The 115,343-nt window shown below is 67.9% G+C and carries 91 protein-coding genes (1 of these 91 only partly in view); 44 read left to right on the forward strand and 47 right to left on the reverse strand.

Annotated elements, in window-relative coordinates; genetic code table 11:
* A protein-coding gene (locus AC07UH_RS15735; protein WP_495181170.1) for an alpha-galactosidase crosses the window boundary here: on the forward strand, positions 1 to 60 show its final stretch. Its footprint begins 2,136 nt before the window's first position; the window shows 60 of its 2,196 coding nt (coding positions 2,137–2,196); the start codon falls outside the window, past its left edge; its stop codon occupies positions 58 to 60.
* Here the strand turns inward: AC07UH_RS15735 and AC07UH_RS15740 are convergent.
* From AC07UH_RS15740 to AC07UH_RS15790, 11 genes are all read right to left on the reverse strand, one after another.
* The gene (locus tag AC07UH_RS15740; RefSeq protein WP_495180992.1) at positions 57 to 1,076 is read right to left on the reverse strand and encodes a LacI family DNA-binding transcriptional regulator; all 1,020 of its coding nucleotides are present in this window, start codon (positions 1,074 to 1,076) and stop codon (positions 57 to 59) included. The genes AC07UH_RS15735 and AC07UH_RS15740 overlap by 4 nt on opposite strands.
* Before the next feature lie 78 nt (positions 1,077 to 1,154).
* Positions 1,155 to 3,713: a TonB-dependent receptor domain-containing protein gene (locus AC07UH_RS15745; RefSeq protein WP_495180993.1), complete on the reverse strand. Its 2,559-nt coding sequence runs from the start codon at positions 3,711 to 3,713 to the stop codon at positions 1,155 to 1,157.
* A gap of 111 nt (positions 3,714 to 3,824) precedes the next feature.
* Complete coding sequence (locus AC07UH_RS15750) at positions 3,825 to 5,342, reverse strand: tryptophan halogenase family protein (protein WP_495189959.1); 1,518 nt, start codon at positions 5,340 to 5,342, stop codon at positions 3,825 to 3,827.
* A gap of 251 nt (positions 5,343 to 5,593) precedes the next feature.
* Positions 5,594 to 7,150, reverse strand: a complete 1,557-nt coding sequence (locus AC07UH_RS15755; protein ID WP_495180995.1) for a family 43 glycosylhydrolase — start codon at positions 7,148 to 7,150, stop codon at positions 5,594 to 5,596.
* Positions 7,151 to 7,942: 792 nt separating this feature from the next.
* A complete protein-coding gene (locus AC07UH_RS15760; protein WP_495180996.1) occupies positions 7,943 to 9,136 on the reverse strand; it encodes an IS91 family transposase in 1,194 nt (397 codons plus the stop codon).
* Between the two features lie 7 nt (positions 9,137 to 9,143).
* Positions 9,144 to 10,046, reverse strand: coding sequence for a tyrosine-type recombinase/integrase (locus AC07UH_RS15765; protein WP_495180997.1), 903 nt, complete (start codon positions 10,044 to 10,046; stop codon positions 9,144 to 9,146).
* A gap of 925 nt (positions 10,047 to 10,971) precedes the next feature.
* Positions 10,972 to 11,220, reverse strand: a complete 249-nt coding sequence (locus AC07UH_RS15770; RefSeq protein ID WP_495180998.1) for a metallophosphoesterase family protein — start codon at positions 11,218 to 11,220, stop codon at positions 10,972 to 10,974.
* Positions 11,195 to 11,572, reverse strand: coding sequence for a PepSY domain-containing protein (locus AC07UH_RS15775; RefSeq protein WP_495180999.1), 378 nt, complete (start codon positions 11,570 to 11,572; stop codon positions 11,195 to 11,197). Before AC07UH_RS15775 ends, AC07UH_RS15770 begins: the two co-directional genes overlap by 26 nt.
* Before the next feature lie 44 nt (positions 11,573 to 11,616).
* On the reverse strand, positions 11,617 to 13,830 hold the full coding sequence (locus tag AC07UH_RS15780) for a TonB-dependent receptor (RefSeq protein WP_495181000.1): 2,214 nt from the start codon (positions 13,828 to 13,830) through the stop codon (positions 11,617 to 11,619).
* 83 nt (positions 13,831 to 13,913) lie between these two features.
* Entirely contained in the window at positions 13,914 to 14,315 is a 402-nt protein-coding gene (locus tag AC07UH_RS15785; protein WP_495181001.1) for a DUF2946 family protein, read from the reverse strand.
* 90 nt (positions 14,316 to 14,405) lie between these two features.
* A complete protein-coding gene (locus AC07UH_RS15790) occupies positions 14,406 to 17,051 on the reverse strand; it encodes a TonB-dependent receptor plug domain-containing protein (RefSeq protein WP_495181002.1) in 2,646 nt (881 codons plus the stop codon).
* 99 nt (positions 17,052 to 17,150) lie between these two features.
* Between AC07UH_RS15790 and AC07UH_RS15795 the strand changes: the two genes are divergently transcribed.
* The 4 genes from AC07UH_RS15795 (at position 17,151) to AC07UH_RS15810 (ending at position 21,341) form a co-directional block, all read left to right on the forward strand.
* The gene (locus AC07UH_RS15795; RefSeq protein ID WP_495181003.1) at positions 17,151 to 17,888 is read left to right on the forward strand and encodes an ABC transporter ATP-binding protein; all 738 of its coding nucleotides are present in this window, start codon (positions 17,151 to 17,153) and stop codon (positions 17,886 to 17,888) included.
* Positions 17,885 to 19,324, forward strand: coding sequence for an ABC transporter permease (locus AC07UH_RS15800; protein ID WP_495181004.1), 1,440 nt, complete (start codon positions 17,885 to 17,887; stop codon positions 19,322 to 19,324). The genes AC07UH_RS15795 and AC07UH_RS15800 overlap by 4 nt, the downstream gene beginning before the upstream one ends.
* Positions 19,321 to 20,610 (forward strand): DUF3526 domain-containing protein, encoded by a 1,290-nt coding sequence (locus AC07UH_RS15805; protein WP_495181005.1) that lies wholly within the window; start codon positions 19,321 to 19,323, stop codon positions 20,608 to 20,610. The genes AC07UH_RS15800 and AC07UH_RS15805 overlap by 4 nt, the downstream gene beginning before the upstream one ends.
* A 317-nt stretch (positions 20,611 to 20,927) precedes the next feature.
* Complete coding sequence (locus AC07UH_RS15810; protein ID WP_495181006.1) at positions 20,928 to 21,341, forward strand: VOC family protein; 414 nt, start codon at positions 20,928 to 20,930, stop codon at positions 21,339 to 21,341.
* A gap of 55 nt (positions 21,342 to 21,396) precedes the next feature.
* Here AC07UH_RS15810 and AC07UH_RS15815 read toward each other — a convergent pair whose 3' ends face one another.
* A complete protein-coding gene (locus AC07UH_RS15815) occupies positions 21,397 to 21,987 on the reverse strand; it encodes a DUF1826 domain-containing protein (protein WP_495181007.1) in 591 nt (196 codons plus the stop codon).
* Positions 21,984 to 23,219, reverse strand: coding sequence for a GTP-binding protein (locus AC07UH_RS15820; RefSeq protein WP_495181008.1), 1,236 nt, complete (start codon positions 23,217 to 23,219; stop codon positions 21,984 to 21,986). Before AC07UH_RS15820 ends, AC07UH_RS15815 begins: the two co-directional genes overlap by 4 nt.
* 722 nt (positions 23,220 to 23,941) lie before the next feature.
* Here AC07UH_RS15820 and AC07UH_RS15825 point away from each other — a divergent pair.
* Positions 23,942 to 26,836: a TonB-dependent receptor domain-containing protein gene (locus AC07UH_RS15825; RefSeq protein ID WP_495181009.1), complete on the forward strand. Its 2,895-nt coding sequence runs from the start codon at positions 23,942 to 23,944 to the stop codon at positions 26,834 to 26,836.
* 40 nt (positions 26,837 to 26,876) lie between these two features.
* Here the strand turns inward: AC07UH_RS15825 and AC07UH_RS15830 are convergent, their stop codons facing one another.
* The gene (locus AC07UH_RS15830; RefSeq protein ID WP_495181010.1) at positions 26,877 to 27,719 is read right to left on the reverse strand and encodes a PhzF family phenazine biosynthesis protein; all 843 of its coding nucleotides are present in this window, start codon (positions 27,717 to 27,719) and stop codon (positions 26,877 to 26,879) included.
* Between the two features lie 235 nt (positions 27,720 to 27,954).
* On the opposite strand from AC07UH_RS15830, the gene AC07UH_RS15835 reads away from it, so the two are divergent.
* Entirely contained in the window at positions 27,955 to 30,351 is a 2,397-nt protein-coding gene (locus tag AC07UH_RS15835; RefSeq protein WP_495181011.1) for a TonB-dependent receptor, read from the forward strand.
* 40 nt (positions 30,352 to 30,391) lie between these two features.
* Positions 30,392 to 31,222 carry an aldo/keto reductase gene (locus AC07UH_RS15840; RefSeq protein ID WP_495181012.1) on the forward strand — a complete coding sequence of 277 codons (831 nt, stop codon included), beginning with the start codon at positions 30,392 to 30,394 and terminating at the stop codon, positions 31,220 to 31,222.
* A 7-nt stretch (positions 31,223 to 31,229) separates the two neighbouring features.
* Here the strand turns inward: AC07UH_RS15840 and AC07UH_RS15845 are convergent, their stop codons facing one another.
* Complete coding sequence (locus tag AC07UH_RS15845) at positions 31,230 to 32,978, reverse strand: alpha-amylase family glycosyl hydrolase (protein ID WP_495181013.1); 1,749 nt, start codon at positions 32,976 to 32,978, stop codon at positions 31,230 to 31,232.
* 131 nt (positions 32,979 to 33,109) lie between these two features.
* On the opposite strand from AC07UH_RS15845, the gene AC07UH_RS15850 reads away from it, so the two are divergent.
* Positions 33,110 to 34,498, forward strand: coding sequence for an MFS transporter (locus AC07UH_RS15850; RefSeq protein ID WP_495181014.1), 1,389 nt, complete (start codon positions 33,110 to 33,112; stop codon positions 34,496 to 34,498).
* Between the two features lie 93 nt (positions 34,499 to 34,591).
* On the opposite strand, the gene AC07UH_RS15855 is transcribed toward AC07UH_RS15850, so the two are convergent.
* Entirely contained in the window at positions 34,592 to 35,614 is a 1,023-nt protein-coding gene (locus AC07UH_RS15855; RefSeq protein WP_495181015.1) for a LacI family DNA-binding transcriptional regulator, read from the reverse strand.
* 65 nt (positions 35,615 to 35,679) lie between these two features.
* Complete coding sequence (locus AC07UH_RS15860; protein ID WP_495181016.1) at positions 35,680 to 36,627, reverse strand: NAD-dependent epimerase/dehydratase family protein; 948 nt, start codon at positions 36,625 to 36,627, stop codon at positions 35,680 to 35,682.
* A gap of 91 nt (positions 36,628 to 36,718) precedes the next feature.
* Between AC07UH_RS15860 and AC07UH_RS15865 the strand changes: the two genes are divergently transcribed.
* Complete coding sequence (locus AC07UH_RS15865; RefSeq protein ID WP_495181017.1) at positions 36,719 to 37,612, forward strand: LysR family transcriptional regulator; 894 nt, start codon at positions 36,719 to 36,721, stop codon at positions 37,610 to 37,612.
* On the opposite strand, the gene AC07UH_RS15870 is transcribed toward AC07UH_RS15865, so the two are convergent.
* Positions 37,579 to 38,934, reverse strand: a complete 1,356-nt coding sequence (locus tag AC07UH_RS15870; RefSeq protein ID WP_495181018.1) for a sensor histidine kinase — start codon at positions 38,932 to 38,934, stop codon at positions 37,579 to 37,581. The two genes, AC07UH_RS15865 and AC07UH_RS15870, sit on opposite strands and share 34 nt — an antisense overlap.
* Entirely contained in the window at positions 38,931 to 39,605 is a 675-nt protein-coding gene (locus AC07UH_RS15875) for a response regulator (RefSeq protein WP_038658449.1), read from the reverse strand. Before AC07UH_RS15875 ends, AC07UH_RS15870 begins: the two co-directional genes overlap by 4 nt.
* 87 nt (positions 39,606 to 39,692) lie before the next feature.
* Here AC07UH_RS15875 and AC07UH_RS15880 point away from each other — a divergent pair, with 87 nt between their 5' ends.
* From AC07UH_RS15880 to AC07UH_RS15890, 3 genes are read left to right on the forward strand one after another with little or no spacing between them, the layout of a single operon-like run.
* Positions 39,693 to 40,955: an efflux RND transporter periplasmic adaptor subunit gene (locus AC07UH_RS15880; RefSeq protein ID WP_495181171.1), complete on the forward strand. Its 1,263-nt coding sequence runs from the start codon at positions 39,693 to 39,695 to the stop codon at positions 40,953 to 40,955.
* Entirely contained in the window at positions 40,952 to 44,149 is a 3,198-nt protein-coding gene (locus AC07UH_RS15885) for an efflux RND transporter permease subunit (RefSeq protein ID WP_495181019.1), read from the forward strand. The genes AC07UH_RS15880 and AC07UH_RS15885 overlap by 4 nt, the downstream gene beginning before the upstream one ends.
* Positions 44,146 to 45,570: an efflux transporter outer membrane subunit gene (locus tag AC07UH_RS15890; protein ID WP_495181020.1), complete on the forward strand. Its 1,425-nt coding sequence runs from the start codon at positions 44,146 to 44,148 to the stop codon at positions 45,568 to 45,570. Before AC07UH_RS15885 ends, AC07UH_RS15890 begins: the two co-directional genes overlap by 4 nt.
* 678 nt (positions 45,571 to 46,248) lie before the next feature.
* Here the strand turns inward: AC07UH_RS15890 and AC07UH_RS15895 are convergent.
* The 3 genes from AC07UH_RS15895 to AC07UH_RS15905 all read right to left on the reverse strand — a co-directional run bounded on the left by AC07UH_RS15895 (position 46,249) and on the right by AC07UH_RS15905 (position 49,470).
* Positions 46,249 to 46,488, reverse strand: a complete 240-nt coding sequence (locus tag AC07UH_RS15895; RefSeq protein ID WP_171009465.1) for a hypothetical protein — start codon at positions 46,486 to 46,488, stop codon at positions 46,249 to 46,251.
* A 304-nt stretch (positions 46,489 to 46,792) separates the two neighbouring features.
* A complete protein-coding gene (locus AC07UH_RS15900; protein ID WP_495181021.1) occupies positions 46,793 to 47,776 on the reverse strand; it encodes a polysaccharide deacetylase family protein in 984 nt (327 codons plus the stop codon).
* Between the two features lie 32 nt (positions 47,777 to 47,808).
* The gene (locus tag AC07UH_RS15905) at positions 47,809 to 49,470 is read right to left on the reverse strand and encodes a sensor histidine kinase (protein ID WP_495181022.1); all 1,662 of its coding nucleotides are present in this window, start codon (positions 49,468 to 49,470) and stop codon (positions 47,809 to 47,811) included.
* A 197-nt stretch (positions 49,471 to 49,667) separates the two neighbouring features.
* Here AC07UH_RS15905 and AC07UH_RS15910 point away from each other — a divergent pair, with 197 nt between their 5' ends.
* Positions 49,668 to 50,135 (forward strand): Lrp/AsnC family transcriptional regulator, encoded by a 468-nt coding sequence (locus AC07UH_RS15910; protein WP_038658436.1) that lies wholly within the window; start codon positions 49,668 to 49,670, stop codon positions 50,133 to 50,135.
* A 74-nt stretch (positions 50,136 to 50,209) separates the two neighbouring features.
* On the opposite strand, the gene AC07UH_RS15915 is transcribed toward AC07UH_RS15910, so the two are convergent.
* Positions 50,210 to 51,529 carry an outer membrane protein assembly factor BamD gene (locus tag AC07UH_RS15915; protein ID WP_038658433.1) on the reverse strand — a complete coding sequence of 440 codons (1,320 nt, stop codon included), beginning with the start codon at positions 51,527 to 51,529 and terminating at the stop codon, positions 50,210 to 50,212.
* Between the two features lie 163 nt (positions 51,530 to 51,692).
* Here AC07UH_RS15915 and yaaA point away from each other — a divergent pair, with 163 nt between their 5' ends.
* The 6 genes from yaaA (at position 51,693) to AC07UH_RS15945 (ending at position 57,708) form a co-directional block, all read left to right on the forward strand.
* Positions 51,693 to 52,433: a peroxide stress protein YaaA gene (gene yaaA / locus AC07UH_RS15920; RefSeq protein ID WP_495181023.1), complete on the forward strand. Its 741-nt coding sequence runs from the start codon at positions 51,693 to 51,695 to the stop codon at positions 52,431 to 52,433.
* Complete coding sequence (locus tag AC07UH_RS15925) at positions 52,415 to 53,119, forward strand: SDR family NAD(P)-dependent oxidoreductase (RefSeq protein WP_495181024.1); 705 nt, start codon at positions 52,415 to 52,417, stop codon at positions 53,117 to 53,119. The genes yaaA and AC07UH_RS15925 overlap by 19 nt, the downstream gene beginning before the upstream one ends.
* Positions 53,120 to 53,476: 357 nt before the next feature.
* Positions 53,477 to 53,773: a hypothetical protein gene (locus AC07UH_RS15930; protein ID WP_495181025.1), complete on the forward strand. Its 297-nt coding sequence runs from the start codon at positions 53,477 to 53,479 to the stop codon at positions 53,771 to 53,773.
* Positions 53,774 to 53,887: 114 nt separating this feature from the next.
* Positions 53,888 to 56,704 (forward strand): DNA gyrase subunit A, encoded by a 2,817-nt coding sequence (gene gyrA / locus AC07UH_RS15935; RefSeq protein WP_495181026.1) that lies wholly within the window; start codon positions 53,888 to 53,890, stop codon positions 56,702 to 56,704.
* Complete coding sequence (locus AC07UH_RS15940; protein ID WP_495181027.1) at positions 56,701 to 57,054, forward strand: DUF952 domain-containing protein; 354 nt, start codon at positions 56,701 to 56,703, stop codon at positions 57,052 to 57,054. Before gyrA ends, AC07UH_RS15940 begins: the two co-directional genes overlap by 4 nt.
* Positions 57,055 to 57,150: 96 nt before the next feature.
* The gene (locus tag AC07UH_RS15945; protein WP_495181028.1) at positions 57,151 to 57,708 is read left to right on the forward strand and encodes a hypothetical protein; all 558 of its coding nucleotides are present in this window, start codon (positions 57,151 to 57,153) and stop codon (positions 57,706 to 57,708) included.
* 162 nt (positions 57,709 to 57,870) lie between these two features.
* Here the strand turns inward: AC07UH_RS15945 and alaS are convergent, their stop codons facing one another.
* Genes alaS through AC07UH_RS15960 form a run of 3 tightly spaced genes read right to left on the reverse strand, consistent with a single transcriptional unit; the run spans position 57,871 to position 62,239 of the window.
* On the reverse strand, positions 57,871 to 60,531 hold the full coding sequence (gene alaS, locus AC07UH_RS15950) for an alanine--tRNA ligase (protein WP_495181029.1): 2,661 nt from the start codon (positions 60,529 to 60,531) through the stop codon (positions 57,871 to 57,873).
* Between the two features lie 44 nt (positions 60,532 to 60,575).
* Positions 60,576 to 60,968 carry a hypothetical protein gene (locus AC07UH_RS15955; RefSeq protein WP_495181030.1) on the reverse strand — a complete coding sequence of 131 codons (393 nt, stop codon included), beginning with the start codon at positions 60,966 to 60,968 and terminating at the stop codon, positions 60,576 to 60,578.
* A gap of 11 nt (positions 60,969 to 60,979) precedes the next feature.
* Complete coding sequence (locus tag AC07UH_RS15960; RefSeq protein WP_495181031.1) at positions 60,980 to 62,239, reverse strand: M24 family metallopeptidase; 1,260 nt, start codon at positions 62,237 to 62,239, stop codon at positions 60,980 to 60,982.
* Between the two features lie 72 nt (positions 62,240 to 62,311).
* Between AC07UH_RS15960 and AC07UH_RS15965 the strand changes: the two genes are divergently transcribed.
* Complete coding sequence (locus AC07UH_RS15965; protein WP_495181032.1) at positions 62,312 to 63,625, forward strand: dicarboxylate/amino acid:cation symporter; 1,314 nt, start codon at positions 62,312 to 62,314, stop codon at positions 63,623 to 63,625.
* Between the two features lie 6 nt (positions 63,626 to 63,631).
* On the opposite strand, the gene AC07UH_RS15970 is transcribed toward AC07UH_RS15965, so the two are convergent.
* The 6 genes from AC07UH_RS15970 to AC07UH_RS15995 all read right to left on the reverse strand — a co-directional run bounded on the left by AC07UH_RS15970 (position 63,632) and on the right by AC07UH_RS15995 (position 70,481).
* On the reverse strand, positions 63,632 to 64,267 hold the full coding sequence (locus tag AC07UH_RS15970; RefSeq protein ID WP_038658401.1) for a glutathione S-transferase family protein: 636 nt from the start codon (positions 64,265 to 64,267) through the stop codon (positions 63,632 to 63,634).
* A complete protein-coding gene (locus AC07UH_RS15975) occupies positions 64,264 to 65,091 on the reverse strand; it encodes a class I SAM-dependent methyltransferase (RefSeq protein WP_495181033.1) in 828 nt (275 codons plus the stop codon). Before AC07UH_RS15975 ends, AC07UH_RS15970 begins: the two co-directional genes overlap by 4 nt.
* 94 nt (positions 65,092 to 65,185) lie before the next feature.
* Positions 65,186 to 66,259 carry a recombinase RecA gene (gene recA, locus AC07UH_RS15980; protein WP_038658396.1) on the reverse strand — a complete coding sequence of 358 codons (1,074 nt, stop codon included), beginning with the start codon at positions 66,257 to 66,259 and terminating at the stop codon, positions 65,186 to 65,188.
* 160 nt (positions 66,260 to 66,419) lie between these two features.
* A complete protein-coding gene (locus AC07UH_RS15985; RefSeq protein WP_495181034.1) occupies positions 66,420 to 67,253 on the reverse strand; it encodes a 4-(cytidine 5'-diphospho)-2-C-methyl-D-erythritol kinase in 834 nt (277 codons plus the stop codon).
* Positions 67,250 to 68,854, reverse strand: a complete 1,605-nt coding sequence (locus AC07UH_RS15990; RefSeq protein WP_495181035.1) for a tetratricopeptide repeat protein — start codon at positions 68,852 to 68,854, stop codon at positions 67,250 to 67,252. The genes AC07UH_RS15985 and AC07UH_RS15990 overlap by 4 nt, the downstream gene beginning before the upstream one ends.
* A complete protein-coding gene (locus AC07UH_RS15995; RefSeq protein WP_495181036.1) occupies positions 68,826 to 70,481 on the reverse strand; it encodes an electron transfer flavoprotein-ubiquinone oxidoreductase in 1,656 nt (551 codons plus the stop codon). The genes AC07UH_RS15990 and AC07UH_RS15995 overlap by 29 nt, the downstream gene beginning before the upstream one ends.
* Positions 70,482 to 70,646: 165 nt before the next feature.
* On the opposite strand from AC07UH_RS15995, the gene AC07UH_RS16000 reads away from it, so the two are divergent.
* The 4 genes from AC07UH_RS16000 to AC07UH_RS16015 all read left to right on the forward strand — a co-directional run bounded on the left by AC07UH_RS16000 (position 70,647) and on the right by AC07UH_RS16015 (position 76,977).
* Positions 70,647 to 71,390: a uracil-DNA glycosylase gene (locus tag AC07UH_RS16000; RefSeq protein WP_495181037.1), complete on the forward strand. Its 744-nt coding sequence runs from the start codon at positions 70,647 to 70,649 to the stop codon at positions 71,388 to 71,390.
* Positions 71,387 to 73,210 (forward strand): lytic transglycosylase domain-containing protein, encoded by a 1,824-nt coding sequence (locus AC07UH_RS16005; RefSeq protein ID WP_495181038.1) that lies wholly within the window; start codon positions 71,387 to 71,389, stop codon positions 73,208 to 73,210. Before AC07UH_RS16000 ends, AC07UH_RS16005 begins: the two co-directional genes overlap by 4 nt.
* A 301-nt stretch (positions 73,211 to 73,511) precedes the next feature.
* Entirely contained in the window at positions 73,512 to 75,101 is a 1,590-nt protein-coding gene (locus tag AC07UH_RS16010; RefSeq protein ID WP_495181172.1) for a long-chain fatty acid--CoA ligase, read from the forward strand.
* An 85-nt stretch (positions 75,102 to 75,186) separates the two neighbouring features.
* The gene (locus tag AC07UH_RS16015; protein WP_495181039.1) at positions 75,187 to 76,977 is read left to right on the forward strand and encodes a cation:proton antiporter domain-containing protein; all 1,791 of its coding nucleotides are present in this window, start codon (positions 75,187 to 75,189) and stop codon (positions 76,975 to 76,977) included.
* A gap of 251 nt (positions 76,978 to 77,228) precedes the next feature.
* Here AC07UH_RS16015 and AC07UH_RS16020 read toward each other — a convergent pair whose 3' ends face one another.
* Positions 77,229 to 77,663: a DUF488 domain-containing protein gene (locus AC07UH_RS16020; RefSeq protein ID WP_495181040.1), complete on the reverse strand. Its 435-nt coding sequence runs from the start codon at positions 77,661 to 77,663 to the stop codon at positions 77,229 to 77,231.
* 65 nt (positions 77,664 to 77,728) lie between these two features.
* Between AC07UH_RS16020 and trmFO the strand changes: the two genes are divergently transcribed.
* Positions 77,729 to 79,096, forward strand: a complete 1,368-nt coding sequence (gene trmFO / locus AC07UH_RS16025; RefSeq protein ID WP_495181041.1) for a methylenetetrahydrofolate--tRNA-(uracil(54)-C(5))-methyltransferase (FADH(2)-oxidizing) TrmFO — start codon at positions 77,729 to 77,731, stop codon at positions 79,094 to 79,096.
* On the opposite strand, the gene AC07UH_RS16030 is transcribed toward trmFO, so the two are convergent.
* The 3 genes from AC07UH_RS16030 to AC07UH_RS16040 all read right to left on the reverse strand — a co-directional run bounded on the left by AC07UH_RS16030 (position 79,029) and on the right by AC07UH_RS16040 (position 80,676).
* Positions 79,029 to 79,499, reverse strand: coding sequence for an EF-hand domain-containing protein (locus AC07UH_RS16030; protein ID WP_495181173.1), 471 nt, complete (start codon positions 79,497 to 79,499; stop codon positions 79,029 to 79,031). The genes trmFO and AC07UH_RS16030 overlap by 68 nt on opposite strands.
* Before the next feature lie 41 nt (positions 79,500 to 79,540).
* Entirely contained in the window at positions 79,541 to 79,948 is a 408-nt protein-coding gene (locus AC07UH_RS16035; protein WP_495189912.1) for a hypothetical protein, read from the reverse strand.
* A 71-nt stretch (positions 79,949 to 80,019) separates the two neighbouring features.
* Positions 80,020 to 80,676: a squalene/phytoene synthase family protein gene (locus tag AC07UH_RS16040; protein WP_495181043.1), complete on the reverse strand. Its 657-nt coding sequence runs from the start codon at positions 80,674 to 80,676 to the stop codon at positions 80,020 to 80,022.
* 115 nt (positions 80,677 to 80,791) lie between these two features.
* On the opposite strand from AC07UH_RS16040, the gene AC07UH_RS16045 reads away from it, so the two are divergent.
* The 3 genes from AC07UH_RS16045 to AC07UH_RS16055 are packed head-to-tail and all read left to right on the forward strand — an operon-like array spanning position 80,792 to position 84,077.
* Positions 80,792 to 82,765: a Tad domain-containing protein gene (locus tag AC07UH_RS16045; RefSeq protein ID WP_495189911.1), complete on the forward strand. Its 1,974-nt coding sequence runs from the start codon at positions 80,792 to 80,794 to the stop codon at positions 82,763 to 82,765.
* Positions 82,762 to 83,385 (forward strand): TadE/TadG family type IV pilus assembly protein, encoded by a 624-nt coding sequence (locus tag AC07UH_RS16050; protein ID WP_495181045.1) that lies wholly within the window; start codon positions 82,762 to 82,764, stop codon positions 83,383 to 83,385. Before AC07UH_RS16045 ends, AC07UH_RS16050 begins: the two co-directional genes overlap by 4 nt.
* On the forward strand, positions 83,373 to 84,077 hold the full coding sequence (locus tag AC07UH_RS16055; RefSeq protein WP_495181046.1) for a TadE/TadG family type IV pilus assembly protein: 705 nt from the start codon (positions 83,373 to 83,375) through the stop codon (positions 84,075 to 84,077). The genes AC07UH_RS16050 and AC07UH_RS16055 overlap by 13 nt, the downstream gene beginning before the upstream one ends.
* Before the next feature lie 68 nt (positions 84,078 to 84,145).
* On the opposite strand, the gene AC07UH_RS16060 is transcribed toward AC07UH_RS16055, so the two are convergent.
* The 4 genes from AC07UH_RS16060 to AC07UH_RS16075 all read right to left on the reverse strand — a co-directional run bounded on the left by AC07UH_RS16060 (position 84,146) and on the right by AC07UH_RS16075 (position 88,897).
* Entirely contained in the window at positions 84,146 to 85,567 is a 1,422-nt protein-coding gene (locus AC07UH_RS16060; RefSeq protein WP_495181047.1) for a pyruvate dehydrogenase complex E1 component subunit beta, read from the reverse strand.
* Between the two features lies 1 nt (position 85,568).
* Entirely contained in the window at positions 85,569 to 86,609 is a 1,041-nt protein-coding gene (gene pdhA / locus AC07UH_RS16065) for a pyruvate dehydrogenase (acetyl-transferring) E1 component subunit alpha (RefSeq protein WP_038658356.1), read from the reverse strand.
* Between the two features lie 147 nt (positions 86,610 to 86,756).
* Positions 86,757 to 87,170 carry a MerR family transcriptional regulator gene (locus AC07UH_RS16070; RefSeq protein WP_137898623.1) on the reverse strand — a complete coding sequence of 138 codons (414 nt, stop codon included), beginning with the start codon at positions 87,168 to 87,170 and terminating at the stop codon, positions 86,757 to 86,759.
* A gap of 32 nt (positions 87,171 to 87,202) precedes the next feature.
* Positions 87,203 to 88,897, reverse strand: a complete 1,695-nt coding sequence (locus tag AC07UH_RS16075; protein WP_495181048.1) for a long-chain-fatty-acid--CoA ligase — start codon at positions 88,895 to 88,897, stop codon at positions 87,203 to 87,205.
* A gap of 123 nt (positions 88,898 to 89,020) precedes the next feature.
* Between AC07UH_RS16075 and AC07UH_RS16080 the strand changes: the two genes are divergently transcribed.
* The 7 genes from AC07UH_RS16080 (at position 89,021) to paoC (ending at position 98,735) form a co-directional block, all read left to right on the forward strand.
* Positions 89,021 to 90,157, forward strand: coding sequence for a thiolase family protein (locus tag AC07UH_RS16080; protein WP_495181049.1), 1,137 nt, complete (start codon positions 89,021 to 89,023; stop codon positions 90,155 to 90,157).
* A complete protein-coding gene (locus AC07UH_RS16085) occupies positions 90,157 to 92,475 on the forward strand; it encodes a 3-hydroxyacyl-CoA dehydrogenase/enoyl-CoA hydratase family protein (protein WP_495181050.1) in 2,319 nt (772 codons plus the stop codon). Before AC07UH_RS16080 ends, AC07UH_RS16085 begins: the two co-directional genes overlap by 1 nt.
* A 511-nt stretch (positions 92,476 to 92,986) precedes the next feature.
* Positions 92,987 to 93,397, forward strand: a complete 411-nt coding sequence (locus AC07UH_RS16090; protein ID WP_038658341.1) for a DUF2147 domain-containing protein — start codon at positions 92,987 to 92,989, stop codon at positions 93,395 to 93,397.
* A gap of 51 nt (positions 93,398 to 93,448) precedes the next feature.
* The gene (locus AC07UH_RS16095; protein WP_038658338.1) at positions 93,449 to 94,762 is read left to right on the forward strand and encodes an OmpP1/FadL family transporter; all 1,314 of its coding nucleotides are present in this window, start codon (positions 93,449 to 93,451) and stop codon (positions 94,760 to 94,762) included.
* A gap of 168 nt (positions 94,763 to 94,930) precedes the next feature.
* Entirely contained in the window at positions 94,931 to 95,566 is a 636-nt protein-coding gene (paoA, locus tag AC07UH_RS16100) for an aldehyde dehydrogenase iron-sulfur subunit PaoA (protein WP_495181051.1), read from the forward strand.
* The gene (locus AC07UH_RS16105; protein ID WP_495181052.1) at positions 95,563 to 96,519 is read left to right on the forward strand and encodes an FAD binding domain-containing protein; all 957 of its coding nucleotides are present in this window, start codon (positions 95,563 to 95,565) and stop codon (positions 96,517 to 96,519) included. The genes paoA and AC07UH_RS16105 overlap by 4 nt, the downstream gene beginning before the upstream one ends.
* Positions 96,516 to 98,735, forward strand: a complete 2,220-nt coding sequence (gene paoC, locus AC07UH_RS16110) for an aldehyde oxidoreductase molybdenum-binding subunit PaoC (RefSeq protein ID WP_495181053.1) — start codon at positions 96,516 to 96,518, stop codon at positions 98,733 to 98,735. The genes AC07UH_RS16105 and paoC overlap by 4 nt, the downstream gene beginning before the upstream one ends.
* A gap of 45 nt (positions 98,736 to 98,780) precedes the next feature.
* On the opposite strand, the gene AC07UH_RS16115 is transcribed toward paoC, so the two are convergent.
* Positions 98,781 to 99,197, reverse strand: coding sequence for a hypothetical protein (locus tag AC07UH_RS16115; protein ID WP_495181054.1), 417 nt, complete (start codon positions 99,195 to 99,197; stop codon positions 98,781 to 98,783).
* 238 nt (positions 99,198 to 99,435) lie between these two features.
* On the opposite strand from AC07UH_RS16115, the gene AC07UH_RS16120 reads away from it, so the two are divergent.
* Entirely contained in the window at positions 99,436 to 100,800 is a 1,365-nt protein-coding gene (locus AC07UH_RS16120) for a cryptochrome/photolyase family protein (protein ID WP_495181055.1), read from the forward strand.
* Between the two features lie 292 nt (positions 100,801 to 101,092).
* Positions 101,093 to 102,634: a DHA2 family efflux MFS transporter permease subunit gene (locus tag AC07UH_RS16125; protein ID WP_495181056.1), complete on the forward strand. Its 1,542-nt coding sequence runs from the start codon at positions 101,093 to 101,095 to the stop codon at positions 102,632 to 102,634.
* A 316-nt stretch (positions 102,635 to 102,950) separates the two neighbouring features.
* Here the strand turns inward: AC07UH_RS16125 and AC07UH_RS16130 are convergent, their stop codons facing one another.
* Positions 102,951 to 103,169, reverse strand: a complete 219-nt coding sequence (locus tag AC07UH_RS16130) for a hypothetical protein (RefSeq protein ID WP_495181057.1) — start codon at positions 103,167 to 103,169, stop codon at positions 102,951 to 102,953.
* A 70-nt stretch (positions 103,170 to 103,239) separates the two neighbouring features.
* Positions 103,240 to 104,145, reverse strand: coding sequence for a LysR family transcriptional regulator (locus tag AC07UH_RS16135; protein WP_495181058.1), 906 nt, complete (start codon positions 104,143 to 104,145; stop codon positions 103,240 to 103,242).
* 77 nt (positions 104,146 to 104,222) lie between these two features.
* On the opposite strand from AC07UH_RS16135, the gene AC07UH_RS16140 reads away from it, so the two are divergent.
* Complete coding sequence (locus tag AC07UH_RS16140; protein ID WP_495181059.1) at positions 104,223 to 106,319, forward strand: malate synthase G; 2,097 nt, start codon at positions 104,223 to 104,225, stop codon at positions 106,317 to 106,319.
* Here the strand turns inward: AC07UH_RS16140 and AC07UH_RS16145 are convergent.
* Both AC07UH_RS16145 and AC07UH_RS16150 read right to left on the reverse strand, forming a co-directional pair.
* On the reverse strand, positions 106,313 to 106,903 hold the full coding sequence (locus AC07UH_RS16145; protein WP_495181060.1) for an NADPH-dependent FMN reductase: 591 nt from the start codon (positions 106,901 to 106,903) through the stop codon (positions 106,313 to 106,315). The two genes, AC07UH_RS16140 and AC07UH_RS16145, sit on opposite strands and share 7 nt — an antisense overlap.
* Before the next feature lie 55 nt (positions 106,904 to 106,958).
* Complete coding sequence (locus AC07UH_RS16150; protein ID WP_137898635.1) at positions 106,959 to 107,657, reverse strand: pirin family protein; 699 nt, start codon at positions 107,655 to 107,657, stop codon at positions 106,959 to 106,961.
* A 102-nt stretch (positions 107,658 to 107,759) separates the two neighbouring features.
* Between AC07UH_RS16150 and AC07UH_RS16155 the strand changes: the two genes are divergently transcribed.
* Complete coding sequence (locus AC07UH_RS16155; protein WP_495181061.1) at positions 107,760 to 108,680, forward strand: LysR family transcriptional regulator; 921 nt, start codon at positions 107,760 to 107,762, stop codon at positions 108,678 to 108,680.
* Here the strand turns inward: AC07UH_RS16155 and AC07UH_RS16160 are convergent.
* Positions 108,677 to 109,678 (reverse strand): NAD-dependent epimerase/dehydratase family protein, encoded by a 1,002-nt coding sequence (locus AC07UH_RS16160; protein WP_495181062.1) that lies wholly within the window; start codon positions 109,676 to 109,678, stop codon positions 108,677 to 108,679. The genes AC07UH_RS16155 and AC07UH_RS16160 overlap by 4 nt on opposite strands.
* Before the next feature lie 179 nt (positions 109,679 to 109,857).
* Between AC07UH_RS16160 and AC07UH_RS16165 the strand changes: the two genes are divergently transcribed.
* From AC07UH_RS16165 to AC07UH_RS16180, 4 genes are all read left to right on the forward strand, one after another.
* The gene (locus AC07UH_RS16165; RefSeq protein WP_495181063.1) at positions 109,858 to 110,763 is read left to right on the forward strand and encodes a fatty acid desaturase; all 906 of its coding nucleotides are present in this window, start codon (positions 109,858 to 109,860) and stop codon (positions 110,761 to 110,763) included.
* Positions 110,760 to 111,569: a phosphate/phosphite/phosphonate ABC transporter substrate-binding protein gene (locus AC07UH_RS16170; RefSeq protein ID WP_495181064.1), complete on the forward strand. Its 810-nt coding sequence runs from the start codon at positions 110,760 to 110,762 to the stop codon at positions 111,567 to 111,569. Before AC07UH_RS16165 ends, AC07UH_RS16170 begins: the two co-directional genes overlap by 4 nt.
* Before the next feature lie 117 nt (positions 111,570 to 111,686).
* Positions 111,687 to 112,265, forward strand: a complete 579-nt coding sequence (locus AC07UH_RS16175; RefSeq protein ID WP_495181065.1) for an alpha/beta hydrolase — start codon at positions 111,687 to 111,689, stop codon at positions 112,263 to 112,265.
* 83 nt (positions 112,266 to 112,348) lie between these two features.
* On the forward strand, positions 112,349 to 112,690 hold the full coding sequence (locus tag AC07UH_RS16180; protein ID WP_495181066.1) for a hypothetical protein: 342 nt from the start codon (positions 112,349 to 112,351) through the stop codon (positions 112,688 to 112,690).
* Positions 112,691 to 112,729: 39 nt separating this feature from the next.
* Here AC07UH_RS16180 and AC07UH_RS16185 read toward each other — a convergent pair whose 3' ends face one another.
* Positions 112,730 to 115,315, reverse strand: coding sequence for a M1 family metallopeptidase (locus AC07UH_RS16185; RefSeq protein ID WP_495181067.1), 2,586 nt, complete (start codon positions 115,313 to 115,315; stop codon positions 112,730 to 112,732).
* Positions 115,316 to 115,343: the final 28 nt, after the last annotated feature.

Below are 115,343 nucleotides of genomic sequence, written 5' to 3' on the forward strand. Positions count from 1 at the left end.
CGTGCGCCGCTCAAGGGTGATTTCGTGGGAGCGGCCTTCGTTTTCGAGGCGGCACCCTAGGCACTGTCGCGAACGATCAGGCGAGGCGTCATTTCCAGAGACGGTGTGTCTTCACCCTTCATCCGGGCGAAAAGCGCGTCGATCATGGCGGTGCTGCCGATCGCGAGATCCTGGCGGACCGTCGTGATCGACGGGATCATCTGTTCGGTAAAGGGCAGATCGTCGAAGCCGGTGACCCTGATGTCGCCCGGTACGGAAAGGCCGCGTTCGGTCAACGTGCGGATCGTCTGACGCGCTATCACATCAGAGGCACAGGCGATCGCGTCGATCTTTCCCGAAACCCGGTCGAGGTTCGCGGCGATCTCTTCGCCCATCACGTCGGATGCCATGTGCGTGTCCAGCTGGATCGGTGGCGCAATGCCCGCCGCCTGGGCCGCGTCACATAAACCGCGGTGGCGTTCGGTAATCTCGAGTGTGCGGATTTCGCCCATAAAGGCGATGCGGGTCGAGCCCCGGGCGATCAGATGCTCGCCGACCAATCGGCCGCCACCGAAGTTGTCGACGCCGATCGCGCAGTGTCGCTGGCCCGGCACATGACTGCCCCATACGACCAACGGCTGGTAATCCTGTGCGACGGCTTCGATGACGTCGAACTGGTCGGATTGCCCGATGAGCAGGACGCCATCGACCATCCCGGATCGGACCACTCGGCTTAGCCAGTCTTCGGCATCGGGGATGATGCGCGACAGCATGATGTCATAGCCGCGCTCGGTCAGCGCATCGGCAAGATGCCCGAATAGCGTCAGGAAAAACGGGTCGGAGACATGCTGACGGCGTTCGTGACCGAGCGGCACGGCGATGCCGATCACACCCGTACGTTGCGTTCGCAGCCGGCGAGCCATCTGATTGGGTTGGAAATTGTGCTGCGCCGCGAGCGCCTCGATCCGCAATCGCGTTTCGTCGTTCACCACCGTGCTGCCGGCGAGCGCGCGCGATACCGTACCCGCGTGAACACCGGCGAGACGAGCGAGATCCGCGAGGGTTCGAATGGTGACGCCGGGCTTTGCTTTCGTCATGTGGCCAGCACTAACCCGGCGACAATCCAAACAAAAGGACGGAGCACGGCGTTGCCGCACTCCGTCCACCGGGGAGGATCAGAAGCGGTAACGGACCGAGCCCGTGACCGTACGGCCATAAAGAGCGGTATTGCTGAATACGGCGCTGGAGGAGGACAGGATCGGGCTGAGGCTGCCGCCACCACGGAAGCCGAGCTTGTCGAACAGGTTGTTGACGTTGAGGCCCAGCTCGACGCGCTCGACCGGGCGTACCGTCACGAAGCCGTTGACGAAGGTCGACCCCTTGATCGTGTAGAGGTTGAAATCGTCCGACTTGGTGCTGGTCTGACCATTCACGCTAACGCCGAAGGCCACGATCCCGGCGTCGTACGATGGCGAAACGACGAAGAGGAATTCGGGAAGCCCGCCCGGACGATTGCCGACCAGCGCGGCCGTGCCGCTGCTGGTGATCTTGGAATTCGAATAGGTCGCATCCGCGGCAAGGTGGAAGTTGCCCGCGGTGACCCGGCTGGTAAATTCGATACCGTAAGACCGATAGCCGTTCGAGATGTTCGGATCGTTGTTCGGGGCCGGCAGGCTGATGCGGGTGAAGTCGTAATTGTTCTCGGTCAGCGTGGAGTGGAAGCCGGTGATCTCAACCGAATAGGATCCACCGAACACTCCGCCACGCTGCTTCAGCCCGATTTCCTGCTGATTGAGGAAATTGACCGACGTCGATTGGCCTTGCGCGTTCAGCGATCCGTCGGCGTTGAAATTGCCGGACAGTACCCGGCGATCGGCGTTGAAGCGGCCGCCGCGGCTGGCGCGCGCGAACACGCTGGTGCTGGTATCGAAGGCGTAGAGCGCGCCCAGCGACCAGCTGACATAATGGTCCGTGTAGTCGATGTTCTCGACCGTGTTGCTCAGCACCAGCGACGGGATCAGCGCCGATCCCAGCGCATCGGCGACACGCGTCGTCGGCCCGGCGACGCCACCCTGCGCGGTGCCCTCGCCATGTACACTGTCATAGCGGACGCTGGCATCGAGGTTCAGTCCGCCGAGCTCGTAACCGACCTGCAGGAACGGCGCGGTGTCGGTATAGGTCAGGTCGACGCGCCGCGCGCAGCAGCTGCCCCAATTGTCGTTGAACCCCGCCTGGCCCGCGGCAGTCAGCTGCGTACCGGTGGTCGAGAACAGGTCGAGCGGCGCGGCGTTCTCGCCGTTCAACTCGCTGTACTGGCGGTTGACGTGCCAGTCCTGCACGATGTTCTGCTTCATCAGGAACACGCCGGTCGTCACCGTCGCCTTGCCCGGCCCAACATCGAACTTCCCGTTCAACGTCAGGTTGTTGACGAAGTTATTCATGTTCTTCATCAACGTGTTGATGTTCGGATTGGTGTTGACGTAGGTGCCTGTGTACACCTGTCCGACGTTCGGACCCGCGGCATAGCGAAGCGAGCCCACCGTGCTGCCGTTCACGGTCGAACCGATCACGCCGCCCGCGCCTGTGCGGGTCGCAACGTTGATGAACTGGGTGGTGAAATTGCCGTTGATCCACTGATAGCGGATGCTGTCGTCGATCGTGATATTGTCGGTCAGGTCGTAGTGGATTTGCGCGCCGATGCCGGTGACGCGCGGGTGGATGCCCTGTACCTCGGCATTCTTCACGCCGCCGCCATCGTAATCGAGATACTGGAAGCTGCGGTTGTAGATGGAATAGGACGAACCATCGCGACCGTCGAAGGTCGGCAGCGGTGAGAATCCGGTGATCTTCGTGCCGCTATAGGTCGCGAGCGACGGCGTCGTGGTGTTGGTCGGTGCCTGTTCGTCGAGCCGCTTGAAGTTCAGCCGGATGAAGCCGCGATTGTCGGCAAAGTCCTTGGTGAGGTTCGCCTTGATCTGGTAACCCCGAAGAATGTTGAAATTCTCGTTGGTCAGGCCGCCGCCGTTGCGGGCATAGCCACCGACATGGAAGCGCGTCGTATCGTCGATGGGAGCACCGTAATCGAAGTCGACGCGATGTTCACGATAACCGAGGCCGTTGCTGTACGCGACCTGGCCGCCGGCCTTGTCGCCGGTCTTGCTGAGGTAGTTGACGACGGCGCCCGGCGCCTGACTGGAGAAGGTCGAGGCGGAGCCGCCACGGACGGCCTCGACGCGCTGGACGTTCTGGTCGAAGCGCAGCCAGTAATCGTTGTTACCGAAGTTCATGTCACCGAACAGCACGACGGGCAGGCCGTCCTCCTGCAAGGCGACATATTCGGAACCACCGGTCGACACCGGGATGCCGCGTACGCCGATATTGGCATTGCCGCCCGGACCGGCGGTATCCGAAGGCTGCAAGCCCGGGATGTTGCGGAGCACTTCGGCTTCGGAGCGCGGCGTAAAGTTCTGGATCGCTTCCTGGCTGATCTGCGATACCGAGATCGAGCTGCGAAACCGCGAGCGTTCGCCGCTGGTCGCGGTGACGACGATGTCGTCGCTCTGCAGGCCCGCGTCAGGAATATCGCCCGCCTGGGTCACGGTGTCCGCACCGGTGGCGACGGGATTGGCGGTGGAGTTGGTCGCCTGAGGATCGGCGGTCTGCCCTGCAAAAGCAGGAGACGCCGCCAGCATCGCGATCGGCGACGTGCAGGCCAGCAGAACCTTCATCTTCATGGCAATCCCTCCTCGTACGCCCCGCTCCGGGGGCTATGGGATCGCACATACCAGCTTCACAATCGTTTGCAACACATCGTGCAATGGATTGCAGCATGCTTGCATCACATTTTATGCCATCGACCGGGTAAGACGCTGGAGGTAGCTCTCATGGGTCGGCATCGACCGTGCCATCGTCGCCATTGCTTCCGACAGGCGACCGATAAACGTGGTGCTTGCCGCCGCGGCTTTGGAACTGTCCAGCAGAGGGTCGGAACCAAGGGGATGGTTCAATTGGCCGATGTGGACGGCCAGCCAACTCGCGGGGCCGAATAGATCCATATCTCGAGCGATGAGACGGCCGCCCTGGCGGAAATGAGCAATCTTCAGCGCCAGCGTATCGGGTATCGTCATCGCCGCGCAGTCTCTCCACAGCGGCGCATCGTCACGCGACGTCAGCTTGTAATGCAGGATCAGGAAATCACGGATCCGCTCATATTCGGTGATAGCCACGCGATTGTACTCGTCGATCAGTAGCGGACTGAAATCTCGTGTTGGAAAATAGGCGAGCAGTTTGGCGATACCGGTTTGAATGAGGTGTATGCTCGTGGACTCAAGCGGCTCCATGAAGCCGCTTGCCAGTCCGATCGCTATCACGTTCCTGTTCCAGAACGTGCGACGGCGGCCGGTGGTGAAACGCAGCAGGCGGGGCTCGGACAGCGCCTCTCCGTCGAGGTTCGCCATGAGCGTCGCCGTGGCTTCGTCGTCGGAGATATGGCGGCTGCAATAGACATAACCGTTGCCGGTTCGATGTTGGAGCGGGATACGCCATTGCCATCCGGCCGCGCGTGCGGTGGATCGTGTATAGGGCGTCATACCGTCACCCCCTGTGGCGCAAGGCACGGCCACCGCACGGTCGCACGGCAGCCAATGTGTCCAGTCCTCGTAACCTGTGGCCAGCGCCCCGTCGATCAGCAGGCCTCGAAAGCCCGAGCAATCGACGAAGAAATCCGCATCGATCCGCCGCCCGTCCCGTAAACCGACGTGCGCGACATGGCCGGTTTCCCCGTGCAGCGCGACGTCGCCGACCCTGCCCTCAACGCGACTGACGCCACGTGCTTCGGCATAGCGGCGCAGGAGGGCGGCGTAGAGGCCGGCATCGAAATGATAAGCGTAATCGAACGTCGAGGCGACGCTGCGCGGATCCGTCATCGGCGCGGCGAACCGCCCCCGGCTGGCGGCGGCCCAAGCCATCGAGAGATCATCGAGCGGGATCGTGGATCCCGCCGCGCGTGCCGCCAGCCAGTGCTGATGCACCGCGACCAGATCGAACGGTTTGCCGAACGTACCGAAGGGGTGGAAATAACGATGGCCCAGCTTGGCCCAATCAACGAACTCGATGCCGAGCTTGAAACTACCTTTGGTCTCGCGAAGGAAGTCCGCCTCCGCGATGCCAAGCGTGTCATTGAACAGCCTGATCGGCGGGATCGTCGCCTCGCCTACGCCGACGGTCCCGATCTCATCGGACTCGACAAGAGTGATTTGGCACCGCTCGCCAAGGGCATGCGACAATGCCGCGGCGGTCATCCATCCGGCCGTACCACCCCCAACGATCAGAACGGAACGAATTGCAGCATTCGTATCATCCACGCCGCTTACCCCTTCGGTATCCCCTCGTGCGCATTCCGATGCCCATCGAGCCTCACCCATAGACGTCAAAAATTTCTCTGCAATCGAATGCGAAAGGGTCGAATTGCAGACTGGAGGGGTCGAGCGGCGAACCGCACTTCCGTGCGCTGCTTCAGGCCGTCACCGCAGCAACACCCGCCGGGCGTTGGAAAAGATGGCAGGGTCCGACATCGCCCGTCGGGTACCGGAGTATCAGGGACGAAAGTCGATCCTTACGCCAGCGCAGCCGAATAGCGGAAGTCGCGAAGGCGTACCTCACCTTTACCGGCCGCATATATACCGAGCCGCAGACTAAGGAAGCTGCCGAACACATTATGGTGGAACCCCGAGACCTCCATTCGCGTGTCGTGCCGCGTCCAGTTCCGCCCTTCATCGGTAGAGTAGGACTGCGTGACGACATGCTCGTCATTGCGTAGACGAAGGCGCAGCGTCCGCGTCTTATGCGGTTTGCGTGCCCAGCGAAGCTCATCCGAATATTCGAAGAGCTTGAGCGTGTCGGCAGTAAACCCCATCCCGACGTACGCTTTGTGGTTGTAGAACAACAATAGCCCCGCTTCCGCGTCTCCGATGAGATCGAGGGAAATCTCCGCTTCATAGGAACGATCGCCCACGATGCAGGTGAGCGGCGATGAATCGCCAGGCGACGCCCCCGTCGCGCGGATGAGGAGACCGTCGGGCTCGTATCGGGCGCGCCCACCCTCGCCTGCGGCCGGCTCGTGGAAGCTCCATTGTACGCCCATGCGATCACGCGAAAAATCGTCGGTCAGTGCCGGCGCGGAAGGGCCACCCTGCCCTTTCAACGGCTTGGGCATGGGTTGCGACAAGTCGCCGCCTTTTGCCCTGAACCAGCCGTCTGCGGTCCACTCGATCGGCGCGAGCAAGGTCTGACGACCCAGCGTCCTGAACCCGTTCTCGTAACCGTGATAGACCATCCACCAGTCACCACCCGGCCCTTCTACCAGCGTGGCGTGGCCGCGCGACCACCATGGTTCGTCCGTTGAGGTGGTACGCACCAGAGGGTTATGGGGGCAGTGTTCCCACGGTCCGTTCACGGAGCGGGATCGGGCCGCGATGACCATATGCCCCGTCGCCGGACCGGCGGTGCCACCAACAGCGGTAACGAGATAGAACCAGCCATTCCGTCGCAACAGCTTGGGCCCTTCGGGTGCAAAGTTCTCCGTCACCCAGTCATCCGGATAGTGCCATGGCGCATAAGCGGGTTCGAGGACGCCATCCGTCGCCAGGCCATCGGCGCGCAGCCTGATCCGCTTCACGCCATTTGTAAAAAGGTAGCGCCGGCCGTCTTCGCCGACAATGTGCCCCGGATCGATCTGCCCCATTATACCAAGGTCAATGGGCTTGCTCCACGGCCCGCGGATGTCGTCGGCCCAAATCACGAAGATCGACCAGCCCTTCCCCACGGGATCGGCGGGAATGTAGATGAAGTAGCGGCCATCGTGTTTCACCAGATCCACCGCCCAGATCACGCCGAGATTGTCGTGCAACGCCGGGCCGATCGGCGCCCAATTCACCAGGTCGGTCGAGTGCCAGATGACCAAGGCAGGATAGGAATAGAAAGACGAAAACGTCATGTAGTAATCATCGCCATCCTTCAGGATGGTGGGATCGGGATGGTCGCCTGCCACGATCGGATTGCGGAACATGCCATTGCCGAGGTCGGCCTTGCGTTGTCCGTCAGCCCCGACGCCCCAGCGCTTGCCGCTCTCGGCTGATGCCGCGGATGCAGGATCACGGGGGATCGCAGACATAGCAGGCACCAGCGGACCAGCTAGCGCTGCCTTCAACAGGCTACGTCGAGGAAAAGTCAAAGCCGGTCTCCGAGACTGTTTCTTCTTGGCGAGGTAACGTCAGGTTGCGATCACTTCGCCCAGCACGGTGCCGCTGGAGACGGCTTTTGCACAGATAGACGGATCTGACGATTGCACCTGGATGGATTTGAGAGCAAACCGCATTTGACGCATCCGAAATCTTTACGGCGTCAGGTCCGATACCGCAGCGCTTCCAGCACCAGGCTGAAGGCCGGTGAAGGCTGTCGGCGGCTGCCCACCTCGAATTGCTGGCGCGAACTGCGCGCATATTGATCGATCGCGCTTCTCAACGGACGCGCTTCCAATGGCGGGTTTCGGGATGACCCCGAATCCAACTGGATGACCGAGGAGGGGCGTCAAGCTGTCGACCAAGTGAGCCTGAACGAAGGGCTGCCTATGCCAACGGAACTCCCGAAAGCGGTCGGACCGTTCTCCTGAAGAGTTTCGGGCGCCGGTAGGCGTACGAAAGTCCTGGAAGCCCGAACCCGCGGGCCTCAACCGGTGCGCTATGGGGTTTTCGGGTTCAGCCGGGCTAAGCGCCGGGGTGCCACGGTGGGCGCGCGCGATGTCGTGGATGCAGACCGTCCGGATCCAAGCGGCGAAGTAGCTTTTCACCGGTAGATGACCGGCTTTCATGGGACCCGACGGCACCTGCGGCGGAGACCGGCACATGCCCGTCCGGTTCCGCAACCGTTGGCGCTGCGGGTCAGATGGCGAGCAAGCCATGCCGGGTCATGGTATCTGTGTCCCGGATAGAGGTCCCGAGGCGGGTGGCGCGCGAGGCTGGCGCCGACGCTCGAAGGTCTCGATGATGACCATGTGCCCACCACAGCATGGGCATGGCGGGCGCAGATCCGGCGGTTCAATCTCGGCAACGTCTGCGGGCGCCCGTGCGACCCCGAGCAGCCGGCGGACGTGGTCGAGCGTGGTCTTGCGGGTGGCGCCGGCGAGCAGGCCGTAGTGGCGGATGCGGTGGAAGCCCTTGGGCAGGACATGAAGCAGGAAGCGGCGGATGAACTCGTCGGCGGCTAGGGTCATGACCTGCTGCCGTTCGGCACCGGTACGGCGATAGTCCTTGTAGCGGAAGGTGACGCCGGTCTGGTCGAAGCGCAGCAGCCGGCTGTTCGAGATCGCGACGCGGTGGGTGTAGCGCGAGAGGTAAGCGAGCACCGTCTCGGGCCCGGCGAACGGCGGCTTGGCGTAGACGACCCAGCGCTTCTTCCGGACCGGTGACAGGTGACGCAGGAAGGCGCGCCGGTCGGCGAGATGCGCAAGGCTGCCGAAGAAGGCGAGCCGCCCGGCATCGTGGAGCGCCATCAGCCGGGTCAGGAACACGCGGCGGAACAGTTTGCCCAGCACTCGCACCGGCAGCAGGAAGGCCGGGCGTGACGACACCCAGCGGCTGCCGTCCGCCGACAACCCGCCGCCTGGGACAATCATGTGGATGTGCGGGTGGTGGGTCATCGCCGACCCCCACGTGTGAAGCACGGCCGTGATGCCGATGCGGGCACCGAGGTGCTTCGGGTCCGCAGCGATGGTCGTCATCGTCTCCGACGCCGCCTGGAAGAGCAGGCCGTAGAGAGCCGCCTTGTTCTGGAGCGCGACCTGAGCGACCTCGGCCGGCAGCGTGAACACGACGTGGAAGTAGCCGACCGGCAGCAGGTCGGCCTCGCGCTCGGCGAGCCAGGCGCGCGCGGCCGCGCCCTGATACCGCGGGCAGTGCCGATTGCGGCAGGAGTTGTAGGCGACCCGCCAGTGCCCACAGTCGGTGCAGGCCTCGACGTGCCCGCCCATGACCGCGGTGCGGCAGGTCTCTATCGCCGACATGACCTTGAGCTGGTCGAGGCTCAGGTGTCCGGCACGCGCCGCCCGGTATGCGGGACCGGCGGCGCGGAAGATGTCGGCGACCTCGAGCGAGGCGCGCAACGCCCGGTCAGCCGGGCGGACTCTCCTCGAGGGCGCTCGCCGTCAGCCGCTCGAGCGGGCTGGTCACGGCGCGCATCGTGCGAGTCGCGACCTTGGTGTAGAAGGCGGTCGTGTCGAGCCGGGCATGGCCGAGCAGCGCCTGGATGACGCGCACGTCGACGCCGTCCTCGAGCAGGTGCGTGGCAAAGCAGTGCCGCAGCGTGTGGGGTCCGATGCGCTTGTCCAAACCCGCGGCCCGGCCCGCCTCGACGACGACGCGGTGCAGCTGCCGGGCGCTCAGCGGCTTGAGGTAGTGCTGGCCGGGGAACAGCCAGCCGTCCGGGTGCATGACGCCCAGCTGCCGCCCGGCCTTCCACCACGCGCGCAGCAAGGTGAGCAGGCCTGCCGGCAGCATGGCGTTGCGGTACTGCCCGCCCGTGCCGCGCTCGACCCGGAGCAGCATCCGCTCGCTGTCGATGTCGCGCACCTTCAGCGCCGTCACCTCCGACGCGCGCAGGCCCGAGCCGTAGGCGACCGACAGCGCCGCCTGATGCTTGAGGCAGGTGGTGGCCGCCAGCAGCCGCGCCACCTCGTCCTGGCTCAGCACCACGGGCAGCTTGCGGGCGTGCCCCGTGCGGACAAGCCGACGTGCCAGGTCCGGCCGGTCGAGCGCCTGGGTGAAGAAGAACCGCAGCGCCGACACCATGCTGTTCATGGTCGGCACCGGCACCCCCAGGTCGCGCTGCTCGACCTGGAAGCGACGCACCTCCTCGGCCGTCGCCGTGTCGGGTGGACGCCCCAGAAACGTGGCGAACCGGCCGACGTCGCGAATGTAGTTGCGCTGCGTCTCGCGGCCGAACCGACGCATCTGCATGTCCTCGATGAGGCGCTGGCGCAACGGACTGACGGCGATGGGAATGAGGGTCGTCATGGTGGGGCTCCTTCTCGTGGAGCCCCGATGCTCTGCCTGTGACGAGCAGCGCTCAACCGACGCGCTACACCCGCGACGTCACCTCAACCTCGCCCCGCACGACCATCCCGCGGAGCGGGTTCGTGCATCCTCCAAGTCGCGACATCGGCGACCGGCAAGCGGATGCTGGAAAAAAGCTAGGCCTAACCGGCTCTTGCGAGCACGATCGTGCGGCGAAGAGTTTGATCTATGTAGCCGGAAACAAGCGCCGACCTGCTGGCGGAGGTAGCGCGCCACACCATGCGCAATACACCAGACATATCGGTATTCCGGTTCATTCCCTCCCTAATGCCACCCAAGGTAACTATCTTTCGTCCAATCCGGGGTAGGGCTCCGACATCCCCAAATGTGAGTTGGCAGGGGCTTACCCCCTACTTGCGAAGGAAAAGGCCATTCTAGTAGCGCCCGTGCAATAACTGAGCATCGTCGACCAGGCACACAACTTATCCGAGTTCGGGCAAGAAGCCCGGCGTCGTTTTCCCAAGAATGCAGGCTGGCCTCACCCCGAAGCCGAAACCGATCGAAGCTCCAGTCTGAACGACAATGCCCTACGAAGCTGGCGATCATTCGCTTTTGGCCCAGTTCCGGCGATGGTGTCGAGGCGGCCGCGCTCAAGAGCGAATTGCTAGGTACATAGCGGGGTGTCAGGAAGCCGAGGAGAGCCAGAACCGCAAGCAGCGGCAGTCCGAAAATCCTAGTGAAAAATGACATCTTACTCATCGCTCGATGGGTACAAGCACAAGCTTGGTGATCGCTTAACTCAAACCCTAGCGATACGGAGCAGAAGGAGAGAGTCGAGACGATGGTCGAGGATGTCGCGGCCATCGTCGAGCGCCACGGCGTGCACATGCTCTCGCACTACGCCTCGAAGTGGCAATCGGAAGCATCAGATCGCTACGGGTTGCGGATTCACGCTGGCAAAACCGTACGTCCGGTAGTGGCTCGTCAGGGCACGGCCCGAGACGGCGATTTCGGTATAGCCTTCGGGCGTGCCGAGGAACGCGCCGCGCCAGTCTGCGCCGGCGACGGCACCCGTGGTGATGAACGATATGCCATTCAGCTCGATCCGTTCGTAGACGTGGCTGTGCGCCTGGAGAACGGCGAGGACGTCATAATCGCGCAGGATGCGCAGCACCTCGCGGCCGTCGACGACAAAGGTCCAATTGTGTGGCGTATCGAGCCAGGATCCGGGCTCGTAGCATTGCATTGCGGTGACCAGCGAAGCGCGCCGGAATGGTGCCGCCCTCGCCCGTCACTTCGACCGTGCATTTGCCGGCCGGATCGTGCCAGCGGGCGCGCCCGGTCGCCAGCGCTCGATCCCAAATGGGCGAGGCCAGGTCCGGTGCAGGACCGGCCTGCCCGGTCTGGACGGCAGGATGAAGTGCGGCATCGATGCCGGTGTAGAACACCAGCGCCGACCCGGTGAGGCCCAGCACTTCGAACAGCAGCCCCAGGCTCAGCCCCAGCCAGAGGTGGACGCGGCGCACGAGGATGCGTGCGTGTGATGCTGCCGATCGGCGGCGCGCGGTCGTCAGAACCGCGTCGCCAGCGCTACCTCGAACGATCGTGGCGCGCCGATATAGACGTTGGTGGTCGGATAGCCGGAATATTCGCCATAGAAGGCGTCTGTCAGGTTCCGGCCGCGCAGCATCAGGGTCGCCTGGCGGCTGACCGGGAACAACAGGCTGGCATCCAGGACGGTATGCCCGGCGACCCGGATGGTGTTGGCGGTGTCGGTGTAGAAGGCGCTGGCGTGCCGCAGGAAGCCACCCACCGTCACCTTGTCGGCGACCGTGTGAAGCGCCGAGGCGTTGACCGTGGTCGAGGGGACGTTGATCGGGCGGTTGCCGCTACGATCGATCCGGACGCCACTCACCAGTTCAGACAGCTCGTCATATTGCGCCGCGGTGTAGGACACGCCGCCCGACAGGCGCAGCGCCTTCACAGGGGTAACGACCGCGGACAATTCGACACCTTGCGAGGATTGCCGCCCGCCTTGGACGGCCAGCGCCGGGTTGGCCGGATCGCGCGTCAGGATGTCCTTCTGTTCGATCCGGTAAGCCGCGCCGGTGACGCTCGCCCGGCCGCCCCATGCACTCGCCTTGAACCCGGCCTCGTAGGCGCGGCCCTTGGTCAGCCGGAACCGGCTGTTGGCGATCGAGGCCAGCAGGATCGAGGACACCGGCGATATCGCGGTCGTATATTGCGCGTAGAGCGTCAGGCCCGGTGTCACGTCCCAAGTCGAGCCTGCCCGCCAAGACACAGGGTTGAAGGTCGGGCTGTTACGGTCGATCGCGCCGCCCACATTTTGGATCGTCGCGCGGTCCAGCTCCAAGTGGTCCCAGCGCACCCCGCCGACCAGCAGCCATTTGGGCGTCAGGTTCAGCGCATCCTCTGCAAAGACGGAGGTCTGCTTCAGCTTGGAGTCGAAGGTGACGTTGCCGGCAGTGAAGATCGCCGTTCCGGTGGGCAGCGGCACGATGGCCGGGTTGCGGACATCCACTGCCGGGAGGGCCGAGGTGGCGGCTGTCTGGCGCAGGCTAACGAAATCGGTGTCATTGTGTTCGATGCCGAGGCTGAAGCGGTTGCGCAGGCCCGCGATCCGGCTGTCATTGCCGATCACCCCGCGCGCGTTCCAGAATTGGTGATCGTGCCGGAAATCCTGATAGGTCTGGCGGAAGCTGCCATTCGGAAATGCCCCGGTGGGCGCAACGAAGGTCTGGCTGTCGGCGAGCAGAAACGCACGCTTCGCGGTGTAACCGGTCAGGTCGAGCGCGAAAGTCCACCCGCTGCCGATCGACCAGTCGAGCCGCGCGCGCACCGTCGTCTCGTCGGCACCGGAATTGGCGCCTTGAGGATTGTAGTTGCGGCGACGAAGGGCGCGATCGGCGACCAGGCCGATCGCGCTCGTCACAGCGTCGGTCGGGCGCAGCGCATATTGACCGGGGATCAGGGGCAGGCCCTGATAGGTGGCGTCGTAGCGATCCTCGAAATGATCGACCGCGACGAGCAGCGAGAGGCGATCACTCGGTTTCCATAGCGCGCTGGCTGTCAGCCCGGCCGAGAAGGTATCGTTGTTATCGACGTCGTAGAGACTGTCCGATCGCTGGTAACTGGCGTCCGCCCGTACCGCGATCGTGGACGATATCGGCAGGTTGACCCCGCCGGCTGCGAACACCGTGTCGAAACTCCCGACCGACAGCAGCGTGTCGAGGTGGCGATCGCCCAGCACCGGCTTGCGCGTAACCTTGTTGATGACCCCGGCCAGCGCGCCCTCGCCATAGAGAACCGAGGCCGGTCCTTTCAGCACCTCGACCCGATCATAGTGCCAGTTGTTGCTGTCGCGTTGGACAACGGTCGATGCCGACACCCGCACGCCGTCCTGAAGGATCGATACGGTGTTGCCGGCGAAACCGCGTAAGGAGACGACGGCGGGGTTGCCCGGCACGTTACCGGCGATCGCCCCCACCACGTCGTTGAACGTCTCGCGCGCGGTGCGCAGGCCGCGAATCTGGAGATCGTCCTGCGTCAGCACCTCGACGCTCGCCGGCGTCTCGCGGATCGACAGTCCGAGCCGGCTATCCGCCTGCGCCTGATCGTCCAGCTTCAGCGGATTGCGCTGGCCGGTGACGACGATCGTCGCATCGGTGCGGTCATCGGCGGTGCCGCGGATTTGTGCCGCGGCCGGGACGGCCAGCAGCAGGCAGGGCGCAGCCGCGCCCGCCAGAAGATGTGTTCGGATCATGGTAATACCTTTGACCGGCCTGACGCCGGGGGCGCGGGCCGCAGTTCATGGTCGCGCCGGATGAAGCGGTGCGGGATGACAGGTCAGAGGTAGGCCGGTGGTCCTCGCAGCGGAGGCCGTAGATAGGTCGGACGTGAGGGTACCCGCGGGACGGTCGCGATCAGGCCGAGGGCAAGGATGAAGACGATCAGTGCCGCGAGCTGAACGGGATCGATCGACCCCAACATCGCGGCCGACAGGCCCGAGAAGGCGCAAGGCATCTCCGCCTTGCTATGATCCTTCGACTTGCCGTGGTCGGTCATGGCACCGTGCATCCCCGACATGGCCATCGTCATCGTGCGCGGCGCGGTGCCCGAACAGATGGTGATGGTCATACGGCCATGATCGCTGTCGATCATATAACCGGTGGGGACCAGCAGCTTCAGCAGCAGCGTCGCGGCGCAAAGCAGCACGGCAAGCTGGCGTTGCGCGAGGAGATGCCGCATGGCCTGCACGGAGAGCTACCTACCGTTGCCGGCAGGTCGTGTCACTTGGACATTCCGTCCTGCTTCCACCACCGTATGGGCCGATGAATCCTAGAAGCTTACGCCTGCTCGCACGAAGACGGTTCGGCCATTGAAGCCGAACGGCGAGATCGCGTTATACGGTTGCGTACCCGCATTGTCGGCGCCGTTCGTACCGGCTGTGACGCTCGCGACCGTCGAGGCGATGTTCTCGTCCGGGTAGACATCGAACAGGTTCTGCGCGCCGGCACTTAGGCGCAACGCACGCGTCGCCTGCCACGACAGTTCCACATCGGTCAGCACCTTGGCCCCGAATTCCTGAATGATGTCGACGTTGGCCGGATTGGCCGCTGCCGCGACCCGCCTCGTCTGATAGCCCGGCGTCAGAATGTCAGCACGCGTAATCGTCACGTTCGTCAGCGCCACCGTCGCCACTTCGCCGTAGCGGGTGTTCATGAGCGATAGCGTCACCAGCCCTCGCGTGTAGTTAAGATCCAGCGTCACCTTGGTGCGCGGCAGACTGTCTGAGAATCGCAGCTGTTGCGTCAGGTCGAACAACGGCGTCGTGATCCCGAGCGCGGCGAGCGGCGCAGGCGTACCGGCGATCCGGTCGAACTCTGTCTTGGTATGATTTCCCGCCAACGTGCCGGTGAACAGGCTGCCATCGTCGAAGCGGTGGCGCGCGTTGACCACGAGATCGATGCCCTTGGTGTCGGTGTCGACCGCGTTGGTGATGTACGAAATCGCGCTGAAGTTGCCGGCGCCGCGACTGACAAGAAAGTTGGTCAGGCGCGTGTCCTGGAAGGTCGAGGAAATCGCGATGCGATCGCGGAGCTTGATCTGATAAGCGTCCAAAGTCGCGGTTATCCCGCGGCCCTCGAACACCAGCCCTGCTGAAAAGTTGTCCGACCGCTCGGGCCGGAGATCGGTCGCACCGACCAGACGGGCGGCAGGGCTGTTCACGGCCGCGACCCGCACAATCGCCTGTGCACCGTTCAGGATCAGGGTGTTCGAGGCGTTATAGCCTTGCTGCGCCAGCGCGGGCGCGCGGAACGCCGTGTTATAGGAGCCGCGCATCGCAAGGCCGCCGAACAGCGCCAGCCGGCCAGCGACCTTGTAGTTGGTGGTGTCGCCGAAATCCGAATAGCTTTCATATCGCACCGCGCCTTCGAGGAGCAGCCGGTTGAATAGGGTTTTCTCGAGTTCGCCATAAACTGCCCAGCTTCGTCGCCCGATGCTGGCACGATCGTCAGGGCCGGCGCTTGGTCCGGGTTGGGCGCCGATCGGTCCTACTGCGCCTGCCGCAGGCCCATCGATGATGCGCACTCCGCCGTCACGGAAACCGTCGATGTCGCCCGAGAAGAGGCGATAGGTCTCCTCGCGATATTCTGTTCCCACGGCGACGTTGAGCGGAGCGTCGTCGCCCAGCGGAATGGCGCGGGTCAGATCCAGGTTACTGGTCCACTGATAGAAATCTGAACCGAGCCGGTAAAAGCGGCGCGGCGAAGCCGTGCCCAGCGTCACGTTGACGCTGTTGTCGTAGAAAAGGTCCTGCGTATTGACGCCGTAACTGCTCGACAGGTCCCACCCGAACCCGGCAAGCTCGGTGCCGCGAATGCCGGCCGCCACCGAAAAATTCTCTAACTGAGAGTCCAGCACCGGCCGATATCCATCAGGGTCGAACGCGCGCAGCGTTTCGTTCTGCCCGGCGCGGCGGAAGAAATACTCGATATCCCCGCCGAGGCGGCTGTAGCCGCCGAAGCTGTACACCTCGACGTTCGGTGCGGCTGTCGTGACGAAGTTGACGAACACCTGTTTGTTGGTGCTCGGCTGGTCGCCGAACCGGAACACGTTGCGGTCGATCGTCGCTTCGCGCGGATCGAGCGTGCCGTTGCCGGGCGTCAGCCCAGTGCCGGAGCCGTAGTTGCCGGAGATCGCAACCGGCCGACCGGCCGCATTGGTACCGAAATACTGCTGGCGGGTGTCGGGGCGGGAGCGGTTTGTGCCTTCGGCCTTCTGGATCGACGCGGTCAGCCGAAAGGCGCCGCCGTCTCCGACGCGAATACCCGACGAAACGCTCGCCTCACCATAGGCGCCGTCGCCTGCCGTGGTGATGCCGCCCGTGACCTGCGCGCGCGTGCCCACCGACCGGTCGAGGATGAGATTGATAACGCCCGAGATCGCATCGGAGCCGTATTGCGCCGACGCACCGTCGCGAAGCACCTCCGCGCGGTCGAGCGCAAAGGAGGGAATCGCGTTGAAATCGACCGACACGTCGCCGCGACCGACCCCGTTCGAGGCGTTCAGATCGGACGAGGTGTGCCGTCGCTTCCCGTTCACCAGCACGAGCACCTCACCTGGACCCAAGCCGCGCAGCGATGGTGGTTGCAGATAATCGCCGACCCCTGACCCGAGCGGACGCGGCGTGTTGAAGCTTGGCACCTCGACCTTGAGCTGCTGGATCAGGTCGACGCGCCCGCTCTGCTGAAGCTGCTCACGGCTGATCGCGTCCACCGGTGTTGCGGAACCGGTCGCGGTGCGCCCGCCGAAGCGGCTGCCGGTCACGATTATTTCGTTCTCCGTCGTATCGGTTGGCTCGGTTGGCTCGGTCGGCTCTGTATCGGCCGTCTCCGCCGGCGTCGTCTGCGCCATCGCCGGTGCGGCCGTAAGCGCCGCGATCATTGCGGTCGCGGCGAGCCGCGGAACCGTGCGTGTCACTTGTATTCCCCTTCCGAACCCTAAGGCTGCATGTCCGCAACCGATGGTTTCTATCAATGATATGTTGCACTGTATCATGAAGGTTGGCAAGTTAGGGGCATGACTGATCGAGCCGAACCCATCCGCCTCCACGACGTGACATTGTTTTACGGCGATCACCGCGTCCTCGACGGTCTGTCACTCTCCATCAGGAGCGGCAGCGTCACTGCGCTGCTGGGTGGGAACGGCGCAGGAAAGTCCACGACCCTTTCCGTGCTGCTCGGTTTCGCAAAAACAGGCGGCGGCGAGGTTTCGGTGTGCGGGATCGATCCCGCTGTGGACCCGGACGGTGCGCGCCGGCAGATCGCCTATCTGCCCGAGAATGTAGCACTCTACGAGCATCTGAGTGCGGTCGAAAACGCGGACTATCTGCTAGCCCTTTCAAGCGAGCGGCAGGCACGTGCCGCTATCACAGACGCCCTTGCCGCAGCCGGCCTCCAGGAGCGCGCCTGGGACCAGCGGCTTGGTGGTTTCTCCAAGGGTATGCGGCAGAAGGTGGCGATCGCGGTCGCACTCCTTCGGCAGGTGCCGGTTCTGCTGCTCGACGAACCGACGTCCGGCCTCGACCCTCGCGCCACCGCCGACTTCAACGCGCTGGTCACGGCGGTTCGTGATCGTGGCACGGCGGTCCTGATGGTGACTCACGACCTGCTGTCCGCGGCTGACGTCGCGGATCGGATCGCGTTCCTTGAGGGCGGTCGGGTGGTGGACGACATTGCGGCAAGCGGTCCGGAGCGCTTCGACGTGCGTGCGCTTCACGCGCGCTTCCAAACCGGCACCGCGGCGATTGCGGCATGAGCGCCGCCCGCCTGATCGCCCGCGACGAGCTGCGCCTGATGGCGCGCAACCGGGTTGCGGTCATCGCCCTTATACTGCTGGTGCTGCTGACCTTGGTCGCGGTGCTGAGCAGTTGGTCGCACCAGCGCGGCATTGCCGAGCTTCGCGCCCGTCATGCGGCAGTTGCCGAGCAGGCGTTCGACGCCCAGCCTGACCGCCATCCGCACCGCATGGTACATTACGGCCATTTCATCTTCCGTCCGCTGGGTGCCCTCGCCGCCTTTGATCCCGGTGTCGACGCCTTCACGGGCAACAGCATGTTCCTGGAGGGGCATCGCCAGAATACCGCCAACTTCGGGGACGTGCGGCAAAGCTCGCTTCTGGTGCGCTTCGGCCAGCTCACCCCCGCCTTCGTGCTGCAAGTGGTCGCGCCACTGCTCTTGATCTTTCTTGGCTATGGCGGGCTCGCACGGGAAACGGAGCGCGGCACGCTCCGCCTGCTGATGTTGCAAGGCGTCTCTCGCGGGCAGGTCGTGCGCGGCAAGCTGCTCGCACTCGGCACGGTGGCCTTGCTGGCCGGCTTGCCGGCGATGATCGGTTTCGTGTTGATCGCGGGACAGCCGGGTGCGCTGGCCTTGCCGATGCTGGTCATCGCACTCGGCTATCTTGCATGGCTCACGCTATGGGTCGTCGCGATCCTGCTCGTCTCCGCGGTGGTCCGGCGCAGTCGCGATGCGTTGCTTGCGCTGGTGGCGCTGTGGGCGGTCGCCGTGGTGCTGTTGCCGCGCGTTGCCCCTGATGTCGCGAGCGCGGTCGTGCCGCTCCAGAATCGTCTCCAGACCGACGTGGCAATTGCGCGGGACCTGCGAGCGATGGGCGACAGCCATAACCCTGACGACCCGCATTTCGCCGCGTTCAAGGCGCAAGTGCTCGCGCGCTATGGCGTAAGCCGGGTCGAGGACCTGCCGGTGAACTACAAGGGCTTGCTGGGCCTGGAAGGCGAGCGGCTGAGCTCCGGTCTGTTCGAACGCTACGCCGGGCAGAGCTACGCCGCGCAAGAAAGCCAGAACGCGCTGGTCGAGGCCGCCGGGATGCTCAGCCCTGCCATCGCAATCCGCTCACTCTCGATGGCGGCGGCCGGCACCGATTTCGCCGGCCACCGTCGCTTTCTCGAGCAGGCGGAGGCGTATCGCTATGCGCTCGTCCAGCGACTGAACCGACTTCAGGCAGACGCGGTCAGCTATGCCGACGACACTGCAAAGGACGCCGGCGCCGACCGCCGCAAGCGGATCGACGCGGGCAACTGGCAGGCCATGCCTGCGTTCGTCTTTGCGGCACCTGACGGCGCCACGCTCGCGAGGGGCGCGGTGCCGGGGCTCGTAATCGTGCTCGGTTGGCTGGCTGTCGCCGCGACGCTGCTCATGCTCGCTACCCGCCAGCTGGGAGCCCGTCGATGAGCCTGTTCGCCCATGAACTCCGTCTGCTCCTCCGGCAACGGCTGACCGTCATCGCTCTCGTACTGCTCGCAGCACTGACCGTCGCCGCACTTGTCGCGGGAATGGCGGAGGTGGCGCGTCAGCGCGCCGCGATCGCCGCCATTCCCGCCGCGCAGGCCCAGGACATCGGCCCGATCGCCGCCTGGGTGGATAAGGAGAAAGACTCCGGCTCGGCCGCCTATTACAGCTTTCATCCGACCTGGGACGCTCCTTCCCCGCTAGCCTTCGCTGCGCTGGGCATGCGTGATGTGTCTCCGTACATCCTGCGGGTGCGTGCCCTGGGGCTGGAGGCGCAGGTTTACGATGGCGATACCTTCAACCCTGAACTCGCACTGCCCGGCCGGTTCGACTTCGCGTTCGTGCTGGTGTTTCTTGCGCCCCTGTTCGTGATCGCGCTCTTCCACGACCTGGTCTCCGCCGAGCGCGAGGCAGGCCGCGCGCGGATGCTGGAGGCGCTGCCAAACGGCGGGCGAGCGTTGTGGCGTAGGCGTACATGGCTACGTCTCATGCTGCTCTGGGCCGCCCCGGCGGTACCGTTCGTGGCCGCAGCTACTATCGAGGGTGTCGGTTTTGATACCATCCTGATCGTGTTGCTCTCGATCATCGCCTATTTGCTCTTTTGGACCGGCCTCGCCGCGCTGGTCGGACGGCTGCGCTGGAGTTCGGTCGCAAATGCCGCGACGCTCGCAGCGTCGTGGCTGGTGCTGGTGTTGGTGGTGCCGACCCTTGCCAATGTCGCGATCAACCAGGCCATACCGGTCAATCAAGGTGCGGAGATCGCGCTGGCGCAACGCGAGGCGGTCAACCGAGCCTGGGATATCCCGCGTGACGACACCATGCGGCGCTTTTATGCGCATCATCCCGAATGGGCGGATTCACCCCCGCTCGGACCCGAGTTCCACTACAAATGGTACCTCGCTTTCCACCAGAACGGCGACGAAAGCGTGGCCGGACGCGTGCGCGCGTACCGAGCCGGCCTAGAGGCGCGCGACGCGGCAGGACGCGCGTTCGGGTGGGTGCTGCCGTCAGTCGGGGTGCAGGCGCTGCTGACCCGCCTTGCGCGCACGGACCTCGATGCGCAGCTGGCTTACCAAGACCGCATCCGCGAGTTTCATGGTCGTCTGCGCACCTTCTACTATGGCTATCTCTTCCGCGATCGACCGTTCGGCACCGCAGACTTCGCCCGCGCCCCACGGTTTATGGATGTCACGTCCGCTGGCGGGAGGCAGCCGTCTCCGGTGATGTGAGCCCGCCTCAGCTGCATGAATATGTCCTTATTGGTGTCACAACCGTCCAGTCGTGACACCAACGCGCAAGCGACCGTTTCCCGCGAGGTTCGGTGTTTCAGACTTCGCATCAGATCGTCTGCGCGAGGAATGACCCGGCCATCCGGTGCAGACCTACTATCTGCACCCGGTTCGTACCCGCCGAGATGAACACGTGCGGGCATCGTTCTTGCCATTACGAACCCGTCGGCATGGAAATATCGAAACCGATGGCCGCCCGGGATAGCGCGTCGATCCCGCGCCAATTATGACAGACCGTCCGGGACCAGGACGGGACGATGCTCGCGATGCTGAAGATTACCGCCGTCGATCACATCGTCTTCAACGTTCGCGACATCGAGGTGTCCGCGAACTGGTATGTCCGCATCCTCGGGATGGCCAGGTACGAGACCCGGTCGGACGCCGGTGAAGGCCGCACCAGCGTCGCTTTCGGCCATAGCAAAATCAATCTTCGCCCCATTGACGCGACGCAGGACAGTTGGTTCACTGGCAAGCAGCCTTGCGTCGGCAGCCAGGATATCTGCTTTCTAACCGATATGCCGTCGGAACGAGTGGCGGCGCATCTTTCCGAAAACGCGGTGAAGATCGAACTGGGACCGGTCGTCAAGCAAGGCGCCAGAGGCCCTATCCATTCGGTCTACGTGCGAGACCCGGACGGCAATCTGATCGAAATCTCGTCCTACGATGAATAGGTTCGTCACCGAACCGCCAAGGCGCGACGACCGACATCAGGCCGGCGTTTGCCCGTTAAGCGATGGGCGGGCCGGGCAGCGGATCGATCGCCAGCACGAGACGACGTTCGCCAGTCGCGCTGATTGGTGGCGAGCGATGGAGAATGGTGGGCGGGTCGAGCAGCAATCGCCCCTTGAACACACTCACCGCGCCGGTCGACACCTCGCAGACGGCATCGGCGGCATCGGCGCGGCACCACTGGGTGCCGGGCCCGATATAGGTGCACAGCAGCCGCAGCGTCACGAAGTCGGCGTGGAAGCGGCGGCAGGCATCGGTTTCGACGACTTCCAGTCGCAGCCGCAACCGATCCTTGCCGATCAGCGCGGCATGGCGCCGCACCAGCAGTCCGATGTCTTCGGCGAGCAGCGTCGCGACCGGATCGGCATAGCCCGCGTCAGCAAGTGCGCCATCGATCGCCTCTCCGGCGGCGAGGTCGAGCGACACATCATCGACCATGTCTAGGTCGAGAAATGCCAGTGCGGCGCGCAGCGCGTCCGGCAGCGACCGCCACCAGATGGCCAAAGCGGCATCGGGCCGCGCAATCGCATCGAGCGAAGAGCGCTCATGGCCGAGCACCACGATGTCATCAGGCATGGCGAGCGTCATTCTGCCGCCTCCGGCTGGCGCTTGCCCCAGCCCGGGAACGGATCGCGCAAGCCGGACCACAGCGTCGGGGTGAAGGCGGCGGCGGGCACGAGGCAGGCGTCGAGTCGCGTGCGAATCCTTGCCTCGTCCATGCCGATGCCGATGAACACCAGCTCCTGCCGCCGATCGCCCCAGCTCATGTCCCAATGCCTGGCGACGAACTCCTCGAACCGGCCATCGTCGGGCCATTGGTGTTTGGGGATCGACGCCCACCAGCGACCCATGCGCGCAGTTTCGGTCTGGCTGCCCGCCACCGCCAGCTCGCCGACCCAGTCGGGGCGCGTCGCCAGCCAGAAATGCCCCTTGGCGCGCACGACGTGATCTAGGCCACCATCGGTCAGGAAGGCATGGAACTTCGCCGGATCGAACGGCGCGCGTGTGCGGTAGACGAAGCTCTCGATGCCATATTCCTCGGTCTCGGGCTGGTGATGGGCATAGCCGTACAGCTCCTTGGCCCAGAGCGGATGGCGCGACGCCTTCCCCTCGTCGAACAGCCCGGTGGCGAGGACGAGATCGAGATCGATGCGGGAATGGTCGGCCGCGACGATCACCGCATCGGCATTGAGGCTGGCGACCAGTTTCTTGACCACCCCGAGCTGCTCGGCCGACACCGACGAGGCCTTGTTGACGATCACCACGTCGGCGAATTCGATCTGCTCGACCAGCAGGCCAACCAGGCTGCGCGTATCGTCCTGGCCCATGCTTTCGCCGCGATCGGCGAGGAAGTCCTGGCTGGAATAATCGGCGAGCAGGTTCACCGCATCGACCACCGTCACCATCGTGTCGAGCCGCGCGACATCGCCCAGCGACACGCCGTCCTCGTCGCGGAACGAGAAGGTGGTGGCGACGGGCAGCGGCTCGGAGATGCCGGTGCTCTCGATCACCAGATAGTCGAACCGTCCTGCCTCGGCGAGCGTGCGCACCTCCGCCAGCAGGTCGTCGCGCAGCGTGCAGCAGATGCAGCCATTGGTCATCTCGACCAGCGCTTCCTCCGACCGCGACAGTGCCGCCTCTCCACCGCGCACCAGGTCGGCGTCGATATTCACCTCCGACATGTCGTTGACGATCAGCGCCACCCGCCGCCCCTCGCGGTTCACCAGGATGTGGTTGAGCAGGGTCGTCTTCCCAGCCCCGAGGAAACCGGACAGCACCGTCACCGGCAGGCGGGTGTCTTGCAGAGTATCGCTTGCCATGTCTGTCTCTTAGTGGGTTACGTTACAACGTAACATTGCCATTAGCTTCGGCGGATGTCCAGTAGCTCTCCGATCACAGGCGATCGCCCGCCTCGCTGGCTCGAGGTGACCGCCTCGATCCAGCGCCTGATCCATTGTCCTTTCCACCAGCCACATCCTTTTTGGGAAAGCGGGCGGGGCAGCGGGCAGGACCAAGGCTAATCACCTCCTGCATTGCGAAAGTGAATGAATGGCATGGGGTGGGCAGCCGAAAAGCGGCCGCGAATGGACCGGACGTGGGTCGTTCGGACCGCCTCAAGTTACCCGATACAGCGCAGCCTGCCGATGTGCCACTCGATCGGCGTCGGCGGGCCAAGCTTGGGCAACAGCGCTCGCCAGCAACATGACAGCTCGATGACAGTTTTTTGCTGACAATTTGCTTACAGCAGCATGCCCAATTAGTTTTCCTTTCGCCTTCGTGACTTAGCACAAGGGATAGCCATAATGTCCGTATCGGATAATGATGCAACCGTCATTATCCGTAGCAGCCGGGCAACACCGTATCTGCTTCCGCAACTACGCTCGTTCCGGTCGTTTACACCGGGCTCGGCACCCTCCTAACTCGCCCGACAGCGAGTGCTGCTTCCGCACAGCGACACGACAATGGGCCGTGTCGCCGGTCCCGCGGATGTCAGGTGGAGTATCTAGCCTTGACCCGAGTTTCCCCGATCCGGACGTCCCTGATGCGCGGCGCGGCCCTGCCCGTGCTGCTGCCCGCCGCGATGATCGGCATGGCGATCACGGCCAGCCCGGCCGCCGCACAGGACGCCAATGCACAGGACACCGCCGCCCCCGCGGCGGCCGCGCCCGACCAAACGGCGCAACCGTCCGCACAGGCGACCCCCGCCACCGGCGCGGACATCATCGTCACCGGATCGCTGTTCCGCCGCACCGATACCGAGACGCCCTCGCCGGTCACCACGCTGACCGCGGACTCGCTCGCCAAGGCGGGCATCACCACCGTCTCCGACGCGATCCGCTCGATCTCGGCGGACAGCAGCGGCTCGATCCCGACTGCTTTCTCCTCGGGCTTCGGCGCGGGCTCGTCGGGCGTCTCGTTGCGCGGGCTGACGGTCAATTCGACGCTGACCGTGATCGACGGGCTGCGCACCGCCAATTATCCGCTGTCCGACGACGGCCAGCGTTCGTTCGTCGACCTCAACACCATTCCCGACGCGATCGTCGACCGGGTCGAGGTGCTCAAGGACGGCGCCTCGTCCAGCTATGGCGCCGACGCGATCGGCGGCGTCGTCAACATCATCATGAAGAAGGAGATCACCGGGGTCTACGGCACCGTCGAGGGCGGCGTGTCGCAGCGCGGCGACGGCGGTGAGCAGCGCGCGACGCTGACGCTCGGCACCGGCCATCTCAAGGACAAGGGGTTCAACCTCTACATCAGCGGCGAATATCAGCATGACGACCCGATCTGGGCGCGCAACCGCGGCTTTCCGCTCAACACCGCCGATCTGAGCGGGATCGGCGGCGACAACAACAATGCCGGGTCCGCGGTCCCCGGCACGACGACCAGCGCGGTGGTCGCGCCGACGACGCAGCTGACGCCGGGCAACGTCCTGTCCGGATCGGGACTGGCGACCGGACCGTTCCAGGTGCTCAACCCCAATGGCTGCACCAGCTCGACGACGCCGATCAGCGGCACCGCCGGCAACGGCTGCCAGCAGAATCTCGTCGCCGATTATGGCCAGATCCAGCCCGAACAGACCCGCTTCGGCGTCACCGTCCATGCGACGGCGCAGGTCAACGACCAGACCCAGGCCTATATCATGGCCTCCTATTTCCAGAACGAGGTGAAGGCGTCGAGCACCGCCGCCAACATTCGCTCGTACAATCCGATCAACACGCAGAACATCGTCCTGCCGGTGCTGCTGAGCAACGGCCAGCTCAACCCCAACAACCCCTTCGCCGCCACCGGCCAGCCGGCGTCGATCTATTACCGCTTCGGCGACATACCGGGCTCGTCGGATTACAAGAACCACGTGCTGCGCGGCGCGGCGGGGATCGACGGCCGGTTCGGCGACGGCTGGGGCTATTCCGTGTCGGCGACGGTCGCGCATTCGTGGCTCGACATCACCCAGAATGGCTATCTCAACCTCACCGCGCTGACCAACGCGATCAACACCGGCAGCTACAATTTCGTCGACCCGACGCAGAACAGCGCGGCGGTGCGCAGCGCGCTGTCGCCGGCGGTGCGGACGCAGGCGACCAGCGACCTCGACATGATCCAGGCGGTGCTGACCAAGGACCTGTTCGCGCTGCCCGGCGGTCCGCTGCAGCTCGGCGTCGGCGGCTCGTTCCGCTACGAGGCGCAGAACGATCCCAACCAGAACCCGAACCTCACCACGATCGGGCTCAACCAATATACCGCCGTCGGCAGCCGCACGGTGGAATCGGGCTATTTCGAGGTCAACGCGCCGGTGCTGACCAGCCTCGAGATCAACGGTTCGGGCCGGTTCGATCATTACGAAGAGGGCTACAACCGCTTCTCGCCAAAGATCGGCGCCAAGTTCACGCCGTTCCGCCAGCTCGCGATCCGCGGCACCTTCTCTAAGGGCTTCCGCGCGCCGAGCTTCGCCGAGACGTCGGGCTCGGTGATCGGCTTCACCACCGCCAAGGCGCCCTGTTCGATCCAGGCGCAGCATGGCGGCACCGTCGCCGCCGACGGCACCTGTTCGGGCGGCAGCGCCTACAACCAGAGCTACTCGATCGGCTTCAACACCGTCGGCAATCCCAACATCAAGCCCGAACTGTCGCGCAGCTTCACCGGCGGCGTCGTCGTCCAGCCGCTGCGCTGGCTGAGCTTCACCGCCGATTACTACAACATCAAGAAGACCGACGTGATCTCGGGCGGTCCGCTGTCGAACCAGGCGCTCGCGGCTTATTATGCCGGCACCCAATTGCCCAACGGCTATTCGGTGACGCCGGACGCGATCGATCCGGCCTTCCCCAACGCGCCGCAACGCGCGCTGTTCGTCAACTCGCCCTTCGCCAATGCCGCGGCGCTCAAGACCTCGGGGATCGACGTGTCGGCGCTGGTCCAGCTCCATCCGAGCGACGACCTGCACGTCACCAGCCGCGCGGAGGCGACCTACATCCTCCACTATCTGTTCAAGCCGAGCGCCGACCAGCCCTACAGCGACTTCGTCGGCACGCAGGCGCCCTATATCACCTCGTCGGGCGCGGGCACGCCGCAATGGCGCGGCAATTGGCAGAACAGCGTCGAATATGGCGCCTATACGCTCACCGGCACCGCTTATTACGTGGCCGGCTACAAGGCGGTCGCCTTCGACCAGTTCGGCACCACCGATTGCAACGGCGGCAGCACCTATGGCGGCAGCGATCCGAACTTCAACTGCCACGTCCGCCGCTTCATCGACGTCGACCTGACCGGCAGCGTCAAGGTCAACGACAAGTTCAACTTCTATTTCAACGTCATCAACCTGCTCGACGCCAAGGCGCCGCTCAACGCGGGCAATTACGCCGCGACCAACTACAACCCGACCTATACGCAGATCGGCGCGGTCGGCCGGACCTTCCGCTTCGGCGCGAACGTCCACTTCTAGGCGACATGGGGCCGGCGCGGACCGTCCGCGCCGGCTTCCGTCACGCGCCGCTTTCGCCCACGAACAGCGTGCGGGTCTCGCCGGCGACCCAGACCTGCCCCGCCCCGTCCTGCGTGACGTGGACGCGCCCGGTCCGCCCCAGCCGCGTGCCCTGCGCGGCGACATAGCCGCCGCTGGCCCGGCCGCTCGCGAACAGCCATTGGCCGACCGAGGCGTTGAGGCTGCCGGTCACCGGGTCCTCGATCAAACCGCCATGCGCGTCGCTGAAGATCGCGCGCACCTCGAACGCCGCTTCGCCGCCGGCGGGGTGCGGCCCGACGATGCCGATGTCGACATGGCTGGGATGATGGCGCACCGGCTCCACCGCCAGCACCGCTTCCGCGGAGTCGAGCATCACCGCGATCCAGCCCGGCCCGTTGTCGACCCAGGCGGCATCGACGATCGCGGCGCGGTCGAGGCGCAGGATCGCCGCCACCGCGTCGATCTCCGCCTCGCTTGGCGTGCCGCCGCGCACCAGCGGCGGCGCCGCGAATGCCAGCCGATCCGCGCCGCGACGGATCGCGACGAGCCCGACGCCGCATTCCTGTACGATCGTCCCGTCCGTCTTCGGCCGGCCGCCCGCTTCCAGCCACGCATGCGCGCTGCCCAGCGTCGGATGGCCGGCGAACGGCAGTTCGTGCGCCATGGTGAAGATGCGGACGCGATAATCCGCGGCCGGATCGCCCGGCGCCAGCAGAAAGGTCGTCTCGGAGAAGTTCAGCCAGGCGGCGATCGCCTGCATCTCCTCGCCCGACAGGCCATCGGCGTCGGCGATCACGGCGAGCGGATTACCGGTGAAGGCACCGGTACCGAACACATCGACGAGGCGGAACGGACGGGTCATCGAGAAGAGCCTCCTGCTGGCGGACGTACCGCGTCCTTACCGCGCGATCACCATGATGCGAAGCGGACGCTGGTCGACGATGCGGCAATCGGCCGGTGGCATCGCCGCCCAAGCCGAGCGATGCCGCGGCCAACAATTCCTCTGTCTGCCATTCCGATCCCGCCGGTAGGAATGATCGCATCGGCCGCGACCAGCGGACGGGAATGACGGGCGACATGTCCGCGACGGGGGAATCATGGCAGTATTTCGATCATCGGCGCCGCACGTCCTGTGCGTGGTCGCGCTCGCCGCCGGCATCGTCGCGGCCCCCGCGGCGGCACAGTCGGTCGCGCCCCAGCCGGATGCGGCCGCGAGCCCCGCACCGTCGGAGATCGCCGAGATCACCGTCACCGCCCGCCGCCGCACGGAAAGCCTCGCCACCACGCCGGTTTCCGCCACCGTCCTGTCCGGCAGCGACCTGCTCCAGCAGAACGTCCGCAGCTTTCAGGACCTGCGCGGCGCGGTCTCCAACCTTGAACTGGTGCCGCTGCTGTCGGGAGGGACGAGCTTCACCGTCCGCGGCATCGGCCAGACCTTCAACCAGGTCAATTCCGACACTAAGGCCGGCTTCTACGTCGACGAGATGTACGTCAGCCGGCAGGAGGGCAACGACCTCTATTTCTACGACATCGCGTCGTTGCAGGTGCTCAAGGGGCCGCAGGGCACGCTGTTCGGCAAGAACACCACTGCGGGCGCGGTGCTGCTGACCACGCAGCGTCCGACCGACCGATTCGAAGGCTATGCGCAGGTTCGCGCCGGCAGCCTGCGCCGCATCGACACGGAGGGCGCGCTCAACCTGCCGCTGGCGGACGGTATCTACGCCCGCGCCAGCTTCCGCACGCAGAGCGTCCGCGGCTTCATCAGGCACGTCCTCGACGACGGGCGCAGCGGCAACGTCAACAACCAGTCGGGCCGGCTGCAGCTGCGCCTCGACAAGGGCGGCCCGCTCACGGTCGATGTGCTCGGCGAGTACAACCGCTCCTCGACCGACGGTGGCGCAACCATCCCGCTCGCCTGCCTGCCTGGCGCGGACTATATCCAGAATTACGATGCGCTGCATCGCGTGCCCTATTGCACCGCTTATCCCGTGCTCGGGCGCAGCGACACCGTCTATGGCGGCGCGACGCTGCTCGCCCCGACCAGCGCCGCGGTCACCGACCTCGCCCGCGGCGGCGACGCCGACGGCGCCGGCCGCTATCGCGGCCTCGGCCCGTTCAACCGCACGACGGCGACGACGCTCAACGGCCGCCTCGGCTACGATCTCGGCGGCGGCATCGCGCTGCACAGCGTCACCGCCTATCGCCGCTCGCGCGCGCGTTTCTACACGCCGGTCAACAACGCCCCCGACGACATCTACGCCGAATATGACGACACTCGCACCAGCCAGTTCACGCAGGAGGTGACGATCGGCGGCACCGTCGCCGACGACCGCCTCACCTTCCTCGCCGGCGCCTTCTACTTCCAGCAGAAGACCCGCTTCCTGCAGGACACCGGCCCCGACTGGATCGATCCGCTCGGCTACGTCTACGATGCCGCGCTCACCTACCGCAGCTACGCCGGCTTCGCACAGGCGTCGTACAAGGTCACGCCGAAGCTCGAACTGACGCTCGGCGCGCGCTACACTTACGACCGCAAGACCGGATCGAGCTACGTCTTCTTCGCCGGCCGCAGCAACACGTTCCTCTACAATGGCGTGCCGACGTCGTGCGGCTATTTCACCGGCGACTTTCTCGGCGGCATCGCCAATTGCGGCGGTGCGCCGTTCACCGCCAGCGGCCGGAATCATTGGGACGGCTTCGATCCCAAGCTCCAGCTGTCCTATCGCTGGTCGAACACCGTGTTCACCTATCTCACCGCGGCACACGGCTATAACGCCGGCGGCTTCAACCAGCAGATCGGCGGCCCGTCGAGCGACGGCCGCTTCCCCTCCTCCTACGATCCCGAGAAATTGTGGTCGTACGAGGCCGGGATCAAGCTCGACCTGCTCGCGCGGCGCGCTGTCGTCAATTTGTCCGGCTTCTACCAGAAATACACCGATATCCAGGCAGGCGTGAACGTGCTGATCGGCAACGTCTCGACCCGGCAGGTGCAGAGCGCCGCCTCCGCACACGAAGCGGGATTCGAGGCGGAGGTGGTGTTGCGCCCGGTGGCGGACCTGACGCTGCGCGGCAACGCCGCCTATCTGACGCAGGGCTACGACAGCATCCGCCCCAATGCGGTGACGCTGACGCTCGACACGCCGGTCAGTTCCGCGCCCAAATATACCTACAGCGCCGCGGTCGCGTACGACCTGCACCTCGCCGACGGCGGCACGGTGACGCCGAGCGTCGACGTGCGCGGCGTCGGCGCCAAGCCCGCCTGCCAGTCGGGCGCGGACTATGTCTGCCGCCTGCCGGCCTATGCCTTGGTCGGCTTCCGGCTCGATTTCGCCCCGCGTGCCGACGGGCCGTGGCGGATCGGCCTGTGGGGCACCAACCTCTTCGACACGGTGACGCAGCAGGCGCGCACCGGCTTCTTCGGCGGCTTCGGCATCGATCGCTTCACCCCCGGCCGGCCCCGCGAGATCGGTGTCGAAACCTCGTTGCGCTTCTGACCCCGTCGATCCAAATCGACGCTCGGGCGTTCGAACCGCCATGAAGACCATCGCCTTGCCCGACGGCACCCACGTTCCCGCGCTCGGCCAGGGCAGCTGGATGATGGCCGAGGACCCCGCGCGTCGCGCCGACGAGATCGCCGCGCTGCGCGCCGGTATCGACCTCGGCCTGACGCTGATCGACACCGCCGAGATGTACGCCGACGGCGAATCCGAACGGCTGGTCGGCGAGGCGATCGCCGGCCGCCGCGATGCGGTGTTCCTGGTCAGCAAGGCCTATCCGCAGAACGCCTCGCGCGACCGGCTGCCGCAGGCATGCGAGGCGAGCCTGCGCCGGCTCGGCACCGACCGGCTCGACCTCTATCTGCTCCACTGGCGTGGCGGCGTGCCCCTCGCCGAGACGGTCGCGGCGATGGAGCGGCTGGTCGTGGAGGGCAAGATCCTGCGCTGGGGCGTCAGCAACCTCGATACCGATGATATGGACGAACTGATCGCCGCGGGCGGCACCGCCTGCGCCACCGACCAGATCCTCTACAATCTCACCCGCCGCGGCCCCGAACATGACCTGCTGCCCTGGCTGGCGCAGCGCGCGATCCCCGTCATGGCCTATAGCCCGGTCGAACAGGGCCGCCTCGCCGCCCATCCCGGCCTGCGCACGCTGGCGGCGGAGAGGGATGTGACGGCGGCGCAGCTCGCGCTCGCCTGGCTGCTGGCCCGCGACGACGTCATCGCCATCCCCAAGGCGGCCACGCTCGCCCATGTCGAGGCCAACCGCGCCGCCGCCGACCTGACACTCACCCGCGAAGACCTCGCCCATCTCGACCAGCTCTTCCCACGCCCGACCCGGCCGGTGCCGCTCGAGATGCTGTGACCGGCGCTCAGTCGCGCGCCAGCCAGAGCAGGCCGTAGCCCGGGATCGTCTCGCCCGCAGGCGCGCCGGTCAGCATGTCGGTGCGGTCGCCGCCGCGATCGATCGGCCGCACGGTGTCGTGGAAATTGGCGAGCACCACGACCTCGCCGCGGTCGATCACCAGCACGCCATCCGCCGTCATCTCGGCCCGCGCCGGTGCCGCAGCGGCGAAGGCGGGGCTCCCAGCGCGCGCCGCGAGCAAAGCGCGGGTGATGCGGAGGAACGGCGCCCCCGGACCGGCGTCGCCGGCCGCCGCCTCGGCCCGGGTCCAGTCCATCGCCGGCCGGTGCAACCAGCGCGCGTCGAGCGCCGCCGCGCCCTCGTCGTCATTGGGCAGGCCGATCTCGTCGCCCATGTAGAGCATCGGCATCCCCGGCAGCGCCAGCAGCACCCCCAGCATCAGCCGATAGCGCGCCAGCGTCGCCGGCCCCTCGCCGCCGAGCAGTGACGCCAGCATGCCGACCGTCGCGACCGGCGCATCGGCGCGCGCCTGGAACGAGCGGCCCTGCGCGTAGCTGCCCTCCCCGGCGAAGAAGGCCGAGCAGTCGCGCAGCACCGCCTCCGGCACGATCCCGCGCAGCGCCGTCCAGATGATGTCGTCGTGGCAGCGCAGATAGGTCAGCCACGCGGTATCCGGCCGCGCCAGCCGCGTCCGGTCGAGCACGGTGACCAACGGCGCCGCATCCCCGGTCGCCAGCGCAGTCCACAATGCCGCCATCGCGCCGTTGTGATAGGCGATCTGGCAGGCGCGGCTGCCGTCCGCCGGCTCCAGATAGGGCAGCACCTCGCGGGTCTGTTCGATCGCCTCGGCGAGCAGCGCGACGCCGGGCGCCACCGCGTCGAGCCCGGCGCGCAGCGCGGCGACCAGACGGTGCGTCTCGGGCAGGTTGCGCGACGCCGTGCCCTGCCGCTTCCAGAGATAGGGCGCGCTGTCGAGCCGGAACACGTCGACGCCGACGTTCGCCCAGAACAGCAATACGTCGAGCATCTCGCGGAACACCGCCGGGTTCGACCAGTCGAGATCCCATTGAAACGGATAGAAGGTCGTCCACACCCAGCCGTCGAGCGCCGGCTCGTACGTGAAATTGCCCGGCGCGGTATCGGGGAAGACTTCGTCCAGCCCCGCCTCCCACGCCGCGACCTCCTCGGCCTGCGCCACGATCCGGAAATAACTGCGCTTGTTTGCATCGCCGGCGAGCGCCGCCTGCGCCCAGGCGTGATCGCGCGCGCAATGGTTGAGCACGCAGTCCATCGCTAGCGCCATGCCGCGCTCGTGCAGGTCGCGGGCGATCGCACGCACGTCGTCGACGCTGCCGAGCCGCGGATCGATCGCGCGATAATCGGCGACCGCGAAGCCGCCGTCGCTGTCGCCCGATTGCGGCAGCGTCATCGGCAGCGGGTGGAGCAGCCGCACGCCCAGCCGGTTAAGCCAGCCCAGCCGCATTTGCAGCCCCGCCAGATTGCGCGCGAAGCGATCGACGTAGAAGCTGTAGCCGATCATGTCGGACGCGCCGAACCAGCGCGGATCCGCCGCACGGTCGCCATCGAGCGTGCGCAGATCATAGGCGCGCGCCTCGGCGGCGGCATCGAGCACCGCGCGCAGCCGGGCCTGCTCGACGGCCCATTGCGGATGATCGCGATACAAGGGATCGAGCAAGGCGATCAGCGCCGCGCCGCGATCCGCCGGGCCGTCGCCCGCCACTGGTGAACCGTGCATGTCCGTCCTCCCGTGCCGCCGGTATCACCCGCTGCGGCCTGCCTGCCCCGATGGTCCGCGCCGCCTTTCACAATCGATTGTGATCGTCAAGCGGAGCGGATATGACGGCGGCCCCGGGGGGAGAGGCGACGATGCACGACAGGACAGGCGGCACGACGGCAGGGCGGCTCGGCGTCTGGCACATCGTCCAGATGAACCTCGGCTTTTTTGGCCTGCAATTCAGCTTCGGACTGCAACAGGCCAATATGGGGCCGATCTACGGCTATCTCGGCGCCGACGAGGCGACGCTGCCGCTGCTCTGGCTCGCCGGGCCGGTGACCGGGCTGCTCGTCCAGCCGATCGTCGGCGCGCTGTCCGACCGCACGGTGAGTCGCTGGGGGCGGCGCACGCCCTATTTTCTGATCGGCGCCATCCTGTGTTCGCTGGGACTGCTGGCGATGCCCTACAGCCGGACGCTGTGGATGGCGGCGAGCCTGTTGTGGATCCTCGATGCCGCCAACAACGTCACGATGGAGCCCTATCGCGCCTATGTCGGCGACCGGCTCGACGCGCGGCAGCGGCCGCTGGGCTTCCTGATGCAGAGCGCATTCACCGGTCTGGCGCAGACGCTCGCCTATCTGTCGCCATCGCTGCTCGTCGCGCTCGGCATGAGCCGCGACGCCGTCGACGCCAACGGCATTCCCGACATCACCCGCATCGCCTTCCTGATCGGCGCGGCGCTGTCGCTCGGCACGATCCTCTGGTCGGTATGGCGGGTGCCCGAACTGCCGCTCGATCCCGCGGCGGTGGCGGCGATGCGGCGCCGGCCGCTGTCGGCGGCGACCGCGCTCGCCGATATCGCGGTGGCGATCCGCGAGATGCCGCTGGCGATGCGCCGGCTGGGGATCGCGATGTTCTGCCAATGGTATGCGATGTTCGCTTATTGGCAGTTCATCGCGCACGGCCTCGCCGCCTCGCTCTACCACACCGCCGACCCCGCCAGCGCCGGCTTCCGCCAGGCGGCGCTCGACGTCGGCCTGCTCGGCGGCTTCTACAATTTCGTCGCCTTCGTCGCCGCCTTCGCGCTCGTCCCCTTCACCCGCCGTGCCGGGCCGAAGATCGTCCACGCCGCCTGCGTCGCGTTCGCCGGACTCGCGATGCTCGCCATCCCCTTCTGCGCCGATCGCTGGACGTTGCTGCTGCCGATGCTCGGCATCGGCTTCGGCTGGGCGAGCCTGATGGGCAATCCCTATGTCATGCTGACCGACAGCATCCCGGCCGAGCGCAACGGCGTCTATATGGGCATCTTCAATATGTTCATCGTCGTGCCGATGATGATCGAGAGCGTCACGATGCCGTTGCTCTACCGCTCGCTGCTCGGCGGCGATCCGCGCCACGTCATCATGCTCGCCGGCGGGCTGATGATCGCCGCCGCGATCGCGACCCTAGCCGTGATCGACAATCGATCGAAGTCATCCCCCGCCAGGGGGAGGTGGCAGGCCGAAGGCCTGACGGAGGGAGAGGACACGAAACCGACGTGATCGCTTACCTCCCCCTCCGTCACGGCTTCGCCGCGCCACCTCCCCCTGGCGGGGGAGGTATTTTCGCCTGAACCCCGAACGTCGATCGCGACCCTAGCCGTCCGCGGGGCCCGCCACGCCGCCGCCTGAGACGGTCGAGCCGCGCACAATCAGCGTGGCGGGCAGCAGGCTCGACGGCGCGGCCCGTCCGGCGAGCCGCTCGAACAGCGCCGCGACCAGCCGCCGCGCGCCCTCGGCGACATCCTGGCGGATCGTCGTCAGGCCGGGCGTGACGTGCGCCGCCATCGCCACGTCGTCATAGCCGACGATCGCGACCTCCTCCGGTACCTTGACCCCCGCCGCGACCAGCGCCTGCATCGCCCCGATCGCCGCCACGTCGGACGCGGCGAACAGCGCATCGGCGCGCCCGCCGCCGCGCCACCACGCGGCCACCGCCGCGGCGGCGGCATCGACCGTCGCCGCCGCCGGCACGATCGCGGCGTCCGCTCCCGCCAGCTCCGCGCGAAAGCCGGCGAGCCGCTGGCCGAATTCGGGCAGGCCGGCATCGCCGACGAAGGCGAAGCGGTGCCGCCCGAGCCCGCGCAAATGGCGCGCCGCGACCCGTCCGCCTTCGCGATTGTCGGACCCGACCGTCGGATAGCCCGCGTCCGGCAGCGCCGCGCCCCACACCACCAGCGGCGGATAGCGCCGCGCCACCCGCGCGATCGTCTCGGCCTGATCCGACTGGCCGATCAGGATCAGCCCGTCGATCTTGCCCGAATCGACCAGCCGGTCGAGCCAGTCCTCGCCCGCCGGCAGCACCCGGCTGAGCACGATGTCATAGCCGTGCAGCACCAGCGCGTCGGCGACATGCCCCAGCAGGCTGAGGAAGAACGGATCGGTGAGATGCTGCCCGACCGCATGGCCGAGCGGCCAGGCGATGCCGATCGCATTGGTCCGCTGCAGGCGCAGGTTCCGCGCCATCTCGTTGGGGCGATAGCCATGCGCCTCGGCGAGATCGCGTACCCGGTTCCGCGTCCCCTCGGCGACCGACCAATGACCCGACAGCGCGCGCGAAATGGTGGAGATCGACAGGCCGCTCAACCGGGCGAGATCGGAAAGGCTCTTGGCACGCATGGCGACGACTAACCCCGCGGCCCGCGGGCAAAGTCAAGCCACGACGGTGCGATCGACCGCCCGGCTCACAGGCAGCCGAGGCTGGCGAGCGTCGTCCGCACCGCACGCTCCAGCGGCGTATGCGGCTCCGCGCCGAGCGCCGCGACCAGCCGCGCATTGCCCAGTCGCACCGGCCGCTGCCACAGATAGCGCATCTCCATCATCTCGCGCGGCGTCGTCGCGACCAAAGCGGCGAGCCGCAGCAGCCACCACGGCAGCGGCCGGATCGGCACGTCGGGGTCGCCGAGCACGCGCGCGATCGTTTCGACCATCCGCCGGCCGTCGCCATCCCATTGACCCTCCATGTGGAAGCGTTCGAAGGCGGACGATCCCGGCCGATCGAGCAGGCGCACCATCGTCTCGGCGACATCGGGCAGATACGCCCATTGGTGGCCGACACCACGCCGCCCCGGCTGGCGGATCACTTTGGGTCGTACGCCGGGCGCAATCAGCCCCTGCGCGAACCAGCTGTTCGCCGCGCCCGGCCCGAAATAATCGCCGGCGCGGACGATCAGCACCCGCGCCTCGCCGCGCTCCGCCGCCGCCTGTAACCGCCGCTCCAGCGCCACTCGGATCGCGCCCTTGCGCGTCGCCGGCCGCTGCAAGGCATCCTCGTCGATCGGGTCGCCGGCATCGGGGCCGTAATTGTAGACCGTGCCGGGCAGGACGATGCGCGCGCCGCTGGTCCGCGCTGCGCCGATCGTCGCATCGATCATCGGCAGCACCAGCCGCTGCCAGTCGCGATAGCCCGGCGGGTTGACCGCATGGACGATCACCGCCGCGCCGCGCGCCGCGGCCTCGACCGCCGCCGGGTCCATCGCATCGCCGACGACCGGCACGCAGCGCGGATCGAGCCGCGCCGCCCCCTGCCGGACGAGCGCCCGCACCTGCCAGCCGTCGTGCAGCAGCCGCTGCGTCACCGCGCCGCCGATCCCGCCGGTCGCGCCGAGGATCAATGCCGTCCGCTGTGTCATCACCATCTCCATCATCGTTCGAAGACGGAAATGGCCGCGATCCGGCGCCACGGGAATTGTCGAAGGCCGGTGAGCTGCTATACGGAAATGCATGAACAGCGAACCGAGTTGGGACGTCTACCGCAGCTTCGCCGCGGTGCTGCGCGAGGGTTCGCTTTCCGCGGCGGCGCGGGCGCTCGGCATGACCCAGCCGAGCATCGCCCGCCACGTCGATGCGCTCGAACGGGCGGTCGGCGGTACGTTGTTCGTCCGCTCGCAGCGCGGCCTGTCGCCGACCGATCGCGCGCTTGCGCTGCGGCCGCATGCCGAGGCGCTGGCGGTGGCGGCGGAGGCGCTGCGCCGGACCGGGACCGGCCAGCCCGATGCGGTCGCCGGCGTGGTGCGGATCAGCGCCAGCCATTCGGTCGGCGTGGCGCACCTGCCGCCGATCCTCACCGCATTGCGCCGGGACCATCCGGGGCTGATCGTCGAGCTGGCGCTGTCGAACGAGGTCGACGATCTGCTGCAGCGGCGCGCCGATATTGCCGTCCGCATGGTCGAGCCGACGCAGCAGGCGCTGGTCGCGCGGCGGATCGGCGCGCTCCACGTCGGCTTCCACGCGCATCGCGACTATCTCGACCGTCGCGGCATGCCGGAGAGCGTCGCCGAGCTGCGCGCCCACGACCTGATCGGCTTCGACACCGAGACGCCGTTCATCCGCAGCGCGATGCGCCATCTGCCGGGGATCGACCGCGACGCCTTCTCGCTGCGCGTCGACAGCGAGGCGGCGCAACTGGCGGCGATCCGCGCCGGCTTCGGCATCGGCATCTGCCAAATCGCGATCGCCCGCACGGATCCCGCGCTGGTCCGCCTGCTGCCCGACGCGCTCGACCTGCCGCTGCCGATGTGGATCGTGATGCACGAGGATCTGCGCCGCAGCGAACGCTATCGCGCCGTCTTCGACGCGCTGGTTCAGGGCCTCTCCGCGGTAGCCGCGAACGGCTGAGCGATGGCGTCCCCCGCCGTCCGCTTGAAGCGGATCGTCGCGCGCAACCCGCGGCCGTCGTCGCCGGCGCCGATGTGCAGCCGCCCGCCATGCGCCGCCGCGACGCGCTGGACGATCGACAGGCCGAGTCCGAAACCCTCGGTGCGCGCGGTGCCAGCCCGCCAGAAGCGTGTCGCCATCCGTTCGAGATGCGCCGCGGCGATCGGCGGGCCGTCGTCGCCGACGCTCACCTCCGGCCCCGGCCCGACCCGCACAGTGATCCGCGTCCCCGGCGGCGTGTGCCGCGCGGCATTGTCGATCAGATTTTCCAGCGCGAGGCCGATCGCCCCGGCATAGCCGGGCAGCAGCGGCGCGCCGCGATCGTCGAGCGCAATCCGCCGCCCGCCCGCGATGATCGCCGGCGCGCGGTCCGCGACCACGTCGGCGGCCACCGAAATCAGGTCGATCGCCGCCCCCGCCCCCTCGATCGGCCGTTCCAGCTCGGCGAGCACGAGCAGTTGCGCGATCACTCGCGCCGCGCGATCGACCTCGCCGAGCAGCGTGCGGCGGATGGCCTCGTCGGGGATCGCGTCGGCGCGCAGCCGGATCGTCGCCAGCGGCGTGCGCAATTCGTGCGCGACGTCGGCGGCGAAGGCGGTCTGCGCGGCGAACGCCTGTTCGAGCCGGTCGAGCGCGGCATTGGTCGCCGCGGCGAGCGGCTCGACCTCCCACGGCAGCGTGCCGTGCGGCAGTCGCCGGTCGAGCGTCTGCGGGCCGATCGCCGCGGCGATGTCCGACGCCGCGGTCATCCGCCGCGTCAGCCGCCGCGTCAGGCCGACCCCGACCAGCGGCAGCAGCACGACCAGCGGCAGCAGCAGCAGCGCGAACCGCGCGAGGAAGGCGTCGACGATATCGTCCGCCACCACCTCCGGCGCGGCATCGTCCTGCGCCACCACCACCCAGCGCCCGCCCGCCGGCCGGCTCACCGCCGCCAGCGTGCCCCGCCGCACGATCCGCAATTGCCCGTCGAGCGGCACCGCGCGGATGATCCCCGGCCGCGGCCGCCCACGCTGCGCGAGGATGTGCCGGCCGCCATTCACCACGGTCAGCGTCAGCCCGCCCGCGAGGATGTCCGCCGCCTCGATCGCCTGGCCCGGATCATGGTCGCGCAGCAGCGTCGCGATCCCCTTGGCCTGCTGGCGCAGCACGTCGCGCTGGTAATGATGCGCGACACGATGCAGCATCAAGGCACCGAGCGGCAGCATCGCCGCGGCGATCAGTGCGGTGACGCCGTGGAGCAGCGCGAACTGCCCGGCGAGCGAGCGCGGCGCGCACAGCCTCACGCCGCCGCGCGGAGCAGATAGCCGACGCCGCGCACTGTCTCGATCCGCGCGCCGGTCTCCGCCTCGTCGAGCCGCTTGCGCAGCCGGTGGACATAGACCTCGACCGCGTTCGAGCCGAGATCGCCGCCGGCGCCGAACAGATGATCCTCGACCAGCCGCTTGGGCACGACGTTGCCGCCGCGGCGCAGCAGCAGCTCGAGCAATTCGGTTTCGCGCGCCGACAGCGGCAGCAACGTCTCACCGACCCGCGCCACCCGCGTCTCGACGTCGAACACCAGCCGTGCGCAGCTCAGCGACACGCCCAGATAGCCGCCCTGCCGGCGCAGCACCGCGAGGATGCGCGCGTGCAGCTCGTCGGGATCAAACGGCTTGACGATATAATCGTCGGCGCCGCCGTGGAGCCCGCGGATGCGCGCATCGACGCTGCCGCGCGCGGTCAGCGCCAGCACCGGGCGGACGTTGCCGCCGGCACGCATCCGCCGCAGCAGCGCCAGCCCGTCACCGTCGGGCAGGCCGAGGTCGAGCAGCACCGCGGCATGGTCGATCGCGGCCAGATAGGCCTCCGCCTCCTCGATGCTCGCGGCATGGTCCACCGTCATGCCGCGCTGGCGCAGCGCACCGGTCAGCGCGTCGGCCAGCGCCGCATCGTCCTCGATCAGCAAAATCCGCAAACATCCTCCCGCGCCGCAGCATCCGTCAGCACGCTGTAAGCCAGCCCGCCTATCGGCTCCAAGCTTCATCGCATGCGCAGGTCCCCGATGCACGCCACCGAACACCCCGAACCCCTCGCCCCCGCCACCACTTTGTCCCGATCGGCGCAATGGCGCTGGCTGAGCATCGTCGCGGTGGTGCTGGCGGGCGTGGTGCTGCTCGTCATGCTCGTCGGCAAGCTTACCCATCATGAGGAGACCGCGCCGCCGCCCCCGCCGCCGGGCACCTTTCGCCCGACCAAAACGCAGATGGCGTCGCTCGCCACGATGCGGGTCGGCATGGGCGCGTCGGACGCGCGCACGCTGGCCAGCGGCGCGATCACGGTAGACGGCGATCACAGCACGCCGGTGCTGATGCCCTATAGCGGCCAGGTCGTCCGCGTGCTGGTCCATGCCGGCCAGCGGGTAAAGCAGGGGCAGCCGCTGCTGCTGGTCCGCACCAACGACTTCGTCGACGGCCGCAACGCGCTGTTCGCGGCGCGGGCGGCCTATCAGAACGCACAGGCGCAGCTCGCCACCGCGCAGCGCACCGCCGAACGCCAGCGGCTGATCTACGAGACCGCGGGCGGCGCGCAGAAGGACTATCAGCAGGCGCAGACCGATCTCGCCGCGGCGCAGGCGACCGCCCGCACCGCCGCCGCCGCGCTCGGCGCCGCGCGCGACAAGCTCGCGGTGCTCGGCAAGTCGCCTGCGGAGATCCGCCAGCTCGAGGGCGTCGGCGAAGTCTCCGGCATCCACGACGTCACCACGCTGCACGCGCCGATCAGCGGCCTGATCGCCTCACGCGATGTATCCGCCGGGGAATATGTCAGCCAGGGCGGCGACAAGCCGGTGATGACGATCACCGATCCCTCGCGCGTCTGGCTTGTCGCGCAGGTCGCCGAAAGCGACGCCGAGGCGATCCACGTCGGCGATTCGGCGACGGTCACCACCCCCGCACTGCCCGGCCGCCGCTTCCAGGCGCGCATCGACCTCGTCGGCGCCGCGCTCGATCCGCAGACGCACCGCCTGCCGGTGCGCGCCGCGATCGCCAATCCCGACGGCGCACTCAAGCCGCAGATGTTCGCCAGCTTCCAGATCCACCGTGCGCAGGCCGGCGACGCGATCCGCGTCCCCGCCGCCGCGGTGATCCACGAGGGCGATCAGGCGCGCGTCTGGGTCGTCCGCCCCGATGGCCTGCTCGTCGCGCGCGACGTCGTCGCCGGCGACGCGCAGGACGGCCAGGTCGTCATCGTCAAGGGCCTCACCCCCGGCGAGCGCATCGTCACCGCTGGCGCCTTGTTCGTCAACGAAGCGGGAATCGGCGAATGAACCGCATCGTCGCCTTCGCGCTCCGCCAGCGGCTGCTCATCGTCGGCGTCTTCGTCGCGATGCTCGCCGCCGGCGTGATCGGCTTCGCCAACCTCAATATCGAGGCCTATCCCGATCCCGTCCCGCCAATGGTCGAGGTCATCACCCAGACGCAGGGCCTCTCCGCCGAGGAGATGGAGCGCAACGTCACCATTCCGATCGAGGTCGGCATGGCGGGCATCCCGCACCTCACCGCGATCCGCGCGATCAGCCTGTTCGGCCTGTCCGACATCAAGATCCAGTTCAGCTACGACCTGACCAACGATCAGGCCAAGCAGCAGGTGATCAACCGCCTGTCGCAGCTGCCGCCGCTCAGCGGCGGCGCGCAGCCGACGCTGTCGCCGACCAGCCCCGTCGGCGAGATCTACCGCTACAAGATCAGCGCGCCCAAGGGCTATTCGGTCATGGACCTCAAGACGTTGCAGGACTGGGTGCTGCAACGCCGGTTCAAGCGCATCCCCGGCGTGATCGACGTCACCGGCTGGGGCGGCAAATTGCGCGCCTATGACGTGGTGATCGACAACGACCGGCTCGCCGCGCACAACGTCACCGTCAGCCAGGTGCTCGCCGCGATCGCCAAGAGCGACGGCAACGTCGGCGGCCAGACGATCAACTTCGGCAGCCAGGCCGCGATTGTCCGCGGCGTCGGCCTGATCCAGACCCCGTCGGGGATCGAGAACGTCCTCGTCGGCAGCGCCGGCGGCCAGCCTGTGCTGGTCAGGGACGTCGCCCGGGTGACGATCGGCAACAGCCCGCGGCTCGGCATCGCCGGCTATAACGACCAGGACGATATCGTGCAGGGCATCGTGCTGATGCAGCGCGGCGCCCAGTCGATGCCGACGATCGAGGCGGTGCAGAAGGAGGTCGCCAATATCAACGATTCGGGCGTGCTGCCGCCCGGCGTCCATCTCGACCGCATCTACGACCGGTCGGACCTCATCCACCTCACCATCCATACCGTGCTCGAGAATATGGTGGTCGGCATCCTGCTGATCTTCGCGCTGCAATGGCTGTTCCTCGGCAATCTGCGCAGCGCGATCATCGTCGCCGCCACCATCCCCTTCGCGCTCGCCTTCGCGATCCTGATCCTCGTGCTGCAGGGCGAGAGCGCCAATTTGCTCTCGGTCGGCGCGCTCGACTTCGGCCTCGTCGTCGACGCCTGCGTCATCATGGTCGAGAATATCTTCCGCCACATGGTCGAACGCTCCGCGCACGTCGAAAGCGGGCGCGGCCATTACACGCTCGCCAACCGCTTCTCGGCGGTGCTCGGCGCCAGCAGCGAGGTCAGCCGCGGCATCTTCTTCGCCGCCGCGATCATCATCGCCAGCTTCCTGCCGCTGTTCACGCTGACCGGGGTCGAGGGCCATATCTTCGGCCCGATGGCCAAGACCTATGCCTATGCGATCAGCGGCGGCCTGCTCGCGACCTTCACCGTCGCACCGGTGCTCGCCACCCTCCTCCTCCCCGACAAACTGTCCGAGGTCGAGACGTGGATCGTCGGCAAGCTGCGCCGCGCCTACGAACCCGCCGCCGCCTTCGCGCTCGGCAATCGCGTGCTGACGCTCGGTGCCGCCGCGCTGATGCTGCTGGTCGCGGTGCTCGGCGTGCGCACGCTCGGCATCGAATTCCTGCCGCACCTCGAAGAGGGCAATATGTACATCCGCGCCACTTTGCCCGGCTCGATCAGCCTGGAGGCGGGCGAGCCCGCAGTGAACGGCATCCGTCGCATCATCGCCAGCTATCCCGAGACGACCGCGGTGCTCTCCGCGCACGGCCGGCCCGACGACGGCACCGACGCCACCGGCTTCTTCAACGCCGAATTCTTCGTGCCGCTCAAGCCCGCCAGCGAATGGCCGCACGGCGTCACCAAGGAAACGCTGATCGCCGAACTGTCGCAGAGGCTGACCGCCAAATATCCCGGCGTCGATTTTTCCTTCTCGCAGATCATCGAGGATAACGTCGAGGAAGCCGCCTCGGGCGTGAAGGGCGCCAATTCGATCAAGCTGTTCGGCCCCGATCTCGCGACGCTCGAAAAATACGCCAACCAGATCAAGGACCAGATGAGCCAGGTGCGCGGCATCGAGGATCTCGGCGTGTTCCAGTCGCTCGGCCAGCCGACGGTGCGCGTCGACGTCGATCGCGCGCGCGCCGCCCGCTACGGCCTGACGCCCGACGACATCAACGCGACCGTCGCCGCCGCGGTCGGCGGCAGTTCGTCGGCCGATCTCTACGAGGCCGGCACCGACCGTCACTTCCCGATCATTGTCCGGCTGAAGTCGGAACAGCGCGATTCGCTGGAGGCGATCCGCCGCATCACCATCGGCGCCCCCGCCCCCGACGGCAGCAGCGGCACGATCCAGGTGCCGCTGTCGGAAGTGGCGAACGTCCACCTCACCTCGGGCGCATCGTTCATCTACCGCGAGCATCAGGAACGCTACATCCCGATTAAATTCTCGGTGCGCGGCCGCGATCTCGGCGGTGCGGTCGAGGAGGCACGCGCGCGGATCACGCAGAAGGTGCATCTCCCCGCCGGCTATCATCTCGAATGGGCGGGCGAACTCGACAATCTCACCAACGCGATCGCGCGGCTGGAGATCGTCGTGCCGATCAGCCTGCTGCTCATGCTGCTGTTGCTCTACGCCAATTTCGGCTCGATCCGCGACAGTCTGCTCGCTTTCTCCGCCATCCCGATGGCGGTCGTCGGCGGCGTGCTCGCGCTGGCGCTGACCGGCACCGCGTTCAGCATCTCCGCGGCGATCGGCTTCGTCGCGCTGTTCGGCATTGCGGTGATGGACGGCATCCTCGTCGTCACCACCTTCAACAATGCGGTGGACGAAGGTGTCGAGCGTGCTGCGGCGATCGGCACCACCGTGCGCCACAGCCTGCGCCCGGTGGTGATGACCTGCCTCGTCGCGGCGATCGGCCTGCTGCCCGCGGCACTGTCGACCGGCATCGGCAGCCAGGTGCAAAAGCCGCTCGCGCTCGTCGTCGTCGGCGGCATGGCGCTCGCGCCGCTGCTGATCCTGCTGGTGCTGCCGGTGCTGATCGACCGCTTCTCGAAGCGGGTGCCGCCGGAGGATCGCGGCGCGCACGGCCGCGACGTGGGCCATGCCCCGCCGCACGGCGATGCCGCCGGCCCGGAGGTGGTCGCATGAGCCGCGCCCTCGCCCTGCTGCTCGCCTGCACCACCGCCGCCTGCGCCACGGGACCGCACGATCTCGACGCGCACGCGCCGCTGCCCCCGGCGGCGACGCCGGCGCCGATCGCGCCCGCGGCCGGCACCGCGCAGACCTTCACCGCCGCGCCGCTGCGCGCCGACTGGTGGACCGCCTTCGCCAGCCCGCAGCTCGACGCGCTCGTCGCCGAAGCGCTCGCGCACAACAACGATATCGCCAGCGCCGATGCCTCGCTGCGTCAGGCGCGCGAGCTCGCCGGTGCCGCCGCCGGCGCGGCGTTGCCGCAGGTCGACGCCGGCTATCAGGCCGAACGCGCCCGTGTCTCGAACGCGCTGTCGCCGCCGGTAGCCGACCAGAATCAGGAACTCTATACGCTGCACACCGCGCAGGTGAACGTCAGTTACGGCCTCGACCTGTTCGGCGGCACGCGCTCGCGGGTGCGTTCGGCACGCGCCGCCGCGGAGGTCCAGCGCCAGCGGCTCGGCGCGGCGCGCACCACGGTCGTCGCCAATCTCGTCCAGGCGGTGATCCAGCGCGCCGCGCTCGCCGATCAGGTCGAGGCGGCGAAGACCGCGGTCGCGGTCAATCGCGACATCCTCGACAGCCTGCTCCGCCGCCAGCAGCTCGGCGCGATCGGTGCCGCCGACGTCGCCACGCAGCAGACCGCGCTCGCCACCGCCGAGGGCGCACTGCCGCCGCTGATCCGGCAGGAAGCGCATCAGCGGGTCGTTATCGCGACGCTGCTCGGCCGCCCCGCCGGCGATACGCTGCCGCCACTGCCCGCGCTCGCCGCGTTGACCCTGCCCGGCGCACTGCCCGTGGTGCTGCCCTCCGATCTCGTCGCGCGGCGGCCGGATGTGCTCGCGGCCCGTGCGCAGCTCGAAGGGGCCGGTGCCGACGTGCGCACCGCGATCGCCGCGCGGCTGCCCTCGATCACGCTCAGCGCCAATGCCGGCGGCTCGGCGCAGCGCTTCGGCGACATGTTCAGGGACGGCAATCCGTTCTGGACGCTGATCGGCGGCATCACCCAGCCGATCTTTCACGCCGGCGCGTTGCGCCATCAGCAGCACGCGGCGGAGGCGGCGCTCGACGGCGCGAAGGCAGCCTATCGCAGCGCGGTGCTGCAGGCGTTCGGCGACGTCTCCGATGCGCTGACCGGCCTCGCCACCGACGCCAACGCGCTCGACGCGGCGACGCGCGCAGCGGACGCGTCGGGCCGGGCGCTGACCTACGTCCGACGCCAGCTCGCGCTCGGCGACGTCGGCACGCTCGCGCTGCTCAACGCCACCGCCGCCGACGCGCAGGCGCGTGCGCAACTGGTGCAGGCCCGCGCCGCCCGGCTCAGCGACACCGTCGCGCTGTTCCAGGCCAGCGGCGGCCCGGTCGCCGCGCCGCGCTGATCCGCACCGCAGCCGGGGCGGCGGACGCAGCCGCCCCGTATCGGTTCGCCTGCGACGCTCGTCGCGCGATTCGCATGACCCCGCGCCACGCGTAGGACGCGGCTGTCGTCATCCCCCTGACCGGCAAACACCAATTTGCCGGCCTGTCCTACATCGTCGTCGCAGTGATAGGCGTCCGCAAACGCCGCTCACGCTCTTTCTCATCGCGACCACGAGACTGGTGCAAGAATGGAAACGATCGGACGTGAATCGTTTCCATTAAGGTGTCCATCTTGTCCATGTCGTCCAACACGACAAGCATGTCACACGCATCACCAACGCGTTCCGGCAAGGTCGCCCCACGACCTCGACACCCTTGATCCATTACGCCGAACGCAAGGTCTGCCAAAAGCTGCCAAGTGCTCTTGCGAAAGCAGGAGCCCAGGAGTCTCGTACGCCATAAGACGTTATCTAGCTTGGCTCTGGGCTCCTGCTTTCGCAGGAGCACTGCGCTGATCCACCAGCGATGCGGACGTTCGTAGAGGTCTCGGCCACCCCCGGACAGCGAGAAGGCCAAAGCTCCGCCCCCACGCAACACCGACCCCCCAGCCCGCAGAATCAACAAGGGGGGCCGAAGCCCCCCTTGCGTCACGTTCCGATGGACGGCGCCGCGAGGACGCCGCCGATCCGCGAACGATCTTAGTTGCTGTCGCTGTTGTCGTCGTCGGCGACGATCACGATGCCCGCAACGACGGCAGCCGCCGCGACGAGCGCGATGATCAGACCGCCACCGGCGAGCTCGTTCTTCTTCGCCGAAACCGAACCGGTGCGAACCGACTTGGCAACCGACAGGCTCGCTGCCGGGTTGGCAGGAGCGGCAGCGGCCGGAGCAACGGCCAGGGCGGCTGCAGCAGCAGCCATCAGATACTTGGCAACCATGATGGTCTCCCCTCTCACGTGGTGAGCCGCTCCCTTGGCAGCGGCACGAACAAAATACAATCCGAAAAGGTCGCGCTACCATCGAATAGGCGATGAATCGCCCGATCCGGCACGATGAACGGCGCGTTCGACTGCCTATCCGACGGCAATAGCCCCGGACGAGGGCGTACAAAGCAATGCTTGCTTGTCAGGACTGGTCCAATGCGGAAGATATCGCCGCCACGGTGGCTTGTTGCACTTTGAAGTCGCGATCTTCATCTTGCGGCAACATCTGCCGGGTCCGGCATTGCTTGTGCGGCAGGCATCAGCCCGTCGTCCGATCCGCCGCCGCCAGGATGTCCTCGACGCCCGCCGGCCGAACGCCGAGCGCGTCGAGCAGGTCGAACATCCGCGCCCACCACGTCCAGAACCGCGCCAGATCGTCGCGGCTGCGCACATAGGGCGTGTGGCCGGGCACGAGGCTCGGCGAATGGAAGGAGAAGCTGATCAGCCGCTGCCCCTCCTCCTCGACCGCGACGCGCACCGCGGCAAGCGCATCGGCGATCGGCATATCCTCGGGCGTCAGCGCCACGCGCTGCAACAGCCCCGCACGCGCCGCCGCACCGCGCCCGCGCGGCACGCGCGCCAGCGCCGGATAGAGCGTCGCGCCATAGTGGCGCAGCCGACCGGTGAACACGGTGGTCAGCGGCAGCTCGACCAGGGATCCGATCCGGAACGCCTCGCTGCCCACCGCGGTGAAGTCCGGCCCGAGATCGCCGCGATAGTCATAGCGCGCCCGCATCGAGCTCTCGACGCGATAGCCGCGGCTGGCGAGCAGCCCGGCGGTCGCCGGCCCGATGCCATAGCGTCCAGCCCGATAGGCGAGCGGCGGCCGTCCGAACGCTTCGGTGAGCAGACCGGTCAGGCTGTCGAGCTTGCCCGCCTCCAGCGCCGGCGGCAGATTGCCCGCATAGCTGTCGCCCGCCGCCGACGCGGCATAAGGCGGCGTCACCCAGGCATGGAGCTGCGCGCCCAGCGACGCGCGCCCATCCGCCAGTATTTCGCGCAGGATGTCCACCGCCGCCGCATCGCTCGCCACCGGATGATCGACCATATAGGCCGGCCCGATCCCCCGCTCGGCAAAGCGCGCATGCGCCTCGGGCAGCGCGCGCATCGCCGTGACCGCGCGATGGCCGGGATCGAGCGGCGCCGACCAGTCGAACTCCTCCTCGACGTCGACGAAGACGATGAACCGGCGCCCGAACGAAGCCGGCCAGCGGATGAGCGCGTCGTCCGTCGGCGCCGGCACCCGATACGGCGAAACGGCGCCGCCTCGCCCGATCAATGCGTCGCCTGCGCCACCGTCTCGTCGACCGCCGCGGGCAATCGCAGCGTCAGGAGATCCTCGCCGAACACCAGCTCGCCGCCCAGCTCGACCGCCAGGTTGCGCGCCAGCCGCAGCGCGAAGCCGGTGCCGAGCAGCGGCGCGCCCTCCGCATCGGTTGGCCCCGCCGCCTCGCCGTCGAGGCTCAACAACGCCTCCTCGCCGTCCGCGGACAGCGCCAGCGGCCGGGCGAAGCAGATCGCCACCTGCCCGTCCGGCGCCGGTGCCTCGGCGATGTCGATTCGCTCGCCCGCCACCGCCGCCGCGGTCAGCGCCGCCAACAGTCGCGACAGCAGCCGCTCCAGCGCGCGATCGTCGCTCAGCGCGGCATGGTCGCCCATCGGATGAATGTCGAGCGCGGTACCGCGCAGCGCCGCCAGCGGCGCGAGATCCTGCGCGATCCGTTCGAGCAACGGTTCGAGCACGACCGGGCCGGGCCGCAGCTCGAGCGCCTTGCCCTCGATCCGCGCGGCGGTGTCGAGATCCTCGATCGCGCCGAGCAGGCTCGCCGCCTGCTGACGGATGGTCACCGCATGCTCGCGATAGACCGGGGCGACCGGGCCGAGCAGTTGCGCCTCGATCAGCTCGGCGAACCCGGCGATCGCGTTGGTCGGCGTGCGCAGCTCATGGACCAGCTCGCGCAGCGAGTCGGACACCATCTTGCGCGGGGTGAGGCTTGCCTCCTCGTCGGCGCGCGGCCGGCGGGCGATCGCGACATAGCCGGTGAAGCGGCCGCTCTCGGCATCGAACTGCGGCGTGCCCGCGACCCGCCATGCCCCCGCCGCATCGGAATGGCCGCCGACATCGAGCCGCGCGCCGGCGAAGCGCTGGCGCTGGCGCAATGCCCCGGTGATCACCGCGTCGACGCGGACCTCCCCCTGCGGCATGCCGACCGCGAGCGAGGCACCGATCAGCGCCCCCCGCGCCACGCCGTCGACCGCGCGGATGATGCCGAGGTGATCGGTGTCGAAGTGGAAATAGCTCGGCGGCTCGCTCCCTACGGTAGCGATCGGCTCGTTGGGATCGCGCTGCTTCTGGAACGCGTCGATCCGCGCGACGAGATCGGCGATCTGGAACCCACCCTCGGCATTGGGCTCGGGCGGCGGCGGCGCGACCGGGTGGAGATGCGAGACGGGGGCGACGTCCGCCGGCGGCGTCGGCTCGGCCAGATCGTTGGCGGCGGCCGGCGCATCGTAGCGCAGCACGAAATCCGCCGGGCCGAAACTGGCGAGCCCGCGCTCGACCGCACCCGGCAAGTCGCGGCGATGGCGGAGCAACGCGCGACCATGTGCATCGAGCCGGGGCAGCAGCGCCAGCCAGTCCGAATCCGCCAATTGTGCGGTGCGCAGCAACGGCGCGGCGACCTCGATCGAATCCTCGGCGAAAAAGCCGATCAGCGCCGCGGGCGGGCGGGCGAAGGCCAACGCCCGCGCACTCGCCGCCCGAATCGCCAGCGGCACCGCCGGTCGCAGCCCGCGCAGCCGGTCCAGCGACGCCGCATCCGCAGCGATGCGCCCGCGGCCCATCAGGTCGGTCAGCTGCCGCCACGCCGATTGCGCGCCGAACCCACTCTCCATGTCGGCCGAAAGCACCGTTTTCAGGCTATCGTCGAAACGCACACCAACTCCTGGAGACCGCCCCACCTCAACGATGTGCGCGCTGATCCCTTAACGATCGGGGCACGCGAGAGGAACTGCCGATTTGTCCCCCGCCGGCAACACGTCGCATAGTGGGACAATTGCGTTGCGCCGCAATTTTCTTATGCTTAGGGGGAGCCGCCGTCTACATCCGGCCTGTTTCTGGAGTTTGATACGCAATGTCCTTCGATCGGATCGATCGTCAGATTCTCGCCCACCTGCAACAGGATGGGCGGATGACCAATGTCGAACTGGCCGAACGCGTCGGGTTGACCGCGCCACCCTGCCTGCGCCGCGTCCGCGCGCTGGAAGAGGCTGGGGTGATCCGCGGCTATCACGCCGATCTCGATCCCGCCAGCCTCGGTTTTCCGATCACCGTATTCGCGATGGTGTCGCTGCGCAGCCAGGCCGAGCACGACCTCGCCGCGTTCGAGGCGCATGTCGCGGACATCCCGGAAATCCGCGAATGCCACATGCTAAACGGCGAAATCGACTTCATCCTGAAGATCGTCGCTAGCGACCTCAAGAGCTTCCAGGAGATCCTGACGACGCACCTGACGCCCGCACCGAACGTTGCCAGCGTCAAGACCTCGCTCACCATCCGCACCGCCAAGTCGACGTCGGGCATCCCCGTCGTCATCGACTGACCCGCGACGGCGACTGACAAACGAAAGGGGGCGGCCCGTCGCCGGACCGCCCCCTTCCCGTCGTTACCGGTCGATCAGGCCGGCGTCGCCGGAGTAGCGGGCGTGGCGCCGACCTGCGTCCAGGTATTCCACAATGCGGCGATGCCCGCGCGTGGATTGCCGGTAACCGCACCGAACGCGGCCTGCGCGCCGGCCTTGTCGCCCGACTTGGCGAGCGCGATGCCGAGGCGGGTGTTCACCTCGTTGGCGTCGACACCGCCCTTGCTCAGCGCCGCACGATACAATTCGATCGCCTTGGCATAGTTGTTCTGGCCGAGATAGGCGTCGGCGGTCGACGCGGCGATCTTGCCGTCCTTCGATGCCATCGCGGTCTTCTCGCTGCTCGCCAGCGATCCGTCCGCCTTGATCGCGGTGTTCGCCGCGGTCAGCAGGCTCTTCGAGAAGGCGCTGGTCGCCGGGATCTTGCCCGAGGCCATGCCTTCCTTCAGCACCGCCGCCGCCTCATAGGGATTGCCGCGGTCGTAGACGTTCTTGGCATAATCCTCGTACATCGCCTGGTCCGGCATCGCACCGGCGGTACGCAGCAGGCGATACAGATCGACCGTCTGCGCCTTGTCCGGCGCGGCGAGGCTGTTCTGCGCGAAGGCATATTGCAGGATGACGTCACGCCACACCCGGGCGTTCGGATAGGCCGCAACATACTTCTGCATCCAGGCGAGCGTTTCCGGCGCCATCTTCTTGTTGTTCGCGGTGGCGATGCCGAAGCGGTAATAGGCCTCCGGCACGGTCTGGCCCGCCGCCTTCTGCGCGGTGATGAACCGGTCGAGATCGGCGAGGCCACCGGCGGTGTCACCGGCCTGCACCTTCACCTTGGCGAGCTGCAGATCGAAATCGGGGCTGTTGTAGCCGGCCGCCTTCGCCTGGGTGAAGTACTGGGTCGCCACCGGATATTGACCGCTGTTGTAGGCGAGCTGGCCACGACGGAACAGATACTTGCCGCGGTCGGCGGCCGGCGTGTTCTTGGCGGCGATCAGCGCGTCGAGCGGCTTGGCGAGCACGGTCTCGTCGAGCGGCGCCTTGGGATTGGCCTCCTGCGCGATGACGAGCTTGGTGTTCTCCAGATCGTAACGGAGCGCGGCGGCGATATATTTGTCGTCGTCGGTGGTGGCCGCGGCCTCAACCTGCGCGACGAGCGGCTCGGCGGTGGCGGGATTGCGGGCCTTGACGGCTTCCTGCGCCTGGAAGGCGATCGCCTGCACCGGCTTGCTGAGCTTGAAGCCAGGAGCCGCCTGCTCTTCCTTCTTGTCCTTGGCGGCCGCGGGGGCGACGATCGCCAGACCGCTCACGCCGGTGGCCAGCACCGCGGCCAGCGCGAGCTTCGAAAGGGTCTTCATGCTAACTCTCTCTCCAGATAGTGAGGCATCGCTGCCGCTAACGTCTGCGGGGCTGTAACGGTCCGTCGCAAGCCGTTCAAGCGATGCCATGCCCGTCCCGGTTGCGGCATCCGCACTGAACGGCGATTGAACGGCCGCCGCGGGGCGGCTACCGGCGGGCACGATGATCGCCGTCCTCTCCCCCGCCAAGACGCTCGACTATGAGTCGCCCATCCCCGATCTCGCGCCGACCCGGCCGCGTTTCGCCAAGGAGGCGCAGACGCTCGCCGCCGCCGCATCGCACCTGACGCAGAAGAAGCTGTCGGAGCTGATGCACATCTCGCCGGCGCTGGCCAAGCTCAACGCCGACCGCTTCCGCAACTTTGCGGACGCGCCCGAACGGCCGGCGATCTTCGCGTTCGACGGTGACGTCTACACCGGCTTCGACGTCAAGACGCTGGAGGAGGAGGCGCTCCCCTTCGCACAGGATCATCTGCGACTGCTCTCGGGCCTGTACGGCATGCTGCGCCCGCTCGACCTGATGCGCCCCTACCGGCTGGAGATGGGTACGCGCTGGGCGCCACGGCACAAGAAGCTGACCGACTGGTGGGGCGACCGCATCGGCAAGGCGCTGGCCGAGGATGTCGCCGCGGACGGCGAGCGGGTCGTCCTCAACCTCGCCAGCCAGGAATATTGGGCGGGGGTCGCGGGCTACCTGCCCGCCGACGTCCGCGTGGTGGCGATCGATTTCCGCGACGGCGACCGCTTCGTCAGCTTCCACGCCAAGAAGGCGCGCGGGATGATGGCGCGCTGGATGGTCGAGCATCGCATCACCGAGATCGACGCGATGCGGGGGTTCGACAGCGACGGCTATGTGTTCGACGCCGCCGTGAGCAGCGACGATCAATGGCGGTTCTCGCGTTGAGCGCCGCGGTCGTCATCGGCGCATCCGGCGGGATCGGTGCCGCGCTGCACGAGGCGCTGGTCGAGGAAGCAGCCTACGCCCGCATCCACGCGCTGTCGCGCTCGGGCGCCGCGCCGATCGATATCACCGACGAGGCGAGCATCGCCGCCGCCGCGGCGCAAATCGCCACCGGGCCGGCGCCGTCGCTCGTCATCCTCGCCACCGGCCTGCTGCACGATGCGGAGCGCGGCCCGGAAAAAAGCTATCGCGAATTCGATCCGGCGTGGCTCGAACAGGTGCTGCGCGTCAATGCGGTCGGGCCGGCCTTGGTCGCCAAGCATCTGCTGCCGCTGATGCCCAAACAGGGGCGGACGGTGTTCGCCGTCCTCTCGGCGCGGATCGGCAGCATCTCCGACAACCGGCTCGGCGGCTGGTACGGCTATCGGATGGCGAAGGCCGCGCTCAATCAATTGGTGCGGACCTTGAGCATCGAGGAGAAGCGCCGCAACGATCGCTCGATCGTCGTCGGGTTGCATCCGGGCACGGTCGACACCGCGCTGTCGAAGCCGTTCCAGGGCAACGTGCGGCCGGGAACGCTGTTCACGCCGGATCGCGCGGCGTCGCAATTGCTCGACGTGATCGACGGCCTAACCGTGATCGACAGCGGCAAACTGTTCGACTTCGAGGGCAAGGAAGTCGCGCCTTAGGGCGCGGCTGGATGCGACGCCCGGCTTCGCTGCCGCGCTTCCAATTCACGAGGCTCGATCCGCTCCACCATGAAATACGTCACCCCGGACTGGTTCCGGGGTCCACCGGGCCGCAGGAGTGCGATACCCCTCGAGCCCCGCACCTCGCCGCGGAGTGGACCCCGGAACCAGTCCGGGGTGACGGGATGGGCTTGGCGAGCGGATGCCCTGCCCCCGCCGGAAGGCGACCGCTCAGGGCAGACCGCCCCCCGAACATGACATAATCGTCATGTTTCAGCCATTTACGCGTCAGCCCGGCGCGCGCATCCTTGCCGACAGGACGACGCGATCCACGCGTCCGCCGCTGGAGATGATGCCATGACCAAGTCCCTGCCCTTCGCCATGCTGGCCGTCGCGTCGCTGTGCTGCGGCTCGGCGGCCCTCGCCACGCAGGCCGCCACGCCGAAGACCACCGCCAGGACGGTGGCGACCAGCCGCACGACGACCACCACCAAGCCCGCCGTCGGCCGCCCCACCGCGACAGCCAAGACGACGACGCGCACCGCGTCCGCCGCCAAGGGCCGGATGGTGACGACCAAGACCAGCACCGGCAAGACCGTCACCTACGATTGCAGCAAGGCCGGCAACGCGACCAAGACCGCCTGCAAGAAATAAGCGTCGCCACTCCTGTATCCCGCGCGCACGCGTATGTGCGTGCGCGCGTGACTTTCGGTCCGGGTGGTCCTACAAGATCGGCACACTTCTGTAACAATCCGAAAGCGTATAGCCTTGGCCGACGAGACCACCCTCGCCGAACCCTCCGACATTTCGACGATTTGCATCGTCGACGAGATGAAGTCGAGCTACCTCGACTATGCGATGAGCGTCATCGTGGCGCGCGCGCTGCCCGACGTGCGCGACGGGCTGAAGCCGGTCCATCGCCGCATCCTGTTCTCGGCGCAGGAAAACGGCTTCCTGTTCAACCGTCCGTACCGCAAGTCGGCGCGCATCGTCGGCGACGTGATCGGTAAATACCACCCGCACGGCGACACCTCGATCTACGACGCCTTGGCGCGGATGACGCAGGATTGGGCGATGCGCCTGCCGCTGATCGACGGCCAGGGCAATTTCGGCTCGATGGATCCCGATCCGCCCGCCGCGATGCGCTACACCGAGGCGCGCCTCGCCCGCGCCGCCAATTATCTGATGGAGGATCTCGACAAGGATACCGTCGATTTCCAGCCCAATTACGACGCCAGCGAGCGCGAGCCGCAGGTGTTGCCGGCGCGTTTCCCCAATCTGCTCGTCAATGGCGCCGGCGGCATCGCGGTCGGCATGGCGACCAACATCCCGCCGCACAATCTCGGCGAGGTGGTCGACGCCTGCATCGCCTATATCGATGCGACGATGGCCGGCGGCACGATCTCGATCGACGAGCTGATCGAGATCGTCCCCGGCCCCGACTTCCCGACCGGTGCGATCATCCTCGGCAAGGCGGGCGCGCGCTCCGCCTATCATACCGGCCGCGGCTCGATCATCGTCCGCTCGCGCCATATCGTCGAGGAGAGCCGTGGCGACCGGCGCTCGATCGTGCTCACCGCCATCCCCTTCCAGCAGGGCAAGAACGCGCTGGTCGAGAAGATCGCCGAGGCCGCCAAGGACAAGCGCATCGAGGGCGTCAGCGACATCCGCGACGAATCGAACCGCGAGGGCGTGCGCATCGTCATCGACCTCAAGCGCGACGCGACGCCGGACGTGGTGCTCAACCAGCTCTGGCGGCACACGCCGGCGCAGGGGTCCTTCCCCGCCAACATGCTCGCGATCCGCGGCGGCCGGCCGGAGACGCTGAACCTCAAGGACATCATCCAGGCGTTCGTCCAGTTCCGCGAACAGGTCATCACCCGCCGCTCGAAGTTCGAGCTCAACAAGGCGCGCGACCGGGCGCATATCCTGCTCGGGCTGGTGATCGCGGTCACCAACCTCGACGAGGTGGTGCGGATCATCCGCGGCTCGTCGAGCCCGGCGGAGGCGCGCGCCGCGCTGCTGGCGCGCGAATGGCCGGTCGCCGAGATCGCCCCCTATCTCAGCCTGGTCGAGGCGGTCGAGGGCATCCAGGTCGGCGAAAGCTACCGCCTGTCCGACGTGCAGGTCCGCGCGATCCTCGATCTGCGCCTGCATCGCCTCACCGCTTTGGGCCGGGACGAGATCGGCGACGAGCTCAAGGGCCTCGCCGATTCGATTGCCGCGCTGCTCGAGATCCTCGGCAATCGCAAGCGCCTGTACGAGGTGATGCGCGAGGAGCTGGTCGACGTCCGTTCGATCTTCGCGACGCCGCGCCGGACCGAGATCGCCGCTGCCGCCGATGGTATCGACGACGAGGATCTGATCGAGCGCGAGGACATGGTCGTCACCGTCACGGTGCAGGGCTATATCAAGCGCACGCCGCTCGACGCCTTCCGCGCGCAGAAGCGCGGCGGCAAGGGGCGCGCCGGCATGGCGACCAAGGAAGAGGATGCGATCACCAGCCTGTTCGTCACCTCGACGCACACGCCGGTGCTGTTCTTCTCCAACCTCGGCAAGGTCTATCGCAAGAAGGTCTGGCGCCTGCCCGAGGGCGGGCCGGCGACGCGCGGCCGGCCGATGATCAACCTACTGCCGCTGGCGCCGGGCGAGACGATCTCGACCGTCCTGCCGCTGCCCGAGGACGAGACGCGCTGGGGCGACCTGCACGTCATGTTCGCCACCGCCAACGGCACCGTCCGCCGCAACGCGATGGACGCCTTCGCCAACATCCCGTCGAACGGCAAGTTGGCGATGCGCTTCGACGAAGGGTCCGACGACAAATTGATCGGCGTCGCGGTGCTGACCGAGAGTGACGACGTGCTGCTCGCGACGCGCAACGGCAAGGCGATCCGCTTCGCCGCCACCGACGTGCGCGAATTTCAGAGCCGCACCTCGACCGGCGTACGCGGCGTCAGCCTCGGCGAGGGCGACGAGGTGATCTCGCTCTCGATCCTGCGCGGCTTCCACGCCACCACCGAAGAGCGCGAGCAATATCTGAAAGCCGCGGCCTGGAAGGAAGGCGAGCGCGAGGCGGCGCTGCCGCCCGAGCGGATGGCCGAGTTCGAGGCCGCGGAGGAGTTCATCCTCACCGTCACCCAGAACGGCTATGGCAAGCGCACCTCGGCCTATGAATATCGCCGCACCAACCGCGGCGGCCAGGGCATCACCAACATCGTCTCCGCGGGCCGCAACGGGCCGGTGGTGGCGAGCTTCCCGGCGCATTCGGGCGAGCAACTGATGCTGGTCACCGATCAGGCCAAGCTGATCCGCATGTCGGTCGGCGACGTCCGCGTCACCGGCCGCAACACGCAGGGCGTGACGCTGTTCAGCGTCGCCAAGGACGAACATGTCGTCTCGGCCGCGCGGATCGACGAGGAGGAGGAGCCCGAGAACGAGGCCGAGGCGGTGATCGCCGAGGAATTGGGCAGCACCCCGGCGCTGCCGGGCGGGGACGATCTGGTGGTCGACGACGGCACCGGGCCGCAGACGATGGACGAGCAGGTCGACGACAGCGACGACGGCGAGAGCGGGGATGAGGCATGAGCGAGCGTCCCACCACCGCCTATAAGGTGCTGACCGCCGAGCAGATGGCGGCGCTGGAGCGGGACCGGCAGTTCGCCGGGGCGCCCGTCGACCTGTCCGACGGCTACATCCATATGTCGACGGCGGCACAGCTCACCGAGACGGTCGACAAGCATTTCGCCGGGCAGAGCGACCTGCACGTCGTCGCAATCGACCTCGGCAGCTTCGGCGACACGCTGAAGTGGGAGGAATCGCGCGGCGGCCAGCTTTTCCCGCATCTCTACGAGCCGCTGCTGCTCGAAACCGTCATCGCTTACGGTCCGCTGGAGCGTGCCGCGGACGGGACGGTCCGATTGCCGATCGCCGGCTGATCCCGGTTCAGGCTCCGCTCGCCGAGAAAGGCGGGCGGAACCGCATTTGGAACACCATCGTTACCCCGTCACAACGACCAAGATGGGAGAATTCCAATGCGTACCCTGGCCCTGACGATCGGCAGCCTGATGATGGTGCCCGCCGCGGCTCTGGCACAGCAAGCCCAGCCTGCCCCCGGCGCCGCGGCGACCGCCACCGGTTCCGCCACCGCCACCGCGCCCACCGTCGGCGCGACGATCTATGACAGTGCGGGCCTTGCGCTCGGCACCGTCGCCAGCATCACCCCGCAGGCGGTGATCCTCAACACCGGCACCGCGCAGGTGCCCGTCCCCCCCGCGTCGATCGGCAAGACCGACAAGGGCTTCGCGATGGCGATGACCAAGGCCGATCTCGACGCCGCGGTCGCCAGCTCGCAGGCGCAGGCGCAGGCGGCGGTGAAGTCCAAGCTGACCCCCGGCACGTCGGTGACCGGCCTCAACGGCGCGACGCTCGGCACGATCAAGGCGGCCGACGCGCAGTTCGTCACGCTGACCACCGCCAAGGGCGACGTGAAGCTGCCGATCGCCGGCTTCAGCGCCGATGCGAGCGGCAAGATCGTCGCCGGCATCACCGCCGACCAGCTCGCGGCGGCCACCACCGGCGCGGCGAAGTAACGGATCGGGGAGGGTCCGCCTTCCCCGTTTCGATCTAAACGAGTGACCGGATCAATATTCGGACAAAGTCCTCCCCCTGGCGGGGGAGGACTTTCTTCAGGCTTGAACGTCGACCCTCGTCGTATCCGTCACGTTCACCGCCGCATCACCAACTGACGATCTTCAGGCCGCGACCGCCTGCTCGGTCAGCGCCACGCGGATCGCCTCGACCGCTTCCGCGGCCTTCGCCCCGTCGGGGCCGCCACCCTGCGCCATGTCGGGCCGGCCGCCGCCGCCCTGCCCGCCGAGCACCGCGACCCCGCGGCGCAGCAGGTCGACCGCATTGACCCGGCCGACCAGATCGTCGCTCACCCCAACCGCGATCGAGGCGCGACCGTCGTTGACCGCGACCATCACCGCGACGCCCGCGCCGCCCAGGCGCTGCTTGGCATCGTCGACCGCGCCACGCAGCCCCTTCGCCTCGAAGCCGTCGAGCACCTGACCGATGAACGCGACACCGCCGACCTGCTCCGGTCCCGCGGCCGCACCACCGGCGCCACCGCCCATTGCCAGCGCCTTCTTCGCCTCGGCGAGTTCCCGCTCCAGCCGCCGCCGCTCGTCGAGCAGCGCGATCACCCGCGCCGGCACCTCGTCGGGCGTCGTCTTGAGTGCGCTCGCCGCCTCGCGCAGCCGCTCGTCGCGACCGTTGAGATAGGCGCGCGCCGCCTCGCCGGTCAGCGCCTCGACGCGCCGCACGCCCGACGACACCGCGCCCTCCCCGATCACCTTGAACAGGCCGATGTCGCCGAGCGCATTGACGTGGGTGCCGCCGCACAGCTCGACCGAATAGGTCTTGCCGCCATCCTCGGTGCCCATCGACACGACGCGGACCTCGTCGCCGTATTTTTCGCCGAACAGCGCCATCGCACCCTCGGCGATCGCCTCGTCGGGGGTCATCAGCCGGGTCGTCACGCTGCCGTTGCCGCGGATCTGCGCGTTGACCGCGATCTCGGCGTCGGCGAGTTCCTCCGCCGTCATCGCCACCGGGTGCGAGACGTCGAAGCGCAGCCGCTCGGGCGCGACCAGCGAGCCCTTTTGCGCGACATGCGTGCCGAGCCGCTGGCGCAGCGCCTCGTGCAGCAGATGCGTCGCCGAATGGTTGGCGCGGATCTGCGCGCGACGCGCGACGTCGATCTGGAGACGGACGGCATCGCCGACCTTGATCGCACCGCCCTCGATGACCGCATGATGGACGAAGACGCGGCCCAATTGCTTCGAGGTCTCGGTCACCACGGCGCGCAGGCCGCCGTCGGTCGTGATCGTGCCGGTGTCGCCGACCTGCCCGCCGCTCTCGCCATAGAAGGGCGTCTGGTTGACGATCACCGCGACGGTGTCGCCCGCCGCCGCCTGGTCGACGCGTGCACCGTCCCTGACCAGCGCGACCACCTCGCCCTCGCCGACGTCGGCGCTATAGCCGATGAATTCGGTCGAGCCGGTCTCCTCGGCGATGTCGAACCACAGATCGTCCGACGCCTTGGCGCCCGAGCCCTTCCACGCCGCCCGCGCCGCACGCTTCTGCTCGGCCATCGCCGCGTCGAAGCCCGCCCGATCGACGGTCAGCCCACGCTCGCGCAGCGCATCCTCGGTGAGGTCGTAGGGGAAGCCGAAGGTGTCGTAGAGGCGGAACGCGGTCTCGCCGGTGAGCGTCGCGCCCTCAGCCATGTCGACGGTCGCCTCGTCGAGCAGCTTCAGCCCCTTGTCGAGCGTCTTGCGGAACTGCGTCTCTTCCTGGCGCAACGTCGCCTCGATCAGCGGCTGCGCGCGGACCAGCTCGGGATAGGCGGCGCCCATCTCGGCGACCAGCGCGGGCACCAGCCGGTGCATCAACGGCTCCTTGGCGCCGAGCAGATGCGCGTGGCGCATCGCGCGCCGCATGATCCGCCGCAGCACATAGCCGCGCCCCTCGTTCGCAGGCAGCACCCCGTCGGCGACGAGAAAGCCCGACGAGCGCAGATGATCGGCAATGACGCGATGCGACGCCCGCCGCGGCCCCTCGGCATCGGTGCCGGTCAGCGAGGTCGAGGCGGCGATCAGCGCCTTGAACGTGTCGGTATCGTAATTGTCGTGAACGCCCTGCAGCACCGCGGCGATCCGCTCCAGCCCCATGCCGGTGTCGATCGACTTCTTGGGCAGCTCGCCGACGATCTCATTGGCCTCCTGCTCATATTGCATGAAGACGAGGTTCCAGATCTCGACGAACCGGTCGCCATCCTCGTCCGGGCTACCGGGAGGGCCACCGGGAATATGGTCGCCATGGTCGTAGAAGATCTCGGAACAGGGGCCGCACGGACCGCTGTCGCCCATCGCCCAGAAATTGTCCTTGGTGGCGATGCGGATGATCCGCTCTTCGGGCAGATATTTGGTCCACAGGCCGAACGCCTCGTCGTCGGTATGATAGACGGTGGCGGTCAGCTTCTCGGCCGGAATACCCCAGACGCTCGTCAGCAGCGTCCAGGCGTGGTGGATCGCCTGTTCCTTGAAATAATCGCCGAACGAGAAATTGCCGAGCATTTCGAAGAAGGTGTGATGCCGCGCGGTATAGCCGACATTGTCGAGATCGTTGTGCTTGCCGCCGGCGCGCACCGACTTCTGGCTGCTGGTCGCCGTGGTGTAGGGCCGGCTTTCGAGGCCGGTGAAGACGTTCTTGAACGGCACCATCCCGGCGTTGACGAACATCAGCGTCGGGTCGTTCTGCGGCACCAGCGGCGCGGAGGGCACGATGGCATGGCCCGCGCTCGCGAAATAGTCGAGGAAGCCGCGGCGGATGTCGTTGGTCGAGGTCATAGACCAAGCGACTTAGGCGAGAGACGGCCCGCCCTCAAGCGTCGTTACGCGCCACCACACATGTGCTGGGAGTCGGGCAGCGTCCACGATTCCATCGTACGCAGGTTGGTCGTCGTATAGATCCGACCGCGATCGTCGCCCGGCGGACAATGCCGTGGGATACTGACGAGACAGGCGAGCACGCGATCCCCCCGCCGCGCATTCTGTGCCACCGCGACGCGGCTGTAGGAGACGCCGTACAGGCCATTGGCGAGGGATATGCTCGTTCCGCTCTCGGGCACGGGCCGGCCCGACCCATCCTCCAGCCGCGCGGACACGTTGCGCACCGTGCTGAACACGCATGTCCCGACCCGCTTCGGCAAGCCCGGCGGCTGCGCCGCGACCGCGGGTCCTGCAAGCGACAGCAGAGCAAGGGCGTAGGCGCAGGAAAGCCGCATATGCTGGTCCTTCATCCGAAAGGCTGATCGATCGACTTGGGCGGCGTGCTGAACCAGCGCGGCCCCTGGGCCGTCATGTGGAAGCAGTCCTCCAGCCGGACGCCGAACTGGCCGGGCAGGTAGATGCCGGGCTCGTTCGAAAAGCACATGCCGGCGGCCAGCCGCGTCGTCTCGCCGCGAACGAGGTTGACGGGTTCGTGGCCGTCCATGCCGATGCCGTGGCCGGTACGGTGCGACAGGCCGGGCAGTTTATAGTCGGGGCCGTAGCCGAGGCCGGTGTAATAGCGCCGCACCGCATCGTCGACGCTGCCCGCGGTGACGCCGATCCGCGCCGCGGCGAGGGCGACCTGCTGGCCGCGCGCCGCCTGATCCCAGACCTTGCGCTGCGCGACGGTGGCGCTGCCCTGCGGCACCCAGGTCCGCGAGATATCGGATTGATAGCCCTGCACGGTGCAGCCGCAATCCATCAGCAGGATCTCTCCCGCGGCGATGCGATGCACCTCGCGGCTGCCGTGCGGCAGCGCGGCGGCGGGACCGATCAGCGCCAGCGCGAATTCGGGAGCGCCGCCGAGCCGGGTGGTCGCGGCGGACATCATCGCGCCGATCTGGCTGCCGGTCATCCCCGCCTCGACCCGCGGCGCCAGCCAGCGATAGGCGGCGAGCGTCACCTCGGTCGCGACCTGCATCAACGCGAGTTCGGCGGGCGTCTTGATCATCCGGCAGCCGCGCACCACCGGATTGGCGCTCACCTGCCGTGCGTCAGGGGCGAAGCGGGCGAGGTCGGTCGGGATGAAGACGCGCGTCGTCTCCTCGATGCCGATCGGCAGCCGGTCGAGTCCGCGCTCCTTCAGCCAGCCGGCGACGACGGCCAGCGCGTTGCCGTCCTCCTGCCAGACGCGCACCGCGGCGGGGACGCTCAGCGTCTGGCGGACCGACGGCTCCTCGAAGAAGGGCGTGACGATCAGCGGTTCGCCCTCGCGCGGCAGGATCGCCAGCGTCGGCCGTTCGCTGCGCCCCCAGCGCACGCCGGTGAAATAGAGCATCGACGAGCCCGGCTCGATCAGCACCGCGCCAAGCCCGTTCGCCGCCATCAGCGCCTGCGCGCGGGCGAGCCGGCGCGCGCGCTCCTCCGGCCCGATCGGCACCGCGCCCGTCGTGAGGTCGCGCAACGCGGACAGATCGGGTTCGGCGGCGCGGACCAGCGCCGACGACAGGAGCGGCACCGCCGCGGCGGCGGCGAGGAGCGAACGGCGCGAGGGGCTGAAGACCATGATGCAGCGATACGGCGCTTGACCCGGCGGCCGCAATCCCCTTCCCTAGAGGCAAATCCTGGAGTTTCGTGCATGGCCAAACGGCTGACCTTGTTTATCGTGATCGGCCTGTTGCTCGGTGTCGTGGTGGGACTGGCGATCAACGGCTGGCTCGACGACGGTTCGCCAGCGGCGGCGGCGCGGCTGAAGGGCATCGCCGGCTATTTCGCGATCGGCACCACCATTTTCCTGCGACTGATCAAGATGATCATCGCGCCGCTCGTCTTCGCCACGCTGGTCAGCGGCATCACCCAGATGGGCGATACGTCGGCGCTCGGCCGGGTCGGCGCCAAGGCGATCGGCTGGTTCGTCTCGGCCAGCCTGCTGTCGCTCGGCCTCGGGCTGATCCTGGTCAATCTGATCCGGCCGGGGGTCGGCATCAACCTGCCGCTGCCGCCGGTGGACGCCGATGCCGGCATCGCCACCGCCGCGTTCAGCCTCGACAAATTCATCACGCATATCGTCCCCGCCTCCATGGTCGAGGCGATGGCGACCAACGAGATCCTGCAGATCGTCGTCTTCTCGATCTTCGTCGGCGTCGCGATCACCGCGGTCGGCGAGCGCGCCGCGCCGCTGACCCGGGCGATCGACGGCCTGGTCGCGGTGATGCTGCGGATCACCGATTACGTCATGCGCGTCGCGCCGCTCGCGGTGTTCTGCGCGGTGGCGGCGACGCTGACCGAGCGCGGTGCCGGGGTGATCGGCCAGCTCGCCTTCTTCATGGGCAGCTTCTATCTCGCCTTGCTGTGCCTGTGGGCGATCCTGCTCGGCATCGGCTTCCTGTTCATCGGGCCGCGCATCCGCGACCTGATCCGCTACGTCCGCGAGCCGCTGCTCGTCGCCTTCACCACCGCCTCGTCGGAAGCCGCCTATCCGCGCATGCTGGAGGCGCTCGACAAATTCGGGGTGCCGCCGCGCATCGCCAGCTTCGTGCTGCCGCTCGGCTATTCGTTCAACCTCGACGGCTCGATGATCTACATGACCTTCGCGTCGCTGTTCATCGCCCAGACCTATGGCATCGACCTGCCGCTCGGCACGCAGATCGCGATGCTCTTGTTCCTGATGATCTCGTCCAAGGGCATCGCCGGCGTGCCGCGTGCCAGCCTCGTTGTGATCGCGGCGGTGCTGCCGGTGTTCAAGATCCCCGAGGCGGGCCTGCTGCTGATCCTCGCGATCGACCATTTCCTCGACATGGGGCGCACCGCGACCAACGTGATCGGCAATGCGGTCGCGGCGTCGGTGGTGGCGAAATGGGAGGGCGGGTTCGATCCGCGCGAGCCCGCGACGATCGACCCCGCGGTGGCCGAGGGGCCGGCTACACCGGCGGCGACCAGCTTCCGGCACTAGCCGCCATCAGGCGTAGGCGTAGCGGCCGCCCTTCTCCAGCGCCGCCTGATAGGCCGGCAGCGCGTGGACCTTCTCGAGCCAGGCGATCGTCGCCGGGCGCGAGGCATCGAGGCCGGCGCGGCTGCGCGCCGCTTCGAGCGGGAAGCTCATCATGATGTCGGCGGCGGTCATCACGTCGCCGGCGAACCACGGGCGTTGCGCCAGCTCCGCTTCGACATAGTCGAGATGGACGTCAATCATCGGCTGGATGCGCTTGACCGCCGCCTTGCCCATCAGCGGGATGCGGCCGAGCACCAGCTTGAGCAGCAGCGGCGGCATCATCGAACCCTCGGCATAATGGAGCCAGAAGCGGTAGCGCAGCACCGATTCGCGATGCGCCGGCGGCCCGAGCCGGCCGTCCGCCTTCTCGACGAGATATTCGACGATCGCACCGGTCTCAGCGATCACCCGGCCGCCGTTGGCGTCGAGGTCCTCGATCACCGGCGACTTGCCGAGCGGGTGGACCCGTTTCAGCTCGGGCGGCGCCAGCATCGTCTTGGGATCGCGCTGATACCGCTTGATCTGATAATCGAGGCCCAATTCCTCGAGCATCCACAAGATCCGCTGCGAGCGGCTGTTCTCGAGATGGTGGACGATGATCATACGGTCTCCCCTGTCGCGCGGGCGGTCCATAGCCAGGCCGCCGCAGGGAAATCCACGACAGGGCCATTTCGTTGCGCCGTCAGCGCCGCGCGCAGGCGGGCGAGCAGCGCCGGACGGTCTTCCGCGGCGGCATCGCGGAGCCGCGAGGCGGCAGGTCCGATGCGGGTGAGGAAGGCGACGGCATCCTCGACCGCCTCCTCCCCCGCGCCGACGCGATAGCTGAAGCGGGTGAGAACGGCGGTCGCGTCGGCCCAGCCGGCGGCGGCGAGGACCGCAGCGCCCGCCTCCGGATCGGCGAAGGCGAAGGGGCCGGGCACGTAGCTGGCCGAGCGTTGCGGCGCGGGGGTGATCAGCGTCGCCCAGGGATTGTCGGCGACGGCGGCGAAGCAGCTGAACACCAAGCGGCCACCGGGCCGCGTCGCGGCAGCAAGACGGGTGAAGGCAGCCGCGGGATCGGCGAAGAACATGACGCCGTGGCGCGAAACGATCAGGTCGAGCGGCGCGAGCTCGGCCGCGGCGACCAACGCGTCGGCGGTGCGGAAGTTGAGATTGGCGCGCGCATGGTGCGCGTCGGCGACGGCGACGAGGTCGGACGATAGATCGGCCCCGGTGACGCGCGCGTCTGGCCGGGCCGAGGCGAGCGCGGCGGCGGTGGCACCGGCGCCGCAGCCGATGTCGAGCGCGGTGATCGCGCCGGCCGGCGCGGCGGCGAGGATCGCGGCGTCGAGCCGTGGAGCGAGATCGGCGAAGGCGCGCTCGGTCCGGCGCCATTCCTCCGCCCAGACGGTGCCGACGCGGCCGGTCCAGTCAATATGGGTGGTCATCGGCAGTCTCCGGAGTAGGTTGGCGCAATTCCAAACAAAAGAGGCCCGCCGTTGCCGGCGAGCCTCTTTTTCCGTGCTTATCGATGCGCCGACATCAGATGTCGTCGTCGGCTTCCGGGCCGGCCATCATCTCCTCGGCGACCTTCTCGGTGCGCTGACGGATCGCCTTTTCGAGGCGGTCGGCCATTTCGGGATGCTCGCGCAGATAGGTCTTCGAATTCTCGCGGCCCTGGCCGATGCGGACGCTATCGTAGCTGAACCACGCACCCGATTTCTCGACCAGCCCGGCCTTCACGCCGAGATCGAGGATCTCGCCGATCTTGGAGATGCCCTCGCCGTACATGATGTCGAATTCGACCTGCTTGAACGGCGGCGCGACCTTGTTCTTGACGACCTTGACGCGCGTAGCGTTGCCGGTGACCTCTTCCTTGTCCTTGATCGCGCCGGTGCGGCGGATGTCGAGACGGACCGAGGCGTAGAATTTCAGCGCGTTGCCGCCCGTCGTCGTCTCCGGGTTGCCGTACATCACGCCGATCTTCATGCGCAGCTGGTTGATGAAGATCACCATGCAGCGCGAGCGGCTGATCGAACCGGTCAGCTTGCGCAGCGACTGCGACATCAGCCGGGCCTGCAGTCCGACGTGGCTGTCGCCCATCTCGCCCTCGATTTCCGCACGGGGCACGAGCGCGGCGACCGAATCGACCACCAGCACGTCGATCGCGTTCGAGCGGACGAGCGTGTCGACGATCTCGAGCGCCTGTTCGCCCGTGTCGGGCTGCGAGACGATCAGCTCGTCGATGTTGACGCCGAGCTTCTTGGCATAGACGGGATCGAGTGCATGTTCGGCGTCGACAAAGGCGGCGGTGCCGCCGCCCTTCTGCGCCTCGGCGATGACGTGCAGCGCGAGCGTCGTCTTGCCCGACGATTCGGGGCCATAGACCTCGATCACGCGGCCGCGCGGCAGACCGCCGACGCCGAGCGCGATATCGAGGCCGAGCGAACCGGTGGAGATCGTCTCGACCTCCATCGACTGTTTCGCGCCGAGCTTCATTGCCGAGCCCTTGCCGAAGGCGCGGTCGATCTGGGCCAGCGCGGCGTCGAGCGCCTTCTGCCGGTCGGTGGATGCGGTTGCCATGCCGGTGTCGATCACTTTCAGATTGGCGGCCATCGGGAGGTTCCTCGCTAGAGCAAGCGCGTCACCGGGGCAACGCGTCTGTTTCGCTATGTACGGCGTTTGTTCTCTTGGAACAAGAGGGGAACGCTAAGCCGCGGCAGGATTGTGGGTGGTTCGCCATCCCGCGTCGGAAAGGCGTCCGCGAAGACCGGGTTCAGGTCAGCGTCGTCGCCAGCGTCCACCACCCCTCGGCGGCTGCGCGCGCCGCCGCGGCGTCGCGCGCCGCGACCGACTCGAACAGCGCGAAACAGGTCGCGCCGCTCCCCGACATCCGCGCCAGACGCACACCCGCCGCCGCATCGAGCAGCGCCAACACCGCGGCGATCGCCGGCGCGATCGCCACCGCCGGCGCCTGCAGGTCGTTGCGCCCGACCAGCGCACGCGCGAGCAGATCGCCGTCGGCGGCGATGCCGCCGCGGTCCACGCCATCCCATCTCGCGAACACCGCCGCGGTGCTCACCGCGACGCCGGGATTGACCAGCAGCAACGGCATGCCCGCCAGCCCCTCGACCGGCAGCAACGCCTCGCCCTTCCCCGTGCCGAGCGTCGCGCGGCCGAGCAGGCAGGCGGGGACGTCGGCACCGAGCGCCTCGGCGATGACGAACAGCCGCGGGTCGTCGGGCGCGATGCCGTGCAGCCCGGCGAGCGCCCGCAGCATCGCCGCCGCGTCGGCCGAGCCACCGCCGATCCCCGAGGCGATCGGCAGATGCTTGTCGAGCGTGATCGCATGCGGCTGCGCGATACCGAAGGCCGCGCGGAAGGCGTGCGCGGCGCGGATCACCAGATTGTCCGACTCCGCAGCGCCGGCGAGCGCGGCGGCGAACGGTCCGGTGATCGCGAACCGGTCGGTCGCGTCGGGCACCACCGTCACGCTGTCGCCATCGGCGGCGAAGACGAACAGCGTCTCCAGCTCGTGATAGCCGTCGGGGCGACGACGACGGACGTGGAGCGCGAGGTTGATCTTGGCAGGCGCCGGCTCGACGATCATTTGCGCGGCAGCCCCTGCACCGCCTTGGTGGCGAGCCGCGTCGCATCATCGGCCGAGGCGGTCAGCGCCGCGGCGCGCCAGGCGTAGCGCGCCTCGTAACGGCGGCCGCGGGTCCAATAGAGGTCGCCGAGATGCTCGCCGATCTCCGCATTGACCGGATCGCCCGCGGCGGCGCTTTCGATCAGCGGCTGCGCGCGGGTGACGTCGCCGCCGATGAAATAGGCCCAGCCGAGCGAATCGGCGATCGAGGCATCGTCGGGCTTCAACGCATGCGCGCGTTCGAGCATCGCGATCGACTGCGGCACGTCGACCCGCCGCTCCGCCTGCGCATAGCCGAGATAGTTGAGCGCGAGCGGCTCGCGCGGCGCGATCGCCACCGCTTTCTGCAAGGCGACGCGCCCTGCCGGCCAGTCGCCCGCCTGTTCGAGCGCGCCGCCATATTGCAGCCAGGCGCTCCACGCGGTCGGATCGGCGTCGACGACGCGGCGATACCAGTCCGCCGCCTCGCGATGACGGTTCATCGCGCTGAGCTGGTCGGCATAGGTCTGCCAGTCGCTCTCGCCCGCCCCTGCCCGCTCGGCACCGCTGCGGGCGAGCGCCAGCGCGTCGGCGGGGCGGCCGGCGGTGGTCAGGATGCTGATCCGCGTCGCACCGGCGGTCGCCGCATAGGGACTGGCGGGCGCGATGCCGTCGAGCGTCGCCAGCGCGCGCGGGATCGCCTTGTCCTTGGCGAGCGCGGCGGCGAGCAGCAGCCGGGCGCGGTCGTTGGCGGGATAAGCGATCACCGCGGTGCGCGCGAGCGCGATCGACAGATCGGTGGCGTCCTGATCGGCGAGGTCGCCGGCGATCCGCCCGAGCAACCGCGACACGCCGAACCCGAGCGTCGGCTGCGCGGCATCGCCCGCGCGCACCGCCGCGAACCCCGGATCGCCGCCGGCGAGCAGCGCGCGCGCCCGATCGGTCTCGCCGCGACCGAACAGCAACTGCCCGGCGGACAGGCGCAGGTCGACCGGCGACCCCGTCTCGCGCAGCGCCTGGATGGTGGCCAGCCCCCGTGCGGTATCGCCGCGGGCGATCTGGAGCAGCGCCGCGGTCTCGGCGGTGAGCCGCTGGCTGACCGGGTCCTTCCCCGCGCGGGCGATCTGCGGCGCGGGATCGGTCCCTTCCGCGAACGCGATCCACGCGCGCAGCGACGGCACCAGCACCGCCAGCGGCGTCGCGGCGAGCGCATCGGTCGCCGCGCTCGCGCCGGCGACGTCCTGTTTCGCCGCGGCGACGGCGAGCGGCAGCAGCGGCAGGTCGGCGGGCGCTTCGGGCCGGCCGCGCAGCACCGCGACGGCGCGGGTGGCGAGCGCGACGTCGCCGGCGGCCAGCGCCTCGCGATAGGCGCGCAACGCGACGGCCGTGCTCGCCGGCGCGGCGGCGAGCGCGCGGGCATAGCCGGCGGCGGCGAGATCGACCCGGCCGTCGGCATCGGCGGCGCCGGCCTTGAGATAGTCGGCGAGATGACCGGTGTCGGCCGCTGCCGGCGGGACCGCGCCGAAGCTCAGCAGCGACGCGAGGAACAGGCGTTTACATATTGGGATAATTCGGGCCTCCACCACCCTCCGGCACCACCCAGTTGATGTTCTGGGTCGGGTCCTTGATGTCGCACGTCTTGCAGTGGACGCAGTTCTGCGCGTTGATCACGAACTTGGGATCGCCGGTCTCCTGGCCCACGATCTCGTAAACGCCGGCCGGGCAATAGCGTTGCGCGGGTTCGTCGTAGAGCGGCAGGTCGTATTCGACCGGCACGTTCGGGTCCCTCAGCGTCAGATGGACCGGCTGGTCCTCCTCGTGATTGGTGTTCGACAGGAACACCGAGGAGAGGCGGTCGAAGGTCAGCACGCCGTCGGGCTTGGGATAGACCGGCGGCTTGACCAGATCCTTGCGCCACAGGCTTTCGTGATCGGGATGATGCTTCATCGTGAACGGCATCTTGAGCCCGAAATGCTCCAGCCACATCGTCACGCCGGCGAGGCCCGAGCCGAGGAAGTCGCCGAACTTCTTGACCAGCGGCACGACGTTGCGGACGACCGACAGCTCCTTGTGCAGCCAAGACGTCTCGAACGCCGCGGGATAGGCGGCCAGTTCGTCGTGCTCGCGCTGCGACAGGATCGCCGCGACCGCAGCCTCGGCGGCCATCATCCCCGACTTCATCGCGCCATGCGTGCCCTTGAGCCGCGGCACGTTGAGGAAGCCCGCCGAACAGCCGATCAGCGCGCCGCCGGGGAAGACCAGCTTCGGGATCGACTGCAACCCGCCGTCATTGATCGCGCGCGCACCATAGGACACGCGCTTGCCGCCCTTGAGGATCGCGGCGATCTCGGGATGGGTCTTCCACTTCTGCATCTCCTGGAAGGGCGACAGATAGGGATTGGTGTAATTGAGCCAGGTGACGAAGCCGAGGCTGACCTGTCCGTTCGCCTGATGATACAGCCAGCTGCCGCCGTTGGCGTCGTCGCCGAGCGGCCAGCCCTGCGTATGGATGACGCGGCCGGGACTGTGCAGCGCGGGATCGATGTCCCACAATTCCTTGATGCCGAGGCCATAGACCTGCGGCTGCGCATCCTTGGCCAGATCGAAGGTGCGGATCACTTCCTTGGTGAGGTGGCCGCGCACGCCCTCGGCGAAGAAGGTGTATTTGGCGTGGAGCTCGAGCCCCGGCGTGTAATCGGGCTTGTGCGTGCCGTCGCGTGCGACGCCCATGTCGCCGGTGGCGACGCCCTTCACCCTGCCCTGTTCGTCGAACAAAATCTCCGCGGCGGCGAAGCCGGGGAAGATCTCGACGCCCAGCTCCTCGGCCTTGCCCGCCAGCCAGCGGCACAGATTGCCGAGGCTGCCGGTATAGGTCCCCTTGTTGTGCATGAACGGCGGGGTGAGGAATTCGGGCAAAGTGCGCTTGCCGGTCGCGGTCAGCACCCAATGGTGATTTTCGGTCACCGGCACCTCGGCGAGCGGGCAGCCGTCCTCGCGCCAGTTCGGCAGCAGTTCGTCGAGGCTGCGCGGATCGATCACCGCACCCGACAGGATGTGCGCGCCGACCTCCGAGCCCTTCTCCAGCACGCAGACCGACAGGTCCGCGCCCTGCTCGGCCGCGACCTGTTTGAAGCGGATCGCCGCCGACAGGCCCGCCGGGCCGGCGCCGACGATCACCACGTCATAGGGCATCGATTCGCGTGTCGACATCATTCCACTCCCGGGCACCGTCCGCGGTGCATCACGCTTGTATGTTGTCGGCGGCGGCAAAAGCGTTCAGGCGCACGACGACAACGGCTCGTCTCCGGCCCGCGATCGGACAAGTTGACGCAAACGTCAACCTGGAGAAGGATCGTCGCAACAAAAAGGAATAATGTGGGGGCCGATCAGCATATCGACTGGATGAGCAGCGTCGGCAGCGCGCTCGACTGGTGGCAGGAGGCGGGCGTCGACACGCTCGTCGAGGATGCGCCGCGCGACTGGCTGAGCCAGCCGATGCCGGCGCCCGTCGCCTTCGCCGCAGCGGTCTCCGCGGCCGCGGTGCCGGCCGCCCCCGCCGCCGCGACGATGCCCGACGCGCTCGCCGACTTCATCGCGTGGCGGCTGGGCGATGCGGTGCCCGAGGTCGAGTGGCGCGGCGTGTCGATCGCCGCCAGCGGCCCGCCCGACGCCGCGATCATGGTCCTCGTCGATTGCCCCGACAAGGACGACGGCGAGGCGGGCACCTTGCTGAGCGGCGCCGCCGGCGCCCTGTTCGACCGGATGCTCGCCGCGATCGGCCTGTCGCGCGACACGATCCACCTCGCCGCGGTCTGCGCCAGACGGCCGGTGGCCGGGCGGATGCCGCGCGATACCGAGACGCGGCTGTCCGACATTTCGAAGCACCATATCGGGCTGGTCGCGCCAAAACGGCTGCTGCTGCTCGGCAATGCGGCCAGCCGTGCCATTCTGGGGGCGGAAATGCCGGGGACGCGCGGGTCTTTGCATTCATTTAACCATAAGAGCGGAGAGACCGGGGTCGTCGCCAGCTTTCACCCGCGCTTCCTCATCGAGAAGCCCGTGGCGAAGGCGGAGGCCTGGAAGGATCTGCAATTGCTGATGGGAAACCTGCCCGCATGACCCGCACGCTCGCGCTGACCCTGGCGCTGATCGCGCTGCCCGCCGCCGCGCATGCCGCCGGGCCGACCGAACCCGCCGGCGACGCCAGACTGCCCGCGGCGACCGCCCTCGCCGATCGCATCCCCGATCAGCTCGATGCGACGCAGCGCGAGGGCTATCGCGCGGTGTTCCAGGCGATCCGCGACGGCAAATGGCAGGACGCGCAGCTCGGGCTCGACGCGATGAAGCCCGGCCCGCTCCATGCGATCGCGCGTGCCGAGCTGTTCACCGCCAAGGGCTCGCCGCGCGTCGAGCTGGAGCCGCTCGTCGCTTTGCTCAACGAGGCGCCCGAACTGCCCGAGGCCGAATCGCTTGCCCGCCTCGCCAAGTCACGCGGCGCGGCCGAACTGCCGCCGCTGCCGCAGGCGCAGCGATTGATCTGGCAGGACGGCGCCCCCCGCCGCGTCCGCGCCAAGGCGACGAAGAGCGACGAGATCGCCGCCGATCTGGCGCTCAAGATGCAGCCGTTCGTCAAGGCCGACATGGGGCCCGAGGCGCAGGCGCTGCTCGAGACGACGCCGGGCCTGACCATCGAGGCGCAGACCGAATGGCAGGCGAAAGTCGCCTGGATGTATTTTCTCACCGGCGACGACGCCAACACCCGGGCGATGGCGGCGAAGGCCGCCGCCGGCTATGGCGACTGGGCGGTGCAGGGCCGCTGGACCGGTGCGCTCGCGGCATGGCGCCAGAACGATTGCGCCGCGGCGGAAAGCGGCTTCGAGGGCGTCGCCGCACGCGCGACCGACGTCGATCTGCGCGCCGCCGCGCTCTATTGGACGTCGCGCGCCGACATGGTCTGCGGCCGGCCCGACAAGGTGCAAGCGCGACTGCAATCCGCCGCGCAATTCTCTGAGAGCTTCTACGGCCAATTGTCGCGTCAGGCACTGCTGATCAAGGACAAGGGCAAGCCGTCGACGCAAATCGTCGCGGCGGACTGGGCGCGGCTCGACAAGCGGCCCAATATCCGCGTCGCCGCCGCGCTCGCCGAGATCGGCGAGACCGACCTTGCCGACACCGTCGTGCGCCAGCAGGCACGGATCGGCGACCCGTCCGAATTCGGCAGCCTCGTCCGCGTCGCCGAGGCGTTGAGCCTGCCCGCGACCACCGTATGGCTGGCGCACAATTGCCCGCAGGGCGTCGTCGCCACCGCCGAGGCGCGCTATCCGACGCCGAACTGGACGCCGTCGAGCGGCTGGCGTGTCGACAAGGCGCTCGTCTACGCCCACACGCTTGAGGAGAGCGGCTTCCGCAACAAGGTGGTGAGCCCGGCCGGCGCCTATGGCCTGATGCAGATCATGCCCGCCGCCGCGACCGATTATTCGCGCGAGCGCGGCCTGCCGCTCGACAAGGCGGCGCTTACCAAGCCCGCCACCAACATGGATATCGGCCAGCGCCATCTCGAACGGCTGCGCGACATGGCCGGCGTGACCGGCGGGCTGCTGCCCAAGGTGATCGCCGCCTATAACGCCGGGCCGCGTCCGGTCGGAGACTGGAACGCGATCGTCCACGATAACGGCGACCCGCTGCTCTATATTGAGAGCATCCCTTATTGGGAGACGCGCGGCTATGTGACGACGGTGCTGCGCAATTACTGGATGTACGAGGCGCAGGGCGGCCGCAAGGCATCGGTCAGCCGCTCCGCGCTGGCACAGGGCCTGTGGCCGCGCTTCCCCGGCCTGCCCGGCGCCGCGGCGGTGCGCATCGCCGGACGGCCGAGCAACACCGCGATCGCGGTGAACGGCAGCGTGAGCCCGCAATCGCGGACGGTGACGGGGAACTGAAGCGGGGGGTCGCGTTCAGCCTCCCTCTCCAAGGGCCATCGCATATAGCAATTGTGATGAGGTTCGATCGGCTTCCTCATGAGATTCGTCACCCCGGACTCGTTCCGGGGTCCACCCGCCCGCAGGGGAATGGTCTCGGATCAAGCCTTTCTCCTGGCCGCAGAGTGGCCCCCGGAACAAGTCCGGGGTGACGGTGTGGCAATCCTTCGTCACGCCTCGTGAGCTTGCCTCGCCTCCTTCCTGCGGTATGGTTCGGTCCGATGTGGGATGACCCCCGCGCACCATGGGAAAGGACGAATCGATGCTCGGCGGGATGCAGGATTTCGAGCTCAGGGTATCGACGCTGATCGATCACGCCGCGCGCGAGCACCCGACCCGCGAGATCGTCACCCGCTGGGCCGACGGCAGCGAGACGCGCAGCGACTGGCGTACCCTGTCGCATGACGCCAAACGGCTGGCGCAGGCACTCGAACGGCTCGGGGTGCAGCGCGGCGAGCGCGTCGCGACGCTGGCGATGAACCACGGCCATCATCTCGCCGCATGGTATGCGACGATCGGCATGGGCGCGGTGATCCATACGATCAACCCGCGCCTGTTCGACGACCAGCTCGTCTACATCGCCAACCATGCCGAGGATCGCGTGTTGCTCTACGATCGCGCCTTCCAGCCGATCGTCGACCGGCTGCGGACGCGATGGACCAGCATCGACCATTATGTGGTGATGGACGACGACGGCCCCGACGGCTTCGCCGCGCTGATCGCGCCCGAGGACGGCGACTATGACTGGGTCACCGGATCGGAGCGGGAGGGCTGCATGCTCTGCTACACCAGCGGCACCACCGGCCATCCCAAGGGCGTGCTGTATGACCATCGCTCGATCCTGCTCCACGCGCTGCTCGTCGCGTCGCCCGCGGTGCTCGGCCTGTCATCGGCGGCGGTGTTGCTGCCGGTCGTGCCGCTGTTCCACGCCGCCGCCTGGGGTACGCCGTTCGCCGCGCCGCTCGCCGGCGCGAAGCTCGTCTTCTCCGCGGTCAACGACGCCAAGGTGCTGTGCGATCTGATGAACCGCGAGGGCGTCACGATCTCGTCGGGGGTGCCGACGGTATGGCTGGCGATGTTCGCGCATATCGATGCGACCGGCGAGGCGCCGCGCGCGCTCAGGATGGCGACGATCGGCGGCTCGGCGGCGCCGCGCGCGATGATCGCGCGGCTGATCGACATGGGCGTCGAGGTCAAGCATTTGTGGGGGATGACCGAGACCTCGCCGGTCGCCACCGCCGCCGCGCCGCCGCCGGACTGGCAGAGCTGGCCGCGCGAGCGCCAGCTCGACCTGCTCACCCGGCAGGGCAGCGTGCCTTATGGCGTCGAACTCGTCGTCCGCGACGACGACGGTACGCCGCTGCCCCGCGACGGCACCAGCGCGGGACGGCTGCACATCCGCGGCCCGTGGGTGATCAAACGCTATTTCCGCGCCGAGGCGGATGCGATCGACGCCGATGGCTGGTTCGACACCGGCGACGTCGCGGTGATCCACCCCGACGGCACGATGCAGATCACCGACCGCTCGAAGGACGTGATCAAATCGGGCGGCGAGTGGATCAGCTCGGTCGAGCTGGAGAATGCCGCGGTCGGCTGCCCCGGCGTCGCCGAGGCGGCGGCGATCGGCATCCCCCATCCCAAATGGGACGAACGACCGCTGCTCGTCGTCGTCCGCAAGCCGGGCAGCGACGTCGACGCGCGCGCGATCCTCGACCATCTCGCCGGCGTGGTGGCGAAATGGTGGCTGCCCGATGGAATCGAATTCGTCGATACGCTGCCGCACACCGCAACGGGCAAATTGCTCAAGACGGCGCTGCGCGAGCAATTCCGCGACTATCGGTTCGCGGCGTGAGACGGCCGATCCCCTGCCCGGCCGCGCGCGCGAGGAAATTGCAATCATCGGCTGACATTTCACGTCTTGTGCCTACAATCCCCTTATGGCGATCGGACTGGACAATGCGGGCTTCAGCGACGCGCTGGTGATCCTGGGGGCGGCGGGGCTGGTGATCCCCGCCTTCGCGCGCTTTCGGGTCAGCCCGATCATCGGCTTCATCCTCGTCGGCATGCTCGTCGGCCCCGACGGGCTCGGCGCGCTGACCGACCGGGCGCCGTGGCTCTATTACCTCACCATCTCCGATCCCGATTCGATCGAGCCCTTCGCCGAATTCGGCATCGTGCTGCTGCTGTTCTCGATCGGGCTCGAACTCTCGTTCAAGCGCTTGTGGTCGATGCGTGCGCAGGTGTTCGGCACCGGCCCGGCCGAGCTGATCGGCTCGGCGGCGCTGATCGCGGTGGCGGTCCATCTGCTCGGCCAGGATTGGGGCGGCGCCGCCGGCCTCGGCCTCGCGCTGGCCTTGTCCTCGACCGCTCTGGTGCTGCCGCTCGTCGGCACGACCAGTCCGGTCGGCCGCGCCGCCTTTGCGATGCTGCTGTTCGAGGATCTCGCGCTGGTGCCGATCATCTTCGCGCTCGGCGCGATGGCGCCGACCGCCAGCCCCGACGGCTGGGTCGGCATCGCCGGCGTCGCATTGCGCGGGCTGGCGACGGTGGTGGTGATGTACCTCGGCGGCCGGCTGGTGCTGCCGCGGCTGTTCGCGCAGGCGGCGCGCACCAAGAGCCCGGAACTCTTCCTCGCCGCCTCGCTGCTCGTCGTCATCACCGCCAGCGTCGCGACCACCGCCGCCGGCCTGTCGCCGATCGTCGGCGCGGTGCTCGCCGGGCTGCTGATCGCCGAGACCGAATATCACACCGAGGTCGAGGTGATGACCGCGCCTTTCAAGGGCCTCGCGCTCGGCGTCTTCCTGATCACCGTCGGGATGAGCGTCAACCTGCGCGAGGTGCTGGCCAATTGGCCGTCGCTGCTCGGCGCGGTGGTCGCGGTGGTCGGGGTCAAGGCGGTCGTCACCTATCTGCTGCTCCGCGTCGCGCAGACCGGGCGCGGCATCGCCGCCGAGACCGGGCTGCTGATGGGCAGCCCGTCGGAGACGACGCTGATCGTGCTCGCCACCGCGGCACAGGCGCAGCTCATCCTGCCGTCGACCGCCGCCTTCTGGCAGACGGTGACCGCGATCGGCCTCACCATCACGCCGCTGCTCGCCAAGGCGGGCCAGCGTCTGTCGCGCGGCATCGACCGCTTCACCCCCGGCGACGGCCTGCCCGAGGATACGCTCGGCGAGGGACCGGGCGCGGTGGTGATCGGCTTCGGCCGCGTCGGGCGGATGGTGTCCGACATGCTCGCGGTCCACGGCCAGCGCTATATCGCGGTCGAGGCGGACATCGACACCGTCGCCGAGGCGCGGCGCAGCGGCCATCCGGTGCTGTTCGGCGACATCGCGCGTGGCGACTGGGTCGAGCGGCTCGACCTCGCCCGTGCCCGCGCGCTGATCCTGACGATGGACGATCCGGTGCTGACCGTACAGCTTACCCGGCGGATGCGCGCGCTCGCCCCGGCGCTGCCGATCATCGCCCGCGCCCGCGATCCGCACCATGCCGCCGAACTCTATCGCGCCGGCGTGACCGACGCGGTGCCCGAGACGCTGGAAAGCTCACTGCAATTGTCCGAGGCGGTGCTGGTCGACCTCGGCGTCGCGATGGGACCGGTGATCGCCTCGATCCACGAGAAGCGCGACGAACTGCGCCAGTCGATCCGCGCGGAGGCGGAGATCGACCGCGAGCCCCGCATCCGGCGCGTGCGGCGGCTGGGGGAAGCGGTGCCGGGCAAGGTGTGAGCGGCCCCACCATCACGCCGTTCGCCCCAAGGCTATCGCATTTGGCTGCGGGGATGAGGATCGAGCCGCTTCCACATCCACCCCGTCACCCCGGACTCGTTCCGGGGTCCACCGGTCCGCAGGAGAATGGTGCCCGCTCAAGCCGCTCTCCTCGCCGCCTAGTGGACCCCGGAACCAGTCCGGGGTGACGAGGATGGGATTGGAAAGCGACGGAGGCACTTGAAGGCCCGGAACGGCTCCGGAGAGCCCGCTCATGTATACAGGTCGACAACCTCCGCCCCCTCGCCGACCGCCTCGAGCAGCAGCGTACGATGGCAATGTTTCGGATCTCGCTCGAAGCAGAGCAGCGCGCTCGGCGTCTCCGCCGCCAATCCCAGCATGATGGCGGCGGCCGCCTGCGCCTCGGGCAGTTCGAGTTGCTCCTCATATACCGCCTCCAGCGTCGCCACGTCGCCCTTCTTGGCAGCGTCGCGCCCGCGCTTGGGGGTGCCGAGCGCCTTGAGGTGGACATAGGCGATCCCCGCCTCGGCGAGGCTGGCGGCGAGCGAGGATTTCGAGAAGCCGGGCCGCCGCGACAACGGCAGCGCACGCACGTCGATCACCCTTTTCACCCCCGCACGGTTAAGGGCGGCGAGGAAGTCGGCCATCGTCGTGGCCTCATAGCCGATGGTGTAGATCGTGGTCATGCCGGCCGAACGCACGAGCCGACCGCCGCGTTGCCCGCCGCCCCGGTGCGGCCTAAGGCACCCATATGACCCATGATATCCATATCGTCGGCGGCGGCCTCGCCGGTTCGGATGCCGCCTGGCAGCTCGCCGAGGCGGGCTATCGCGTCCGCCTGTCGGAGATGCGCGGCTCGGGCGAGCGTACGCCGGCGCACCAGACCGATCATCTCGCCGAACTCGTCTGCTCGAACAGCTTCCGCTCCGACGATGCGGAGGCCAATGCGGTCGGCCTGCTCCATCAGGAAATGCGCGCGATGGGCTCGCTGATCATGCGCCAGGCGGATGCGCATCGCGTCCCCGCCGGGTCGGCGCTGGCGGTCGACCGCGACGGCTATTCCGCCGGCGTCACCGCGGCGCTCGCCGATCATCCCAACGTCACGCTGGTCCGCGAACGCGTCGACGCGCTGCCGGACGGGCCGGCGATCCTTGCCACCGGGCCGCTCACCGCAGCGGGGCTGGCGCAGGCGATCGGCGGCGCGACCGGCGCGGAGGCGCTCGCCTTCTTCGATGCGCTCGCCCCCATCGTCCACGCCGACACGATCGACATGGACGTCGCATGGAAGGCGTCGCGCTGGGACAAGGGCGAGGCGGATTACATCAACTGCCCGATGGACAAGGAGCAATATCTCGCCTTCCACGCCGCCTTGCTTGCCGGCGAGAAGAGCGAGTTCAAGGACTGGGAGAAGGATACGCCCTATTTCGAGGGCTGCATGCCGATCGAGGTGATGGCCGAGCGCGGGCTCGACACGTTGCGCTACGGCCCGATGAAGCCGGTCGGGCTCGACAATCCCCGCACCGGCCGCTGGCCCTATGCGGTGGTCCAGCTTCGCCAGGACAATGCGCAGGGCACGCTCTGGAACATCGTCGGCTTCCAGACCAAGCTGAAGCATGCCGAACAGGTGCGGCTGTTCCGCACCATCCCCGGCCTGCAGAATGCGGAATTCGCACGCCTCGGCGGTCTGCATCGCAACACCTTCATCCGCTCGCCCGAATTGCTCGACCCGACGCTGCGGCTGAAGAGCCGCCCGAACCTGCGCTTCGCCGGCCAGATCACCGGCTGCGAGGGCTATATCGAGAGCGCCGCGATCGGCCTGCTCGCCGGCCGCTTCGCCGCGGCGGAGCTGGCGGGCGAGACGCTCGCGCCGCCGCCGGTCGAGACCGCGCTTGGCGCCTTGCTCGGCCATATCACCGGCGGCGCGGAGGCGGAGACCTATCAGCCGATGAACGTCAATTTCGGGCTGATGCCGCCGATCCCCGGCCGCACCAAGAAGGCCGACCGCAAGCGGATGTACACCGATCGCGCGCGCGCCGCCTTCGCCGGCTGGCTCAACTCTCCTCCGCCGGCGCCGCAGCCGTCGGCGGACATTTCGGCCGGGACGATGGCTTCCGCTTGACCGCGGTGGTGGCGAATTCGGCGGCGTCCATCGCACCGGATTTGTCATGGTCGGCGGCGACGAACTTGGCGGTCGCCTTGGCCGCCCATTCGTCGAAGTCGAGCCGGCCATCGCCATTGACGTCGAGCTTGGCGAAGCCCTTGCGCCGGTTGGCGAGATATTCGTCGCGCGTCACCTTGCCGTCCTGATCGCGATCGTAGCGCGCGAAGCGTTTCTGCTCGCGTGTCGCCTCGGAGGCTTCGGGCACCGGGTCGGCAGCGGCGGCCCCCGTCGCCGGCGCTGCGGCGGCCTGCGCCGCGGGCTGCGCCGGCAGCAACGCCGGCCGCCCGGATCCGCCGAACAGCATCGCCCCGGCCGCCACCGCCGCGAGCACCGCCGTACCGATCGCCCAATATCGCCACATCACGCGTCCCCCTTCGCCATCGATCATCCCAGCGACAAACCCTACGGCGGGTCCAGCCGGCGGTCGTCCGCGCGCCGAACCGCATCGCGGTGTGGGTCGAGCCCTCTGCCGAGTTCATCTGCGTCAAGCGTGCCCGAGCGATCGTGATCCGCCGCGTCGAACTGCGGATCCGCCCATTCCCCGAGATCGAGCCGGCGGTCGCCATCCCCGTCCAGCCGGGCGAATCCCGCCCGCATGGCGGCGCGATATTCGTTGCGCGACAACACGCCGTCGCGGTCGCGGTCATGCGCCGCGAGCGCGGCATGCGCGACCGCCGCGGCATCCGGCGATGCCGCCGACCACACCGGAACGTGCCTGGTTTCGGCCGGCAGCACGGTCGGCGGCCGGTGCGCATGCACCACCGCGACCAATGCGACGCTACAGCCGGCGAGTAACGCCACCTCTGCCATCACCCGTCGTCGCATTGCCGAGTCCCTCGCTGCAAGTCGAGGCTAGCATGGCGAACGATCGTCGCAAATGTTCATCGTCCGGTTATTCTAAACCGCCCTACCTTCAAAGCCTTGCCAAGTGCCGATCCGGGGGCGGCATCGAGTCGCGCAATCAGGCTCAATACACCGATCGGGCGCAGCTTTGCTGGCCAAGGTGCTGAAAAAGCGTGCGACAACTCGCGCCGTGCAGCGTCCGCGGCCAGCGCGGCCGCCGCCGGCGCGGACAGATGCCCGGCGAGATCGGCGAGCGCCCAGCCCCGCCCCGCCGGCACGAGCAACGGCGAGTCGGCGCCGAGCACCATTCCCGCCGCGGCGAACAGCCCGGCCCCGCGGGCCTCGGCGTGGCGATCCAGCGTCTCGGCGCCGAGCGCGTCGGCGACGATCAACTCCTCCCATCCGTCGATCATCCCGGCGAGCCGCGCGCCGCTGACGCCCGCGGGCAGCAGATGTTGCTGGACGTCGCGCAGCAGCGGCTCGGCCGGCGCCGGCGCGCCGTCGAGCTTGGTGAGCGCCTCATGCCACCAGGTCAGCCGCATCTGCCCGACCATCGGCTCGCGCGTCGCACGGACGATCCCGGCGAGACGGGCGTCGAGCGCGAACAGCGTCTCGATCGCCGCGCGCGCGGGCATCGGCACCGCCGCGAGCAGCAACGCGCGATCGGGCGCGGGGAAGGACGGCGTATCGGTCATGGTCCGCGACCGCTGCCCCCACATCGCCGCGCTGGCAAGCCCGCCCCCGCCGGTGGAGACGATTTCATAAGGATTGCCTTGGTATTGCACGCTGAATTTTGATGACGGGACAGTCGTGACGAACTGGTTTGGGCGAACGCGGCGGACGGATCGGACGTCCTCGTTCATGGTGAGGCTGGCGCGGGCGAACAGCGGCAATACGCTGGCGATGCTCGCCATCTTCCTGATTCCGCTGTCGGCGCTGACCGGGTCGGCGGTGGATATCGGCCGTCTGTATCTGGTCAAGGCGCGGCTGCAGCAGGCGTGCGACGCCGGCGTGCTGGCCGGGCGCAAATTCATGCTCGATACCAGCCTGCCGGTGCTCGATCCGATCGCGACGACCCAGGCCAAGACCTTCTTCGCCAACAACTTCCCGAGCGGCATCATGGGCACGCCGGCGTTCACGACGCTGACCGCTCCGTTCACCCCGACCAAGACTGGCGACAATCAGGTCGCGGGCACCGCCACCACGACCGTGCCGATGACGATCATGAAGATGTTCGGCATGCCCTCGCGCACGCTGACCGTCACCTGCGAAGCGCGCTATGATGTCGCCGACACCGATGTGATCTTCGTGCTCGACACAACGGCGTCTATGGCATGTGCCGCTGCGGAAACGGGCGGATGCAACCCGGGAACCAGCACGTACATCCGGCCGGATGGTACCGGTATTGGCTATTATGCCAATGAAAAGCCGAGTTCGAAGATCGTGGCGCTACGCTCGGCGGTGCTCAACTTCTACGACACCGTTGCGAAGAACACGGATTCTTCCACTCACGTGCGCTATGGTTTCGTCACCTATACGTCGACGGTCAACGCCGGCTTCGCGATCCGCAACCTGTCCAGCGACTATCTGGTGAAGAGCTGGTCCTACAATACCCGGACGATCGGCGGCGACGTGAACAACGGAAACACGTCGTCATCCACCGTTTTCAACATACGGAAAACGGATTGCGATGGACGCGCAGGCCGATCGCCGGCGACGGGATTCCTCACCGACGGTACCGCTGTCCTGGCGACGACGAGTTGGACGCGAACCAGCTCGACCACGGGAAGCAACGCGACGGGTACCTGCATCATCACCGGGCAGCCGTTACGGCCCAACTGGCGGTATCAATCGGCGCCGTGGGACGTCTCGCGCTTCGTCGCGGGAGACGCGGTGACCGATCCGTCGAAGGTGACGGGCGTCACCAGCCGGTGGCAGGGCTGCATCGAGGAGCGCGACACGCGCGCCGACACCAGCTTCAGTCTCAACAACTTGCCGCCCGATCTCGACCCCGATCTGGTGCCTTATAATGACGCCACGCGGTGGCGGCCGATGTGGCCCGATGTCGTCTATTACCGCAGGACGATCGCAGGTGACCTCGACTCGGGCAACGGCAGTTCGCCCTATGGAGATTATTGGCCCAAGACGCGGCCGCCCTATTTCTATGCGGACCAGGCGACCACGGCATTCACCAACATGATCGCCTATGCGGGCAACGGTTGGGATGCGAACATATCGAGCGGATACGTATCGTGCGGCAAGCCGGTTCAAACGCTCAAGGACCTGAGCAGGACCGATGTCGTGAACTACGTCAACGCCGTCGACTTCAAGGCGCAGGGCGGAACGTACCATGATACCGGGATGATCTGGGGCACACGCCTGATCTCGCCGACCGGCGTTTTTGCAGCGGACACGGCAAGCTGGCCGGGCCGACAGCCGCCCAATCGGTTCATCGTCTTCATGACCGACGGCGATATGTCGCCGAACGACAACCTTTACGGCATGTACGGCATCGAGAGCTACGATCAGCGGGTCGCCGGCGGGACCAGTGATAATTACGACAGCTATCTGGCCCGCCATAATGCGCGCTTCCTGATCGAATGCGCCGCAGCCAAGGCCCGGAACATCACGGTCTTCGTCGTCGGGTTCGGCCAGACACTTACCCCGCAGCTGACGCAATGCGCCTCGCCCGGCCAGGCATTCTACGCCAGCGACAATGCCTCGTTGACCGCCGCGTTCACGCAGATCGCAAATCAGGTCGCGATGCTGCGGATCTCGAAATGAGCGCGACGCTGCGACGCGCCTTCCGCGACCGGCGCGGCGTGACCGCGGTCGAATTCGGGCTGGTCGCGCCGGTGATGGTCCTGATGATGATGGGGCTCGGTGACCTGCTCTACCAGACCTACGTCAAGGAGATGCTAAACGGCGCGGTGCAGAAGGCAGCGCGGGATTCGGCGATCCAGGGCGGCGCGCAACAGACCGATGCGATCGACGCCAAGGTGCTGACGATGATGGCGTCGATCATGCGCGCGCCGACCGCCTCCTGCGTGACGCCGGCGGCGACCGGCACCTATTGCTCCAGCCGCCGCAGCTATGCGACCTTCGGCTCGGTCGGTCCCGAGCCGTTCGTCGACGGCAACGGCAACAACCAGCGCGACCCCGGCGAATGCTATACCGACATCAACGGCAACGGCAGTTGGGACGCCGAACCCGGCGCGGCCGGACAGGGCGGTGCCAACGACGTGACACTCTACACGATGCGGATCACCTATCTGCGGTTGTTCCCCGTCGCACGACTGCTCGGTGTCAGCAGCAACCAGACGGTCACCGTCCAGACCCTGCTCAAGAACCAGCCCTATGCCACGCAGGCGACAGCGACGGTGAAAAAGATATGCACCCCCTGACCCGCCGTCTCGCCACCGACACGCGCGGGGTCGCGCTGATCGAATTCGCCTTTGCCGGCCCGCTGGTGCTGATGCTTGGCCTGTACGGGGTCGAGATAGGAAACCAGGCGCTCACCCATATGCGGATCAGCCAGATCGCGTTGACCGCTGCCGACAACGCCTCGCGCATGGGGCAGATGCAGCCGTCCAACATCGAACAGATGGGCGAGGCCGACATGAACGACGTCCTTCAGGCGGCGCGGCTGCAGGGCGCCGGCATCAAGCTCGGCACCTATGGCCGAATGACGATATCGAGCCTGGAGAACGTCCAGCAGAGCTACGACCTGCTGCTGCCGGTGCAGCGTATCCATTGGCAGCGCTGCATGGGGCTCAAGACGGGGACGGCCTATACGTCGAGCTACGGCACGACGACCGCCAGCGCGGGGACGACGGCGACGCTGGCCAATGCCGGTACGCTGGCGCCGAACGGCATGGGTGACCCCGGTCGCATGGTCAACGCGCCGCCGGGTTACGGTCTGATCTTCGTCGAGCTGAACTATGAATATCAGCCGATCGTCGGCAGCTGGTTGGCGAAGCCGTTCCGCATGCATTACGTCGCGTCCATGATCGTCCGCAACAACCGCGATTTCCGGCAGATCTACAATCCGCTCAACGCGGCGACGCCATCGACGTGCAACCTGTTCACCACTTGACCCGCCACCGAGCGCGAGCGCACCACGTGGGTTGAGGGCTCCCGCTTTCGCGGGAGCCCCCTGCACGATCACACGATCTTCTTCACCGTGGCGACGACGCGCTTGGCGTCGATCAGCGCCTTCTTCTCGAGGTTGGCGGCATAGGGCAGCGGCACGTCCTCGTTGGTGACGCGCAGCACCGGCGCGTCGAGGTCGTCGAACCCCTCTTCCATCACGATCGCGGTGATCTCCGATGCGATCGAACAGGTCGGCCAGCCTTCCTCGACCACGACGAGGCGGTTGGTCTTGGCGAGGCTCTTGAGCACCGTGTCCTTGTCGAGCGGGCGCAGCGTGCGCAGGTCGATGACCTCCGCCTCGATGCCCTCGCCCGCCAGCGTCTCGGCGGCTTCGAGCGCGAGGCCGACGCCGATCGAATAGCTCACCAGAGTGACGTGCTTGCCCTCGCGCATAATCCGCGCCTTGCCGATCGGCAGGACGTAATCGTCGAGCGTGGGGACGTCGAACGAGCGGCCGTACATCAGCTCGTTCTCGAGGAAGACGACCGGGTCTTCCGAGCGGATCGCCGCCTTGAGCAGGCCCTTGGCGTCGGCCGCGTCATAGGGCGCGATGACGATCAGGCCGGGGACGCTGGCATACCAGGGGGCGTAATTCTGGCTGTGCTGCGCGCCGACGCGGCTCGCCGCGCCGTTGGGGCCGCGGAAGACGATCGGGCAGCGCATCTGGCCGCCGGACATGTAATTGGTCTTGGCCGCCGAATTGATGATGTGGTCGATCGCCTGCATGGCGAAGTTGAACGTCATGAATTCGATGATCGGCTTCAGGCCGCCCATCGCCGCACCGGTGCCGACGCCGGCGAAGCCATATTCGGTGATCGGCGTGTCGATGACGCGGCGGTCGCCGAACTCGTCGAGCAGCCCCTGCGTGACCTTGTAGGCGCCCTGATATTGCGCGACTTCCTCGCCCATCACGAAGACGCGGTCGTCCTTGCGCATTTCCTCCGCCATCGCGTCGCGCAGCGCTTCGCGGACGGTGGTCTTCACCATCTCGGTGCCCTCGGGGATCGCCGGGTCCTGCACACCCTTCTTCTCGGCGGAGGCGACGAGCTTCTGCGTGCCGCTCTCCTGCTCGGCCGCCGCGGCGCCCTCGGGGATCGGCGGCGCGGCCCGGTCGGTCGCCTCGTTCTTCGGCGCCGGATTGGCGCCCTCGCCCGCGGTGGAGCCGGCGGTGGTCGCCGCATCGGCGCTCTCGCCGTCCTCGAGCAGCACGGCGATGACGTCGCCGACCTTCACATTGTCGGTGCCCTCGGCGACGACGATCTTGCCGATCGTGCCTTCATCGACCGCCTCGAATTCCATCGTCGCCTTGTCGGTCTCGATCTCGGCCATGATGTCGCCGGACTTGACGGTGTCGCCTTCCTTGACGAGCCATTTGGCGAGCGTGCCTTCCTCCATCGTCGGGGACAGCGCGGGCATCTTGATCTCGATTGCCATCTCAGTACGTCTCCACCAGCACGTCGGTATACAGCTCGGCCTCATCGGGCTCGGGCGTGCTTTCGGCGAAATCGGCGGCTTCGTTCACGGTCTTGCGGATCTCTTGTTCGATGGTCTTGAGGTCGGCCTCGCCCACCCCTTGCGCTTCGAGCAGCTTCTTGACGTGCTCGATCGGATCGGACTTGTCGCGCACCCCCTGCACTTCCTCGCGGCTGCGATATTTGGCGGGGTCGGACATGGAATGGCCGCGATAGCGATAGGTCTTCATCTCGAGGATGACCGGACCCTTGCCGGCGCGCACCCAGGCGAGCGCCTCCTCGGCGGCACCGCGACAGGCGAGCACGTCCATGCCGTCGACCTGGATGCCGGGGATGCGGAAGCTCTCGCCGCGGCGATACAGCTGGTCCTCGGCCGAAGCGCGATTGACGCTGGTGCCCATCGCATATTGGTTGTTCTCGATCACGAAGATGATCGGCAGCTTCCACAGCTCGGCCATGTTGAAGCTTTCGTACACCTGGCCCTGGTTGGCCGCGCCGTCGCCGAAATAGGCGAGGCAGACGCCACCGTCGTTGCTGTACTTGTGACCGAAGGCGAGGCCGGTGCCGAGCGACACCTGCGCGCCGACGATGCCGTGGCCGCCGTAGAATTTATGCTCGGTCGAGAACATGTGCATCGAACCGCCCTTGCCGCGGCTGATGCCCGCGGCGCGACCGGTAAGCTCTGCCATGATGACCTTGGGGTCGATGCCGTAGGCGAGCATGTGGCCATGGTCGCGATAGCCGGTAATGACCGAGTCCTTGTCGCCGTCGAGCGCCGACTGCAGGCCGACCGCGACCGCTTCCTGACCGATGTAGAGATGGCAGAAACCGCCGATGAAACCCAGGCCGTAGAGCTGGCCGGCCTTTTCCTCGAACCGGCGGATCAGCAGCATGTGCTTGTAGAAGTCGAGCAATTGCTCCTTGGTCGCCTCGAACGGCTTGGGATCGGCGGGACGCTCGCGATTGGTGAGCGGTACGGCGGGAGGAGCAGGCGATTTGGCCACGTATTACCTCAACGGTCCTGGGGGATGTGGCGCTGCCTATAGTCCCCCTTCTGCCAGAACATCAATTCCCCGCCGGCAAGAAGCTGGTCCGCCGCTCCGCCGCGCAGCCCGGCCATCGTCACGCACGGCCTTGCTTTCGCGCGATATCTACCCTGCCGCGCGGCGCCCTTCGGGTTCGTGCGCGTGGACGCGGGCCAGCGCCTCGCCCTCCAGCTTGGCGAGGTCGGCGAGCGTCTGGTCGAGCGTGTCGCGCTGCTGCTCCAATTCGGTGATGCGCTGGCGCACCCGCTCGGCGAGCGCGCGCATCTGTTCGAGATGCTGCGGATCGGCGTCGTAGAGGTCGAGGAATTCGGCGATGTCGGTCAGCGAGAAGCCGAGCCGCTTGCCCCGCAGGATGAGCTGCATCCGCGCGATCTCTCGCCGGCGGTAGACGCGCGTCGTCCCGATCCGGGACGGCTCGATCAGGCCCTTGTCCTCGTAGAAGCGCAGCGTCCGCGCTGTGATGCCGAGCATGTCGGCCACCTCCTGGATTCCCTGCAGGTCTCCGCTTTCGTCCATCATCCGCTCCCCGACGCCTACCCCTGCCCGACGGCTTATCGCGCCGCCTTGGCGAGTTCCTCCTCGACAAGCTCCTTCTTGGAAAGCTTGCCGATCAAGGTCTTGGGCAGAGTGTCGCGGATTTCGACCTCGCGGGGAAGCTCGATCTTGCTGATCTTGTCGCGCAGGAAATCGCGCAATTCGGTCGGCGTCGCGGCGCCCGGCGGGTTGAGCACGACGAACGCCTTGGGCGCCTGGCCGCGATGCGCGTCGGCGACGCCGATCACCACCGCCTCGACCACCGCGGGATGCTCGTACAGCGCCTCCTCGATGACGCGCGGATAGACGTTGTAGCCGCCGCACAGGATCATGTCCTTGATCCGGTCGACGATGAACAGATAGCCGTCGGCATCGAGATAGCCGACGTCGCCGGTGCGCAGCGCGCCGTCGGCGAACGCCGCCGCGGTCTCCGCCGGCTTGTGCCAATAGCCCGCCATGATCTGCGGGCCGCGGGCGCAGATCTCGCCCTTCTCGCCCGCCGGCACGATCCGCGTCGGGTCTTCGCGATCGCGGATCTCGATCGTCGTGCCGGGGAACGGCAGGCCGGCCGAGCCTTCCTTGTTCACCCCCTCGAACGGGTTGCAGGTGATGATCGGCGAGGCTTCGGACAGGCCATAGCCCTCGACCAGCTTGGCGCCGGTATTGGCCTCGAAGGCGTGACGCACCTCGACCGGCAGCGGCGCGCCGCCCGAGATGCAGACCTTGATCGCGGACAGATCGGGACGCTGCCCAGCCGGCAGATTGGCGAGCGCGTTGTAGATCGTCGGCACCGCCGGAAAATAGGTCGGGCGGGTGCGCTTGAGCGTCGCCAGCAATTGCTTCAATTCGAAGCGCGGCAGCAGGATCATCTCGGCGGCGACCAGCGTCGAGAAGGTCAGCACGTTGGTCAGCGCGAAGACGTGGAACAGCGGCAGCACGCCGAGCACGCGATCCTGATCGGGCACCTCGCCGCCGCAATGGACCAGCATCGCATCGGTATTGGCGACGATATTGGCGTGGCTCAGCATCGCCGCCTTGGGCACGCCGGTGGTGCCACCGGTATATTGCAGCACCGCGACCTCGTGCGGGTCGACTGCGACGGGCCTGGGCGTGCCGCCCTTCGCCATGAAGGCCGCATAATAGAGGTGGCGGGCGCTCGCCGGCGCGCGGCCGATCTCCTTGCGCTTGACCAATTTGTAGCCGAGCTTCTTGAGCCCCGGCAAAACGTCGGCGATCGGGCAGCTGATGACGTGGCGGATGCCCGTCTCCCCCGCGACCTTGAGCACGCGTGCCTGGATGTCGGCGATGTCGCAGGTGGCGATGATCTCGGCGCCCGAATCCTCGATCAAATGGGTCAGCTCACGCTCGACGTAGAGCGGATTGACGTTGACGACGATGCCGCCCGCTTTCAGCGTCGCGTAGAACAGCACCGGATAATAAGGCGTGTTGGGCAGGCACAAGGCGACGCGCGTGCCCTTGACGACGCCGAGCGCCTGCAACGCCGCGGCGGCACGATCGACATCGGCGGCGAGCGCGCCCCAGGTCGTGATCCGCCCCATGAAATCGACCGCCGGCCGATCGGGAAAGCGCGTCGCCGACCGGGCGAGCAGATCACCGAGCAGCCGCGGCTGTGCGACCAGCGGCACGCCGTTCCGGACCGCCAGCGGCGCGGCAAGGGTCGTGCTCGTGTCTCGGCTCGCGTCGTCGCTCATCCGTCCATCCTCTCATCTTCACCATCGAGCATATTGTCCGCTCGTGCCACTTGACGTAATGGGAAGGTATCGCACCTATACGGCATCCCGCAAGCCTCGGTTGCCCGCAAAAGAGAGGATTTCATGACCAACGTCGTCATCGCCGGTTATGCACGCTCGCCCTTCCACCTGGCCGGCAAGGGCGCGCTCGCCCGCGTCCGGCCCGACGATCTCGCCGCGCAGACGATCCGCGGGCTGATCGACAAGACCGGCGTCGACGCCTCGGAGATCGAGGACATCATCCTCGGCTGCGCTTTCCCCGAGGGCGAACAGGGCCTCAACGTCGCGCGGCTGATCGGCCTGCTCGCCGATTTGCCGCTGTCGGTCGGCGGCATGACGGTCAACCGCTTCTGCGGATCGTCGATGAGCGCGATCCATATCGCGATGGGCCAGATCCAGATCGGTGCGGGCGAGGCGTTCATCTGTGCCGGCCTCGAATCGATGAGCCGGATCCCGATGGGCGGCTACAACCCCCTCCCCAACCCGGTCCTCGCGAAGGCGAACCCAGGCGCGTACATGGGAATGGGCGACACCGCCGAGAACGTCGCGACCAAATACCAGATCACGCGCGGCGAGCAGGATGCCTTTGCGGTGAAGAGCCAGCAGAAGGCCGCCGCGGCGCGCGCCGACGGCCGCCTCGCCGACGAGATCGTGCCGATCACCACCAAGGCCGGCACGGTCAGCGAGGACGGCACGATCCGCCCCGACACCACCGTCGAGGCGCTCGGCAACCTCAAGCCCGCGTTCAGCCAGGACGGATCGGTGACCGCCGGCACCTCGTCGCCGCTGACCGACGGCGCCTCGGCGGTGCTCGTCACCTCCGAGGAATTCGCGCAGAAGCACGGCCTGAAAATCCTCGCCCGGATCAAGGCGGTCGGCGTGTCGGGGATCGAGCCCGAGACGATGGGCCTCGGCCCGATCAGCGCCTCGCAGAAGGCGCTCGCCCGCGCCGGCGTATCGGTCGCCGACCTCGACGTGGTCGAGATCAACGAGGCCTTCGCCAGCCAGGCGATCGCCTGCATCCGCGACCTCGGCCTCAAGGACGAGACGATCAATCTCGACGGCGGCGCGATCGCGATCGGCCATCCGCTCGGCGCGACCGGTGCGCGCATCGTCGGCAAGGCGGCGGCGCTGCTTGAGCGCGAGGGCGGGCGCTATGCGCTGGCGACCCAGTGTATCGGCGGCGGTCAGGGCATCGCCACCGTGCTGGAGCGCGCATGATGGCCGAGGCTATTCGCAAGGTCTGCGTGATCGGCGCCGGCGTGATGGGCGCCGGCATCGCCGCGCAGGTCGCCAATGCCGGTATCCCGGTGCTGCTGCTCGACATTCCCGCGCGCGAAGGTGACGATCGCGACGCGGTCGCCAAGGGTGCCGTCGCCAGGATGCTCAAGACCGATCCCGCGCCGTTCATGTCGACCGGCGCGGCGAAGCTGGTCGAGACGGGCAATATCGACGATCATCTGGATCGCGTCGCCGAATGCGACTGGATCGTCGAGGCGATCGTCGAGCGGCTCGACATCAAGCAGTCGCTCTACGCCAGGCTCGAGGCATTGAAGCGTCCCGGCACCGCGGTGTCGTCGAACACCTCGACGATCCCGCTCGGCCATCTGGTCGACGGCCGCTCCGACCAGTTCAAGGCCGACTTCCTCATCACCCACTTCTTCAATCCGCCGCGCTACATGCGGCTGATCGAGATCGTCCGCGGCGAACAGACCGACGTCGCCGTGGCGGAGAAGGTCGAGGCGTTCGTCGACCGGTTCATGGGCAAGCGCATCGTCCGCGCCAAGGATACGCCGGGCTTCATCGCCAACCGCATCGGCACCTATTGGCTCGCGGTCGCGATCAACGCCGCGATGGACCAGGGCCTCACCGTCGAGGAGGCCGACCAGATCGGCGGCCGGCCGATGGGCGTGCCGAAGACCGGCATCTTCGGTCTCGTCGACCTCGTCGGCGTCGACCTGATGCCGCTGCTGTCGAAGAGCCTGTCGTCGACGCTGCCGCAGGGCGATCCCTATTTCGACACGGTGCGGCCGATGCCCCTCGTCGACAAGATGATCGCCGACGGCTTCACAGGCCGCAAGGGCAAGGGTGGCTTCTACCGCTTCGACAAGGCGACGAAGACGAAGCTCGCGCTCGATCTCGCCACCGGCGACTATCGCGAGGGGGTCAAGCCCGCCGCGCTGCCGCCCAAGGCGGAGAAGGATCTCGCCGCGCTGATCGCCGTACCGGGCAAGGTCGGCGATTACGCCTGGGAGATCTTGGGCAAGACGCTGTCCTATGCGGCGATGCTGGTCGGCGAGGCCGCCGACGATATCGTCGGCATCGATGACGCGATGAAGCTCGGCTACAATTGGAAGTTCGGGCCGTTCGAGCTGATCGACAAGATCGGCGCCGGCACCTTCGCCGCGCGGCTGCGCGACGAGGGGCGCAGCGTCCCCGCGATCCTCGACACCGCGGGCGACCGTCCCTTCTACCGCGTCGTCGACGGCAAGCGCCAGTTCCTCACCCTCGCCGGCGAGTATCAGGACGTCGTGCGCGGCGAGGGCGTCGTGCTGCTCGAGGACATCAAGCTCGGTGCCGAGCCGATCGTCAGGAACGCCTCCGCGGCGCTCTGGGATATCGGCGACGGCGTCGCCGCGCTCGAATTCACCACCAAGATGAACGCGCTCGACGGCGAGATCATGGCGCTGATCCAGCAGGCGATCCCGATCGTCGAGGCACGGTTCAAGGCGCTGGTGATCTACAACGAAGGCTCGAACTTCTCGGCCGGCGCCAATCTCGGCATGGCGATGTTCGCCGTCGCCGCCGGCATGTGGGGCGAGATCGAGAAACTGATCGCCGGCGGCCAGCAGGCGCTCAAGGCACTCAAATACGCCCCCTTCCCCGTCGTGTCGGCACCCGCCGGCATGGCGCTGGGCGGCGGCTGCGAGGTGCTGCTCCATTCGGACGCGGTGCAGGCGCATGCCGAGACCTATGTCGGCCTCGTCGAATGCGGCGTCGGCCTGCTGCCCGGCTGGGGCGGCAACGGCGAGATGCTCGATCGTATGGCGAAGGCGCCGATGATGCCGCGCGGGCCGATGCCCGCGGTCGCCAAGGCGTTCGAGACGATCTCGACCGCGCAGGTCTCCAAGTCGGCGGCGCTCGCCAAGGAGATGATGTTCCTGCGGCCGGGCGATGGCATCACGATGAACCGCGACCGGTTGCTCGCCGACGCCAAGGCCAAGGCGCTCTCGCTGGTCGAGGGCTATGCGCCGCCGGAGAAGCCGACCTTCCGCCTGCCCGGCGAGAGCGGCCGCGTCGGCATCGCCGGCGTCGTCGACGGCTTCCGCAAGAAGGGGCTGGCGACCGAATATGACGAGATCGTCTCGGCCCGGCTGGCGATGGTGCTGACCGGCGGCGACGCCGATCTGGTCGACATCGTGCAGGAAGACGACCTCCTCACGCTGGAACGCGAAGGCTTCATGGCCGCGGTGAAGGACCCGCGGACGCAGGCACGCGTCCAGCAGATGCTGACGACGGGTAAGCCACTGCGGAACTGATCGCGATCCCGTTACCGGTTGCGGTACAGTCACACGAAGGTGTTCGACCAGGTCCAAGGCTTCGCGGATTCACCCCGTCACCCCGGACTTGTTCCGGGGTCCACTCCGCGGCGAGGAGAACGGCTAGAGTAAGCACCGTTCGCCCGTTGACCGGTGGACCCCGGAACGAGTCCGGGGTGACGAACCTGACGAGGATGCCGATCGACCATCATCTCGTCAGCCTCGGACACCGGCAATGCTCGCAAGCCAGCGATCGGGTCCGTGGCCCCCACGCCGCACGTCGCTTAAAACCTGCCACCACCACGCAACCCCCGCTTGACACCCGACGCCAGCGGTTTAGGCGGGCCGCAGGTTGCCGTATACGGCATCCTGTTAGCCATTAGGTCATCGTTCATCGTCGACCGGCAATGATGGCGACACACCGCGACCGTACGGATACGGCGCGAAAGCTTTTGGAAGGCTTATTCGATGCATGCGGCTGTTAGCGTGCATCCCGGAGAGGAGAATCATCATGTCCCTGCTTTTGCTCGGCGCCCTGCTCGCAGCGGCCCCTGCCCCCGCCGCCGATACGGCGATCGGCCGCTGGAAGACCGAGACGAAGAACGGCATCGTCGAGATCCAGCGCTGCGGCGCGTCGATCTGCGGCCGTCTGCTGACCTCCGAACTGCTTCGCCAGCAGCCCGACCTCAAGGACGCCAACAACCAGAACGTCGCGCAGCGCAGCCGCCCGCTCAAGGGCCTGCTCCTGATCAGCGGCTTCACCGCCGACCGCGACGGCTGGTCCGGTGGCCAGATCTACAATCCCGACGACGGCAAGACCTACAAGGCGAAGGTGACGCCGGTCGACGCCAACACGCTCAAGGTCCGCGGCTGCGTGTTCGTCCCCTTGTGCAAGACGCAGACCTGGACCCGCATCCGCTAAAAGCGTGTCCGTCCAACGTGTTTGCCCCCAGTTCGCTTAAGGAAGACCCCCATGACCCTTCGTAAGACCTCCCTGCTCGCCACCGCCGTGCTCGGCTCGTTCGGCTTCGCCACCGTCGCGCACGCGCAGGCCTTCTACCTGCAGGAACAGTCGGCGCGCGGCGCCGGCCGTGCCTTCTCGGGCGAAGTCGCCGACACCGGTCCGCAGTCGCTGTGGTGGAACCCGGCGTCGATCGCCGGCATGGAGAATGGCGAAGCCGCGATCAACGCCTCGGGCATCCTGCCGCGCGGCAAGGTCGTCAACAACGGTACGCTGATCTGCCGTCCGGCCGGCGTGTCGTGCCAGGTTCCGACCAACTTCGCGGCCGTCGGCGGCGATCAGGTCGCCCGTAATCCGATCGACAATGGTCTGCTGCCGTCGGGCGCGATCGCGATGCCGTTCGGCCCGGTCGCGATCGGCCTTGCGGTCACCTCGCCCTACAGCTTCACCACCGACTATGATTCGACGAGCTGGACCCGCTACAGTGCGACCCGCACCAAGCTGCAGACGATCGACATCCAGCCATCGATCGCCATCGCGCTGACCGACTGGCTGCGCGTCGGCGGTGCCGCCAACGTCGAGCACGTCTATGCCAGCCTCGGCAACAACCTGCCCAACCTCACCACCGCCGCCGACGGCCGCCAGAAGCTGGAAGGTGACGGCTGGGATCTCGGCTGGACCGCCGGCATGCAGATGCACAACGATTGGGCGACCGTCGGCGTCAGCTACAAGTCGCGCATCGAACATACGCTGAAGGGCGATTTGCTGGTCGAGGGGCTCGTCGGCCCGCTCGCCACGCAGAACCGCACCGTCAACGATGTCGAGGCGAGCTTCTACACGCCGGCGCAGGTCATCGTCGGCGCACGCATCCGCGCCACGCCGCAGCTGACGCTGAACGGCCAGGCAGTCCGCTACAATTGGAGCAAGTTCGACGCGATCCGCCTCGGCGCGCCGCTCAACACCGCACTGCCCGAGAATTATCGTGACAGCTACAGCCTCGCCGGCGGCGTCGATTATGCCGTTTCGCCGAAGCTGACGCTCCGCGCCGGTGTGCAGCGGGCGACGACGCCGACGCAGGACGGCCTGCGCGACGCACGCGTGCCCGACGCGAACCGCTGGAACTATGGCGCCGGTGGCACCTTCCAGCTGACGCCGAAGATCGGCATCGATCTCGCCGCGAACTACGTCGACTTCTCCGACACGACGATCGATCGCCGTACCGCGGCTTATGCCGGTACGCTGGTACAGACGCCGGTGCTCACCAACGGCACGTTGCAGGACGCGCATGCCGTCGTCCTCTCGGCCGGCGCGCACATCGGTTTCTGATGCGAAAGTCCGGGTTTCGCCTGCGTTAGGTGGAACCCGGACCTATCCTGCCGCGTACTCTCCCCAAGCGTTTGCTTTGGTTGGATAAGGCAGGATAAGCCCCACCGGAGCCGACGGACGATCGGGATCATAGAGGTCCCGGCGCTCGACAGCATCACGGGGGCCCCTATGCGCCAGAATGAATTTCAGATGTCCCGCCGCGGGGTAATCGCGGTCGGGACCGTCGGTGTTGCCGCGACCGCGCTGCCGGCCGAAGCGGCGACGCCGCAGATGCAGGATCGCGCGCCGGTGCCGACGGTGCCGGTGACGCTCAAGGTCAACGGCCGCACCAGCAAGCTCGATCTCGACACCCGCACCACCCTGCTCGACGCGCTGCGCGAGCATTGGAAGCTGACCGGCACCAAGAAGGGCTGCGATCATGGCCAGTGCGGCGCCTGCACCGTGCTGGTCGACGGCCGCCGGATCAACTCGTGCCTGACACTCGCGGTGATGCATGACGGCGACGAGATCACCACGATCGAGGGGCTCGGCAAGCCCGACGACCTGCACCCGATGCAGGCCGCCTTCATCAAGCACGACGGCTATCAATGCGGCTATTGCACGCCCGGCCAGATTTGCTCGGCGGTGGCGGTGCTCGACGAGATCAAGCGCGGCGTCCCCAGCCACGTCCAGGCCGATATCGCCGGCCAGCCGACCGCCTCGGCGGTGGAGATGCGCGAGCGGATGAGCGGCAACATCTGCCGCTGCGGTGCCTATTCCAACATCATCGAAGCGATGTCCGACGTCGCGGGGACAAAAGCATGAAGGCCTTTACCTATGAGCGGGCCGAGACGCCCGCAGCGGCCGCCGCGGCGGTCGCGGCCAAGCCCGGCGCCAAGTTCATCGCCGGCGGCACCAATTTGCTCGACCTGATGAAGCTCCAGATCGAGGAGCCGGTGCATCTGGTCGACGTCAACCGCCTCGCGCTCGACAAGATCGAGCCGACGTCGGACGGTGGCCTGCGCATCGGCGCGCTGGTGCGCAACACCGATCTCGCCGCCGACGCCCGCGTCCGTCGCGACTATGGCGTGCTGACCCGCGCGATCGTTGCGGGAGCGTCGGGCCAGCTCCGCAACAAGGCGACGACTGCGGGCAATCTGCTCCAGCGCACGCGCTGCCCCTATTTCTACGACACCAACCAGCCGTGCAACAAGCGCAAGCCCGGCACCGGCTGCGCCGCGATCGGCGGCTACAGCCGTCAGCTCGGCATCATCGGTACCAGCGATGCCTGTATCGCCACCTATCCCGGCGACATGGCGGTGGCGATGCGCGTGCTCGATGCGACGGTGGAAACGGTCCAGCCCTCCGGACAGACGCGGCGCATCGCGATCGCCGACTTCCATCGCCTGTGGGGCAATACCCCGCATATCGACACCAACCTGCATGCGGGCGAGCTGATCACCGCGGTGACGCTCCCCAAGCCGGTCGGCGGCACGCACATCTACCACAAGGTGCGCGACCGGGCGTCCTACGCCTATGCGCTCGTCTCGGTGGCCGCGATCGTCCAGCGCGATGGCAGCGGCCATGTCGCGATCGGCGGCATCGCCCCCAAGCCGTGGCGCGTCGAGGCGGCGGAAGCCGCCTTGCCGCAGGGTGCCAAGGCGGTGAGCGGTCGCCTGCTCGCCGGCGCCCGCCCGACCGCTGACAATGCCTTCAAGGTGCCCCTCGTCGAGCGCACGCTCGCCGCAGTGCTGGCCGAAGCGAAAGACGCAGCATGAAATTCGACCAGCCCGCCGGCCAGAACCCGATCGACCAGCTCAAGGTCATCGGCAAGCCCACCGACCGTATCGACGGCAAGTTCAAGACCACCGGCACCGCGCCCTACGCTTATGAGCGCCACGACGTCGTTCCCGACGCGGCCTATGGCTATGTCCTCGGCGCCGGCATCGGCAAGGGGCGGATCGCGTCGATGGATCTCGCCGCGGCGAAGGCCGCACCGGGCGTGCTGACGATCGTCACCGCCGACAGCGCTGGCGCACTCGGCAAGGGCGACATGAACACCGCCAAGCTGCTCGGCGGCCCCGCGGTCGACCATTATCATCAGGCGATCGCGCTGGTCGTCGCCGAGACGTTCGAACAGGCGCGGTCCGCCGCGGCGCTGATCCGCGTCGATTACGCGCGCGAGAAGGGTCGCTTCGACCTCGACACCGCGCTCAAGACCGCCCCGCTGAAGGGCGACAGCAGCGGCGAGGGCAGTTCCGCGCCGCCGATCGACCGCGTCGGCAATTTCGAGAAGGCTTTCGCCGCCGCGCCGGTGCAGCTCGATGCCGTGTACGAGACGCCCGACCAGAGCCACGCGATGATGGAGCCGCATGCCAGCATCGCGCGCTGGGACGGTGATAAGCTGACGCTGTGGACGTCGAACCAGATGATCGCCTGGGGCAAGGGCGACGTCGCCAAGACGCTCGGCATCCCCAAGGACAACGTCCGCCTGATCTCGCCTTATATCGGCGGCGGATTCGGCGGGAAGCTGTTCGTCCGCGCCGATGCGGTGCTGGCGGCGCTCGGCGCGAAACAGGCGGGCCGACCGGTCAAGGTGACGCTGCAACGCCCGCTGATGATCAACAACACCACGCACCGCCCGGCGACGCGCCAGCGCATCCGCCTCGGTGCCGGCAAGGACGGCAAGCTCACCGCGATCGCGCATGAGAGCGGGTCGGGCGATCTGCCCGGCGGCGGTCCCGAGACCGCGGTATCGCAGACCAAATTGCTGTATGCGGGTGCCAATCGCCTGACCTCGATGCGGCTCGCGGTGCTCGACCTGCCCGAAGGCAATGCGATGCGCGCGCCCGGCGAGGCGCCCGGCCTGATGGCGCTCGAGGTCGCGATGGACGAGATGGCGGAGAAGCTGAACATGGACCCCGTCCAGTTCCGCATCGTCAACGACACGCAGGTCGATCCCGAAAAGCCCGGCCGCAAATTCTCGCAGCGCCAGCTCGTCGAATGCCTGCGTCTCGGCGCCGACAAATTCGGCTGGTCGCAGCGGCAGGCGAAGCCGCGCTCGGTCCGCGACGGGCGCTGGCTGGTCGGCATGGGCGTCGCCAGCGGCTTCCGCAACAACATGACGATGAAGTCGGGCGCGCGCGTCGGCATCGACAAGAAGGGGATGGTCACCGTCGCCACCGACATGACCGACATCGGCACCGGCAGCTATACGATCATCGCGCAGACCGCCGCCGAGGTGATGGGCGTGACCCTCGACAAGGTGAACGTGCTGCTCGGCGACAGCAGCTTTCCCGTCGCCGCCGGGTCGGGCGGCCAATGGGGCGCCAACAGCTCGACCGCGGGTGTCTATGCCGCCTGCATGAAGCTGCGCGAGACGGTGGCGCAGAAGCTCGGCTTCAACTCAGCCGACGTCGAGTTCGCCGACGGCAAGGTCCGCTCGGGCAACCGCAGCGTGCCGCTGGCGCAGGCGGCGGGCGATGCCGGCCTGTCCGCCGAGGACAGCATCGAGTTCGGCGATCTCGCCAAGAAGGAACAGCAATCGACCTTCGCCGGCCATTTCGTCGAGGTCGGCGTCGACGCCTATACCGGCGAGATCCGCATCCGGCGCATGCTCGCGGTCTGCGCGGCGGGGCGCATCCTCAACCCCAAGTCGGCGCGCAGCCAGGTGATCGGCGCGATGACGATGGGCGTCGGCGCCGCGCTGATGGAGGAACTGGCGGTCGACAAGCGCTTCGGCTTCTTCGTCAACCACGATCTCGCCAGCTACGAGGTGCCGGTCCACGCCGACATCCCGCATCAGGAGGTGATCTTCCTCGACGAGGTCGATCCGATGTCGTCGCCGATGAAGGCCAAGGGCGTCGGCGAGCTCGGCCTGTGCGGCGTCGGCGCGGCAATCGCCAATGCGGTCTACAATGCCAGCGGCGTGCGCATCCGCGAATATCCGGTCACGCTCGACAAGGTCATCGCCGGCCCGTCGATGATGGCGTGATCGCGCCTCCCCTCTCCCGGCGGGAGAGGGGATTACGTGGAATGCTTATGTGTCGCGTGCCACCGTCACCGCGGCGATGTGCAGCGGATAGTCGCGGTCGTCCTCCGCCATCCAGATTTTGCCAGCACGATCGGTGAGATAGAAGCGGCAATAAATGCTGCGATCCCCCGCGAAACGCAGGCACACCCGGTCCGGCGTCACCCGATAGCGTCCCGCCGAATCGGGCTTGTCGTTGTAGCGCAGCGTATAGTCCTCGCCGACGGCGGCGAAGCGCTCGACCGGCGGCACCGCCCCGTCCCGCGTCTGCACGCTGCCACGCACCAGCCGTTCGAGCGCCGCGCCCCGCACCAGCGTCATCTGCTCCGCGCCGCGGATCGCCACCGGCAGCCGCGGCGCACTCGGCGCAGGTGCGGAGGGCGAACAGGCGCCGAGCATCGTCGCCGCCATCATGATCCGCTTCATCGTTTCGTCCCGACAGTCATACGCCGTCCTAGCACGCCAAATCCGGCACGTCCGTGATGGGATGCCGCCGGACAAGAGCCAGTGCTCCCGCGCAGGCGGGAGCCCAGGGTCCTGCACACCCACCGCTGTTGCTCTGCGTGACCCTGGATTCCCGCCTGCGCGGGAATACATGCAAGCCCAGTGGGTTACTCTTGGCTAGACGGGAACCCCGGCCCGCACCCGAACGCTTCACCCCGCGATGACCGAAACGACCCTGCTGTGGCTGCGCCAGGATCTGCGCCTCCACGACCAGCCCGCCCTCGTCGCCGCCGCGCATGCCGGCCCGGTGATCCCCGTCTACATCCTCGACGACGACGCGCCCGGCCAATGGCGGATCGGCGGCGCGCAGCGCTGGTGGCTGCATCACAGCCTCGAAGCGCTCGGCAAGGATCTCGCCGCCAAGCACAGCCGCCTCATCCTGCGCCGCGGCGATGCGGTCGCGGTCCTCAGGCAATTGCTCGAGGAGACAGGCGCCACCCGCATCCTTGCGATCCGCCATTACGAACCGTGGTGGCGCAAGCAGGAGGATGCGCTCGGCGACGTGCTCGACCTCTACGACGGCAACCGCCTGTCGCGCGTCGAGGACGTCACCACCGGCGCCGGCACGCCGTTCCGCGTCTTCTCCTCCTTCTGGCGCGCGCTGCAGGCCCAATTGCCGCCGGAGCAGCCGCTCGCCGCGCCGCGCTCCATCCCCGCCCCCGATCATTGGCCAAAGAGCGATGCGCTCGCCGATTGGGACCTTCTCCCGACCAAGCCCGACTGGTCCACCGGGTTCGACGCCGACTGGACGCCGGGCGAGACGGAAGCGCTCGCCAAGGCCAAGGACTTCCCCGCCGAGGTCGCCGCCTATGACCGTCGCCGCAACCTTCCCTCGGAGGAAGGCACCTCGCGCCTGTCTCCCCACCTCCACCATGGCGAGGTGTCGCCGCGCGCCGTCTATCACGCGCTTGGCCACGGTGCCGAGGCGGCGGCCTTCCTGCGCGAGCTCGCATGGCGCGACTTCACTGCCGGCGTGCTGCTCGCGCTCCCCGATTACGGCAACGTCAACGGCCGCCACAAATATGATGCGCTGCCGTGGCGCGACGATGCCGCCGCGAAGCGCGACCTCGAGGCGTGGCAGCAGGGCCGCACCGGCTATCCGATCGTCGACGCCGGTATGCGCCAGCTCTGGCAGTCGGGCTGGATGCACAATCGCGTGCGGATGATCACCGCCAGCTTCCTCGTCAAACATCTGCTGATCGACTGGCGCGAGGGCGAGCGCTGGTTCTGGGACTGTCTGGTCGACGCCGACTACGGCAACAATTCGGTCAACTGGCAGTGGATCGCCGGCACCGGCGTCGACGCCAATATGTTCGGCCGGATCATGGCGCCGCTCGGCCAGTCCGAGAAGTTCGAGGCGGGCGATTATATCCGCGAATGGGTGCCGGAACTGGCCAGCCTGTCCGACGAGACGATCCACGATCCCGACGCGCACGGCGTCCGCCCCGACGCCTATCCCGCCAAGATCATCGGCCACCGCGAAGGCCGCGAGCGTGCGCTCGCCGCGGCCAAGACGCTCGGCTAGCGGAGACCGCGGCGAACTACCCAGTGCTCCTGCGAAAGCAGGAGCCCAGGAGTCCCGATCGCCGGCACCCGTCGTTCTGCTTGACCCTAGGCTCCTGCTTTCGCAGGAGCACAGTGCTGCTCCACCAGCGATGCGCACCCGGTCTCAACCCCCGGAAACGACAAAAACTGCGCTGAAAAACTTCAATACCACCCGCCGGTCCCTATATGGAAAACAGCGAAGGCCCCGCCCGCGAGACCCGGCCACGCTCTTCCCGGAGAGGCCGATCAAGCGAGAAAGCTTTACCCTTCGCATGCACCTGCACCTTCCCGCCGCTTTTGATCCGCGCCTCTATCTCAGGCCGCGGCGGCGCGGGATCGCCTCGGTCAATGCGGAGGTGCGCGACGGCATCGTCCCCGCCGGCGACGATATCGCGCAGACCGCCGACCACACCGGCGGCGAACGGCCGACGCGCAACTACCGCACCGTCGCGCTGATCATCGCCACCGCGATGTTCATGGAGAATCTCGACGCCACCGTGCTCGCCACCGCGCTGCCGACGATGGCGCGGGACTTCGGCGTGCGGGCGCCCGAGATGAGCATCGCGCTCACCTCGTACCTGCTCGCGCTGGCGATGTTCATTCCCGCCTCGGGGACGATGGCGGACCGGTTCGGCGCGCGCCGCGTGTTCCGCGCCGCGATCGGCCTGTTCGTCGTCGGCAGCCTCGCCTGCGGCCTGTCGCCTAGCCTCGAGATGATGGTCGCCGCACGCTTCCTGCAGGGGATCGGCGGCGCGATGATGATGCCGGTCGGGCGACTGGTGCTGCTCCGCTCGGTCGCCAAGCGCGACATGGTGTCGGCGATGTCGTGGCTGATCATGCCGGCGCTGATCGGGCCGATCGTCGGCCCGCCGGTCGGCGGGTTAATCGTCACCTATCTCGACTGGCGCTGGATCTTCTGGCTCAACCTGCCGATCGGCGTCGCCGGCATCGTCCTCGTCGGCCGTTTCATCGCCGACGTGCGCGAGGACACGCCGCACAAATTCGATCCGCTCGGCTTCCTGCTGTCGGGCGCGGCGCTCGGCTGCCTGTTGTTCGGGTTCGAGATGGCGAGCCGCCCCGGCGAGGGCCGGTTGGCGGCGACGCTGATCGCCACCGGCGCGGTCTTCGGTCTGGGCTATTGGCGCCACGCCGGGCGCACGGAGCATCCGATCCTCGATCTGTCGCTGATGCGCATCCCGACCTTCCGCCTGTCGGTGCTCGGCGGTTCGCTGGCGCGGATCACGCAGGGCGCGCAGCCCTTCCTGCTGCCGCTGATGATGCAGCTCGCCTTCGGCCTCACCGCCGCGCAGAGCGGTGCGATGACCGTCGCCTCGGCGATCGGCTCGTTCGGGATGAAGGGCGTGGCGCGGCGCATCCTCAAACGCTTCGGCTTCCGCAACAGCCTCGTCGTGATGGGCGTCGCCGGCACCGCCGCTTATGCCTGCTGCGGGCTGTTCGATCCCGCCTGGCCGCTGCCCGCGGTGTTCGCGGTGCTGGTGCTGTCGGGCTTCCTGATGTCGTTCCAGTTCACCGCCTACAACACCATCGCCTATGACGAGATCGCCAAGGACCGCATGAGCGCGGCGACGAGCTTCTATTCGACCTTCCAGCAGCTGATGCTGTCGCTCGGCATCTGCATCGGCGCGACCGCGCTGCACGTCTCGATGCTGTGGCGTGGGGCGGATGCGGTGGCCTTCCCCGACTTCACTTTCGCCTTCTGGACGGTGACGGCGATCTCGCTGACCGCGATCTTCGTCAATGCGAGGTTCGACCCGCAGGCCGGCGCCGAATTGAGCGGCCGGGTGAAAAGCTAGGCGGAACCTCCGCGCTGTGAATGCCCTCTTGAGAAGGTTCTGTTCGCCCAGAGGCGCAGAGACGCGGAGGTGTTCCGCTTGCGGCAAACGCGGTCCCTTCCCTCATGGCAGATGGAAAGCGCCGCTGTCGCGGCGAGCGCAACACCTCTGCGCCTCCGCGCCTCTGCGCGAACAACCCTTCTTCTTACGCCGACGACCCCACCGTCAGTCCCGACCGTATCGAAGCACGGTGACGCCCGAGCCCGAATACACGAACGACCCGGAACGGCCTGCGCCGCCCCGGGTCGTCCTCACCCCGATACGCCGGGTGAAAGGCTCAGCGCTGCTTCGCCGCGGCCTTCTGCGCGCGGGCCTGCTTGGCATAATGGTGGTGCATCGCAACGCAGCCGGCGGCCGCGCCCATCACCGCATGGCCCTTGCCGACGAAATGGCCGGCGGCCCCGCCCGCGGCGGCGCCACGGATACAGCCTTTGGCGAGCGCCGGCTGTGCGCCGACGAGCGCGGTGGCGGCGGCGAGGAACATCAGACTCTTCATGGCGAACTCCTGTAACGAAACCTTGCTGGGAAAAGCCGTGACGCATCCGTCATGTTCCATGAATTCGGCGTCATGCCGGCGTCATCGCCTCCCAGCGCCGCGGATCGATCGTCTCGCGCAGGAAGGCGACGAAGGCGCTCACCGCCGCCGGTACCGCCGGACCGGGCAGGTGCACCGCATAGATGCCGACCTCCGCCGATCCCTCCCACGCGTCGAGCACCCGGACCAGCCGCCCGTCGCGCAAGGCGTCGCCGACATCCCACAAAGACCGCAACGCGATCCCGACGCCACCGAGCGCCAGTTCGCGGATCATCTCGCTCGAATTGGTCCGCACATGGCTCGCGCGTTCGATCGCGACGGTCTTGCCGGCGGCGACCAGCCGCCACGGCATCTGCCCGTCGGCGGCGAGCAGGCGATGGCCGGCGAGATCGCCGATCCGCCCCGGCGCGCCGTGCTCGGCCAGATAGGCCGGCGCCGCGCACAACACCCGCCGGCTCTCGCCGAGCCGGTGCGCCACGACGGACCCCGGCACCGCCCCCGCGATTCGGATCGCGCAATCGACGCGCTCGCCGAGCAGATCGACGAAATGGTCACTGAGGTCGAAGGCGAGATCGATGCGGGGATAGGCGGCCAGAAACGCGCCGAGATGCGGAGCGACGTGCAGCCGCCCGAACGACGTCGGCGCCGACACGCGCAGCGGCCCCGCCGGTTCGCCGCGGGCGCCGGTCACCCGCGCCTCCGCCTCGCCGAGCGCGGCGAGCACCCCGTCGAGATCGTCGCGGAACCGCGCCCCGGCATCGGTCAACGCCAGCCGCCGCGTGGTCCGGTGGACGAGCCGGACGCCCAGCCTGTTCTCCAGCCGCTGCAACCGCTTGGAGGCCATGGCCGGCGAGATGTGCAGGCTGCGCGCCGCCGCCGACAGGCTGCCGCCCGCCGCCACCGCGACGAACAGCGCATAGTCCGGATCGAACGCCATTCGTTCCCCACAGGATAAACTGCTTCAACATCTTCATGGCTAGCGAACGGCCGACCTTGGGTCTAGCCTCACGGCCTATGCGAGAGGATAGAGAAGTTATGGACCGCGCCGGCCTCGTCATCGCCCCCCCGCTGGCGACCTTCATCGAGGAAAGGGCCCTTCCCGGCACCGGCCTCGACCCGGCCGCCTTCTGGTCGGGTGTCGCCGCGCTCTTCGCCCGCTTCGCCCCCGAGAACCGCGCCCTCCTCGCCGAGCGCGACCGACTCCAGGCGGCGATCGACGGCTGGCATGGCGCCAACGACTTCGACCCGGCGGCCTACCAAGCCTTCCTGACCGACATCGGCTATCTCGTCGCGGAGCCCGCCCCCTTCAAAATCGACCCCGAGCGCGTCGACGCCGAGATCGCGACGATGGCGGGGCCGCAGCTCGTCGTCCCGATCCTCAACGCCCGCTTCCTCCTCAACGCCGCCAACGCGCGCTGGGGCAGCCTCTACGACGCGCTCTACGGCACCGATGCGCTCCCCGGCACGCCCGCCACCGGCGGCTACGACGCGGCACGCGGGGCGCAGGTGATCGCCTGGGCGAAGGCCTTCCTCGACGAAGCCGTGCCGCTCGCCAGCGGCCGCTGGGCCGACTGGACGGGCGGTGATCCCGTACTCGCCGACCCCGCCCAACTCGTCGGCCGCGCCGGCGACACGTTGCTCTTCCGCCACCACGGCCTGCACATCGAGCTGGTGATCGACCGCGCCCACCCGATCGGCGCCACCGACCCCGCCGGCATCGCCGACGTCCGCCTCGAAAGCGCGCTCACCACGATCTGCGACCTCGAGGACTCGATCGCCGCGGTCGACGCCGAGGACAAGGTCGTCGCCTACGCCAATTGGCTCGGCCTGATGCAGGGCGACCTCACCGCCAGCTTCGCCAAAAGCGGCGCGACACGCACCCGCACGCTCGCCCCCGACCGCACCTACACCGCCCCCGACGGCGGCACGCTGACGCTGCCCGGCCGCAGCCTGCTGTTCGTCCGCAACGTCGGCCACCTGATGACCACGCCCGCGGTCCGCCTGCCCGACGGCAGCGACGCGCCCGAGGGCATCCTCGACGCCATCGTCACGTCACTGATCGCGCTCCACGATCGCGGTCGCAACAGCCGCACCGGTTCGATCTATATCGTCAAACCCAAGATGCACGGCCCCGCCGAGGCCGCTTTCGCCGACCGCCTGTTCGACGCGGTCGAGGACCTGCTCGCGCTGCCCCGTCATACGATCAAGCTCGGCCTGATGGACGAAGAGCGCCGCACCAGCGCCAATCTCGCCGCCTGCATCCACGCGGTCCGCCACCGGCTGGTCTTCATCAACACCGGCTTCCTCGACCGCACCGGCGACGAGCTGCACACGTCGATGCACGCCGGCGCGATGATCCCCAAGGCCGAGATGAAGACGGGCACCTGGATCGCCGCCTATGAGAACCGCAACGTGCAGATCGGCCTCGCCTGCGGCCTGTCGGGCAAGGCGCAGATCGGCAAGGGGATGTGGGCGGCGCCCGATCGCATGGCCGATATGCTCGACCAGAAGATCGGCCATCCGCAGACCGGTGCGAACACCGCCTGGGTCCCCTCGCCGGCCGCTGCGACGCTGCACGCGACGCACTACCATCGCGTCGACGTCTTCGCTCGCCAGCGCGCGCGCAGCGCCGAGACCCCCGCGCCGCTCGCCGACCTCCTCACGCTCCCGGTCGCTGATACCGGGCGCAACTGGCAGGCGGACGCAGTGCGCGCCGAGCTCGACAACAATGCGCAGGGCATCCTCGGCTATGTCGTGCGCTGGGTGGATCAGGGGATCGGCTGTTCCAAGGTGCCCGACATCCACGACATCGGCCTGATGGAGGATCGCGCGACGCTGCGCATCTCGTCGCAGCATATTGCCAATTGGCTGCTGCATGGCGTGGTGTCACCCGCCGACGTCGATGCCGCCTTCGCGCGGATGGCGACGAAAGTCGACGCGCAGAATGCCGACGACCCGCTCTATCGGCCGATGCACGGGAATGAGGCTAGCAGCGTCGCCTGGCAGGCCGCCCGCGCGCTCGTGTTCGAAGGGGTGGACCAGCCCAATGGCTATACCGAGCCGCTGCTCCATCGCTTCCGCGCCGCGCGCAAGGCGGCGGACGCTCAATAGGGCGGCGCCTTGATCGCCCGTTGCGCCCGCGCCGCTTCGGTCCACCACGCGAGATCGTCGGCGAAGCGCGGGAACGCCTTGGCGAGGCTCGCGCCGCCATCGCCGACCGGTTCGGCCTCGGCGGTGAGCGCATGGCCGATGCCGCCGACCGCGAGGCTGCTCGACACGACGACCATCCCCATCTCCGACAGGATGCCGTGCCACGCCAGCCCCGCGCGCGCACCGGCGAAGCGTCCGGCCGAATAGCTCGCGATCGCCGCGGGGCGCCAATACCATTCCTCGAGGAAATGGTCGGTCAGGTTCTTGAGACCGGGCTGGACGCTCCAATTATACTCGCCGGCGACGAACACGAAGGCGTCCGCTGCCTTGATCTTGCCCGCCAGCGCTTCGAGCGCGGCCGGTGCCGCGCCGGCGGGATATTCCTTGTACATGCGGTCGAGCATCGGCAGGTCGAGCGCCTTGGCGTCGATCAGCTCAGCATTGGCCCCGCGGGCCCGGAATGCGTCGACCAGATAGTGCGCCAGACGGATGCCCTGCCGGTCGGACCGGTAGGATCCGTAGAAGATCAGGATGGTATCGCTCATCGCACCCCCTTCGCGGCAAGTGCCGGGGAGCGCAAGGCGCGCTCCCCGGTCGGGGTCAGGCGGCGTCGACCAGGACGATCTCGGCATCCTCGGTCGCGGTGATGCGGATCACCGCCTCGTCGACGATCGCGGCGCCGTCGCGCGCATCGAGCGTCACGCCGTTGATCTCGACCTTGCCGGTCGCCGGCACCAGATAGGCATGGTGGCCGGCGCCGAGGGCATATTCCGCCGTTTCGCCCGCCTTGATCGTCGCCCCGACGATGCGTGCGTCGGTGCGGATCGGCAGCGCGTCGGCATCGTCGCCGAAGCCGCTGGCGAGCGTTACGAACGTGCCGGCGCGTTCGCCCTTGGGGAAGGGCTTGGCACCCCACGACGGTGCAGCACCGCGCGTCTTGGGCTCGATCCAGATCTGGAAGATCGTCGTCGTGCCGGGTTCGCGATTATATTCCGAATGGCGCACCCCCGATCCGGCGCTCATCACCTGCACGTCGCCCGCCTCGGTACGGCCGATGTTGCCCAGGCTGTCCTGATGCGTGATCGCGCCTTCGCGGACATAGGTGATGATCTCCATGTCGGCATGCGGATGCGGCGGAAAGCCGGTGCCGGCGGCGATCGTATCGTCGTTCCAGACGCGGATCGGGCCCCAGCCCATCCGCTTGGGATCGTAGTAATTGGCGAAGGAGAAGTGATGCTTGGCATCGAGCCAGCCGTGGTTGGCACCACCGAGGCTGGCGAAGGGGCGACGGTCGATCATGGTCTGTCTCCTGTAGAAGCCGGGACGCTTCCTGTTGAGGCCAAGATGGGGGAGCGGGCGACTTGACGAAACGGCAATGATGGCATCTCATCATTGCCGATTATGACACGTCGCCTTCCCGACTTCGAAGCCTGGGCGATCTTCGCCAAGGTCGCCGAGCGCGGCTCCTTCGCCGGCGCGGCGGAGGCGCTCGGCCTCGCCAACCCGACCGTGTCGAAGGCGATCGCGCGGCTGGAGGCTCGGCTCGGCGTCGCCTTGCTGTCGCGCACCTCGCGGCGGCTGTCGCTGACCGAGGCGGGGCGCGCCGCGCTCGCCCGCGCCGGCCGCATCCTGCAGGAGGGCGAGGCGCTGGAGGACGAGGCGGCGGAGCAATCCGACGTCGCGCGCGGGCTGGTGCGGATCAGTGCGCCGCTGTCGTTCGGTACCGCTTACGTCGGTGCGACGCTGCCCGACTTCCTCGCCGCCTATCCCGAGATCACGCTCGACTTCGCGCTCAGCGACCGCCGCGTCGATCTCGTCGCCGAAGGGTTCGACCTCGCGCTGCGCATCGCCGCGCTGGAGGACAGTTCGCTGCTGGCGCGGCGGCTGTGCACGGTGCGCATCCTGCTCGTCGCTGCGCCCGCCTATCTCGACGCGCACGGGCGGCCGAGCCACCCCGCGCAGCTCAAGGACCATTGCGCACTCGCTTATACCGGCGGGTCGAGCCGCGGCCTCTGGCGCTTCGGCCATCCGCAGTTCGGCGAGGAAACGGTCGAGCCGCCGGTACGCGTCTGGACCGACAATGCCGACATGCTCAACCCGGCGCTGCTCGCCGGCCAAGGTCTGGCGCTACAGCCCGAATTCCTCGTCTGGCGCGAGATTCGCGAGGGGCGGCTGGAGGTGGCGATGCCCGAATGGAGCGTCGCGCCGCTCGGTCTCCACCTCATCACCCCGCCGAGCCCGCTGCGCCCGCGCCGCGTCACGGTGCTGATCGATCATCTCGCCCGGGCGCTGGCGAAAGCGCCGTGGGCGGTGGCATCCTAGAGCCGGTGATAGGCGCGATACCAGTCGACGAAGCGCGGCACGCCGACGTCGATCGTCGTGGTCGGCCGATAGCCTAGATCGTCGGCGATCGCGGTGATGTCGGCAAAGGTCCGCACGACGTCGCCCGGCTGGATCGGCAGGTCGCGGCGCACCGCCGGCCGGCCGATCGCCGCCTCGAGCAAGCCGATCACGCGGCCGAGCGGCTCCGAGCGGTTGTTGCCGATATTGTAGAGGCGGTGCGGCGCGACGCTGCCGCCGGGCTTTTCCTGCCCGTCGTCGGGCGGCGGCTGGTCGTGCGCAGCGATCACGCCGGCGACGATATCGTCGATGAAGGTGAAGTCGCGCTCCATCTGGCCGTTGTTGAACACCGGGATCGGCTCGCCGGCGAACATCGCGCGGGTGAAGATCCACAGCATCATATCCGGCCGGCCCCACGGGCCGTAGACGGTGAAGAAGCGCAATCCGGTCTGCGGCAGGCGATAGAGGTGTGCGTAGCTTTCGCTCATCACCTCGTTGGCGCGCTTGGTGGCGGCGTAGAGCGACACCGGGCGATCGACGCGATCCTCGACGCGGAACGGTACCGAGGCGTTGCCGCCGTAGACCGACGACGAGGACGCATAGACCAGATGCTCGACCCGCCGCGTGCGTGCGAGTTCGAGGATATTGAGATGGCCGACGAGGTTGGACTGGCCGTAGACCTCGGGATGTTCGATCGAGTAGCGGACGCCCGCCTGCGCGCCGAGATGGACGATGCGCTCGAACGCATGCGGTGCCAGCGCGTCGCGCAACGTCGCGGCATCGGCGAAATCGACCGCGAGGAAGGTGAAGCGGTCGCCATGCCGCCGGGTGAGTTCGGCAAGCCGCGCCTGCTTCAATGCCGGATCATAGTAATCGTTGAGTGAATCGATGCCGACCACGCTGTCGCCGCGTGCGAGCAGCGCTTCCGCCGTATGCATGCCGATGAAACCCGCCGCCCCGGTTACCAACGTCTTCGGCATCGTCTGTCTGCTCCGTCTTCGCGAGGCCATCGACGGCCGCAGCCGTTCGCTAGCCGAGGAAGCGCCGCTTGACGATGCCCCGTACCCAACAAGCTGAGCGATCTCCGTGACAAGCAGGCCTTGGCTTGCCAAATCCTATCGAAAGCGTGGAGATTGATGGGAGAACGTCAGGAGACTGTATGCCTCGCTCCGATCCTCAACGACGTGCCTCCGCGGCCGTCGACTGGCCGACGATCGCCGTCGCAATCGTCGTCTACGGTGGGTGGCTGGCGCTCACCGCCTGGCATGCGCTGCTGCCGCTGCCGGTACTGACGTTGCTCGGCGGGGCGATCGTCGGCTGGCAGGGGTCGTTGCAGCATGAGACGATCCACGGTCATCCGACCGATCGTCGGCTGCTCAATGACATGATCGGCATGCCGCCGCTGAGCCTGTACCTGCCCTATGCGATCTACCGGCGCTCGCATCTCGCCCATCACGGCTGCGGCGCGATCACCGATCCCGCCGCCGATCCCGAATCGCGCTATCATGCCGGTCGCGGCGTGGCGCGGCGGCTGGCGGCGATGCAGGCGACCCTGATCGGTCAGTTGGTCTTCGGACCGGCGATCGTGATCGGGCGGTTCCTCGCCGGCGAGATCGGGCGGATGAGGCGCGCGCCAGGCGCGGTCGCACGCGACTGGCTGCCGCATCTGGCGGGGGTGGCGCTGTTGCTCGCGTGGCTCGGCCATGTCGGCCTGCCGATCGGCACCTATCTGGTCGCCTTCGTCTATCCCGGCATCGCGTTGACGCTGTTGCGCAGCTATGCCGAGCATCGCGCCGACCTCGCAACCACCGCCCATGCGGCGATCGTCGAGCGTGGAGGACTGTTCGCCTTGCTGTTCCTCAACAACAACCTTCATGTCGCGCATCACGAGCGCCCGGGCCTGCCGTGGTATCGCCTGCCCGGCTACCACCGCGCGCACCGCGACCGGTTCGTCGCCGAGGGCGGCCGCATCTATCGCGGATATGGCGAGGTGCTGCGGCGCTTTGCGTTCCGTGCACACGACGATCTGCACCATCCCGCCTATCGGCCGGATCAGGCGGCGTGACGCTGGTCGCGTCGCTCGGGATGTACGATCACCCGGCGCAGCGCGCGGCGAACGACGCGCTCTGGCACGGTCTCGCACATCGGCTGCGGGTCGCAGGCATTCCCGGCGCGCCCGACGATCTCGACCGGTCGCGATCGGTCGAGTCGATCTGGTACGACGCTCGCCTGCTGTTCGCGCAGGCGTGCGGCTATCCGTTGACCGCCGCCGACGCGCCGGCGGTGCGGGTGGTCGCGCTGCCGGTCTATGATGCGCCCGGCTGCGACGGTGCGAGCCACCGCAGCGTCATCGTCGTGCGGGCGGCGGATCGGATCGATGCCGTCGCCGGCTTGCGGGGATCGCGGGTGGCGATCAACACGCCGACCTCCAACACCGGCATGAACCTGTTGCGCGCCGTCGTGGCACCGCTGGCCGACGCGACGGCGTTCTTCTCGCAGGTGGTCGTGACGGGGAGCCACCGCGCCAGTGCCGAGGCGATCGTCCGCGACGAAGCCGACTGCGCCGCGATCGACTGCGTGACCTGGGCGGCGCTGCGACGCCATGAGCCGATGTCGACCGAGCGGCTGCGGGTGATCGCGACGACGGGCGCCACCCCGGCGCTGCCCTTCGTCACCGCGGCAGCGACGTCCGACGCGCACTTCGCCGCGATCCGGGCGGCGCTTGCGGCGGTGATCGCCGATCCGACGCTCGCGACCGCCCGCGACGCGCTGTTCCTGAGGGATGTCGTACCAGCGGACGAAAGTGCACTGGCGCCCGTCCGATCGGCGGAGCGGGATGCGGTCGCGCTCGGCTACCCGCTGCTGCGATGATCGTCCCGCCCGCCGCCCGCTTCGGCGCGCCAAAGCGCATCGGGGCTGGTTCGCCGTCAGGAAGCGTTCATACTTCGACCTTCGCCGAGTCGCCCGGCGTTGAGGAGTGAGACGCGCATGACCGCTATCGCCGCCCTGCCCTTCGCCGACCCCCGCCTGTCGATCGTCACGATCGGCGACGGGGAGGAGACGCCCGCCTGGCAGCGCATGTTCGGCTGGCCCGCGGGCGGGTCGGGTGCGGTGCCGCTCGATGCGCGCTCGCCGGCGACGCGCAACATCTGGGCGGCGAAACTCGACCGGGCGGTGCGCGAGGCCGATGCGCGCGTGCTGATCGTCGCCGAGGGACTGGGCTGCGCGGCGAGCGCATGGTGGGCGCGGCTGTCGCCGACCGACGACGTCCGCAAGGTCGCCGGCGCGCTGCTGTTCGCGCCGCCGGCCGATGCGGGCGACCTGTTCGCCTCCCCCCGATCGCGCCTGCCCTTTCCTTCGCTGGTGATCCGCCCCGGCGGCGCGCCCGACGATCTGGCGGCGGCGGTCGACGATTGGGGCAGCCGGCTGGTCGTCGGCGATCGCGTTCGGGACCGGCGCGCGGGCGCGGTCGCATGGCGGCAGGCGCAGCGGTTGTTCCTGCGCCTGACCCAGCAAGTGGTCGACCATGACGTCGATCGCGGGCGGGCGATTACCGGCTGGCGCTGAAGCGCCCCGGAGCCTCACACGGAGCCTTGTCGATCCCGGCCTCCCCCGCCTATCTTCGGGCGGACAGGACGATGGAGACGGCAATGCGTAATGGATTGATGCTGATGCTGGCCGCGGCCCTGACCGGCTGCGGATCGCAACCCGAACCGCAGGCCGCCAATACCGCCAGCGCCGCACCCAAGGAGAGCGGCTATATCGCCAAGGTCACTGCGCTGCCGCCGCGGCAGCTCAACGGCGTGCTCTACCGGGCGATCGACGATGCCAAACAGCCGTGCCAGGGCGTCGCCGCGGTGACCCGCCAGGCCGATCGCAAGGGCAAGCCGGTATGGGCGGTGCGATGCATCGAAGGCAGCGCGTGGCTGGTCGCGCTCGGCGACGACGGCGTGGCGGAAGTCACCGGCATTCCGGCCCGCGCCGGCGGTTGATCCGACGAGGGAGCGGCCGCGAGGCCGCCCCCTGCCGGTTCAGGCGCCCTTGCCGAGCCAGGTCTGGACGGCGGGACGCAGGCGCTCCGCCGCTGCCTTGCGGACGGCGATGCTCGACACCACCCGCTTGGCGGGACCACGCGAGGTTTCCGGCATCGTCGCGGCGAAGGCATTGATCTTGCCGGGCATCGCCGGATCGACCGAGCCGCCGCCGAGGCCGACGATGAAGCTCGCCTTGCTGCTGTCCTCGATGAACCCCTCGACCAGCGCGCGGTTCGCCACCGCCCAGTCGAACGTCATGTCGGGATGTTCGCCCGACACCGCGCGCAGCAGCGCGGCACGCTGCGGCGCGGTGAACGTATCGGTCTTGAGCAAGTCCAGCGCGCGCGCCGCCAGCGCATCGTCCTTGGCGTAGCCGAGCAACGAGACGAAGCGGTTCTTGGCGACCGGATTGGTCTCCGCCTTGGTCAGCCGCAGCAGCAGGTCCCAATCCGCCGCGCTTGCATTGGCGGCGAAGGTGGCGAGGATCGGCTGGCGGATCGCCGGCGGGATCGCGGTCGGATCGGTAGACAGCTTGGCGACGTAGCTGCGCGCCTGGCGCAGCACCTCCGGGTCGCCGTTGGCGCCGAGCTGGCCGACCAAATTCTCGCGCAGATTGCCGACCAGCGGCGATTCGTCCGGCCGGGCGGTGTAGCCGATGCGTTGGAGGACCGGACCGAGGATCGCGACGGTGCGCGCGCGCAGCGGCGTGGCCAGCGGCGTCCCCTCGAACAGCCCGTTAAGTCCGCCGAGCCGGCCGGAAACCAGCGACCATTCGAGCGGATCGGCACCGGCGCCAACCTGACCCATCACCGCGAAATAGCGCGAGAGGTCCTGATATCCCCCCGCCGCCAAAGCATAATCGTCGGCGAGCGTGCCGAGCCGATCCTCGAGCGGCAGCCGCGTATAGTCGCGGACCAAGGCGTCATGGCCGGGCTGGTCGTAGAGCACGCGGGTGTAGCTGCCCTTGCCCTTGTTGAGCAGCAACGTGCCGCAACCCTTGACCGAGACATTGGTCGCCGGGCCGGTGACGATCGTCCGCGTCTCGCCGCCACCGATCGTCGCGACGACCAGCGGCACCTGCCACGTCTGCGGCGTCTTCGACGCCGCGTCGAGACCGAAGCGGCCCTGCGCCAGCGTCGCCGTGGTGGTGCCGCCGGTGCAGCGCGCCCCGGTCAGCGTCACCAGCGGCACGCCGCCCTGCAGCGTATAGCCGTGGGCGATCTCCGCCACCGGCTGGCCGGCCGCGGCCGACAGCTCGGCCCAGAGCTGCTCGGTCACGGTGTTGCCGAACTTGTATTTGGCCATGTAGCGGCGGATGCCGTCGCGGAACTTGTCGGGGCCGAGCGTCGATTCGAGCATGCCGATGACGGCCTGCCCCTTGGAATAGGTGATGCCGTCGAACGCCTCGCCGATCTGGTCGACGGTTTCGATCTTGCGGATGATCGGATGCGTCGCGGCGGTCGCGTCGATGCCCATCGCCGCCTCGCGATCGGTCGATACCGCGGCCGCATCGGCCTTCCACGCCGGGTTGAGGTCGGCGGCGGACTTGTTCTCCATCCACGAGGCGAAGCCCTCGTTGAGCCAGAGGTCGTCCCACCATTTCATCGTGACGAGGTCGCCGAACCACTGGTGCGCCATCTCATGCGCGACGACGGTGAAGATGCGTTGACGGCCGCTTTCGGTGGCGCGCTTGGGGTCGAACAGCAATTCGGGCTCGAAATAGAAGATCGCGCCCCAGTTCTCCATCGCGCCGAAGAACTGGCTGGAACCCGGCCCGGCGACCATGTCGAGCTTGGGCAGCGGATAGGGCTGGCCGAAATAGCTGTTGTAATAGGGCAATAGCCGCTTCGCCTCGGCGAGCGCGTAATCGCCCTGGTCGACGACGCCGCGCCGGGTGATCACGCCGATCTCGACGTTCCCCGCCTGTACCGTCTTGCGCTCCAGATCGCCCATGCCGAGGTAGAGCAGATAGCTCGACATCACCGGCGTCTCGGCGAAGCTGTAGAGCTGGGTGCCGTCCGCCTGCTTCGCCACCGAGGCGGCGGGCATGTTGGAGAAAGCGAGCTGGCCGGCGGGCGCGGTCGCCTTCAACCGGAATTTCGCCTTGAACGCGGGCTCGTCCCACATCGGCGCGAAACGGCGCGCATCCGGCGCCTCGAACTGCGTCGCGAGCATCCGCGCCTTCGAGCCGTCCTGATTGGTGTAATCGATCGCGAACAGGCCGGCGGCGGACTGGTTGATCTTGCCGCTCCAGCGGAAGCCGACGGTGTGGCGGCCGATCTTCGCCGCCGCGGGCAACGTCAGGACGAGCTGCTGTTTGTCCTTGTCGAGCGCGAAGGGCACCGCCTTGCCGTCGAACGTCGCCGCGGCGATCGCCAGGTCGGCGGCGTTGAGCGTGATCGTCCCGGTCGCCGCCTTGACGTCGATCTCGACGGTCTCGCTGCCGGTGAAGGTCATCGCCTGCGCATTCGGCGTGACGTCGATGTCGTAGAGCACCGGGACGACGGTCGCGGGCAGGCTGCCGGCGGCGAGCGCGGGGGTGGAGACGGTCAGGGCAAGGGCGGCGGCGACGGCTAGCTTCATGGAAGGATATACTCCGGAAACACTGTAT

Source organism: Sphingomonas sp. GW821-FHT04B01, assembly GCF_059420425.1.

Excerpts from the sequence above, each read along its gene's own strand:
- AC07UH_RS15835 (WP_495181011.1), top strand. The coding sequence starts at position 27,955 with ATGGCAGTATTTCGATCATCGGCGCCGCACGTCCTGTGCGTGGTCGCG.
- AC07UH_RS16060 (WP_495181047.1), bottom strand. The coding sequence starts at position 85,567 with ATGGCAATCGAGATCAAGATGCCCGCGCTGTCCCCGACGATGGAGGAA.
- AC07UH_RS15945 (WP_495181028.1), top strand. The coding sequence starts at position 57,151 with ATGCGTACCCTGGCCCTGACGATCGGCAGCCTGATGATGGTGCCCGCC.
- AC07UH_RS16140 (WP_495181059.1), top strand. The coding sequence starts at position 104,223 with ATGCGAGAGGATAGAGAAGTTATGGACCGCGCCGGCCTCGTCATCGCC.
- AC07UH_RS15825 (WP_495181009.1), top strand. The coding sequence starts at position 23,942 with ATGCGCGGCGCGGCCCTGCCCGTGCTGCTGCCCGCCGCGATGATCGGC.
- AC07UH_RS15800 (WP_495181004.1), top strand. The coding sequence starts at position 17,885 with ATGAGCGCCGCCCGCCTGATCGCCCGCGACGAGCTGCGCCTGATGGCG.
- AC07UH_RS16125 (WP_495181056.1), top strand. The coding sequence starts at position 101,093 with ATGCACCTGCACCTTCCCGCCGCTTTTGATCCGCGCCTCTATCTCAGG.
- AC07UH_RS15840 (WP_495181012.1), top strand. The coding sequence starts at position 30,392 with ATGAAGACCATCGCCTTGCCCGACGGCACCCACGTTCCCGCGCTCGGC.
- AC07UH_RS16185 (WP_495181067.1), bottom strand. The coding sequence starts at position 115,315 with ATGAAGCTAGCCGTCGCCGCCGCCCTTGCCCTGACCGTCTCCACCCCC.
- AC07UH_RS15985 (WP_495181034.1), bottom strand. The coding sequence starts at position 67,253 with ATGATCGTCGAGCCGGCGCCTGCCAAGATCAACCTCGCGCTCCACGTC.
- AC07UH_RS16030 (WP_495181173.1), bottom strand. The coding sequence starts at position 79,499 with ATGTGGCGATATTGGGCGATCGGTACGGCGGTGCTCGCGGCGGTGGCG.
- AC07UH_RS16080 (WP_495181049.1), top strand. The coding sequence starts at position 89,021 with ATGACCAACGTCGTCATCGCCGGTTATGCACGCTCGCCCTTCCACCTG.
- AC07UH_RS16145 (WP_495181060.1), bottom strand. The coding sequence starts at position 106,903 with ATGAGCGATACCATCCTGATCTTCTACGGATCCTACCGGTCCGACCGG.
- AC07UH_RS15865 (WP_495181017.1), top strand. The coding sequence starts at position 36,719 with ATGAACAGCGAACCGAGTTGGGACGTCTACCGCAGCTTCGCCGCGGTG.
- AC07UH_RS16040 (WP_495181043.1), bottom strand. The coding sequence starts at position 80,676 with ATGACCGATACGCCGTCCTTCCCCGCGCCCGATCGCGCGTTGCTGCTC.
- AC07UH_RS16085 (WP_495181050.1), top strand. The coding sequence starts at position 90,157 with ATGGCCGAGGCTATTCGCAAGGTCTGCGTGATCGGCGCCGGCGTGATG.
- AC07UH_RS15820 (WP_495181008.1), bottom strand. The coding sequence starts at position 23,219 with ATGGCAAGCGATACTCTGCAAGACACCCGCCTGCCGGTGACGGTGCTG.
- yaaA (WP_495181023.1), top strand. The coding sequence starts at position 51,693 with ATGATCGCCGTCCTCTCCCCCGCCAAGACGCTCGACTATGAGTCGCCC.
- AC07UH_RS15910 (WP_038658436.1), top strand. The coding sequence starts at position 49,668 with ATGTCCTTCGATCGGATCGATCGTCAGATTCTCGCCCACCTGCAACAG.
- AC07UH_RS16050 (WP_495181045.1), top strand. The coding sequence starts at position 82,762 with ATGAGCGCGACGCTGCGACGCGCCTTCCGCGACCGGCGCGGCGTGACC.
- AC07UH_RS15765 (WP_495180997.1), bottom strand. The coding sequence starts at position 10,046 with ATGACGACCCTCATTCCCATCGCCGTCAGTCCGTTGCGCCAGCGCCTC.
- AC07UH_RS15740 (WP_495180992.1), bottom strand. The coding sequence starts at position 1,076 with ATGACGAAAGCAAAGCCCGGCGTCACCATTCGAACCCTCGCGGATCTC.
- AC07UH_RS15780 (WP_495181000.1), bottom strand. The coding sequence starts at position 13,830 with ATGATCCGAACACATCTTCTGGCGGGCGCGGCTGCGCCCTGCCTGCTG.
- AC07UH_RS16075 (WP_495181048.1), bottom strand. The coding sequence starts at position 88,897 with ATGAGCGACGACGCGAGCCGAGACACGAGCACGACCCTTGCCGCGCCG.
- AC07UH_RS15855 (WP_495181015.1), bottom strand. The coding sequence starts at position 35,614 with ATGCGTGCCAAGAGCCTTTCCGATCTCGCCCGGTTGAGCGGCCTGTCG.
- AC07UH_RS15970 (WP_038658401.1), bottom strand. The coding sequence starts at position 64,267 with ATGATCATCGTCCACCATCTCGAGAACAGCCGCTCGCAGCGGATCTTG.
- AC07UH_RS15885 (WP_495181019.1), top strand. The coding sequence starts at position 40,952 with ATGAACCGCATCGTCGCCTTCGCGCTCCGCCAGCGGCTGCTCATCGTC.
- AC07UH_RS16035 (WP_495189912.1), bottom strand. The coding sequence starts at position 79,948 with ATGGCAGAGGTGGCGTTACTCGCCGGCTGTAGCGTCGCATTGGTCGCG.
- AC07UH_RS15960 (WP_495181031.1), bottom strand. The coding sequence starts at position 62,239 with ATGGTCTTCAGCCCCTCGCGCCGTTCGCTCCTCGCCGCCGCCGCGGCG.
- AC07UH_RS15890 (WP_495181020.1), top strand. The coding sequence starts at position 44,146 with ATGAGCCGCGCCCTCGCCCTGCTGCTCGCCTGCACCACCGCCGCCTGC.
- trmFO (WP_495181041.1), top strand. The coding sequence starts at position 77,729 with ATGACCCATGATATCCATATCGTCGGCGGCGGCCTCGCCGGTTCGGAT.
- AC07UH_RS15925 (WP_495181024.1), top strand. The coding sequence starts at position 52,415 with ATGGCGGTTCTCGCGTTGAGCGCCGCGGTCGTCATCGGCGCATCCGGC.
- AC07UH_RS16095 (WP_038658338.1), top strand. The coding sequence starts at position 93,449 with ATGACCCTTCGTAAGACCTCCCTGCTCGCCACCGCCGTGCTCGGCTCG.
- AC07UH_RS15880 (WP_495181171.1), top strand. The coding sequence starts at position 39,693 with ATGCACGCCACCGAACACCCCGAACCCCTCGCCCCCGCCACCACTTTG.
- AC07UH_RS15995 (WP_495181036.1), bottom strand. The coding sequence starts at position 70,481 with ATGTCGACACGCGAATCGATGCCCTATGACGTGGTGATCGTCGGCGCC.
- AC07UH_RS15845 (WP_495181013.1), bottom strand. The coding sequence starts at position 32,978 with ATGCACGGTTCACCAGTGGCGGGCGACGGCCCGGCGGATCGCGGCGCG.
- AC07UH_RS15805 (WP_495181005.1), top strand. The coding sequence starts at position 19,321 with ATGAGCCTGTTCGCCCATGAACTCCGTCTGCTCCTCCGGCAACGGCTG.
- AC07UH_RS16180 (WP_495181066.1), top strand. The coding sequence starts at position 112,349 with ATGCGTAATGGATTGATGCTGATGCTGGCCGCGGCCCTGACCGGCTGC.
- AC07UH_RS16105 (WP_495181052.1), top strand. The coding sequence starts at position 95,563 with ATGAAGGCCTTTACCTATGAGCGGGCCGAGACGCCCGCAGCGGCCGCC.
- AC07UH_RS16175 (WP_495181065.1), top strand. The coding sequence starts at position 111,687 with ATGACCGCTATCGCCGCCCTGCCCTTCGCCGACCCCCGCCTGTCGATC.
- paoA (WP_495181051.1), top strand. The coding sequence starts at position 94,931 with ATGCGCCAGAATGAATTTCAGATGTCCCGCCGCGGGGTAATCGCGGTC.
- AC07UH_RS16120 (WP_495181055.1), top strand. The coding sequence starts at position 99,436 with ATGACCGAAACGACCCTGCTGTGGCTGCGCCAGGATCTGCGCCTCCAC.
- AC07UH_RS16135 (WP_495181058.1), bottom strand. The coding sequence starts at position 104,145 with ATGGCGTTCGATCCGGACTATGCGCTGTTCGTCGCGGTGGCGGCGGGC.
- AC07UH_RS15850 (WP_495181014.1), top strand. The coding sequence starts at position 33,110 with ATGCACGACAGGACAGGCGGCACGACGGCAGGGCGGCTCGGCGTCTGG.
- AC07UH_RS15965 (WP_495181032.1), top strand. The coding sequence starts at position 62,312 with ATGGCCAAACGGCTGACCTTGTTTATCGTGATCGGCCTGTTGCTCGGT.
- AC07UH_RS16010 (WP_495181172.1), top strand. The coding sequence starts at position 73,512 with ATGCTCGGCGGGATGCAGGATTTCGAGCTCAGGGTATCGACGCTGATC.
- AC07UH_RS16160 (WP_495181062.1), bottom strand. The coding sequence starts at position 109,678 with ATGCCGAAGACGTTGGTAACCGGGGCGGCGGGTTTCATCGGCATGCAT.
- AC07UH_RS15955 (WP_495181030.1), bottom strand. The coding sequence starts at position 60,968 with ATGCGGCTTTCCTGCGCCTACGCCCTTGCTCTGCTGTCGCTTGCAGGA.
- AC07UH_RS16055 (WP_495181046.1), top strand. The coding sequence starts at position 83,373 with ATGCACCCCCTGACCCGCCGTCTCGCCACCGACACGCGCGGGGTCGCG.
- AC07UH_RS15930 (WP_495181025.1), top strand. The coding sequence starts at position 53,477 with ATGACCAAGTCCCTGCCCTTCGCCATGCTGGCCGTCGCGTCGCTGTGC.
- AC07UH_RS15815 (WP_495181007.1), bottom strand. The coding sequence starts at position 21,987 with ATGACGCTCGCCATGCCTGATGACATCGTGGTGCTCGGCCATGAGCGC.
- AC07UH_RS15755 (WP_495180995.1), bottom strand. The coding sequence starts at position 7,150 with ATGTCTGCGATCCCCCGTGATCCTGCATCCGCGGCATCAGCCGAGAGC.
- AC07UH_RS15915 (WP_038658433.1), bottom strand. The coding sequence starts at position 51,529 with ATGAAGACCCTTTCGAAGCTCGCGCTGGCCGCGGTGCTGGCCACCGGC.
- AC07UH_RS15745 (WP_495180993.1), bottom strand. The coding sequence starts at position 3,713 with ATGAAGATGAAGGTTCTGCTGGCCTGCACGTCGCCGATCGCGATGCTG.
- AC07UH_RS15785 (WP_495181001.1), bottom strand. The coding sequence starts at position 14,315 with ATGCGGCATCTCCTCGCGCAACGCCAGCTTGCCGTGCTGCTTTGCGCC.
- AC07UH_RS15975 (WP_495181033.1), bottom strand. The coding sequence starts at position 65,091 with ATGACCACCCATATTGACTGGACCGGCCGCGTCGGCACCGTCTGGGCG.
- AC07UH_RS15895 (WP_171009465.1), bottom strand. The coding sequence starts at position 46,488 with ATGGTTGCCAAGTATCTGATGGCTGCTGCTGCAGCCGCCCTGGCCGTT.
- AC07UH_RS16015 (WP_495181039.1), top strand. The coding sequence starts at position 75,187 with ATGGCGATCGGACTGGACAATGCGGGCTTCAGCGACGCGCTGGTGATC.
- AC07UH_RS15860 (WP_495181016.1), bottom strand. The coding sequence starts at position 36,627 with ATGACACAGCGGACGGCATTGATCCTCGGCGCGACCGGCGGGATCGGC.
- AC07UH_RS16005 (WP_495181038.1), top strand. The coding sequence starts at position 71,387 with ATGACCCGCACGCTCGCGCTGACCCTGGCGCTGATCGCGCTGCCCGCC.
- AC07UH_RS16115 (WP_495181054.1), bottom strand. The coding sequence starts at position 99,197 with ATGAAGCGGATCATGATGGCGGCGACGATGCTCGGCGCCTGTTCGCCC.
- AC07UH_RS16155 (WP_495181061.1), top strand. The coding sequence starts at position 107,760 with ATGACACGTCGCCTTCCCGACTTCGAAGCCTGGGCGATCTTCGCCAAG.
- AC07UH_RS16150 (WP_137898635.1), bottom strand. The coding sequence starts at position 107,657 with ATGATCGACCGTCGCCCCTTCGCCAGCCTCGGTGGTGCCAACCACGGC.
- AC07UH_RS15830 (WP_495181010.1), bottom strand. The coding sequence starts at position 27,719 with ATGACCCGTCCGTTCCGCCTCGTCGATGTGTTCGGTACCGGTGCCTTC.
- AC07UH_RS15795 (WP_495181003.1), top strand. The coding sequence starts at position 17,151 with ATGACTGATCGAGCCGAACCCATCCGCCTCCACGACGTGACATTGTTT.
- AC07UH_RS16130 (WP_495181057.1), bottom strand. The coding sequence starts at position 103,169 with ATGAAGAGTCTGATGTTCCTCGCCGCCGCCACCGCGCTCGTCGGCGCA.
- paoC (WP_495181053.1), top strand. The coding sequence starts at position 96,516 with ATGAAATTCGACCAGCCCGCCGGCCAGAACCCGATCGACCAGCTCAAG.
- AC07UH_RS16020 (WP_495181040.1), bottom strand. The coding sequence starts at position 77,663 with ATGACCACGATCTACACCATCGGCTATGAGGCCACGACGATGGCCGAC.
- AC07UH_RS16165 (WP_495181063.1), top strand. The coding sequence starts at position 109,858 with ATGCCTCGCTCCGATCCTCAACGACGTGCCTCCGCGGCCGTCGACTGG.
- AC07UH_RS15810 (WP_495181006.1), top strand. The coding sequence starts at position 20,928 with ATGCTCGCGATGCTGAAGATTACCGCCGTCGATCACATCGTCTTCAAC.
- AC07UH_RS16090 (WP_038658341.1), top strand. The coding sequence starts at position 92,987 with ATGTCCCTGCTTTTGCTCGGCGCCCTGCTCGCAGCGGCCCCTGCCCCC.
- alaS (WP_495181029.1), bottom strand. The coding sequence starts at position 60,531 with ATGACCTCGACCAACGACATCCGCCGCGGCTTCCTCGACTATTTCGCG.
- AC07UH_RS15940 (WP_495181027.1), top strand. The coding sequence starts at position 56,701 with ATGAGCGAGCGTCCCACCACCGCCTATAAGGTGCTGACCGCCGAGCAG.
- AC07UH_RS16070 (WP_137898623.1), bottom strand. The coding sequence starts at position 87,170 with ATGATGGACGAAAGCGGAGACCTGCAGGGAATCCAGGAGGTGGCCGAC.
- recA (WP_038658396.1), bottom strand. The coding sequence starts at position 66,259 with ATGGCCGCCAATCTGAAAGTGATCGACACCGGCATGGCAACCGCATCC.